Raw genomic sequence first — 115,343 nt, forward strand, 5'->3', positions numbered from 1 at the left:
GGGGAGGGAGTTTGTAGCAGGGCGAGCGGGCTGAAGTCTGCGAAGCTCTCGTGATCAAGGCGAAGTTGCGTAAATTCGGCGGTTGTGCAGTAGGGGCGAAAAATTTTTCGCCCCTACTTTACGCCTGAAATGGTGATGGTGATGAACCGGAGATAACGATAACCGTCCCGTAGGGGCAGGCCTTGTGCCTGCCCAATCCCAGGGCATGCCCGATTATGGGGCAACCACAAGGGATTGCCCCTACTTCTCGAACCGCCCGGTGCGGACCCGCATGCCGGGTGGTGTGGGAGGGGATCGGTCAAACTGACCCCCCTATCTCAATTCTGGCGAATTATAGTTGCTTCCCGGTCGCCTAAGTATAGAAAGATCTTCAAAGTTGAGCCACATTTCTCCCTTTTCCATGGTTTATGTTACTTTGCCACCCCATAAGGGGGTTTTCGAACACACTTTCTTTTTTCTTGACAACTTTTTTTCAATCCTGTAGGAACTGACTGGTCAGTCAGAGGAGAAGTATGCAAAATACCGTGAAAAAAGCTCAAATTGGTTACGAAATACTATCAGGACAAAAAATATTTAGTCAGCTTTCCTCCGTTCCGGAAGAAGACCAACCCAAAGTTTTACTGGAAATTTTATCTTCAGTCGCTGACTTGCTCTCAAATCGAGAAAGCCTAGAGACTCTGCTAGAAGAGATATCGGGAGAATTAAAAAAACCACTTTGCAGTCTGCTGGAAACTCTTCTCATAGAAAGCATCAAATCGTATCGATCGGTCTCCACCCAAAGGCAAACCGAAGATAGCTCTACATCACATCCCACTACGAAAGAGCTTATTCTCTCAGCCGCCCTGGAAGTTTTTGCTGCCAGGGGATACCACAACACTACCGTTGACGACATAGCCAAAAAGGCCGGTATCGCAAAGGGATCGATTTATAGATACTTCCAAAGCAAAGAGGCTTTGTTTAATGAAGTTTTGGAATCCCGCATAGAAAGCCTTGATAATTCTATACAGCGGATAATCAGGGAAGAAGGGGACATTATTCAAATTATTGGCAAATGTGTTGAAGCTTATCTCGCTTTCTTTGAAAATAACCAGGGCATATACCAGCTTCTTTTTCGGGAAAAGTCTTCATCGGAACGGCAACAGTATCTTAAGCGAGCTTTTAAGCGCCTTCTTCCCATAAGAAAGAAAATTTTTGAAGCGTCCAGAAAAGGTCTTTTCAAACCTATATCGTTCGAATTCATCTTTTATGGTTTCATGGGTTTTATACATGGCATTATCCAAAGATGGACCGACCATGGATGTAGCTATAGCCTTGCTGAAGAGGCTCCCGCAATTCTTGAAGTCCTTTTCAACGGCACAGTGCTAAACAAAAACAATTTAAATTTTAAGGAGGAAAAACAAAATGGACAAAGCAGCAATTAAGGAAAAAGTGATCGACATCATTGCAGACAAGCTCGGTATTGAAAAAGAAACTATTACCCCTGAAGCTCATGTAATTGATGATCTAGGAGCCGATTCTCTTGATGTAGTGGAGCTTATCATGGCTCTGGAAGAAACCTTTGACATTGAGATTCCTGATGAAGATGCAGAAAAGATCCGCACCGTTCAGGATATTTTTGATTACATAGACAGAGTTGTAGCCAACGCCGCCTAAGAAAAAATACACTGACGCCGTAGGGAGTGGATAATTTCTACGGCGTCGTTTTTTTGACTTTATTGGGTCATAAAACCATCGTTTTTAACTAGCTCCACTGGCTAAGGTGATCGCCCTTATTAGCTCCCAACCCAGCCAAAACAATAGACTTCTCTTCTTCAAATCTTCTAATAACCGCTTGTCGTATTCTGGAAGGAGAGGAAGAAAACTTGGTCGATCGAAGTGCATATACCTGTTCCACTATATCTTCTCGAGAAATCCTGTCTGCTTGTCCATTACCTGCTGCTAATACGTCTCTCAGTGCTCGCTTAAATATGGTAACAGCTCCCCCAACTCCATGCTGCACAGCCATACTCCACACCATTTCCTGGAGAGCCTTTGGTTCGGAATGAATATCAACGCCCGTTTCACTTTTTATCATCGCGCAGGCTGGTTCAAAATAACGATCTCTAATAAAATCCTGCTGAAGTTTTGCGAATTCTTCAGGAGATTCTCTTGCTATGGCTTTCCATTCTGAAGGGAATCGCCCGCTAGTGCTGCCCGTATTCGGAGGACCTGCAGCCCTGAGCCTATTAGCCCAGTCAGGTCTTCTGGTTTCCAGAAACTTTATGAATTGATCGACCGATCCCTGTTTGGAAGAAAGCTGATAAATGCCGTAAGAAGTGCCACCATTTGGATCGTAACCTATAGTTCCAGCTCCTGCTACAGGATCAGATTGAGATTCAAAACGACGGGAAAGTTCTCCAACATCGGTCACATCATTAGTTACAGATCGAGGAGCAACAGCTTCTTGTTCCTTGATCAATTCGGGAAGGTCAGACTCAATTTTGGTTTCGCCGGATCCGGGAGATCTTGAGACATTCATGGCCTGATTTAGAGTTGCCATAAAAGATGGTGGTGGAGAAGAAGAAGAAGAAGAAGGAACTGGAAAACTCTGTAATATTTTCCCTGTTCCTATTGATTCCACGAAAAAGAGTTCTCTTTGAAGGCTATTAAGCTGTCTTAAGCGAGCGATTAATTGCTCCGGCGTGATATGATACCTGGAAGAAAGGTTTGCTCCAATAACACCCATTTCGAATCCTCCCGCCATGATGAGAAATCCGCAGTTATTATTAGCATCTTTTATGCCAACTTAAATTTACATCTTTCGATCTTTCGCTGAAATCAAACTTTTTTTCTAAAAGGCTTTCCATTATATAATTCCGGAGAGTGGTTTTCTGGTCCGATGTTAACCAAAAAAAAACCGTTCACAAGGAGGAAACCTTATGTTACGAAGGCTTGCAGCTTTTTTTACTTACATCATGAAGCATTATTTGCCAGACGCTTATCTATTTTCCATTCTTCTTACATTCCTTTCAGTAATTCTAGCCCTGGTTTTCACGGATGCGAACTACATCAAGGTCATATCCGAATGGGGAAATGGAATTTACGGCATAGTGGCTTTTGCCATGCAGATGATCCTCATACTAATTACCGGACACGCTTTAGCTCTAACACCACCTATTCAAGCATTTCTACGATGGATAGCTTCCCAAGCCACATCTCCTATCAAAGCTGGTATGATTGTTTCTTTCGTTGCCGCCGTTTGTTCCTGGATTAACTGGGGATTTGGGCTAATCGTAGGGGGACTCTTGGCTCTTCAGGTAGCAAAAAACACAAAAAAAGTGGATTATCCCTACTTAATTGGAGCAGCCTACAGCGGTTTTGTTATATGGCATCAGGGACTTTCTGGCTCTGTTCCCCTTGTCATAGCTACGGCAAAACATGCTCAAAACTTTGTTGAAAAAATCACTGGATCCCCTGTTACTATATCTCAAAGCATTTTCCAGCCATTCAATCTTATCCCTGTTCTATTGATCATATTTACACTCCCCCTTCTGTTTGCCTTTATTCATCCTAAAGAAGAGGAAACAAAAACTGTATCTGAAGAAGATATAAAAGATCTACTGGGAGAAGCACCTAAAGTGCCCCGACCTGAAAACCCAACTCTGGCTGAGAAAATCGATCACAGCTATACCATCAACATGATCTTTGGTGCTATGGGGCTTTCTTACCTAGTGTGGCATTTTGCAAAGAAAGGGTTTGATCTCAATCTTAACATCGTCATTTTTATCTTTTTTATAACGGGCGTTATACTTCATGGAAAGCCCATTAACTACATTAAAGCCATTAACATAGCCATTAAAGGAGCAGGTGGTATTGCTCTGCAGTTTCCGCTTTACGGCGGAATCCAGGGAATCATGACCGGAACAGGGCTTGCTAAAGTAATCGCAGGATGGTTTGTGGCAATTTCGAATCCTAAAACTTTCTATTTGCTTCAATTCATTTCAGCAGGGATTATAAACATGTTCATCCCTTCAGGTGGAGGGCAGTGGGCAGCTCAAGGTCCTATCACCATGGAAGCTGCAAAGATGATGGGCATTGATCCAATAAAATCCGCTATGATGGTAGCATGGGGAGATCAATGGACAAACATGATTCAGCCTTTCTGGGCTCTTCCTCTCCTGGGATTGGCAAAACTTTCTGCTAGAGATGTTATGGGTTACACAACGATGACCCTGCTTTGGAGTGGGCTGATTTTCGCAGTATTTGCCTTACTAGTTGGATTTGGTGTTCTCTAATTAACCCTTATAAAACCGGAAGAGGAAAATGCCTCTTCCGGTTTTAAGATTAGATTTTTCTTTCCATTACCAGTCTAGCAAAGTGTTCAAAGGATCTATCGTATGTCCTTTCAGCCTCCGGAGGAAAACAACAGCCGGGAAGCTGCCGATTTTTAAGATGATAGCTCAAGCATTCACAGCAAATTCCCTTTTTGTTGCAAGGTTCATAAGAACAGGAGCATTTTTTTAGGTTTTCTTCTTTGCGACATTCCATAGGCCGATTCCTCCTTTTTAGCATACCGCTTGCAAATTTTTCGGAACTGTGCGAGCAATAGTTTTTATAAAGGAATTGAAAAGGCACTCGCAATGAAAAAAGCTTCTTATGAGAAAGGAGAGATCCGATGAATAAAGCGGTCGAATTTCTTAAGCGAGACGACTGTATTTTGCTTCTTGTGGATGTGCAAAAAACCCTTCTTGATCCATGTGTTAGAAGTGAAACCCTTAAAAGAAACTGTCAGGCTCTTATTGAAGTTGCCAAAGTACTCCAGATCCCCATTGTTTTTACAACTCACAATGCAGAAAAGCTGGGAGGGTTTCATCCTGAACTAATTGAGATGGTTGAAAATCCATTGGTTCTGAATAAGGTTGAATTTAGTTGCTTCGAAAATGAAGGCATCAGAAAGGCCATTGAATCCTTGAACCGCAAAACTATCCTGCTTGCTGGTATTGAAAGCCATGTGTGCATATTCCACACAGGAGCTAATGCATTGCGGCTTGGCTATCGCGTTGATCTGGTTACCGATGCCGTTTCATCTCGAAGCGAAGATAATAGACTTGTTGGAATTAAACGACTCGAACAGGCAGGAGCCGTAATGAGTTCCACAGAAATGGTTATATTTGAGCTTCTAAATAGAGCCGGCACTGATGAATTTAGAAAGCTTCTTCCTTTGCTAAAGACTCTCTAAAAAGATTCGTCAAAGAGAATCGTCCCATCGTAGTCAAAAAGAATAAGCCGGCGAGCAGGTATTTGGGAAGCAAACCTAACAGAAGCGTAAAGAGCTTCCCTGGAGATGCTCTGGATAGCCTCAAAGCAGGCTCTTCCCTTGAGCATCTCCAAAACTTGCCTTGCTGTGTTAGCATTCGAAACAGCTTTTGCGATTTCTCCCCGAAGCCCGGCTTTTCTAGCAAGTTCGCTCATGTCTATAAGACCTTCTCGAGCGTGAGTGTATGAAAACCCCATCGCCATCTTAACCGCCTTGCCAAAAAAAACTGCATGGACAACTTCAATAAAACCGTATTCCTGAGCCTTTTTGACCGCAAAGCCAAAAAAATCGGCAATCTGAATAAAAGCCGCATCGGGAAGATCGGGAAGTAATCTCCTGGCGTATTGTTCGCTTTTCCCACCCGTAGTTAACACCACAGTGGAACAGCCGTTGGTTTTAGCAAAACGAAGGGCATAATCTATCGTTTCTTCATAAGCTTCGTGAGAAAAGGGTTTTACCAACCCACTGGTTCCAAGAATAGAAAGCCCATCTACTATTCCCAAGCGAGGATTTAGAGTTCTTTTCGCAAGGGCTTTGCCTTCCGGTATGGTTAGCACTACATGGAAATCAAAGCCTAAGCTTCCGGGTAGAGCTAACAAGATTCTTCTGTTTTTATCCCACGGTGGAAGATTTGATAGCGGTGGACAAAACGGAACCTTTTCTAAAAGTGTCCTTATAGAGCTGAAAACATTTTCTACTATCATTTGCCTTGGAACAGGGTTTATTGCAGGTTCGCCGGGTGGAACAGGAAGCCCGGGCTTGGTCACTACCCCTATACCTTCACCTGCATCAAGCCAAATCCTACTGGAATTTAGCTCTTTCCTTACTAAAGCTACAGATGCTCGAACTAGAGCTCCATGAGTAATATCCGGATCATCCCCTCCGTCCTTTATAACTTCCCCGCACCAGTAGTATTTGCTTTGGCGGTGTAAAGTAACTGGTATCGGAATGTAAACACCAATGGGCACCTTTATAGAAACACAGCTGTTGGGTGGATTACCAAGCAGAGCTCTAGTAGCAGCAACTATTGCTGCCGTGGCGGCGCTTCCAGTAGAAAAACCTTTGCGGAGACCTTTTTTAGGCATAATCAAAAAACTTCATAAAAAAGGCGCACACTTGTGCGCCTCCATAGGTATATTTTTCAACAACACGAAGATTAAGAAGAATTGCCGGACACCAACCGCTTTTCAATTTTGCTCCAGGTATCTTTAAGGGTCACGATCCTATTAAAAACAAGTCTATCTTTTCTGCTATCCACTGGATCTACGGCAAAATAACCAAGTCTTTCGAACTGATATCGGCTTTCAGGCGGAGCATTAGCAAGGGATGGTTCTACATAGCAAGGATAAAGAATCTGAAGAGAGTTTGGATTGATGTATTTTCGAAAATCCTCGTCTTCTCCGAGATTGGTCATATCTTCTCGAGTAAAAAGATGATCGTAAAGTCTGACTTCCACTGGCACAGCATGGCGAGCCGATACCCAGTGAATCGTTCCCTTTACCTTTCTCCCGTCGGGACTCCATCCACCTCTCGTTGCAGGATCGTAGGTGCAGTGAATTTCTACAACGTTTCCTTTATCGTCTTTAACTACATCCACGCAGGTCACATAATAGCCGTAACGAAGTCTAACTTCTCGACCCGGAGCAAGGCGGTAGTAGTCTTTTGGGGGATTTTCTCTAAAATCGTCCTGCTCAATATAAAGCACCTTGAAAAAGGGAACTTTTCTGGTGCCCATCGATGGATCTTCCGGGTTGTTGATAGCGTCCAACTCTTCCACCTGATCATCAGGGTAATTGTCGATAACGAGCTTTAGAGGTCTAAGCACTGCCATAGCTCGAGGAGCGCGCTTATTGAGATCTTCCCTGATGCAATGTTCAAGAAGAGCCACATCCACCAGACTGTTTCTTCGAGCTACTCCAATGCGTTCGCAGAAGTCTTTAATAGCTTCTGGCGTATAGCCTCTACGGCGCAGTCCACGAATGGTTGGCATTCTGGGGTCATCCCAACCCGAAACATAGCCTTCCCTAACAAGTATAGAAAGATAGCGTTTACTAAGCACAGTGTAGGTCAGGTTCAGTCTGGCAAATTCGATCTGCTGAGGATGATAAAGTCCCAGTTCATCAAGAAACCAATCATACAGAGGGCGATGGTCTTCAAACTCAAGGGTGCATATAGAATGGGTTATGCCTTCTATGGAGTCAGATATGCAGTGAGCAAAATCGTAGGTGGGGTAGATACACCACTGGGTTCCCGCTCTGTAATGGGTCGCATATTTAATGCGATACATGACAGGATCACGCATATTTAGGTTAGGATGAGCCATGTCGATCTTGGCTCTAAGCACATGTGATCCTTCAGGAAATTCGCCGTTTTTCATTCTTTCGAAAAGATCAAGATTTTCTTCAACACTTCTGTTGCGATAGGGACTTTCCTTGCCCGGCTCGGTTAAAGTTCCTCGATACTGGCGAATTTCTTCCTGGCTCAGACTATCAACATAGGCTTTCCCTTGCTTGATCAAATCAACAGCATATGCATAAAGTTTGTCGAAATAATCGGAGGCGTAATAGAAGCGGTCTCCCCAGTCGAAACCAAGCCATTTCACGTCTTCCTGGATAGCCTTAACATAGGCTTCATCTTCCGTGGAGGGATTAGTGTCATCCATCCTGAGATTGCAAAGACCGCTATATTCCTGAGCAAGGCCAAAGTTAAGACAGATTGATTTAGCATGACCTATATGAAGGAAACCGTTGGGTTCGGGAGGAAACCGAGTATGGACTCTGCCCCCATAACGACCCGTCTTTATATCTTCTTCTATGATATCCTTTATGAAATTAGGCGGCGTTTTGAATTCCTTCTTCCCCATCGATCCCCCTATTCACATCTCCTGTTTGATCCTGTTAGGCTGGAACATAAAAAATTTCACCCTACGGAATCAAATAATCTTCAAGAGAAGGTGGATTTCCTGAAACCAGACTCACGATAGCCAATTCCTCATTTACTATTCGCTCAACTTTAACTGTTCCTTTAGCATCGCCTGGAACCCATCCTGCCGGCGTTCCCGTGGGAGCATTAACAATCTTTCCGCTAGGAATAACCTTTAATATATCTCCTTCCTGAAGACCGGAAGCCGATCCTGCGCTAATAAACCAGCGATTTTGACTCTCCTGAGAAAAGGCATGGCAAAACCATGGCATAATACCTTTCTTTTCAAGAGCTATATCAACGAGTTTTTCAGCCACAAGCTTCATGAACTCCTGACGATTCGATTCTGTCTGAACAGGCATCTCCACTTCAAGTGAAGGATAGCGATAATTAAGCCCTGTATCCACAATACTTATTCTTGCTTTGGCTTTCTGTTGTTTGGAACCACTTGGCACAGATAAAATCTCAACCACATTCAGAAATCTTACTCCAGGGTAAATACCTGAAATGCTAGAAACACAGGCAAGATCGCGTTTTTCAAGGCAATCGGTCTTAGAAAGCACTTCTTTTATCGTCTGGTGATCAACATACAAAAGTCCTCTGGATGTCGTAACCTCTCTAGCAGTTCTCAAAAAGCTTTCTCCATCTTTGATGCTGATCGCTTTGTAATCCACTATGAACCCAATTTTCATACGATATTCCGCTGGTTTTTTGAGCGGTGGAGCTTCTGCGGGGGCAGCACTCTTTGATTTGGCTTCTTTTTCTTTCTTAAAAACGGCTTCTTCAAGGCGAGCTAGACGTTTTTCCTGTTCATTAGCTTCAGCCTTCGCCTTCGATCCTGCATCAGCAAAAACTTCTATGAAGAAGGTGGATTCCTTCTCGGGGTTACGTTTCATGAAATAATCACCGGAAGCCAGATAGGGCTGATCTATAAACATGCGGCGCACTTCGGCATTTGAGAAAGACCGACCTTCCTCTTTGGTTTCACTAGTAATATCCGGGAAGGAAAAGACCTTAGATAGACCGGTCTTGCCTGATTCGGAGCAAGCCGAAAGCGCTATTAAAGCTAAAGCACCGATCAAAAATGGTGACCATTTTTTCATGTTCTTCCTCCTAAAATATAAAAAGGGGTATAATGAACATTCGCCATTATACCCCTTTTGTATAACTTCACAAGCAGGTTTTAACCTGGAAACTCCTTAGAAGTTCCAGATAAGCTCTGCAGCCACTCGAGAAGCCATATCGTCAGCCTTTGTTCCACTGATAGCCCTGGTCACGTCCTTTATAACATCTCCTGGGAAGAAAAGTGCCCACTGAGCTTTTACAAACACGTGTTTATTGAGAGCCAATGTAATTTCATTATCCCATTCGGTTCCGACATAGCCAGAATCAACCCTGGAGGTAATTGCTGGATTAACCCAGCTTGTTACGTAGAAATCCTCATTCCACCAGAAAATATTTGCATTGGTTCGGTAGATGAGGAACTTTTCAGGCATAATTGTCACACCGAAGCTCAACATGGTCATACCAGGGTTATCACCCCGACCATTACCAGTTCCGGAAAAGTTCACAAGACCACCAGTGGGAACGGGGGTTCCGTTTCCGTAAAACTCAGGAATGAAACCATAAAGCGCTGTTCCTAAAACATAGTTTGTGTCGGCAAGAATGGTATTTTCACCTCCGAAGGCGGTGGCAAATCGTTGAGCGTTCGCTACACCTTCGTAGCCGCTAAGCTCATCATCGGTTGGATCATCATCACCGGAGGTATAGATGAACCCAACGTGAGGCTTTACAGAGAAACCGAAGAATTCCTTGAGATCAACACTGATGTCACCAGCAAAGGCATAAGCGCTGATATCATAATCTTCGGGTCGCCCATATCTGCTAAGACCCGTGTTATCAGCTGATCCAAACTGATACACGCCTTCAAGCATAACATTAATTATACCGAACTTGCCCGTCCAGTAGCCACCAATATGATGGGAATCTACTTCGGGGTAACTGTTTCCCGTAATACCAGCTGCTCCACCAGACATAGCACTTAGAAAATCTCTGACAGGCATATTTCTGATACGGTCGAAAGTGTAAAACAATTTAACGCTATGATCATCGGTAAGTTTAATCTTTGCCCAACCTGCTAAAACATCGCGGTCATCGTCCAAATCGTAAAAAGCTTTAGATGCCGTATTGGGACCTACAAACTTTATAGAAGGTTGCCAATCGGAATTTTGCAACTTATGGTAAGCAACGCTCCAGATTACCTGATCGCCATTCCAGGAACCATCAAGCCAGAACCCTGGGTTATCGTCAGCATAAACCAATCCTCCACCCTCGTAGTGATCCACTCCCCAAACATCCCATCCGGCATGGAGTCTCATATCAAAAGGAAGGGCCACACTGGCGTTAAGTCTTTCAAGACCAAAGTTACTTGAATCAAAGAAACCACCACGATTATCAACAGCATTAGTATCAATAGGTTTGTCATATTCCAAAGCGGCATAAAATGACCAGGCTCGATCCTTTGACATAGCGTTAAAATAAAGTCTATTTTCGCTGCGAATGTATTGATCTATTACGGTGCCAGCTTCATTAGCATGCTGTTCAAAAAATCTACGGTTGAGAGCACCTCCGAGAAAACCACTCACATTATCAGACATTCCAAAATCCCAGTTGGATTCAAACGTAGGAACAAATCTTGCTTGAGCTCCAAAGCTCATGAGAAGATCTCCCTTGGTAGCGACGGCTACACTGCCGGGACCTACTATGGTTTCCTTCGTGATGTCTTCTACCGTAGCTGCAAGGGACACCCCAGCAAACAGCAAAAAAACTGCCCCAAAGGTAATGCACCAAAGTTTCTTCATTTCCCTTCCTCCTTTCATCTTAAAAGACCTTGAAATTACACCAACACCCCAAAACCTTGACTTGATGATAACGAGGCAGTGTGTGTTTATTTTAACAACGCCGCCCCTAGAATTTATATATTAAGCTCTAGAAAAGAGCCGCCCCTTTGACCCTCCACACACTTCTAATCACAGCCACAAAAAAGTTGTCAAGAAAAAATTTTTCGTATTAATAATCAAACAATTGTTTTAAAACAACGCCGGAAAAGTTATTGTTTCAGGAACTAATTCACAAAAGGATAAAGTAGCAAAAGCATCAAAAAGATGATATATTTAACAAGAACATATCGGATTAACAGCAGGACAAAAGCCTGCATGCTGAAAGAGCAATGCGATTTGAAGCGATGATAAATTAAGATAAGAACTGAAAGCGAAGGAGTTACAAAAAATCTCCATCGTAATATTCCGTCGTCCTGATCATTCGCTCAGGACGGCAATCGTGGAAAGCGGGAGGCAAAAAGAATGGAAGAATTAACTGTGGGACATTCTTCCTCTTCAGACAACTCATACACTGCTCAACAAATCACCGTTCTGGAAGGACTTTCTGCAGTCCGAAAGCGTCCTTCCATGTATATTGGGAACGTATCAACCGAGGGACTACACCATCTCGTATTCGAGGTTGTTGACAACAGTGTAGATGAGGCTCTGGCTGGATACTGCACCACAATCGACGTGGTCATACACATGGACGATAGCGTAACCGTGGAAGACGATGGTAGGGGCATTCCTGTAGATATCCACGAAAAGGAAGGAATTCCAGCGGTTCAGGTGGTTATGACCATCCTTCATGCCGGGGGAAAATTCGGAACCAGTGCTTACAAAGTCTCCGGCGGATTACATGGGGTCGGCGTGTCAGTAGTAAACGCCTTAAGTGAATACCTTGAAGTTGAGATAAGGCGTGATGGCAAGATTTACTTTCAGCGTTACGAAAGAGGAACTCCCGTAACAGAGCTTAAGGTCATCGGTGAAACTAAAAAGCGTGGCACAAAGATAACCTTTAAACCCGATCCGGAAATTTTTCCTGATACCACCATTCACTACGACATACTGGCTGAACGTCTTCGGGAACTAGCCTATCTTAACCCTAGCCTTACAATCAGGCTAACCGATGAACGAACCGGAAAATCTAAAACCTACAGCTACTCAGGTGGGCTAGTCGCCTTCGTCCAATACCTAAATAGCAATAAAGAAGTCCTTCATCCAGAAATTATCGCCTTTTCAGGTTCCAGATCGGGTGTCATTATGGAAGCTGCTCTTCAGTATAACCAATCCTACAAGGAAAAAATCCTTTCCTTCGCCAATAACATCAACACAAAAGAAGGTGGAACCCATCTGGTAGGGTTCAAAGCCGGACTTACTCGAGCAATCAAACATTATGCAATTGAACATAAAGTGCCCAAACAGGAGGTGGAAAAACTTTCTGGGGAGGACGTTCGAGAAGGACTGGTAGCGGTTATAAGCGTTAAGGTGCCGGAACCGCAATTTGAAGGTCAGACCAAAACAAAACTTGGAAACGTCGAGATTAGAAGTTACATGGAACAACTCACTTATGAAAAGCTCAGCATCTTTTTCGAAGAAAATCCCAAAATTTTCAAAATCATACTGGATAGAGTTATCGAGGCGGCTCGAGCTAGAGAAGCAGCAAGGAAAGCAAGGGAGTTAACTCGCAGGAAGAACGCTCTCGGCGATCACGGTTTACCCGGCAAACTTGCAGATTGTCAGGAAAGAGATCCAGAAAAGAGTGAAATATTCATCGTAGAGGGCGATTCTGCTGGAGGTTCTGCAAAACAGGGGCGGGATCGGCGCTTTCAGGCTATACTTCCTCTTCGAGGAAAAATCCTTAACGTGGAAAAGTCTCGATTCGATAAAATGCTTCAAAATCAGGAAATCCGCACTATGATCGCTGCTCTTGGAACGGGGATTGGTCCCGAAGAGTTTAACATCAATAACCTTAGATATCACAAAATCATTCTTATGACCGACGCAGATGTAGATGGCGCTCACATAAGAACTCTTCTCCTTACTTTTTTCTTCCGCATGATGCCCGAAATTATCGAACGGGGACATCTTTATATAGCTCAACCACCCCTTTATCGAGTAGCCGAAGGAAAATCTGAGACTTACATAAGAGACGATGATGAGCTTTCAAAATTCTTATTTCAAAGAGCTGTAAACAAGACATCGATACTATGGAAAAGTTCCAAAGATGACACTGAACCGTGGAAAGAATTTCCTCCGGAAGAAATCCACAACTGCCTGAACATATTTTCTAGATACAGCCAATGGATCGAAAAAATGGTTTTGAAAGGTATCCCTAAAAATCTTCTCGAAACGTTAATAAAAGGCTTCGTGAGAAACGAAAAAGAATTGCTCGACCACGCCCCCTTCAAAATTACAGGTTCATCGCCTTTTAATTTTGCGTCGAGAATCAAAGAATACCTCGAAGAATTAGGGTATACTGTAAGTGCAATTGAACTCGAGGAAGAACAGCGAGGTTATGACCTGGAATTACAACTTCATGAAGATGGATTGAGGTCTTTCCGACTCCGCTATGAATTCCTGAGATCGGTTGAATTCAAGAGGCTTGTTGACCTGTGTTTGCCGCTGTCATCATACTTCGATGCCTTTTTCAAAGTAACCCTATCTTCAAAGGCAGGATCCGGTGTCAGCGAAGAAAGTAAAGTAACATTCTGCCAGGGATTTAGAGAACTCTACAATTATCTTTCCGACTTTTCTCGAAAAGGGCTCACCATTCAACGTTACAAAGGTCTTGGTGAAATGAACCCGGATCAGTTGTGGGAAACAACCATGAACCCAGAAAAAAGGACTCTTCTTCAAGTCAGAATAGAAGACCAATACCAGGCAGAGGAATTATTTACCATTCTTATGGGAGACCAGGTTGAGCCAAGAAAGGAATTTATTCAGGCAAACGCACTGGAGTTCAGAGAACTAGATATTTAGGAAAGATGCAACTCGAATGTTCAGATAAGGGATTATCTACACTAGCAGATAAAAGACCTTAATAATTGCCAGAACTATACGGAGGAGCAATAAATGCCGGAAAGGGTTGTCAATATTGAAGACGAACTGAAGTTCTCCTATCTCGACTACGCAATGAGCGTTATCGTAGGAAGGGCGATTCCTGATGTAAGAGATGGGCTCAAGCCCGTCCATCGTCGAATACTCTACGCCATGTATGAACTGGGTAATGACTATAACAAGCCCTACAAAAAATCGGCCCGCATAGTAGGTGATGTCATAGGTAAGTATCACCCCCACGGCGATGCGGCAGTTTATGATGCTCTCGTTCGCATGGCTCAGGACTTTTCTATGCGCTACCCCATAGTCGATGGACAGGGAAATTTTGGATCAGTCGATGGAGATCCTCCGGCAGCAATGCGTTATACCGAAGTCCGGATGGCTAAGATTACTCATGAATTTCTTAAGGACATAGAGAAAGAAACCGTCCCGTTTGAGCCAAACTACGATAATTCACTTATGGAACCAATGGTTCTTCCAACTCGAGTGCCAAACCTTCTTCTCAACGGTGCATCCGGCATTGCCGTTGGTATGGCAACAAACATCCCACCACATAACCTCAGGGAACTGTGTCAAGCCATACGTGCCTATATCGACAACCCTTCCATACCGGCTGATGAGATAATGAAAATCATGCCGGCACCCGATTTCCCAACAGGGGGAATCATTGTTGGGCTTGAAGGTATAAAATCGGCTTACGATTCGGGTCGAGGATCGGTAAGGCTTAGAGGTAGAGTAACCCTCGAAGAACTTAAGGGCAAAAAGCAAGCTCTCGTCATCACTGAAATACCATTTCAGGTAAACAAGGCGAAACTTATAGAAAGAATAGCCGAACTGGTTAAAGAGAAGAAAATCGAGGGCATACAGGATATTCGAGACGAATCGGACAGGGAAGGGCTGAGAATTGTTCTTGTCCTCAAAGCTGACGAAAATGCTAAAACCGTAGAAAACCAGCTTTACAAGTTCACACCTCTTGAAGTGAATTTCGGTATCATCATGCTGGCTGTTGTAAACAATCGACCAGAGGTTTTAAGCCTGAAAGAGATTTTTGCTCAATTTGTAAACTTCCGGCGGGAAGTGGTTTTAAGACGCACGGAGTTCGATTTAAGAAAGGCTGAAGAAAGGGCTCATGTTCTGGAAGGACTTGTTGTGGCTCTTGATAATCTGGATGCCGTAATACAGATTATACGTTCATCACCAACACCATCCAGCGCAAAGGAACGTCTTATCCTGTCCTTTAATTTATCCGATAAACAAGCTCAAGCCATTCTCGACATGCGCCTCCAGCGTCTTACTGGCCTTGAGCGAGAAAAGATTCTTGATGAATACCGTTCGGTTCTTAAAGACATAGAACGTTTTCGTCATATTCTTTCGTCGCCGTCCTTAGTGGATCAAATCATATCGGAAGAACTCAAAGAAATCGAAGAGTCTTATGGTGACGAACGTAAGACCCAAATTGTGGTGGAAGAATTCGGCCAATTTGATTGGAACGATCTTATTCCCGAAAAGGATGTAGTAGTTGTTCTTACAAGAGCAGGATACATCAAAAGAACACCGCTTCAGTCGTATCGCAGTCAGCGAAGGGGCGGTAAAGGCAAAAAAGGGGTATCAATCCGTGAAGAAGATATTACATCTCTTGTAATCACGGCATCCACCCATGACACTCTGCTTGTTTTCACCAGCACGGGACGCGTTTACTGGCTAAACGTCAGAGACATCCCCGAAGTGGCTCCTTCAGCACAGGGAAGATCCATTGCAAATCTTCTAAACATTCAGCCTAATGAAAGAATAGCCACCATTATGGCAATTCCATCAAAACTGGAAGACTTTAAGGGGAGCGAAGAAGAAGCAACAGAGCTTCCCCCGCCTTATGTTTTGCTGGCAACCAAAAAGGGCGTTCTAAAAAAGATGTCTCTTAGGCTTTTCAGCCGTCCTATAAGTAGCGGAGTGCGAGCTATAACGCTTCGGGATGGAGATGAACTTATTCGAGCTAAGATAACTTCGGGGCAGGATTGCGTTTTTCTTATGTCCGATGTGGGCAAAACTCTTTTTATCGACGAATCAGAAATTCGCCCTATGGGTCGTGCAGCTCAGGGCGTCCGTGGAATGACCCTAGATGGATCCGATCTTATCGGGATGGAAATCTACAGTTCTAAAAGTTCTGAATCGGAAGATTCGCTTCTGGTTGTTTCCGAAAACGGCTTTGGTAAAAGAACCTTTTGTAGTGAATTTAGAATTCAAGGAAGAGGTGGTAAGGGTGTGTTAAATTTGAAAGTAACAGAACGAACCGGGCGTGCCACGGCTTTTTGTATTGTAAAGCCGGAAGACGAAGTGCTTCTGATAACTAACTGTGGACGCATTATACGGCTTAAAGCATCCGACATCAGAACCATGGGCAGAACCACTCAAGGAGTCAAACTCATGGAAGTTAATGAAGATGAAAAGGTTGTGGATGTTACAGTAGTAAGCGAGGCAGATAAAGAAGAAAGCGATAGTGATTAAACTAAAATGCAAGGAGAGAATAGACCTAGCATGAACGTCCAAACCGACTTTATAGGTGTAGTTGGTGCCGGTAGCTGGGGAACAAGCATTGCTCAACTTCTTGCCGAAAAAGGCTATACTGTTCGGTTATGGGTTTATGAACCAGAACTCTGCGAAATAATTAAAACCCGGCGAGAAAACACTTATTATCTTCCAGGATATCGGCTGCACGATAACATCGATCCTTACACCGACATAGGAGAAGTTGTAAAAGGAAGGCAATTCGTTGTAATGGTGGTTCCTTCTCACGTCTATCGCTCAGTAGCTCTCAAAATGATACCTTTTCTTGAAAATGAAGTAATAATCGTAAGCGCTACAAAAGGCATTGAAAATGAAACCCTTCTTACAATGGAAGGGGTCTGGAAAGACATTCTTCCGCCGAATAAAAAAATTCGTTTCGCCTGTCTTGCAGGTCCATCTTTTGCCAAGGAAGTTATAAGAAAGGTTCCCACGGCTGTCACGGTAGCTTCAAAGGATGAGAGTGTCGCAAAAAGTGTCCAACTTCTTTTTGCCACGGAATATTTTCGAGTTTACACCAGTTCAGATGTGGTGGGACTGGAACTGGCGGGAGCTATCAAGAATGTTATCGCCATTGCAGCAGGAATGTGTGATGGTATGGGATTCGGGCACAATACCAGAGCTGCACTGATAACACGAGGGCTTGCGGAAATGGCGAGGCTTGGAGTTCGTCTTGGAGCTCATCCCCTTACCTTTTCCGGACTTGCAGGCATAGGAGATCTTCTTCTAACATGCACTGGAGATCTAAGCCGCAATAGAACAGTTGGATATCTTATAGGACAGGGCAAAAAACTTGAAACAATTCTTTCTGATATGAGAATGGTTGCAGAAGGAGTCAAAACGGCAAAATCTGTTTATTTCCTTGCCAAGGAGGTAGGGGTTGAAATGCCTATATGCGAACAGGTATATGCTATACTTTACGAAGGGCAGGATCCAAGAGAGGCTGTAAAAATCCTTATGACGAGAACTCTAAAACATGAATTAGAACCACATGCAGAAGTCATAGTCCGAAACGACCATGGATAAACAATCCTAACAAGGAGAAATTTTTAAATAATGGGACATGTTACGCTGGAAGAAGTTATACGAAAAGTGAAAAAGAAAAAGGAAGACTATAACCGATATAGCTTCGAACGGTTGAAGGAAGAAGCTCTGGCAACTTTTTTTGATCTTGCTCAAGAATTTACGTCTCTTGAACATCTTTACCTTGTGGCTGTTGCTGTTCCAAAAGTGTTTTTCAATATAGAAAGCATATTATATGTCCTAAATCCCAAAACCAATCGTCTCGAAAAGGTGTGCACTAGCTGGGACGGCCTTATCGAAAGAAGCGATATATCCAACACAGAATCAAGTAGAGAAGATGAAACTCTTGCTATTCTAGAAGAAATTCTTCGTAATCATGAAGAATCTCAGGAAGATGCTATTCATGGCTGTTTACCTTTTAAGAAAAAGTGGATTTTTCCTATTCGAGGTAATCAAGCATTAAAGCAATGGGTAGCTTTTTCCGGGATCAAGGGTATCCTAGGTTTTATGGTAGTTATATTTCCCCAAAGGAACCTCCCGGAAGAAGCGATTCAGGAGGACGTTTTTTTTCTGGAAAAATTTACTAACCGCATCGGCTACAATCTCCATCAAAAACTTCTCATTCAGCAAAATCTTAGCCACCTAAAGTTTATTAATCAACTTGTCGCCGATATAGAACACAATGTAATCTCTCCCAATCTCTATTACATGCTATGCATAAGGCATCTTAGAAAAATCCTGGATATTTATCGTTCGGTCCAAAAAAACCTTCTGGACTTAACATCAAATCTCTCTCTTCAGGACAAAGCATACCAGGAAATGATGGATAAGCTCCGCACCATTTACGACAATCTATCCACAGCAAACGACCAGATGGAAGAAGAAACAGCCAATCTTGAAAAACATTACACCCACATGAGCCTTTTCCTGGAAAGTATTTTCCGCAGGGAGCATTTTCTCAGAGGAACCTACGTTCTTAGAAAGCAGCCCTGTAACTTTAAAAACGAAATCATCGAAAGATTAATAGATCGCTATGCTCCTTTGTTCGAAAAGAAAGGGATCTCCTTTCAGAGAAGCACTGGCGACATCCCGGAGGAAGAGATAACCCTTTTCGTAGATAAAGGGCTTATTTCTCAGGTTTTTGACAATCTTTTCTCTAACGCACTGAAATACACGGAAGAAATAGAAAATGAATCTGGCAACAAGGTTAAGCTTGTTTCTATAAGCCATAAAATCCTTAAAAACTTCTTTGGTGAAAACAGGCATGGTATTAGATTTAACGTATTCACCACTGGAAAACCCTTATCTGCTGAAGAAAGTTTAAAGGTTTTCGAAGAGGGCTACCGAATAATCCGTCAGGCTGATCCTGGAGAAAAACCTCCAACGGGTTCTGGGCACGGGCTATACTTCGTAAAAAATGTAATTGAAATCCATGGTGGAAAGGTTGGGTGTGAACCTGAAAAATTCGGCAATACTTTTTACTTTATCCTCCCCTTCAACGGCTCTTATCAAACTATACAAAACGACCAAAAGAAAAATAATCCTTCTGATACTGTAAATTCAAATGGATCGCCCAGCTAGATCCTATGAATGAATCTACCGACAGTTATTCTAATTTCAGAAAAGATTTTTGCCTAAAAAACGTCTCGAGATCTCTCAACGTATGTTTTGACATTGAAAAATCCTACATTCTCACTTGACGTTGATTTTTTTTTCACATAAGACTGAAATGAGCATGTTCTCAGCAACAAAAGTAGTATCCTTCTCGTGGGTAGTTACGTAAGGAAGAAGCGGTTTTCCTTTTGCCTTTAAAGGAGTAATAACTTTCCCAAAAAGTAAAAACGTTAAAACCTTTGATGTTCCACAACAATTATGGGGGAAATAGTATGAGTGGGTCAGGAGTGAAAAACGTTGTAGTAATCGGCGGGGGAGTAACAGGGCTCAACGTAGCGCTTGACCTTGCCGATCAGGGATTTCACGTAGATCTTATAGAAAAGAATGCCCAATTGGGTGGTATGATCCCTAACCTTCATCGGCTGTATCCTATCTGTAGCTGCTGCAAAGTCTTAAATAGAACTATCTCATGTTCACAGCATCCTTTAATTTCAGTATGGACCAGCACAACCGTGGAGAAGGTCGAAGGATCGGCTCCATCTTTTAAATTAACTCTTAACTCTAACGGAAAATCTCAAAGCATCGATGCCAGCGCGGTAGTCCTGGCTGCAGGCTTTGAACCGTTTGACCCATCTGTTTACGACACCTACGCCTATTCAAAATTTCAGAACGTCATTACAAGTACTGAATTTGAGTGGATGCAGAAACCAATAGCCCAATCTAAAGGGGTAGTGACCAGACCATCTGACGGTAAACCACCCAAAAAGATCGCATGGCTCCAGTGCGTTGGATCCAGAGAAATTAACAAATGCGATGCTCCTTACTGCTCATCAGTATGTTGTATGTATGCCCTAAAAGAGGCGTCACATATAAAAGACTCTTCCCCTGAAACAGAAGCAACCATCTTCTTTATGGACATACGAACTCATGGGAAGGGCTACGAAAGATACCTCAACAATGCGCTAGCTAAAGGAGTCAAGCTAGTTAGGTCCAGGATCCACAGCATCGAAAAATTTCCTGGAACAGAGAATCTCGTGCTGGAATATGTGGATGAAAAGGGCGAAAAGCAGGCTGAAGTGTTCGACCTTGTCGTTTTGTCTGTTGGTCTTAGACCTTCTCCCGGCGTAAAAGAAGTGGCGGAAAAACTCGGCGTTAAGACCAATAAATATGGATTCATTGAAACGTCAGAGCTAGTGCCTGGTGAAACCAATGTAAACGGTGTCTTTGCCTGTGGTGCGGCTGTAGGTCCAAGAGATGTCCACCAGTCGGTTGTTGATGCTCAAGCTGTAGCGGCTAAGGTATCGAAACTGCTTGGTGGAAATGGTGCAAAACCCAAGAGTCTATCTTTACGAGATGTAAGCAACGAAGAACCCAAAGTTGGAGTTGTATTCAGCCTTTGCCCTGGTAGATCAGCTTCATTTGAGAAGTTAATAGGCGATCTCGATTCATACGTAAAAACTCTTCCTGGTGTCGTTGCCACAGAACGAATAGATCTCCAAAACTCAGCGGCATTTAAAACATTAGCAACATGGATCCAAAAATCTGGCATCAACCGACTTGTTTACGCAAGCTGCTCTCCTATCATGCATAAAGAAATGGTAGAATGGGCTATGAAAGAAGCCCAGTTAAATCCAACGCTTTATAGCTTCGTCGATCTAAGAACCCTGGGAGAATCAGATAAAGAAGCAAAGCGGCTAAAAGACTTGATGCGTTCATCTGTGCTTCATGCCCGCATGTCCGAACCTCTAACCGTAAAACCAATGCCCATTGAACAATCTGTCCTTGTAGTAGGTGGTGGTATCGCCGGTATGACCACGGCTTTAGCTCTTGCCGATCAGGGTATAGATGTCATTTTGGTTGAAAAGAAAGACCGCCTTGGCGGACACGGACATAAAGTCAAAAACACATGGAACGGACTCTCAGTTCAAGATCTTCTTAAGGATCTTACGTCGAGAGTTTCCAGTAATCCCAAAATTAAGGTGCTCCTTAACACCATAGTTTTGGGAGCAAAGGGATTTGGCGGACAATTTGAATCGACTCTATCTGTAAACGGATCCATCCAAACTGTTCGACACGGTGCTGTCGTGATCGCAACAGGTGGACATTCCCTAAAGCCCAACGAATACGGCTATGGAATTCATCCGGAAATATACCGCTGGTCAGATCTTACCAAGAAACTTATCGATTCTCCGGATGCTTTCAAAAACGCTAAAACCGCTGTCTTTATTCAGTGCGTTGGTTCTAGAGAACCACAGCGTCCCTACTGTAGTCGCCTGTGCTGTAGCTTTGCCGTCCGGACAGCCTGTGATCTAAAAGCCATCAATCCAGATATGGACATCTATGTGCTTTACCGTGATATGCGTACCTTTGGAGAACGAGAAGAAATTTACAAGGAAGCTCGAGAAAAGGGCGTGCTCTTTATAAGATACGATCTTGACAAAAAGCCTCAGGTAAAGGTCGAAAATGGCAAGATTAGCGTTCGAGTGCACGATCCTATCCTTGATCGAGATGTAATTTTAGAGCCCGATTTCGTTTCTCTTCAGACAGCTATCTATCCAGAACCACTTAGTGAATTGACCAAATTCTACAAAGCAAGCACGGATGAAGATGGATTTCTTAGAGAATCTCCCGCTAAGATGAAACCAGTTGACGGTGAAATGGAGGGTGTTTTCTTCGCTGGGTTGGCTTTAGGACCAAAAGGCGTTGAAGAAAGCATTCAGGAAGCCTGGGCAGCAGCAGGACGCGCTCTTAGGTTCCTCGCTCAGGGAACAATGCTTGTTGGAGGTGCCGTTGCGGAAGTAAATCCAGATCGATGCGCTGTATGTCTCACCTGCGTTCGCACCTGTCCCTATGGAATTCCAGTTATAGAAAGCGTCCAGGAAGCTGCTTATATTGACCCTGCTTTATGCCAAGGATGCGGCATGTGTGTAAGTGAATGTCCCGGAAAGGCGATTATGTTTAGAAAGTTAAGCGATGATCATATTGTGGCTATAACAGAAGCCCTTGTTAAGGAAGCTTAGGAATTTAAGAAAAAAGGAGATGGTTTTATGAGCCACCATGAGCCCAAAATCTTTGCTTTTTGCTGTTCTAACTGTGCATCGGCGGCAGCTCAAATTGCCGAAAAAGCACAGTGGACTTTACCTGAAAATGTCAGAATCATTCAGCTTCCCTGTAGTGGGCGGTTGGATGCTTTGCATATACTAAAAGCTTTTGAGAATGGAGCAGATGGAGTGTATGTTGTTGGTTGTATGTCCGATAGTTGTCAATTCAAAAGCGGAATTCAAAAAGCGGAGAAAAAGGTAAATTATGTTAAAAAAGTGCTGAGCGATATTGGAGTAGAACCGGAAAGGGTTGAGATATTCAGTGTAGGGGCCGGTAAGGCTAATAAATTTATAGAAATCGCTCAGATGATGGTTGAGCGTCTTAAAGGCATGAGTCAGATGCCGTAAGAAATTAAAAAGGGGCACAAAATGTGCCCCTTTTTAATTTTCAATTTTTGCAATTACCAGAAAACACTAATCTTTAATTTTGTTGTGAACTTTGCAGGCTCGCACAGTATTTTTCATAAGCATAGTGATCGTCATAGGACCAACGCCACCTGGAACTGGGGTAATGGCGCCTGCTACTTCCTTTGCCTCATCGAAAGCCACGTCACCTTTCAAGATTCGTTTTCCATCCGCAGTTCTTCCTACTTCATTTACGCCAACATCAATGACCACTGCTCCAGGTTTGATCCAATCACCCTTTACATATTCCGCAACACCTGCTGCAACGATAAGAATATCAGCTCGTTTGGTATGAAAAACAACGTCCTTTGTTCTGGTATGACACACGGTCACAGTAGCATTGGCTCCCTTGCCTTTCTGCATGAGCATTACAGCAATGGGTTTACCAACGATATTTGATCTTCCTATAACAACCACTTCAGCACCTGATGTTTCCGCACCTGTTCTAATAAGAAGCTCCTGGATGCCTGCTGGGGTGCAGGGAAGATAATCAGGCTCACCAATCATCAACTTTCCTACATTGAAAGGATGGAAAGCATCCACATCTTTTGAAGGATCTATCGCATAAAGCACATTGGTTTCGTTGATGTGCTTTGGAAGGGGAAGTTGAACCAGAATGCCGTGAATTTTAGGATCTTTGTTGTATTGGTCGATAAGCTTTAAGAGATCAGCTTCAGAAATGTCAGCCGGTCTATCTTCCTGGACCGAATAAAATCCCAATTCATGGGCAGTCTGTTGTTTTGCTCTTACATAGCTCTGGGAAGCTGGGTTTTCACCTACAAGAATTGTTACTAACCCAGGAACAACACCATATTTTTCCTTAAGGTGTTGCACCTCCTGCTTAAGTTCTTCTCGGATAGACTTCGCTATCTCTGCACCTTTAATAAGTTTAGCTGACATGGCAAAAACCTCGCTTTATCTTTTCAAAATGTTGCAACTAAGGTCATAAGTCAAACAAGGCTTTGACCTCACACTATATGAGGTCAAAGCCTATGGGACGGGACCTAGAACAATCCCATAACCTTACCGGTCTTTACATCAACATCGACTCGTCGGAAGGCCGGGTTGGATGACGTTCCGGGCATGAGGCTTATAGTTCCTGCGCATGGGCAAAGGAATTTTGCACCGGAGTAAATCAACACATCGCGAATTGGAAGGACCCAGCCCTTGGGAACGCCTTTCAATGTAGGATCATGGCTCAAGCTGAGGTGAGTTTTAACCATCATGGTTGCGAAATCAGCATATTTAGGATCAGATTCAAGCATCTTGGCTTTAGCTTCAGCTTCTGGAGTCCACACAACACCGTCAGCACCATAAACTTCCTTAGCGATGATTTCTACTCGATCTCTCAATTTCATTTCAATAGGATAGAGGAACTTGAAGTCCGAAGGTTCTTCGCAAGCATCCATAACTGCGTCAGCAAGTTCCAGAGCGCCTTCTCCACCTTTCAACCAATGTTGAGAAACGGCGCATCGAGCTCCTGCTTCTTCCGCAGCCTTTTTAATCATCTTGATTTCATCGGGTGTATCGGTATGGAAGGAGTTTATGCAAACCACGGGATTCATTCCGGACTTACGGATAACCTTGATATGGTGGAGCATATTTTCGAGGCCCTTTTCAAGCAGGGCAAGGTTTTCTTTCGTATATTCTTCAGGAATCGGTAGTCCTGGAACTACCTTAGGACCACCACCATGCATCTTGAGAGCTCGAATTGTTGTTGTGAGGACCGAGACGTGAGGCTTCAAACCGCTGAGACGGCATTTGACGTTCCAGAACTTTTCAAATCCGATATCCGCTGCAAAGCCGCTTTCCGTAACATGATAATCAAACATCTTAAGACCGATACGGTCACCAATGATGGAGGACTGACCTATAGCGATATTAGCAAATGGACCAGCGTGAATCATAACAGGCTGATATTCGATTGTGCAACAAAGTGTCGGGTTGATTGCGGGTAGCATCCAGGCGCACATTGCTCCCGCAACTTCAAGATCCGATGTGGTAACAGGTTTTCCTGTTTTATCGAAAGCAAGAGTAATTTCGCCCAAACGCTTACGCAGGTCTTCAAGGTCGGTTACGATCGAGAGGATAGCCATGAGCTCGGAACTCACAGCTATACCGAATTTAGACTGCATCATGTAACCATCGGTACGACCACCAATACCAATAATGATGTTTCTTAGAGCCTGAGCGCAAAAGTCTATGACCCAGCCAAACTCAACTCTGGTGGGATCCACATCGAGACGGCGCATGCCAGTGAGACGCTGGAGTTGTTCATCAGTGTAGTTACGTTCATGCTGCATTCTTGCAGTAAGAGCAACCATTGCAAGGTTATGAGCATTCATGAGAGCATTGATGTCACCAGTAAGTCCCATCGAAAACTCGGTCATGGGAATCAGCAAAGCGTTTCCGCCACCAGCCGCCGTTCCCTTAATGTTCATTGTGGGACCACCCGAAGGCTGCCTCAAACATCCACCAACGTTTTTACCTCTTTTGCCGAGACCTTCGATAAGACCGAGCGACGTTGTAGTCTTACCTTCGCCGAGAGGAGTAGGGGTGATAGCGGTAACCTCAATGTATTTTCCGTCAGGGCGATTTTTAAGACGCTCAAGGATTTTCATAAAGTCGAGCTTGCACACTCGACCCATAGGAATAACTTCATCTTTCTCCAAACCTAATTTTTCCCGCCATTCATCGGGGGTGGGCATGTTTTTTTCAGCTTCTTCCGCAATCTGCCAATCCGCAAGTTTTGTTGGATCGTAAGGCATCACATACCTCCTTAATCATTCCAATGGTTAATTCGTTTACACTAACAATAACTACCTGCCTACATCTATATACACCTCTTCACTATCCTCTCACATTACTACGGAGCATTAATGTTGCGATACTTTTTTCACATGATCTTAAAAATTAGCCTAAAAATCCAACCATGTCAAGCAATGTTTCTTGTTTATTCACGGTATTAGCACCCAACCTAAACCAAGAACATCCCTAATTCTGACTTCTAACTCTATAGTCGTAGATTTCCGATATTTGTAAAAAATAAAGACCCAGGTGTAAAGTGGATAAAAAAAGATTATGCTTTTTTTCACACCAACAGCACAAGTTTAGATCAAACATAAAGCAATTATAGTTTTTGTTGCCTTCCGCTCAGTCATGATTTTTAATTTCAAAGAAAGGTTGATTTTACGAAAAAAAACAAGAAATGGAGCAGCAACAGGATGAAACAAGAAGAATATTACACTGTTTCTTTTGAAAAGGCTGATCCCAAAAGGGTAGATAAGTTGGGAGCCAAAGGGGCAAAGCTTGTTGAAGATTTTCAACAACTATCTCAAGAGCTAGGAACTTTTTCTAGGGTTGCCAAGGTTCCCGATGGATTCATAATCACTACTGATGTTTGTCGAGCCTATTTTGCAAACGATCGAGTGCTCCCCGATGCCATCTGGCAAGATATTATGAAAGCTCTATTGGAATTAGAGATCAGAGAAAAAAGGTATTTCGGTTCAGCGGAAGAGGCTTTTCCGCTGTTAGTTGCAGTAAGAGGAGGAGCGCCTGTTTCTCTTCCCGGCGCAGTTAGCACTGTCCTTAATGTTGGACTTACATCAGAGATCGTTAGAACACTTATAGAAAGAGGTGAAGATGAAGCTTTTATATTAAGCACTTATGCAAACGCTCTTCGTATGTATGGGGAAGTGGTGCTTGGTGTCCCTTACAGCGAATTCCACCAGGTATTAGAAAAGCTCAACATACGAGATGAAATAGATACCACCGAAACATCTTTGCTCTATAAACTAATTAGTGATTATGAAAATATTCTCCGAAAAAACCAACATCCTAAATACGGAAGAGAATATCCTCAAGATCCTCTAACACAGCTTCGCCACAGCATTGAAGCTGTGCTCGATTCCTGGATGGGACCAACAGCTGTCGCAGCAAGGCTTAGTCGATCACCTTCAGTGCCAGACGAAATTGGCACAGCGGTGGTAATTCAAACAATGGTGTTTGGAAATAGGAACGAAAATTCCCTAAGCGGAGTGCTTTTTACAAGAGATCACAGAACGGGAAAAAACTCTCTCGTCATCGAATGGGCTCCAAGAATTCAATGTGATAAAATAGTATCTGGACGACTTCGACGGGAATTTCTTAAAGCTGAAGATTTAAAAAGCCAATTCCCAAAAGTCTATGAACAACTCCTTTTAGTCCGTGACTGGCTTGAAAGTCAATCTAAGCGGCCTCTTGACATAGAATTTACAGTGGAAGACGGAAAACTATTCATACTTCAGCGCCGTCCGCTCCGTATGACCTTCAGTGCCACTATGCGAGCTCTTATGGACATGGTTGATGAAGGCAAAACCACTATTCAAGCCGCTTCAATGATTATAAACAACGCCCTGGAACAGCCAGAAAAGATTCTGCGAGAAGATTTCCATGATTACATCCTCATTGGAAAAGGAGAACCTATAACAGATAGCGCTGATGCAGGTATTCTGGCGTTCGGTACCGAAGAAGCTCTAAAACTTGCAGATGCTGGAGTCAATGTTATTTTGCTAAGACGTTACCCCTACGGAGAAACAGACATCGCTGTTAACCATCCCAGAGTCAGAGGAATTATTCGCTACGATGGAAACGCCACAGGACATGAAGCAGTGTCGGCCGTGGCTTACTGCAAACCCTACCTCATAAATGCAGTTGATGCAAATGGGTTAAAGCCTGTAATTGTCCATGGCGATAAGGTAGAATTAAATCCAGAAAGCTTATTTGCCAAATATCTCGGGAAAAAAGTTTTCGTTGATGGTGAATCAGGAATTGTTGGCTACACAACAGCCGAAAGTTTTCTTGAGGATAAGAGGTCCAGAAAAAAGCTATACGTAGATTGGGAATATGTCAGAGAAAAATTTGAACAGGAAGGCTACCGCAACCTTTCCTATGAAGAACTCCTGGACATTCACTACCAATGGGAGCTGGAACTGGAAAAATATACGGAATTAGAAAAAAGGCTAAAAAACGAGTTTTCGGTTATTTCTCAGGAAGAACTGCTCCTGACATTCGCAAGATATCTTGAATTCATTCCACCGGAAAATCGAAAAAGAATTCTTGAATTGAAAGGAATCTCACTAAAAGATTTTGATTTTGGGCCACCTATCACTTATCGGGGAAAAAACCTTAGAGCGGAAGTAAAGCGTATCCTAAAAACTTTGATGCTTTGCATAACCTGGCGAACTCACTGGATACATGAACTAATGGTAGAAAAAGCAAAAGAGCGAGGCGATACGGAAAATGATGTTATACGCGATATTTTTATAAAAAATAGAACGATGAGCCTTGTTAAGGGCTTTGAGAACGAAGGATTCCACGTAATGAAGGTTCCGGGATTTCATTATCTTATTCTGGCAAGCAATTTTGAATACGATCAAGACCCTAATAGAGTAAACCTCGGGCCAGGAATTTTTAACTATCAGGAGAAAGAAATTCTGGCTAAACATTTCATGTCTCATCTGGAGCAGACAAACCCAGAAATTGCATCCAGACTAAGAATAATCATAGGAGAGCCACCACTAGGGCAGGGGCATGCCAGAATAATAAGCGTAGGACTTGCTATCCCTGACGATCTTTTTGCTCTGGTTTGCAGATATCTAAGGGCTTTTATCGATCAATGCAGAAGCGGTTGTCTTATACATAGAGAAGAAATGATCCCTATTCACGATTTCATCGAACTTTACCGACTTGATCCATTTTTTGCACTTTACCCTGACTTCAAAATAAAAAAGGATTCAGCGGCTAACTGCTTCATTACCTTTGGAGATTGTTCCTACGGTGAATTTGAAGGGACAGTTTTTGGGGAAGAGCAGTATAAAAACCTCATGCAGAAGGTCAAAGAATTCGAATGGTATATGAAGGTCACAGGACAACATTTCTGCATACGTCCCTGGAGCTTAGAAGTAGATCCTTTCAGGCGACACAGCATAATTACAGCCGTTGGAATTCGATTCCCAGTAGAACACCTTACTGCGGTTCTTGAAAGCCTGAAAACCTTCCTAGCTGAAAAGGAACGATACAGAACAGAACCTCTATTCAGGAAAGCTTTTGATAGAGTCGTCGATAGCGAGTAAACCTGCCAAAAGACAGGCAAATCTTTCTATATACCTTAAAAGCTTAAGTGCCCAAAGCACGCATAAATCCCATGGGAGTCTTCTCGCTTAAAAATATTGATGCTAATTATTCTTATTTTGTCGAAATATTGTTTAAAGATAGTTTAATTAATGTCTAAACGTTGTCTAAAAACCCCCAAGATTAAACATTTATCATTAAAAATGAGACTTTTTGTCGAAAAATTAGATTAATTGCCAAATAGTGCGTCGACAAAAACTAACCAAAAGCTCAGGTCAACCAAGTTTTGAACAATTTGCGTAGAATCCCACTATAGCTGTTAACTGTGATAAATTTCTTCAAGGAACCATAAGAAGGTATTTCTTCGGCAGTTAACAGAATCTAAAAGTTTATCCCTGAAACAATCCGAATCCAAATTCTGGTATTTCTCACAAGGTTCTCAACTTATGGTAAAATGTAAAACCGATTTTTGAAATCGGAGGACGCTTATGAAAATAGACCAAAACAAGAACGGTCAAGATTCCCGAAGAAAAAAATTTCGAGTTTCCATAGCTAAAAAACTGACCTTTGTTCTTATTCTTGTTTCGGTAATCCCTGCCAGCATCTTTGGAATAACTCACATTTTGAACCTTCACAATTTAACCAGAGTAGCTTTGAAAGAAAGTTCTCTTCAGCTTGAGAAAAAAGCCAGGGAATCCCTTGAACTAAGAGCTATTGAGCTTGCCAACAGGGTAAGTGAATTTCTTCAAGGCGTTGAAAAAGACGCAAAGATTTTATGTCTTTTGCCCAAAAAAACCGAAGTATTTCAAGATTTTTATACTATGCACAAAAAAACTGTGTGGATGAAAGATGGCACTAATGAATATCCTGTTGAGGTACGACAAGATCTCCCTTTGTATCGGGAGATTGCCTTCGTTGACGTTTCAGGCCAAGAATTGATCAGAATTTTTGACGGCTACCCAGTTAAGCAAGAGGATCTGCGGGATGTGTCCAAACCAGAAAATACAACTTACAGGTCGGAAAAATATTTTCTGGAGGTTATGAAACTTCCCCCCGGCAGGGTTTATGTGTCACACGTAACAGGATGGTTTGTCTCCCTGGAAGAACAACTTCAAGGTGCAAGTGATGTGGAACACGCCGTTGAAGGAAAAAAATACGAAGGTGTGGTAAGATTCGCCACAAAGTGTGTAGGTGAAAACGGCGAAGTTTCTGGTGTAGTAGTTTTATCTCTGGATCATCGTCATCTCATGGAGTTTACCATGCATATTCTTCCCACGGAGGATCGTTTTGTCGTATTTCCATCCTATTCCAGTGGAAATTACGCTTTCATGTTTGATGATGAAGGCTGGATAATAACTCATCCCAAGTATTGCGATATTAGAAGTCTTCGTCCTGACGGAACTGAATTTGATCCTCTTGATCCATCCTATTATGAAAACCTTTTAGCAGGAAAAGCCCCTTTTAATCTAGACCACGCGGGCAAGATAAATACAAATTATCCCATCATTGCATCAGAAGTACGAAAAGGGCGTTCAGGTGTAACCAGTACATTCAATGTGGGGGGAATTCCACGGGTAATGGCTTATGCTCCCATTCATTATTACAGTCCTCCCTATGACCGCTACGGAATTTTCGGCGGCGTTACCATAGGCGTTGAAATGACAAAATTCAAAGAGCCAATTTCTACTACCGAGAAAGCCATTAAAGATATGCTTTCTCGAACAAGGATGGAAAGTGCTTTAGTTTTGACTCTTTCTTTACTGGTTTCCATAGTCGTAGCCTTATCTCTGGCAAGAACGATTACGAAACCCATACGGCATCTCAGCCGAAAAGCCGTCGAAATTGCAGAAAGGAAACTACCAGACGATATTGTGGTCCATACGGGAGATGAACTGGAAGGACTTTCCGAAAATCTTGCGGTTATGGCTCGAGAAATCCATGAACATCGTTTGAATCTTGAGAAATCACTTGAAGAATTGACGCAGTCCAAGAAAAACCTTGAACAATATTCTTACGAACTTGAGAGAAAAATATGGATTATCAAAAACATTCATTCTTTAAGCCAGCTCATGAGCTTAGCCTATAAGCGAGACGATGTCCTTCAAGCAGTTTTGAAGACCGCAGTGGAAGGGCTTGGATACGATAGAGCTATTCTTTACCTCTTTGATTCTCAAACTCGCCGGCTGGTATGTCGAGGCACATATCAATTCTCACCAGATCACGAAAAAATCGCCACATCTTTTTCCTTCCACGTAGATCGTCAGGATTGCACCCTTGTGAGAGCCTTTCATACAGGAAAAACAGTATCCGTCGGGATTTATGATGACGATATAAGTATAACAGAGCTCGATAAGAAAATTGCTACGTCTGGAGGTAGTGAACACATCGTCTGGGCTCCAATGAAAAGTCGAGACAGGGTGATAGGGGTCTTAGGAGCCGACAAAATTGGAAAGACTTCTCCCATCGGAACCACAGAAATAGAAGCCCTTGAGATCCTTGCCGGAGAGGCCGCTCAAGCCATTGAACATTCGGAACTTTACTGGAGATTAGTAAAAGAAAAGAACTTTGTAACATTAATTCTTGCCCACATTCCTCTCGGCGTTATTGTTTTCGATGGGCGAGGGAAAATTCTATGGTTTAATCCCTATGCAGAACGGTTTTTTGGAATACCCAGAGAAGAAGTTGAAGGCAAACACTTTTTTGAAGCCTTTGCGGACTTTACTTCCTGGACTGATTTTGTTCGCGAATGCTCGGAATTGGGCTGTTCTATAAAAGATGCCAAAGAAACCAGCATCACTTTCCCTGACGGGAAAGAAAAAGTAATTGAATATTCTTCATCGGTTCTTGCTTCTGAAAACTTTCCCGAGAGCAATCTTTTTATATTCTTTCAAGATATAACGAGCAGAAAAGAAATAGAAGAACACCTGAGAAGAACGGATCGCCTTGCAAGTTTGGGAGTACTGGCAGCAGGTATTGCTCACGAAATACGAAACCCCCTTACGGGTATTTCCCTGATGATGGATGATCTTCACGATCGAATTCAGCAATCAGGAAATGGAAAGACTCGAAAACCTTATAAACGGTCTCCTGGATTTTGCCAATCCTTCAAGGAACCTTAAGATGGAAAAAGCCTATCTTCCTTCTGTAATGGCGGATACGCTTCTTCTTGTTAGAAAGCTGGCAAAGAACAGCAAAATAGACGTAATTACCGAGGTCGAAGAGCCAATTCCGCTCCTGAGTATAGACAGAGAAAGAATAAAACAGGTGTTTTTGAATCTCTTCCTGAATGCGATTCAGGCTATGGATAAAGGTGGAACCCTATCGGTTAAGATATTCAGGGTAAAGGCCGAGGATTCAATGATTGCCAAAGACTCCGTAAGAACCATGATCTCCGACACAGGTAGAGGAATAGATCCCGAAGATTTACCTTACATATTTGACCCCTTTTTTAGCCGCCGTTCTTCTGGATGTGGTCTTGGTCTTGCTATAGCACACAACATCATCACGGAGCACAAAGGAAGAATTAATGTGGTAAGTATCCCCGGAGAAGGTTCGACCTTTTATTTCGATATACCCATTGACCAGGGGGAGGAAATTATAAAAACATGAACGAAGGAAGCATTCTTATCGTCGATGATGAAGATTTTATTTGCGACAATCTGCAGCGTATTCTCAGAGACGAAGGATATGAAAGCATTGTAGCATCAACCGCCAGGGAAGCCCTTGACATTGTTAAGAGTTCACCGGTGGATCTGGTTCTTCTTGATCTCAACCTTCCCGACATGGGAGGTATTGAGGTCTTAAAAAAGCTAAAAGAGGAAGACACAGACATTCTTGTTGTAATCATTACGGGATATGCTTCTGTAGAATCAGCAGTGGAAGCTATTAAGTTGGGAGCCTACGATTATATAAAAAAGCCTTTCAAAGCGGATGCTATAACTCTTATTGTCAAGCTCGCTCTGGAAACGCAAAAACTAAAAAGAGAAGTCAGAGCTTTTCGATCCCATCACGATGGTATTCTCAGGGGTAAAGCTATTATCGCAGAAAGCAAAGTTATGAAAGAATTGCTCGAAAAAGTTAAAAGGATTGCTGCTTCTGACGCCACAGTATTGATTACGGGAGAAACTGGCGTAGGAAAGGATCTTTTTGCAAGAACCATCCATGCTATGAGTCCACGATCGAAATATCCTTTCGTGGAGATAAACTGCTCTGCTTTGCCGGAACAACTGCTGGAAAGTGAACTTTTCGGGCACGAAAAGGGTGCTTTTACAGGGGCTAAAGAAAGAAAGCTGGGTCTTTTCGAAGTAGCTAACGGGGGCACCATTTTCCTTGACGAAATAGGAGAACTTGTCCCGGGACTTCAAGCAAAACTTCTCAGGATACTGGAAGATCATTCTGTTCGCCGCCTTGGCGGTACTCAATCTCACAGAGTAGACATAAGAATTATCGCCGCCACCAATCAAGATCTTCAGGGTTATGTTAGAGAAAACAAGTTCCGAAAGGATTTATATTTCCGCCTTAATACCATTCCTCTTCATATTCCACCTTTAAGAGAGCGACCTGAAGATATTATGCCTTTAGCTAAACACTTTGTGTCTGAACATAATAGAAAATACAGTCGCAAGTTTCAGGGATTTTCTCCGGAGGCAGAAAAACTTCTTCTGGCTTACTCCTGGCCTGGAAACGTTAGAGAACTTGCTCATGTTCTGGAAAGAATCTGTATAATGCACGATGATAGATTAATTGATACATCACACCTTCCGAAAGAGATCGCTCAAGGGCCAGAGATTACCTTTGATGACGTTTTGATGTCTTCTTTCAACATTCCCCTGGAGGGAATGAATTTAGAAGAGATAATGGAGAAAATTGCTCTATCCTTCATAAAAAAAGCGCTCAAGATTACCGGTGGCAATGTCTCCCAGGCAGCTAAACTCCTTGGAATTCCTAGAGGAACCCTTCGATACAAAATGGAAAAATATCAACTTATGGAAACGGACTATCGCTCCCTGTAATTCATGTGATTTGATCGTTGCGAGTTATTTTATAAGGACATCAATCCTTCTTGACCAATCATCACGGGGACAGATTCTGCTTATTTTAAAATGGCGGTTTTTCGCCATACTGTCACAAATTTTCGCCACAATAAGAGAGATAACCTGAAAGTATCGCCCCTTTTTCAAGTTCACATACTTGGGACACAGGCTAACTTTCGAAGCTATCAAAAACAACAGGGATCTTTGCACATATTTTGCTGAAATGCTTGAACGCCGGTGAGCGCGCTTAACTGGCAGAATCTGGTGATTCACGAAAATTCAAAGATGGAGTAGTGAGGATGTTAGAAAAAGGGTTGGTTATCGCTTTTGTCGGAATGGGCGGCACTCTTTTTACCCTCTGGATACTCACTCTAATTATTGAAGGTCTTAAGAGGGTGTTTCCTTATCGTGATGAAGAGACAAACGGAAAGGAGATATCCTGATGGTAGACATTGTCTTAGCTGGCATTTCAGCCCTTATTTCTGGCTTTGGGGCTATTACTATCAAAAACATAATAATGATTCTTGTAGGATGCGGTCTTCTATATCTGGGTATAAAGAAAGGATACGAACCACTTCTTTTGGTTCCTATTGGTTTTGGAGCTGTTCTTGTAAATATTCCTCTTGCTGATCTTATGGGTCCCGATGGTCTTTTAAGGCAGTTCTATGAGTTTGGAGTCGCTAACGAAGTATTCCCCTGTCTTATTTTCATCGGCATTGGAGCGATGACGGATTTCACGCCTCTTCTGGAAAACCCAAGAATTTTACTTTTAGGAGCTGCGGGTCAATTTGGTATATTCCTTACATTTCTTATAGCAATTTTACTTGGGTTTAATCTATTGGACGCCGCCGCCATAGGGATTATTGGCGCCTGTGATGGCCCCACATCGATTTACGTTACTTCTAAATTTGCACCTCATCTTCTCGGAGCTGTATCCGTAGCGGCATATTCTTACATGTCACTGGTGCCACTTATTCAGCCCCCTATTATGCGGCTTCTTACAACCAGAAGAGAAAAACTTATTAGAATGGAATACCCTTCTCATAATAGCGTTTCTAAAAAAGTAAAAATTCTTTTCCCTCTTGTGGTTACTATCGTCTGTTGCATTGTAGCACCTTTTGGAACACCTCTAATGGGTATGTTAATGCTCGGCAACCTTATGAAGGAATCTGGAGTTGTTTCTCGCCTTACTAAAGCATCCGAAAACGAAATTCTAAATGCTGTTACTCTCTTACTTGGCTTTCTATAGGTGGAACCATGGAAGGAAACACTTTCTTAAGACCTCTGACCCTAATAGTCCTGGCTCTGGGGTTGCTTGCCATATGCCTTGATACGGTAATGGGTATTCTTTTTGGAAAATTCATGTGCTTCATATCAAAAGGCAAAATCAACCCACTCATTGGAGCTGCCGGCATATCAGCCTATCCCATGGCGGCAAGAGTTGTTCAATTGGAAGGTCGCAAATACGATACTAATAACTGGCTTTTAATGCACGCCATGGGTGCTAACACAGGAGGCCAGATTGGATCAGTTATGGCGGCAGCAATAATGCTTTCTATCCTGAAGTGGATGAACATAGGATAGATCCAGCTTTTCTCACCTCATTTTAACACATTGCCCAGGGTTGACCTGGGCAACGAGATGTAGAAAGGAGCTATTAAAATGAAGGCAAAGGATTTGATGATACCAATTGTGGACTGTGCAAAAGTTGCGGAGGATAGATCTATTTATGATGCTCTCCTTATGATAGATGCCTGGCGAGCTCGCTCCGAATTTGACTTCAAACCCCGAGTAATTTTCGTGCACGATTCGGATCTAAAAATTACCGGGTATGTCCGCCTTACGGATGTTGTAGCTGCTCTAGGAGGGAGCTTAACCAGCGAACCATCTTCCTGGCATGAACTACTTGAACAAGTTCAAGGCATGATACAGGGACTGCCTGTCAAAGACATCATGTATCACTTTTCGGAAAAAGAATACATATCTGAAGATATGACTTTAGAAAAGGTGTTTCTCCATATGGTTTCGGGCTCGTACACGTATTCGGTTGTCGTCTCCAATAATACCACCATAGGGGTCATTCGCTTAAGTGATCTATTTAACGCCTTGTGGAAGGGTATAAAGACCAATGTAAGAAAATGAGGGAGGAAAGGATCAATGATGGGCAATGAAAGTGTCAGGGTTAATCAGGTAAAGGATGAGGAAATCCGTGAAGTTTTGTCAGAAAAGGAAGAACGACTTGAAAACTTCCGAAAAAGTATAGGGCTGTTTTTGGGTCCTCTTGTAGCTATAATTGTTTACCTTATTCCCATGCCTTCCCTCTCGCCCAAAGCTCATATACTTGCGTCCATAGTTAGCTGGGTAGCGGTTTGGTGGGTAACAGAACCTATTCCAATTCCTGTAAGTGCCATATGGGGAGCAATTCTTTGCGTAATTCTGGGAGTAGCCGACATAAAAAAGGTTCTGGCACCTTTTGCAGATCCTATTATTTATCTATTTTTTGGAAGCTTTATCATTGCAGAAGCCATGAGAATTCATGGTTTGGATAAGCGATTTACATATGCCATCATGTCTATAAAATCTGTTGGAAACAGCACAGCAAAAATCCTTGTCGCTTTTGGCGTAATTTGCGCCTTCCTTTCCATGTGGATAAGCAACACAGCCACTACGGCTATGATGTATCCTATAGGCCTTGGGGTAGTTTATTCAGTTGCGGATTTAATACATAGAAAAACAGGAAACTTTGTAGATCCCAAAAAACTGCGTTTTGGAACCGGTATGATGCTAATGGCAGCTTATAGCGCTTCTGCTGGCGGTATCGGGACACCCGTGGGCACTCCCCCTAATATTATAGGCATAGCCATGATAGAAAAGTTCTGCAATGTTAAGATCGCCTTTTTTCAGTGGATGGCATTCGCTGTTCCCTTGCTAATTCTTATGTCAGCTCTTCTTTTTGTGTTGATGTATTATCTCCATAAACCAGAGGTATCTCGCCTGGAGGGAGCAACGGATTACATTCTTAAAGAGAAAGCTCTCCTTGGCTCATGGACAAGAGGACAAAAGAATGTGATGATAGTTTTTTCTATAACAGTGGCTTTGTGGCTTATTCCCGGAATTATTGCTCTGATTTATGGAACAGATGGGACTATATATAAAAATTACAATAAAATTTTCCCAGAAAGCATAGCAGCTCTCATAGGCGCCGCTCTTCTCTTTTTACTTCCAACAAACTGGAAGGAGAGAGAATTTACAATATCGTGGAAACAGGCAACAAACATTGACTGGGGAACTCTCCTGCTCTTCGGCGGTGGTATCACCCTTGGAAACCTGATGTTTGAACTGAAACTTGCCGATGCTATAGGTAAATCCCTCATGAACTTAACGGGTGCTACTTCTATGTGGGGTATCACGCTGGGAGCTATTTTTATTGCGATCCTGGTTAGCGAAACCTCTTCCAACACTGCATCGGCTAATATGGTGGTTCCCGTTATTATTTCTTTAGCTCAAGCGGCTGGTGTAAATCCAGTTCCTCCTGCAATCGGTGCCACTCTTGGGGCAAGCTGGGGCTTCATGCTCCCTGTTTCTACACCTCCAAATGCTATAGTCTACGGGTCGGGCATGGTTCCCATCACCAAAATGATCAGAGCCGGTATATACTTTGACATTCTGGGTGGACTTCTTATCTGGGCAGGACTGATGGTTCTTCTTCCTATGCTGGGTCTTGCATAACGAAAACAAGAAAGCTAAGCAAGGAGCGGGAAAAGCATCTCTTATACACAGACACTTTTCCTGCTCCAATTTTCTATTACTCTTTAATAAAGGCCCTTGATCAGCGGGTTTTCTTTGATTTTGACCGGGTCTGTTTCACCGTTGATGTTGATGATATTCAGTTTTCCATGTCCTTTCTTAAGCTCATTTCTGAAATCATAAATAGCGCCAATTATGACCAACTTTCCTTCCTTTACTTCCTGGTCGAATTTCTTAAGAGCTTCTGCCACCTGGTTGTTTACGTTTATTTTAACTCCCTCAATGTTTTCTACCCCCTTGGGTATTTTTATTGTGTCGAGTTCTTTCTTTATGGCTTCCGACTCTTTCGAATAATCGGAAGATGCAGCTTTAATGGCACCACAGCCGGAATGACCCAGAAACATTAAAACAGGAGTGTGTAGATGTCGAACTCCGTATTCTACTGATCCTTCCGCAGTGCTCATCTGGTTTCCTATGTTTCGTATGACGAAAATTTCGTTATCAGGAGCATCACTTATGGCATGAGTGTGAACTCTTGAATCAGAGCACATAACAACAGTAGCTTTTGGATGTTGTGCATCTAAAAAAGGTTCGAAGTACGATGCCTTGTGAGTTGATACAAAACGGCTGTTACTTTTCAAAACTTTCTGGATGAAGTGTTTTGCCTTTACCAGATCTTCACTTTCCTGGAGCGAAGAAGCATCTTTTGCATAACCCAAAGAAAAATAAAGCAACAATAAAAGGAAAGTAAAAGTAAAGATAAAAGTAAATAAATACCAACGACCCATAACATCCCTCCTGAATTAGCCTTAAATCTTCATAAATCTGCACGAAGTGTGACACAATAGTCAATAGCGACGATCTTTTTAACTAACACATCTTTTTACAAATTAAAATTCCTAGTAACACACTGAGAATCGCTAAACCATTAGACCTTATCTCGGGTCATAGGAAAACTCGAAAATTTTTTATGTGCAGAGAATTGTTTGGATGCTGTAAAGAGCACATACCGCAGTTGCTAAAAGATCCTTTTTTAATGTCTGGCGAATATACTCACGGAAAAAGAGTGGAAAGCTACACATCCAAGAAATCCCATGACTTAAACAGAGCTTTAATTTCTTCTTAACTAGGAATCGTTATTATTTTGTATAAAATAAGTACAAAAAGTGTTAAACTATTGTCAATAATATGTTGAACATAACCCAAAACTGAACATTAATTAAGACAAGAGGATTTTTTTGTCGAAAATGAAGATATGTTGTTTAACTGTTTGTTAACAAAGACTCCTTGCAATTCCAAAGTCGAGCGAGGTTTTAAACAAATTTAACGGGGAATTATTTTGTTTATTACTTTCTATGTGTTCGCGTATAATAATTTTGCTAACAACCAGAAGTCCGGTAGAAACTTCCTTGCGTGTGGAGGATGAACATGAAGATTCAAATTAGCAAAGATGTACTTGTAAAGGCGTTGAGTTCGGTTCAATCGGTAGTGGAGAGAAAGGGCCCACCTATACTTTCACACGTGCTTTTAGAAACAGAAGATGGGAGAATTAAGTTCTTTGCTACTGACTTTGAATTATCCGTGCGGATATATGCAGACGCTACGGTAATCGAAGAAGGAAAAGTTACTGCACCAGCAAGAAGCCTTTTTGAAGTTGCCAAAGAATTTCCAGCTCAAACTATAGAACTTAGTATGGACACCCCCGGAAGACTAAACATTATCACAGAAAAAGCATCTTTTCAGCTTCCAAGCCTTGAACCGTCTGACTTTCCTGTAGATCAATTCGAAGGAGATGTAACTTACTACTCTTGCAACGCTAGGCTACTAGAAAAAGCTCTTTCGAAAACTTTTTACGCCATACCCCTTTCTGGAAGTTCAATAAGTATTTCGGGGCTTTACGTTTCTTGCGATGATCAAGGAGTTTATAAGTTCATTTCATGCGATGCCTTTAGGCTGGCTCGTTTTCAGGCATCCAGGGAAGAGATTGGCTTGGATTTTGCCCCCAGCGAAATAATCATACCAAGAAAGGGCGTGCAGGAAATCTTGCGTATTGTTGACGATGCTAACGGAAATGAGATTTTTCTCGGAATTCACGAAAATGTTTTCTATGCAAAGAATGACAGAATGACTATATCCATGAGACTTCTCGATGCGTCTTTTCCAGCCTTTGATTCAATTATTCCCCCAGAACGTCCCAACAAGGCCGAAATTTCACTTAGCCTGTTTCAGCAAGTTTTGAGACGTATGGCTATTTTTACCAACCAAGTTTGGCGCCACGTGAATCTTGTTATCTCGCCCGGGGTTTTGGAAATATCTGCCGGGAATGCGGAAATTGGAATGGCCAGAGAAGAAATTCCCATAAACTATAACGGAAAGGAAATCTTTAATGCTTCCTTCAATATTAAATATCTCAGCGATGCTACTAATGTAATTTCTGGAGACACCTTCCACTTCGAGTGGAGTTCAGAAATGGAAGGTGGTTTTGTGTCCGATCCAGAGGATCCTGGTTATACAGCTTTCTTTATGCCCATGGTTACCGAATGAAGTTTTATCCCATGTAGGCAATAACTTCTATTTCAACCAGAGCGTTTTTGGGAAGTTTGGAAACGGCAACGCAAGAACGAGCAGGCCTATGGGATCCAAAAAATTCAGCGTAAATTTCGTTCATGACAGTAAAATGCTCCATTGTTGTAAGAAATACTGTAGTTTTTACAACGGATTCAATGTCGCAACCAGCTTCTTCTAGGATAGCTTTAATATGATTAAGAGCCGTCTTTGTTTGATCTCTAATGTCGGTGGACACAAGGTCTCCTGTTTGGGGATCAATACCAATTTGGCCCGAAAGAAAAAGAAAATTTCCAGTTTGAACAGCATGACTATATGGTCCTACAGGATGCGGAGCTTTTTCGCTATAGATGTATTTCATCTTCTACCTCCTTTTTGTGATCATTATTGCACAACAATAATTATACTCCGAAAGAAGAAGAAAGCAATTGACAATGGAAACTGCTTTGGCTATGTGCATGGGTGTAGGTGGTGAGATGATAAATTGTGAAATTCTTCTTCAATGTTTGGCTGTCAACGAGGTTTAAGTGATCGATAACGGTGCACGGCTGAATTGCGGCAATTCCAAAGAAATTTCTGGTGTTTCTCCCGAAGATATGAGGTAATGCCCCGTGGAAATTCCGACATTTATCGAAGGGTTATCAGATGAGCCTAGGATTTTAGCTTTTTGTTGCATGTATTGCGCCTATGCCGCTGCTGATGCAGCTGGGTCTATGAGGCTTTCTTATCCTGTTAATGTTCATGTAGTATTGGTTCCATGTTCTGGTCGAGTTGATGAAACTTTCATTCTTCAAGCTTTTGAGAATGGAGCTGATGGAGTTTATGTAGCTGGCTGCGAGGAAGGTTCTTGCCACTTTGTAAATGGAAACTTTAGAGCAAAAAAGCGGGTAATTGCTCTTAAAAAGCTTTTTGCTGAAATAGGGTTAGAACCTGAAAGAGTCGAAATGTTTCATATAAGTGCTTCACAGGGTGGGCTTTTTGCTAAAGTAGCAAGAGATATGACCGAAAGGATTCGGTCTCTTGGTATTATCGGTTGGAATAAGCGTAATTAAAAGTAAAATGTGGCCCTTCTTACAAGGAGGAACCAGCTAATGGTTGTTGCAGAAAGAAAACCTATACAAGAAATTATGGCGATGGTCGCCGAGTACAACAAGATTTTGCTTGTAGGTTGTAAAGGATGTGTAACCGTATGTTGTGCCGGCGGCACCAAGGAAGTGGGAATCCTCGCATCGGCTTTAAGAATTGCGAGGAAAAAAGAAGGAAAACCCTTAGAAATTGTAGAACGCACTCTCGAGCGTCAATGCGATCCTGAATACATAGAACAGGCTTCAGATGTGATTGAAAAAGACGGGGTGGAAGCAATACTCTCAATGGCTTGCAGTGTTGGACCTCAGTATATGGCTAAACGTTACAATATCCCGGTTTATCCGGCTCTTAACACGACCTTTATAGGTGGAGCTTTGGAGCATGGAGTATGGGCTGAGTTTTGTCAAGCCTGTGGAAATTGCATTATTCACTACTTTGGAGGAATCTGCCCTGTTTCTAGATGCTCTAAGAGTCTCTTCAACGGTCCATGCGGTGGTTCAGCAAAAGGGAAATGCGAGATTAGCCCTGAAGTAGACTGTGCCTGGCAACTCATCTATGATCGCATGAAAGATCTGGGCAAGCTTGACGAACTTGCCAAAGTATTTCCCGTAAAGGATTGGTCAACCAGTAGAGACGGTGGACCACGAAAGGTGGTCAGGGAGGATATGAAGCTATGAAATCTGGAAGCAGATTAGAAAAGATATTAGCTGCAGGGCATTTTGCAGTAACTGGAGAGCTCGGACCTCCAAGAGGTGCTGACGTAGAGGTTATCAAGAAAAAGGCAGAACATCTACGGGGGGTTGTAGATTCCATTAACGTAACGGATAACCAAACGTCAGTTGTTAGAATGTGTAGTATGGCAGTATGTAAAATACTTATTGATTTGGGGCTTGAACCAAATCTTCAGATGACCTGTCGGGATAGAAACAGAATTGCTATTCAGAGTGATCTTCTTGGGTCTTATGCTCTAGGAATACGTAACGTCCTGTGTCTTTCCGGCGACCACAATAAGTTTGGCGATCACCCTCAAGCGAAAAATGTTTTTGATGTCGATTCTATGCAACTGATCCAGATTGTAAAAAAGATGCGAGACGAAGGAAAGCTTTTAAATGGGCAGGAATGCGAAGGTAAAGCTTCCTTCTTCATAGGGGCGGCGGTAAATCCCTTTGGTGATCCTTTCGATTTCAGACCCATCCGACTTGCTAAAAAGATAGCCGCCGGAGTAGATTTCGTTCAGACTCAGTGTATCTACAACATGGAGAAGTTCCGAGAATACATGAAGCGCGTTGTTGATATGGGACTTGCTGAGAAGTGTTATATTCTTGCTGGTATTACTCCACTTAAGTCCCTTGGTATGGCTCGATATATGGCTAAATCTGTTCCTGGACTTGATGTTCCCGATTATTACCTGAAACGTCTCCAGGGTGTTCCAAAAGATAAGCAGGCTGAAGAAGGAATTAAAATGGCTGTGGAACAGGTTCAGGAGATTCGCGAGATTCCAGGAGTTGCGGGAATACATCTTATGGCTATAGAGTGGGAACACAGAGCTAAGGAAATCATTGAAGCTGCTGGTTTGCTCCCAAGACCTGAGGTAAATTAGAGTCTTTTTGAAAAAGTTAATGTGGTAAAAGGCCCTCCATGTCGGGAGGGCTTTTTGTTTGGGGGTGAAAGATCGTGAAAAAGGAAGTTGTTGTTTCCGGTGACATTGGTGGGACTAATGTTCGACTTGCTTTGGTAGATAGAAACGGCACAATTCTTTCCATAATCAAAAAAGAAGTTAAAGAAGCATCAAGTATTGATCCCCATGCTTTCATAAGAGCTATTAAAAGCTGGTCTAAAGAGCTTGTATTTTGGGCCGATCGGTCTGGATTTAAAGTTGTGGGAATTGGTCTAGGTATAGCCGGAAAAATAGATTACTCAAAGGGAAAGGTTCTTTTTTCACCAAACCTTTCTCATTTGAATGATGTTCCGATCGCTGCTGAACTTTCCGCGGCTCTAAGTTTACCGGTGGTTATTGAAAACGACGCCAACGCCTTTGGGCTTGGAGAAGGATGGGTTGGAAGCGCAAAGGATTGGAAAAACTGGTTGGGGGTAACTCTTGGAACAGGAGTTGGGGGTTGTATTGTTTTGAATGGAGAGCTCTGGAGAGGTGATAGGGATGCCGGCTTTGCGGGTGAGATTGGTCATACCACGGTTATCCCGGGAGGAATGGTTTGCAACTGCGGTAAAAAGGGATGTCTTGAAGCTTACTCATCAGAAGGAGGACTGATAAGGCAGGTTTTAGCTGACATTCAGAATGATTGGAAAAATTGCATTTTTAAACCGATAAATCCCAAATATTATGTTGATAACGCAAATAATATAACGGCGAAGGTACTCTATAAACAAGCTCAATTTGGAGATCCCTATGCTCAAGCTCTTTTTAACCGTTTTGGCGAAATTCTTGGTGTTGCTATTTCTAACGTTTTTACAACCCTTGGGATTTTCCGCGCTGTAATAGGCGGAGGAGTAAGCAATGCTTGGAATGCCTTTTTACCTTCCTTTGAAAAGGCTCTTAGAGAACATTGTTCTATGGTGGATGTTCATAAAATTGTCATAACCAAAAGCCTCCTGGGTGATAGAGCCGCTTTGTTGGGATCTGCTAAGTGCGCCTTTTCTGATTTGATGTAGTTAATATTGGACACTCTAGAACTATCTAATTAGCTAATTGGTGTCCTAATAGTCCTTGATCATTTTTCTATTTGTGGGTAGTAAGTAACCTGCATTTGAAGGGTGGTTAGAAGTAGCTACTTAAGAGAAAAAGCGATCAAGAAGGAAGGAGAAAGGAATGACGCGAATTAGAAGAAGCTGGATAGGGATTATCATTGCGGTTGGATTTTTCTCATTAGCTTTTAGCTCGAAGACGGTTTTAGCATGTCCCACCGCTGAGCAGGTTCAGGAAGGAATAAAGAAGGTATTTAATCAAAATTTTGAAGTTAAAAAGATTCAGCCTTCTAAGGAACTTCCAGGAATTTGCGAAGCTCATGTGCTTGTGCAGGATAGGTATAATATTTTGTATGTTGACCAGACAGGAAAATATTTTTTTGCGGGCAACCTAATTGAGATAGCAACTGGTAAAAATCTGACACAGGAGGCTTCTCAAGAACTTAACAAACTAACTGCCGAAGACATTAAAAAATTAACTTCCTTCACTGCCTTCACAGTTGGCAAAAGCGGCCCTGAATTCTATTTCATAACGGATCCTCAATGTCCTTATTGTAAAAAGGCGCTTCCGATAGTAAAGAAGCTGGCGGATGAAGGTAAGGTTAAGGTTCACGTTGTGCTTTTCCCTCTGTCTATACACTCTGGAGCTAAAGAACAGTCTATTTCTATCATTTGCGACAAAAAGGGTCTTCCTGGGTTAGAAAGTGGTTATAAATCCGAGAATCAGTGTGAAGAAGGAAAGAAAAAAATTGAAGGAGCCGAGAGCTTTCTACAGGCAAAGGGAGTTCGGGGAACTCCATCTTATATTTTTCCAAATGGTAAAATAAATATTGGGATGATAGATTCTGAAGAAAACCTTTTGAAAATGGCGGAAGAGAATCAGACAGCAAAAAAGGCCAAGTAGTTATCAATGACCGGAGCGAGTTTGAGTTTATAGTCTCGCTCCGGTGAACTTCGTAAAGCATGGTTGAGAGCTTTCGAAATTTCTTCCATCCAAAGATTGTCGTGGCAATAGGCTCACAAGTGTAGAGTTGTAGGGGCAAAAAATTTTTCGCCCCTACTTTGGGTGCGCCGGTATGGGCGTGCTCCTGGAAGTGAAAGTCCTCCCGTGAGTAAAATTTCCAATACATCGGTCGCCGAGGACGGCGACCATCACAATATCCTACCGCCGCATTCGGTTAAACTGACCACTCCTATCCCAATTCTGGTGGATCATATATTGGATCGTTTCTTAGTTGCTTACGTTTGGAAGTGTCCTTCAGGTTGAAATCCATCCCCGCAATTTCTGTGGTTTATTTTGCTTTGCCGCTCCATAAGGGAAGTTTTAAAATAGTCTCAAACATGTTTGAGGGTGTTTTAAAAAACTCCGTAATAAATTGTGAGGGCACCCCATGCGTCGTCCCACAGTTATGAGGTGAATCATATATTTAGGTCGTTTTTTAGCCACCTGAGTCTGGGAAGATTTTCCAAGCTGAATTTTGTCATTCAAGCACATCGTAGGGGCAACCCCCTGTGGTTGCCCCATAATAGGGCAGGCACAAGGCCTGCCCCTACAAACTTCATCCTCCCCCTGCGAGGTTGTTTTACATGTAGGGGCAACCGGCCGGTCGCCCCTACAATATCCCCTATACGCGCATCAACCAATATCGTAAAATGGCCGGCGCTACGAACATATCACCAACTTTTTAGAACAGCCTCCAAACATGTTTTGACAATGTCTTAAAAATTTTGCTAAAAGTTACTTCGCCCATAATTGAGGGTTTATCTTTATCTCTGAAAATTAGCATCCTTGAATTATATACAGTTAGGGAATAAGCTTTTACCTACTGGTGTTAAAATTAAAATGGATGGACACGTTTTAATGTGTTCAGCTTTGTATATTTTGTTAAGCTTTTTGTGCAATTAACCTTTTAATGGAGGGTTAGCCATGAAAAAGCTTTTGAGTTTCGTGTTGATTGCCTGTATGGCTGTAGCAATGCCAACTTTTGCTGAAGAAACCATAAAGGTTGGTATTATTTTGCCTCTAACAGGAGAAAAGGCGAAATTTGGGGAAATCGAAAAAAGATCTTTTGAGCTTGCCCTGGAGGAAATCAATAAAGCCGGCGGGATAAATGGTAAGAAGCTTGAGTTCATTTTTGAAGATGATACAGGTAGGCCAGATGTTGCCAGATCTGCCGCTGAGAAATTGATTACCAAAGATAAGGTGGTTATGCTTGGAGGAGGCTACGGAAGCTCCGAAACATTCGCTATAGCTGGTGTGGCTCAGCAAAATAAAATGCCCTTCCTCGTTAACACAGGTTCCGACAATAAGATTACAGAACAAGGATGGGAATATGTTTTCAGACTCAATCAGCCAGTTAGTGAATACCCAAAAGCTCTTGCAAGCTTTCTTACGGAAGTTGTCAAACCTAAAACAGCTGTAATTCTCTACGAAAACACCAACTTTGGAACTTCTGGTTCTAAAGAATTTGCAAAGCTCTGTGAGGAATTAGGAATCCAAGTTGTTATGAATGAAGGCTATGAACATGGTGGAGTTGACTTTAAGCCTCTTCTTATCAAGGTTAAAGAGAAAAACCCGGATCTTGTTTACATGATTTCATACGTTATGGATGCTGCTCTTCTAATGAAACAATCCATGGAACTTCGCCTGAAACCGAAGCTTTTTGTTGGTGGTGGAGCTGGGTTTACTCTCCCCGAGTTTCAGAAAAACGCTGGGAAAGCTTCGGAAACGGTTTTTTCGGCAACTCTTTGGTATCAGACTTTGAAATATCCTGGAGCACAGGAGTATTACAACAAGTTTGTAGAAAAGTATAAATCCGATACGGAATACCATGGAGCTCAAGCTTACGCAGCCGCTTATGTGATTGCTGATGCTTTGAAGAGAGCAAAGTCTTTGAAACCTGAAGATGTAAGGCAGGCTCTTGCGGAAACTGATCTTATGACAGCTTATGGTCCTGTTAAGTTTACTTCTTACGACAAGATGACTAACCAGAACAAGCTCCCAACCTACCTTGTTCAGTGGATTGATGGCAAGTTGGAACTTGTTTGGCCCAAGGAAATCGCTGCAAAGCCCTATGTATATCCAATAGATTGGGACAAGGTTTGGGGACAGTAAAGAGCAAGAATTTATAAGAAATTGGAGTGAGTGTGGGAATGGTCTTAAAGCCATTTCTGCACTCCTTATTATTCAATATTTTTTCTGAGATTTATTTTTTCGGTTAATTTAGAAAAATAAAGGGGTTTTGCGTTACACTCCTAAATCAGGAGGAATTGGATATTTATGTATACTTTCTTTCAGACATTGGTAGCAGGATTTTTAATCGGCGGAATTTATGCTCTAGTTGGTATAGGTATGACTCTTATCATGGGAGTAATGAAAATCATCAATCTCGCTCATGGACAGCTCATGATGGTGTCTATGTATTTAACCTATGTGCTGTTTACCCAGTTTAACATTGATCCTTATGTGGCGTTAATTATTACTATGCCTGCTCTATTCTTGCTGGGGCTCTTCATTCAAAAATACTTTTTGAATCCCTTACTTAGAGTTGAGTCCATTTTGCCTGAAAACCAGGTGCTTATGACAGTGGGTATTGGAATGGTTCTTACGGAAATTATGAGATTTATTTTTAGATCTGATTATAAATCGGTGAAAACATCCTATAGTATGTCCGCTATTTACTTAAAGGGATTGTCCATTAACCTGCCCATGCTTATAGCATTTGGCATTGCTTTGGTTCTTACGATAGCTCTTTTCTGGTTTCTTCTTAAGACAGATTTAGGAAAATCCATTAGAGCTACAGCTCAAAACAAAGAAGCGGCTGTTCTTTTAGGAGTAAATGCAGAGTGGATTACAATTCTTACCTATGGAATTGGAGCTGGGCTCGTAGCTGCCGCTGGATCGCTGCTTTTGCCTATTTACTACCTGTTTCCTGATATTGGTGGTCCATTCACTTTGAAGGCTTTCGTTATTACTATGCTTGGGGGAATGGGAAGCACGGTGGGAGCCATTGTTGGGGGCGTTGTTTTGGGAATTGCTGAATCGTTAGGATCGACCTATGTATCTATGGCTCTAAGAGACACTGTGGCTATGGTTATTTTTATCCTTGTGCTTATTTTCCTTCCGGGTGGGCTTAAAAAAATTACAAAAATATAGAGGATGTTGCTAATGAACAGGAAAAAGGCTCTTTTGGCACTTATACTTGCTCTGCTTCTTCTACCATTTATTGTGACTTCCGATTACTATCGTCACGTTTTTATTCTTAGTCTGATTTGGGTTATTATTGGTTCTTCCTGGAACCTGCTTTCTGGTTATGCCGGGCAAGTATCTTTTGGTCATGCCATATTCTTTGGGACAGGAGCTTACACTGCGGGTCTTTGTGTCACAAAGCTTCACATATCTGCCTGGTGGGGTATGCTTTTTGCCGGTCCCGTAACAATGATAGTGGGTTTTATAATAGGTTGGATTTGCTTTCGGTTAAGAGGTCCCTATTTTGCTCTTGCTACTATCGCCTTTGGAGAGATTTTCCTTCAAGTAGCCAAGGTTTGGAAAAGCCTTACCGGTGGTATGCTAGGTATTCTAATTATTCAAAGCTTTCGTAGCAAAATTCCCTACTACTACATTGGTTTATGTCTAGCTATACTTTGCGTTGCAGTAGTGTATAAAGTTGTTAATTCTAAATGGGGGTATTATTTCGTTGCTATTCGCGAAGATCAGGATGCTGCAGAAGCTATTGGTGTTAGTGCTTTTCGCTATAAGACCATAGCAATCATTATAAGTTCCTTTTTTACTGGATTAGCTGGCGCCTTTTATATGAATTACATGGCTTTTATCGATCCTCAGGTTGTTTTTTCCCTTCATTACATATCCATCATGGCTATTCTCGTAAGTATTATTGGAGGTGTTGGAACTATTTGGGGACCGCCTCTAGGTGCTTTCATTATGGTATGGCTACAGGAAACCTTCAGAAGTTCTATCTTTGGACTGGCACCTCGATGGGTTAGCGAAGCTCATGTGTTGGCTTTTGGTATTCTGGTCATTATTGTAATTCGATATCTTCCTAACGGTATCATAGGTGATTGGCACAAAATTGCTAATTTCTTTTCGCGTAAACCTTCTCTTGTATCTCAGGAAAAATCGTAGTTAGTAGGGGAGTGTCGCTCCTACCATGAAAAGGGGGATCTGGTAATGACCTTTTTTTCTGTTAAAGGGCTTACAAAGCGATTTGGAGGGCTTGTTGCGGTAAATAACTTAAGCTTTTCTGTGAGTGAAGGAGAAATACTTGGGCTTATAGGTCCAAACGGATCTGGAAAAACAACAGTTTTTAATCTTATAATGGGAGTGTATCCTGTATCTTCAGGGACAATTGAATTCAAAGGAGAAATTCTTAACGGACTTCCTACGTGGAAAATATGTAAGCTTGGCATCGGTAGAACCTTTCAAATAACAAGACCACTTAGACGCATGACAGTGCTCGAAAATGTTATGACCGGCGCTTTCGCTAGAACCGATTCCTTTGAAGTTGCTAAAGAAAAAGCTGAAGAGGTGCTGGATTTTTGTGATCTTGGACATAAGGCTTATTTACTAGGCAAAGCTCTTACCGTTGCCGACCGTAAACGTCTTGAAATTGCAAAAGCTCTTGCCACAAACCCTTCTCTTCTGCTCCTTGATGAAGTTATGGCTGGTCTTACACCGCAGGAGCAGATGGAAGGTGTTAGGCTTGTCAAAAAAATTCGGGATTCGGGAGTAACCATAATTATAGTAGAACACATAATGCATGTAATTATGGGTCTTTGTGATAGAATTTTGTGTATTAACTACGGGCAAGAGATAGCCTGTGGTAGCCCTGAAGATGTAGCAAATCATCCTCAAGTCATTGAAGCTTATCTTGGAAAGGATTAACGAAATATGCTGGTTTTGGATCACGTTGATGCTGGATACGGTGATATACAGATTCTTTGGGATGTGTGCCTGGAAGTTAAACGTAATGAGTTTGTAGTTTTGGTTGGTTCAAATGGTGCCGGGAAAAGCACTACTCTTCGCACAGTTTCGGGCATAATTCGTCCCATGAGAGGATCTATCATTTTTGATAACGGTAACGGGCCTATTAGGTTGGATCAGGTCCCACCTTACAAAATCATAGAACTAGGGATTGCTCATGTGCCGGAAGGAAGACAATTGTTTCCGGAAATGTCCGTTCAGGAAAATCTGGAGATGGGCGCTCTTACCCCCAGAGCAAAAGCTAAACGCCGTGAGACTATGGAGTGGGTTTTTGAACTTTTTCCACGCCTTAAGGAGCGCAGAAAACAGTTAGCTGGGACTCTGTCCGGCGGCGAACAACAAATGTGTGCAATTGGGCGAGGATTAATGTCGCGCCCTGATATGCTTCTTTTTGATGAACCATCTCTTGGGCTTTCTCCTATCCTTACGAAGGAAATTTTCCGGCTCATTCAGCGTATCCATCAAGAAGGTATTACAATCTTTATGGTGGAGCAGAATGTAAAACAGACGCTTGCAATTTGCGATCGAGCTTATGTGATCGAAAACGGAAGAATTGTTATGGAAGGGCGCGGAAAAGACCTTCTTGAGGATGAGAACGTAAAGAGGGCTTATTTGGGCGTTTAAAAATTAAAGATTTCATGGGGGAGATGTTATGGAAAAGACAAAAAAGAATCTAAAGGAAGCTTTTGCAGGAGAATCTCAGGCAACGAGAAAATACCTTGCCTTTGCTGAAAAGGCTAAAGAAGAAGGATATCCGGGAATTGCCAGACTTTTTCAGGCTGCAGCAGCGGCTGAGATGGTTCATTCCCTTAAGCATCTTAAAGTTTTGAAGGGAATAGGGTCAACTAAGGAAAATCTTCATGATGCTATTTCTGGAGAAACCCACGAATTTACAAAAATGTATCCTCAAATGATTGCTGAAGCTATCGAAGAAGGAGAAAAACAAGCTGAAATTAGTTTTAAGTATGCTAACGAAGTTGAAAAGGTTCATGCCGAGCTTTACAAAAAGGCTTTGGAAAACATGGAAAGTTTTCCCGAAAAAGACTACTATGTTTGCAAAATATGTGGTTACACAGCAGAAGATCATCCTCCAGAAAAATGTCCTGTTTGTGGGGCAGCTCAAAAGCAGTTCTTCAAAGTCGATCCAGATTTTGGAAAGCTGTTTTAGAATTTAGTGTGTTGTAGGCTAAAGTATGTAGAGGCGAAAATAGTGCTTAAATGTGTAGGGACGGGAAATAGTGTGTGAATTATGCAGAGACGAAAAATTTTTCGTCTCTGCATATTAACGATCCTGATGTTATTATCCTTCCTATCATTTTTCAGGTTTTTCCAAAAGTATTGGAAATGTTGCAATCATCTATAAAATATTGAAAGTGTTAAATTGTTTGCATTTTTTTTTCAAGCCGGAGTATATAAAAAACAAAAGTGTGTGATGTAACAGTTATAGAGACGCAGATTTGGGAGGAAGAGTATCGTGAGTTTAAGCGGGGGGCGATACAAAGAAGCAGGAGTCGATCTAGAAAAAGCGGTTAGGCTGGTAGATAGAATTAAGCCTTTTGTTCAAAAAACGATGACTCCTGGTGCAAAAAGTGAAATTGGAGGTTTTGGAGGCTTTTTCTCAATAAATTGTAGTGAGATCAAAAATCCAGTTCTGGTGGCTTCAACCGACGGAGTCGGAACCAAGCTAAAGGTAGCCTTTCTTGCAAAGAAATACGATACGGTGGGAATAGATCTTGTTGCTATGTGCGTTAACGATATCCTGGTGCATGGGGCTAGACCTCTTTTCTTTTTGGATTATGTTGCAATGGCGCAAATTGATCTTGACGTTCTGGAGGCAATTGTTTCTGGCATTGCCCAGGGGTGTAAAGAAGCCTCCTGTGCACTAATAGGTGGTGAAACCGCTGAGATGCCCGGATTTTATCAACCAGGGGAATTTGATCTCGCAGGTTTCGCCGTAGGTATAGTTGACGAAGAAAATATTATTGATGGTTCAAATGTAAGCTTTGGTGATGTCCTGATAGGGCTTGCTTCTAACGGTTTACATTCGAATGGTTATAGTCTGGTGCGCAAGATTATTTTTGATCAACTTGGATATACTCCTGAAACGTTTATTTCAGTTTGTGGCGTTACTGTAGGAGAAGAACTCCTCAAGCCGACAAAAATATATGTCCCTGTTGTGATGCGTCTTCTTAGAAAGCAGGTACCCATAAAAGGGATGGTCCACATCACCGGCGGTGGTTTTATGGACAATATTCCGAGAGTTCTGCCGCAATCTTGTCAGGCGGTAATTTCTAGAGGCTCTTGGGAAGTGTCCCCTATATTTTCGTTCCTTCAGGAAGTGGGACATATAAGCGACGAGGAAATGTTTAAGGTATTCAACAATGGAATCGGTTTTATACTTATAGCATCTAAAGAAAGTGCAGAAGCCATTCTTGATGAATGTCAGGTGACGAATGTTAAGGCTTACAAAATTGGTTTTATTGATCAACGCCGGGAGCCGGGATCACCTCAGGTTGTTTTCGTTGAATAATGTTTTCGTCGAGGAAAATCTTTTTTTGTTATGAGCACACCGGGAGCCACCATCTTCCGTCTTATTTCTCAGCGACTTTCTCATTATCTTCATGGGAAAGATCTGGCGCTCAGGCTCGCTTTGATATGCTTTTTTTCTAAAGGACACTTGCTAATCGAAGATTTACCTGGTTTAGGTAAAACTACTCTAGCTCTTGGGCTCGCTAAAATTCTTGGTTTGGATCTTAGCCGTATCCAGTGCACTAACGATCTTCTGCCGTCTGATGTGACGGGGGTTTCAGTATATGATCGCGATGCAGGGGTTTTCAAGTTCCATCCTGGACCGATTTTTCATAACATTGTGCTTGTAGATGAAATAAATCGAGCAAGTCCAAAAACTCAAAGCGCTTTGCTTGAAGCTATGGGTGAGAAGCAGGTAACCGTTGAAGGGAACTCCTACCTTTTGCCCCAACCCTTCTTTGTAATAGCAACTCAAAATCCTGCTGAAACTTTTGGAGTTTTTCCTTTACCTGATTCACAGCTGGATCGCTTCGCTATGAGAATCCAGATCGGATATCCTGATCGCGACGCTGAGCGACAAATTTTACAAGGCGGGAGCCGGCGGCGGGAAATCTATTCTATTGAACCTGTAACCAGCGCAGAAGAAATACTTGAAATGCAGCGAGCGATTAGGCAAGATATCTATGTGTCTGATGCCGTGATGGAATATGTTCTTGACGTTGTGGAAGCAACTAGAAAAAGCCCCTTTCTGCGTATAGGTCTTTCGACCAGAGGAGCTCTGGCTCTGATCAACGCAGCTAAAGCCGATGCATATCTTGGTGGAAGGACCTATTTGAGCCCGGAAAATGTGAAGTTTGTGGCTCCCTATGTAATATCTCACCGAGTTGAATTCAAAGAAGAGTATAGCAGAGAAAGTGCATTAAAGAAGCAGGAGGTTATCAAATCAATATTGGAAAGTATTCCCGTGCCGGTCACGTAAAAATAGAAAAAGCTGGTTTCCTCTACATCATTTCCACAATTCTCATTGCTTTAGCTGGTATCAATACTTCCAATAACCTGGTGTATCTGGTTGTCTCTTTTATGCTTGCCTCAATGTTAGTGTCGGGAGTGTCTTCCAGGCATAACCTGCAAGATCTGACGGTAAAACTTGTTTTTCCATCAGAAATATTTGCCGAAAAGCCTTTTATCGCCATTGTAGAAGTAACCAACAGAAGGCGATGGGTGCCAGCTTTTTTCATAAAAGTTGATGTAATGGGAACTACATCCACTATTATGTTTATTAGACCTGGGGAAAGTCGTTGCACCTTTTTGCAGCTTTCTTTTACTCGTCGTGGGTTATATCAGAAAATACCGGTTTGCCTTATGTCCCATTTCCCTTTCAGTTTCTTCAGTCGCTCTGTTCTCGTGGAATCTATTGAAGAAATTGTGGTTTATCCGGCGCTTATTGAATGCAGTGATATGACTATTTCTGGGGTTGAAAATCTTAAAGAAGAACATAGTAGTGAAACTCGCAACTCCCTGTTTGGCTGGATTGAGGAAGAAATTATTTCCATAAGAGATTATCAAAACGGGGATCCACGGAAGCTAATAAATTGGAAGGCGACCGCTAAAACAGGCATTCTTAAGGTAAATGAAAGAGCACCTGACCAGCCAAAAATGTTTATGATTGATTTGAGCGATGTTTCCAGGGAAAAATTCGAATATGCTCTCTCCTGCGCAGCTTATTTGACTATCCAACTCATTAATAGAGGTTATCTTGTGGGACTAAAAGGGTTAAATGTTCTTATACCACCAAATATAGGTATGGCCCATTTGAGGAAAATCCTGGGGGTTCTTGCTTTGTATGCTATCGATGAAGTTTCTGCTTGATAGTGTTATTCTAGTTTTAATTGTTCTTTGCTTCGGCATTAACCTGTCTGAAATCTCCATGCCCTGGTTTGTCACGGGGACTGGCGTTATCTGTCTGGATCTATTGCTTTCAATTCGGAATAACACCTGGAGATTGGGTTTGCCCCGCTGGCTTTTAAATATTCTGGCCCTTTCTGTTATTATTGCCACGGCTCTTCGCTTAAATTGGGATAATGCTGTAAATGTTCTTTTGGAGTGTTTTATTTGTCTTACGGCAATAAAGTGGATAGAGCGTCAAAAAGTTCGAGACTATTTGCAGATACTTGCTCTATGCCTTTTTGCTCTTGTAAGCCATGCTTTTTTTACCTTTAGCATGGCTTATCTTTTGACCATAATGGCAACCATGGTTATCGCCACATCCGCTCTTGTTATTCTTACCGGATTTGCTGAATTGGAAAAGCAAAATCAACTTTCCGACGCCCAGTATAACCTTCCCCTTTCATGGCTTTTTGGTTTTTCTATTGTCTTTCTCCTGGTATCTTTCCCTTTATCTTTTATTCTTTTCTTCATACTTCCGAGAACTGAAACACCTTTTATCGCCTTTCTTAATCGAGAACAGATAAGCTATTCTGGTTTTTCGAATGTTGTTGAGTTAGGAAGTGTTGAGAGGATTCAAGAAGATGAGACAGTAGCTTTTAGAGCGATAGTTCAGGATCTTCCGGCTAATATTCCAAGATACTGGCGTGGGCTTGTTTACGATAGCTTTGACGGAAGTTCGTGGAAATCGTCAACCGTTCAAACTTTAGAAGGAAAGGTAAAGGATCTTTTGCCCTCATTCGCTGGAAAGTCCACCGAAGTTATCCCTTATGAACATACAGTTCATCAAACTATTATTATGGAATCTTCAGGACATAAATTTTTATTTTGTCTAGACATTCCAGTTTCGGTAAAGGGGCTTGCAAAGGGGCGAATTACTTCTATCCAGGGAGAACGGGTGTTTATAGTAGATCGTCCTGTGGATAGACGGGTAAAATATGAGTGCATTTCAGAGTTAAAACTTTATGAAGCGGAGCTTACCGAAAAAGAGTGGAAACACTATATATCTATTCCTGAGGGATGGGAAAGCGAAGAATCAATCCGCCGTATTGTGCAGGAAATTGTTGGATCTTCGGAGGATAAGATAGAAATTGCCTGGAAATTTATAAATTGGCTGAAAACTCCACCTTTTCAGTATGCAGCATCGGGACTTCCTCTGTCTAGCACAGCGCTGGAGGACTTTCTTCTAAAGACTAGAAAGGGAAATTGCGAATATTTTGCTTCAGCCCTAGCTGTTATGTTGAGAATGGTTGGCATCCCCGCGAGACTTGTTGGAGGTTACTACGGAGGCTATTACCATCCCTTGGGGTCTTATTATCTTGTGCTTCAGAAAAACGCTCATGTTTGGGTGGAAGCTTTCTTCCAAAGTTCTAACGATTACCAGGGTATTATAAGAGGCAGATGGATTAGGCTGGAGCCTACTCCTCTTCCTCCTGATTTAGATCGCAGGATTCGCTTGAGCCTGTGGTTTAGAATAAGGCTTGCTTTAGATTTTGTTCAATATTCCTGGAACAGATTGGTTATCCAGTATGATATGAAAGAGCAGGAAAGAATTGCAAAGAAGATGGGAGAAAGAGTTTTTCATTTTCGAAAAACCCTGTCTTCTATTAAAAATCTAAATTTAGCTAAAGAATTGAAAGTTCTTAAGGAAATGATAATTAAAAATCAGGTAAAGATTGGCATAATAGTAATTGTTGGTATTTTTCTTGCTGTTGCATTATTAAAATTGAGATCACGGGTTTATCGGAGAAATCATGAGCTACTGTTAAGAGATTTTGAACGTCATTTTAGCCGAAAATATGCTGCTCGCCAGCCCAATGAAACCCTTAGGGAATGGTTTTCTCGAATAGCAGATGATCTTAATCGAGTAGAAAGAGATCGCGGATATGCTTTCATCGATCTATACGAACGGTGCCTTTACGGGCCTCAAAATTTTAGAGAAGATGATATAAAGCATTTGAAGGATCTTCTTCGTTTTTAGAAATCCAAAATAAGGAGAAACCATGTCCGAGGAATTTCCCTTTGTAAAGATTATCAGGGCTTCGGCAGGTTCCGGGAAGACCTACCAGCTTACGTTGAATTATCTACGGCATTTAAATCAAAAGAATGTAGATGTTTCCGTTATTCGCTCAATTCTGGCTATAACTTTTACGAACAAAGCCGCCGCTGAAATGAAGCATCGAATCATAAAAGCTCTTAAAGAAATCGCTATTGGAACAAACAATAATTTGAGCAAAACCACAGGGATTTCGAAAGAGGATGCTGCACGATGGCTTGATATAATAATTCTAAATTATGATGATTTCCGAGTTCAAACGATCGATAGTTTTGTTTTTTATCTTTTGCGAGCAATGGCGTGGGAAATGCGCATTAGACCTGATATAGAACCCGAATTTAATGTTAATCGAATACTGGATAAAGCCTTTGGGCGGCTACTTCTCAAGACAGGAGATGATGAATCTCTAAAAAACATGTTTGTAGAAGCTCTAAGGTGTTTTCTTGAATTAGAGCAGGCTTCGAGTTTCAATCCTGAAAGACATTTTAAGAAAAGAATCAAGAACATTTTCGACATTTTTTCAAAGAATGAAAAACTTAAGGGCACGCATTCCAATGCGTCTATAACTAAAGACTGTCTGGATGATATAAAAAAGCAGGTCTCCAAACTGGCTAAAGAAATTTTGGATGATTGTGACAAGAAAAAAATAACACTCCATAAGCGTGCTAGGAGCGCTTTGGAAAGACTCACAAAAGATGATTGTGGACAAATCTATTCTGAATATTTTGAAAAAAGTAGCGTGTCCAAACTTATTACAAAATCTTCTCAAAAATCATTGAACCTAAACAATATTGAAGAACTTTATACTCTTCTAAAAGAGTCTCTTCAAGAATGCTGGCTAACTTACGGTATGGCTAGGGTAGCTCCTTATTCTAATCTTCTTTCCGAACTTACAAAAGAAATGGAATTTATATGCAAAAACGATGGCGTTATTCTTTATGAACAATGGAATAGAATGGTTCTTGAGCATCTTAACGAAAATGTGCCGTTAGTCTATTTTTCCTTGGGAGAAAAGCTCAAACATTTTCTTATTGATGAATTCCAGGACACGAGTCGAACTCAATGGAAGGTTCTTTTTCCGCTTATCGAAAATGCTCTTTCCGAAGGTGGAAGTTTTCTCTGCGTAGGTGATCCCAAGCAGTCCATTTACATGTGGCGTCAGGCAGATCCAGGCCTTTTTGATAAAGTGACGGAAGTTTCTCGTAGTGCTCATCTAAAGGTAGAGCAACTCAGCATGAACTGGCGATCCGCCAAGGAAGTTGTCAATTATAATAATCAGTTGTTTTCTTCCAATAGACTCGATGATAAGTTAAAGGAAATCATTAAAAAATATCTAGGCGACATGGCTTCAGATGATTTCGTAGAAGAATGCTTTGAGAATATCCGGGATAATTTTAAAAATGTAGTTCAAGAGCTTCCACCTGGTGCCAGATTGGGTGGCTCTGTAGAGAAAATATGCATAGAAGGTTCTAAAATCGAAGATAGAAACGCTAAGATTGAAGCTAATTTAATAGAAAAAATTCTGTATTTTGACAGAATAGGGGTGCCTTTTTCAGATATTACCGTGCTTGTTAGGACAAACGAGCAGAATAGACTGGTTTTTTCATGGCTTTGGGAAGCTGGTATTCCGGCAGTAACAGAACATTCGTTAAGAATTGAAAATGCTCCTACTGTCAAAGCTATTGTTAATTTTTTAAGGTTCGTGCGAGACTCAAAAGATGAGTGTTCGCTTGTAGGATTTCTTCAAAGTGAACTTGTTAAAGAATTGAAAGGCATCGAAAGTTTTGATGAAAGCTGGATCTTGGAAGCAAGAGAGAAAAATCTTTCGCTTTTTGGATATATTCGGAAATTCCGGGATGATTTTTACAAAGCCGTTCTAAAACCTTTTTTTGAAAGAGCTGGCTATGAAACAGCCTATGATATTACCAGATTGATAATACACCGCTTCGATGTAATGCGACGATTTCCCGAAGAAAGGTCTTTTGTGTTGAGATTTCTAGAGTTGATAAACAGCATGGAAGAAAGACTGGGAAGATTCGTTAGCCTTTCAGAGTTTGTATCATTATGGGAGCAAGAAGGAGTGGAAGAGCGATTGGGCGTTCCGGAAAGGATTGGTGCTCAGCTTTTAGTTTCCGGCGAAGATGATTCTACAGAAGGCAACAATAAAGGTGCTGTGAGTATCATGACCATCCACGGAGCGAAAGGCTTGGAGTTTCCCGTTGTTATAGTGCCTTTTTTGGACTGGCGATCGAATAGGCAAGAAATAGTCGTGCTGGAGGATGGAAAACTTGTGAGGGTTTCTAAACCCTATCCACAGGAAGTCAAGAGTGCTATTTTGAAGGAGAAACGAAGAGAACTCACAGAGTCTTTTAACCTGCTCTATGTGGCTTTAACTCGAGCCAGAGATCATTTAGTGATTATGATCCCGAAAGATACATCCAGATTTCCAGTATCCAGTCTTTTAATCTAATCATATCACTTTAAGCCGAGCCACTCATGAAGAGTAGGAGCCTTATACAGTGTGCTGAAGGTTATCTCATAGGGTAGGCGAGTTGTAAGGTCAAAGCCATTTTGGAATACAGAAACGGGTCTATCACAGGAGACAGTTATTACCACCACTTCAGGATGCTGACTTGTAAACCTTAAGGCAGAGTTAAACCGAGCGCCTCTGGATCTATCTTCATTTGTGACTGCCAGTCCATCAAGCAAGCATGAAAAGGCATAGAGATGAAGGTCTCTACCAATGTGAATTGCTCCGTCAAGCATTGAAAGCCTGCAGGTAAGTTCTAGGTTTTTCCGAATTTTTAAAGAAAGTGGCTCGGCTAGATGCTGACCGGAAAGCTTTAGCGGTGTATGTCCAAGATCCACAACTATGCATGCTCCATGTTGCTTTTCCGTGGCTTCCTGAACAATGTGCAGAACGATTGACAGCAGGTCGTCTCTAGTGTCGCTATCTAAATCTGATTCTACGAGAATTTCTTCAAACTCCACCAGGGATACTTTGCGATTTGTGGCGAGAAACTTTCCATCAGCAAAGCTACACACGATATTTTGGTTAATGTATAAGAATCCGTAAGTTTTGTGAAAATCCGCTATGATAGCCGGTGAAGAAATGTTTTCGGAAGCTATCCCCACAATGTGTTTTCCATCAGAGATTAGCGCCGTTTTAGAATTGTGAACAGCGGTTAGTAATTTACGGACGTGTTTTGTGTGGGTAAGAAGAGGTCTTTCGTAATGTGGAAATTTTATCAAAAAGTCTATCGTGCTCAGTTTAGATGGTTCAACAATAGCTAACATCCCTTCAGGTAGCATTCCTTCTTCGGGTGTTTTAGATATGTCTAGAATAGCCTCCAGGGTGCTCGAAACCATGTAAGGCATATCCCAGCCTATGAGCAGGTTTAGTTCATCCATGATGTAATCTCGCACCGCGTAGGAAGCGTATTCTTTAAGCACGAGCCGGGAAGTAGCTGTATAAAAGGCGTCTTCTATGGCAAATTCATGGGAAAGCAAACATACAGCGTTTTCAAGCCATCGTTCTATAGGGCCTATTGAAGCTATGTCGGGATGATGTTCAGCAAACCACATTTGATAGAATATATTCCCTGTTCTCCCTCCGTAGGAGATGATACCGCTCAGCCCTAGATCCTTTTCAGGAACGATTTCCCCAAAAAGTGTCATGCTATCCAATCTTAGAGGGCAACTAAGCCAGGCACTTGAATCAACGTAAAGTTCTTTTAGAGGCCGTTCGTGACCATCTAGAAGCCGATAAGGATCGTAAAGAACCAGCGGATCATCATATTTTTCAGCATAAAGAAGAGCAACTCTAGTTGGTCTTCCGCAAAATCGCGAAAGCCCATCAGTAAGTCCTTCAAGAACGTTGAAAATTCTCAGGCGTTTGCTGAATTCAGAGACCACCTATCGACTTTCCTCACAGACAAAATTGCTTCTACTCCATAATGCCATCTTTGAGGTCTTCTGGAGACCACACGGGGATAGGACCCGATTGTCCCGTTTCCGGATCATAGCGATAACGATAGGAGCAAGGGTTTTTGTAAGTTGTGAACATGTGTTTCCATCCTCGTTGGTAATAGGGGCAATCATCGTTAAAACAAACGTAGAAAAATTCAGATGTCCAGGTGGAAAAAAACGGCACTCGCCATTTTTTCATTTTAGATCCACAATGAGGGCAAATGGATAGGTCTTTCTTCTCCTTACCTTGTTCCATATTTATTCACTCCCTTCATCTTCTTCTTTGAGTTCCTTTATGCGCTGTTCAAATTCTTGTGGGTCGAAGTTTCGATTCCGCATGAAAAGATCCGCAAACTGTTTCATCGTTTCTTTCATGACTTCCTGATAGTTTGGAACGTATTGATCGAAAATTTCAGCAATTTTCTCATAGGAAAGCTGATTTAAATCTTCGCACAGGCGAAGATATTCTTCTCGTTTGTCTTCCGGAAGAGCTTTCACCATATTTTGACCTAGAAGGTTTTCAAAAAGTCTATACATGTCGTTAAGAAGCTTTTTTAGGGATTCAGGTGAATGCTTTTCTCCCTTTTTCTCCACAAGGACTCTACAAAAATTCATAATGTAAGGGTTTTTCATAGAAAGAGGTGTGATTTGAGCAAGTTCTCGAGCTGACGGTGGTCTTTTAACAGTCACTTTTGTCTCCTTTCTTTTTGCTTTTCGATTTGTAAAAAATTCATTACGGTTTATTTAACCACGTTTGTAAAACTGTTGCAATGGATAAGGAGAGAGCATGTTATGAGTGGCGAGAATTACAAATCGATCATTCAATCTTATCTCGATAGGGCCTTTGCAAGAGGTATTGATCTGCTTAGAATTTCTATTCCAGCCCATTTAGAAGACGATAAACTAGAATTCAAAGCCTTTGGGGCAAACTGTTTTATAAAAAAGGATGGGGTTTTTATTGACGGCTATAGTGAAGAAGGGCCTAAAGGAGTTCTCGTAAGCATTTACGCTCTTTATGCTCCTCAGAATGAAATAGCTACGGTAACTTCATGGCAGGCTTTTAGAGATTTGCCCAACAGTATGCCCTACTGGGGAGCTTTCAGATCCAACGCCGAGGAACCCCTTATTCCTTTCGTAGAGAAGGTTTTTTCTTTACGCCGAGAAATTTGTGATTGGCTTGGGGGATATTTTACCAGCGACACTCCTGGTGACTTTGCCTTTGTTGTTTTCCCTTTTCCGAAGATACCACTGCTTTACATTTTTTATCTCCCGGACGAAGAGTTTCCCGCTGAAGCCAAATGCCTTTTTGCTGCTCAAGATCCTTTTATGCCGGTTGATGCTCTTGCGGACGTTGCAGAACATACAAGCAGGCTTATGATAGAATTTGTTGAAAAAAATTATGATAGCAAAAAGAAAATAGGAATGATCTAGTCAGTATCACTATAGCTGGAGTTCGGTGATAAAGGTGGATGGTAATAGATTGCAATTTATAAATAATTTTTTATCAGGATCGTCTTTGGGGGAAACTATGGGAAGTCATAAAAATTCAGTTGAATGTAAAGAAGAAGCAAGATTTACCGTAAGGATCCCAGTGACGATTCACTTTGGGGATACAGATCCTTACGGAGTGGTCTATTTTGCTTCTTATTTCAGGTATTGTCATCATGGCATTGAAGCTTTTTTTAATCATTATGGTTTTCCACCGCATCAGTATTTTCGAAATGTTGAAAGAGGTTTTGGTCTTCCGGTGGTGGATGCTTCCTGCCGATTCCTTAAGCCTGTAAAGTATGGTGACGAACTATGGCTTGATGTGTCTGTTAAAAGCTTCAAAAGCAAATCTGTTACTTTTGATTTTCGTTTTTACGAGAAAGCAAAAGAACTCCTTGTTGCCCAGGGTGAAGCTACCATCGTTGCAATAGATAGAACTTGGAGAGCCTGTGATCTGCCACCCGAAGTTCTTGAATGTCTTTCTAAGATTTGCGCGCCAAAACCAACTCCTACTACGGCATAGAGTTAGTAGTCATTGTGGGAACGACGCGATATCGTTTCCTGATATTCTCTAATACAGAAAATCGTTACGCTTTTAATCAGATTTTGATCTTTTTATGGGCAAAGACTTAACCGCGTTTTTAACTTTCTCAATATCGTCTCTTGAGAGATTGAAGTTTTTGTTTTTCTGAATTCCGAGATCGGTTGTAATGACCAGGTAGGCACCTAAAGGCACTCCAGCACTTTGGAGTGTTGCTTTTGCACAACCTATCTCGCAACCGTCAATTACAATCATAGCCGGAGCGTCCTTTGCAGATTGAACGAATCCACCGAGACGACCTCCAATTCCAGCTAGACAATACATTTTTCCAAAGCCTTCGACCGTGAGTTCTACTGCAGCCTGATTTGAAAGTTGCCCAACATTTGATCCACCGGAACAGGCAAGAATCATTATGTTGTCTTGTGGAGCTTCACAGCTACATTTTTCTACTGACATTTATCTACACCTCCTTTTCACTATTTAGGTAGGGCGACTATTGGGTCACCCATACCCGAGCGAAGGCAATGTTCTTAATACGCTTATTTTTTAAGCCATTTTTTAACTTCTTCTTTGGTTGGCACTTTACCAACAGACTTCACTTCTCCATCTATGACGACGGCTGGAGTGCCAAATACCCCGTATGAGGCTATCTGATTGGGGTCGGTCACTTTCTCTACATTTGCTGCAATTCCGCATTCTGCTAAAGCATCCATTACAATGGATGCAGTTTGTTTGCATCTGGGGCAACCAGGTCCTAAGATTTTCACATCCATGATGTTTCCTCCTTTTTGACTTGTTTTTTAAAAGCCGGGGAACAAATTTGATAACGATCGACTGTGTCGATTCGGAATATAACTTCTTTAATCGCTGGATCATCTTCAAGCCACTCTTCCAGAAATTGAATCAATATCTTAGCGTAAGGATTGGGAGTTTCTTTATAGACGCGGTAATTGACCCACAGGTTCTCCTTTGAGTAAGTAATGAGATCAGCTTCTTCTAGCACTTTCAGGTGTTTTGATACAGTTGGTTGGGCAAGTCCGATTAGAGCCTGTATTTCACAAACACACATTTCCCTTTTCAAAAGGGCTTTTAAAATTTTAACTCTGTTAGGTTCAGACAAAGCCTTCATGACTTTTATAAACTGTTTCATTTGAGCTTTTCCTTTCTTGACGTATTCATAAATGCTCATATAGTTTGATGGTTAAAAAGTCAATAAAATTCCCTGCTTCAAAAGAATGATTGTGTTATAGTTTATTCTCACTTTAAGGAAAAGGTTCAAGAAAAAACAGACTTCATCAAAAGGAATGGAATAATCTTTAATGAGAAGGAGAGCCTCAAAATGGACACCTTTAAGAAGCGCTTATTTCATTCTCTGTGGATAGGTTTTCTCGCCGGAGTATTCGGAGGACTTGTAGGAATTGGCGGAGGAGTGGTGATGATTCCTCTCATGGTTGCTGTTCTTAAGCTTTCTCAGCACCGTGCCCATGGAACAAGTCTTCTAGCCCTGGTTTTTACTGGGCTTACTGGAGCTATAACTTACGGTTTGAAAGGAGAAGTTGACATTATTGCAGGAATTACCTTGGCTGTAACTGCTATATTTGCAGCTATTGCAGGAGCTAACTTTGCTAATAGCCTTCCAGAATGGAAACTTAAAAGATCCTTTGGAGCTTTTCTTATTTTTGCTTCCCTGGTCCTGGTATTAAAACCCTTATTGCTAGCTCATTATCATGCAACCATAGCTGGTTTACCCAAAATTGCAGGTTTGTTAGTCGTTGGGATAGCCACAGGCTTTCTGGCTGGCATGATGGGAATAGGAGGCGGAACAATTACTGTTCCTGCTCTTGTATTGCTTTTTAACTACGGACAACACATAGCTCAAGGAACATCCCTTCTTTGTATGGTGCCTGCCGGAGCAATGGGATCCTATACTCACTGGCGCCTGAAAAACGTTGCCGTTGATCTTTTGCCAGGGCTTATTATAGGGATCATCTTAGGAACAACCATTGGAAGTAATGTGGCTCTGGTATTAAAGGAGAGCGTCCTGCGAATATTATTCGCTTTAATAGTTTGCTGGACTGGTATGAGATTTTTGAGAACCCCAAGACCTGCAATCGTTGCCCTTGAGGACTAAATAATGGCAGAAAGATTGATTCCAAGGGGTAGATATGCTTTCTTAAACTTCATAACAGATTATTTTTTATCACTTATAAGTTTGTCCTGCCGCTATTCTCTGGATGGTATATACACCACCACAAAAATGTTTTTGGAAAAGAGGCATGGGATATTAGCTTTCTGGCACAGGGACCTTGTAGGAATGCTTTCTTTCTTTTTCAGACTGCCCTCTTTATCGAAAATTAAAGTATTTGATGCTAACGACAAAATGATCCTACCAGCATTTTTAAATATTCCCTTTCCCGATGTATCTGCTGTTATGGTTAGTGCAAGCCGGGATGGGGAGATCGTGAATCACTTACTGAAACAGTCTGGCTTTAGCACAATAAGAGGTTCTTCAGGGACCTATGGCTTAAGAGCAGCTTTTGGAGTTTTACAATATTTCAAGACTAGAGCTGGATTCCCTGCCTGTGTAATTATGATTGCGGATGGAAGTCGCGGCCCCGCTTGCGAAGTGCAGAGAGGAATTCCTTTTCTCGCTCGTCTTACCAAATCTGTCATTATACCCTGCGCCAGCGCTTCTTTTCCTTCTTTTTCCGTTCCTTCTTGGGATAGAATGATTGTCCCGATTCCTTTTTCTCGGATTGGTATTGTTTTTGGAAATCCTATCGAACCAGGCGGGGAGAGTGATGATGTGTTTGCATGCCAGGTTAAACACGCCATTGACGTTTGTTATGAAAAAGCTTTGAGAGTGGTTAGAGGTAGTTCTTGATTTTGAAAGTTGGCTTTGGTTGACATTTCTAAACAAGGTTTGATAAGGTTTTCGCGAACATTCATGATCTTCATAAGGATCTTTTGGTTGTGGTTTTAGTGGGGGCACAGCATCATAATATTTGTGGCTCTGGTACGATTTGAATTTATACAAAACAATTTTTAGGAGGGGAATGTATGAATACTCCGGTTATTGCCATGGCTGTTAGAACTCCAGTTGGAAGTTTTGGGCGATCTCTTACCAATATTTCAGCAGTGGAACTTGGTGTAATTGCTCTTAAAGAAGCTTTGACTCGCCTTAATTTGGACCCAAAGGAAGTTGATGAAGTTATACTTGGTAATGTGCTTCAGGCAGGGCAGGGACAGAATCCTGCGAGACAGGTTGCTGTTCATGCTGGAATTCCAATAGAAGTGCCTGCCTATACTATTAACAAAGTCTGTGCTTCAGGTCTCAAATCCGTAATGCTGGCTGCTCAGAGTGTTATGCTTGGGGAAGCCGATGTGGTTGTCGCTGGCGGTATAGAAAATATGAGTCAGGCTCCTTATGCTCTTCCCAAGGTGAGATGGGGACAGAGAATGGGGGATGGCAATCTTGTTGACCTAATGATTTTCGATGGTCTTTGGGATATCTTTAACGGCTACCACATGGGAATCACGGCGGAAAACCTAGCTGAAAAGTATGGCATTACAAGGGAAGAACAAGACGAATTTGCTTTAGGAAGCCAGCAAAAAGCGGAAGCCGCTATTAAAGCTGGAAAGTTTAAGGAAGAAATTGTTCCTGTCTTGATTCCTCAAAAGAAAGGTGATCCTGTTGTTTTTGATACGGATGAACATCCCCGCTTTGGAACTACTTTGGATGCCTTGAGCAAACTTCCTCCAGCTTTTAAAAAAGGCGGAACTGTAACGGCAGGTAATGCTTCCGGTATAAATGACGGAGCGGCAATTATTATAGTGATGTCAGAAAAGAAAGCGGTTTCTCTTGGCATAACGCCTCTTGCTACTATTAAATCCTGGGGAACGGCAGGAGTAGATCCAAGTATTATGGGGATTGGTCCTGTGCCCGCCAGCAAAAAAGCTCTAGCAAAAGCCGGATGGACGGTGGCCGATCTTGATCTTATTGAAGCCAACGAAGCTTTTGCAGCTCAAGCTATTGCGGTAAATCGGGAAATGGGATGGGATCTTGGTAAGGTCAACGTAAATGGTGGAGCAATAGCTCTGGGACATCCTATTGGGGCTTCCGGGGCGCGAATCTTAACAACGCTTCTTTACGAAATGAAGCGGCGTGGAGCTAAAAAGGGAATTGCTACGCTCTGCATCGGTGGTGGTCAGGGAGCTGCTCTTACAGTTGAGCGTTCCTAAAAAAGCGTTTCATATTTTTTAGCATCAAGGAGGGAATTAAAAATGGCTTACGAAAACATCCTTTTTGAAGTTAGAGACGACGGGGTGGCCGTGCTAACGGTAAACCGTCCAAAATCACTTAATGCTTTAAATCCTCAGACTCTTGAAGAAATTGACCGAGCTCTTGACGAAGTAGAACAGAACGACAAAATAAAAGTGCTGGTTATTACGGGTGCTGGCGATAAAGCTTTTATCGCTGGAGCCGATATTACTGAATTTCCTAAAATGAACTCTCTGCAAGCTTATAAGTTTGCAGAGAAAGGACAGATGGTGTTTTTCCGCCTTGAGCAACTCCCTAAACCCGTTATTGCATGTGTTAATGGGTTTGCTTTAGGGGGCGGTTGTGAACTGGCTATGAGTTGCGATTTTATTTACGCTTCGGATAAGGCAAAATTTGGACAGCCAGAGGTTAACCTTGGAATCATTCCCGGATTTGGTGGAACTCAGCGCTTAGCTCGACTTGTCGGCAGAGCGAAAGCTAAAGAACTCTGCATGACGGGTGAGATGATATCGGCTGAAGAAGCAAAGAATATCGGACTGGTAGCGAAAATTTTCCCTGCTGAGACGCTTATTGAAGAGACTCTTAAGGTGGCTTCAGCTCTTGCCCAGAAAAGTCAGGTAGCTTTGAGAGCCATCAAAAAAGTGATTGATGAAGGCGTTGGTTCGGATCTTCGGAGTGGTTGTCTGCTCGAAGCTAATGCCTTTGCTCTTACTTTCGCTAGCAGTGATGCTAGAGAAGGTGTCCAAGCCTTTTTGGAAAAAAGAAAACCAAATTTTAAAGGTGGTTATGAGTCGTGAAAAGTTGCATTTTTTTTCTTGACAGATTTGAAAAATAGGTAAATACAAGTGGCGTTGTTGTGGCTCAACAACTTTTAACTATTAACCCTAATTATGGAGGTTGATTTATGAAGCGTTTGGTAGCTGTTTTGATGGCGTTGGCTTTGGCAGTAGTTTTTGGTGTTGGTTCTGCTGTTGCCGCTGAACAGGCAAAACCTTGCCCCGACACCTTCAAGGCTCTTGACAAGAATAACGATGGCAAGCTTGCTCTTGATGAGTTCAAGGCTGGTGGCAAGGACAACACCGACGATGCTTTCAAAGCAAAAGACGCCAACAAAGATGGTGCACTTACTGTTGAAGAACTCTGCGGCGCTGCTAAGAAGTAATGAAAAGATAGAAGTGCTACATATCTGCTAAAACGAAAGCCGGGGCTTGGGATCGATCCCAAGCCCCGGCCATTTTTTATCTCCCATAAGCCAGCAGAAAAATTTAAGCAGAACGCATCAGGCGACGTTCTCTGCGCTGGAGTCTCTTAATAGCTTTCTTCTGCTTGATTCTTCTTCGCTCGCCTTTGGACAGGTAATAATTATGCCGCCTTAAAACAGGCTGAACGTTTTTCTGGAAGTCCTTTCTTAGCTTTCTTATCTTTTTTTCAAAGGACTCCTTGATTTCAGTTTCTGCCATTTAACCTTTCACCCACCTTTCACGTAAGTTCTTAATTTGACAGTAAAAATTTTGTTTTGATTGTTCTGCTGGCTTATGTCACGAGGCTTCAAATAACATAGATCATACTATCTGACAAGCTTAAACGAAGTCTATTAAAAAACCTCCTTATTGAAGCGATTTAAGCAAGTCAGAAAGAATGCCCAAATTCCTTATATTTTAAGTATTAAGCTTGAACAACCACAGAAAGTTTATCACATGACGCTATTACGAAGTCATAAGCTTTTTTCACTTTCTTTCGTCCACAAAAAGCATGATGTTTCCCTGAGAGTCTCTTTTTAGGGAAGGCAATTCCACAAGTTTAATCTGAGGCGTAATACCTATAAAGTTTGCCACTTTTTGGCGCATTTCATCCACGAAGGTTCTTTGATCTTTCATTTTGTCGAAGAAAAATTCTTCGGTGATCCCTATTCTGATTTCCAGATGATCTTCATGACCTTCTCTAACTACCGCGAGCTGGTATGGAGGACGATAGCCTTTAATACGTTCGATTACTTCACCAATCCTTTGAGGGACAATATTAATACCCTTGATTACCACAACATCATCACTTCGACCCTCAATTCGGCTTATTCTAATAGTTGTTCTGCCACAGGCACAGGGTGTGTCTATAATTCTACATAAGTCACCGGTGCGATACCTAACGACCGGAAAAGCTTCTTTGGTTAGAGTTGTTATAACTAACTCACCCTGTGAACCGGGAGGCAGAACTTCCCCGGTTGCAGGATCGATGACTTCAACTATAAAATGATCTTCCTGAACATGCATGCCGGCTTTTTCAAGACATTCCCCTGCCACCCCAGGACCCATTACCTCGCTTACTCCGTAGTTGTCGGTGGCTGTAACGAAGAGCCGTTCTTCTATTTCTCGACGCATTTCCTCCGTCCAGGGTTCACCACCGCACACCACATGCCGCAAGGATAGAGTTTTGGGATCGATACCTAGAAGGTTCATACGATCGGCTATGACCAGGGCGTAAGAGGGGGTTGATACTAAAACCGTGCTTCTGAAATCTCGCATTACGTATATTTGTCGTTCGGTTCGGCCGGTGGATGTGGGGAGAACTGATGCTCCTATGAGTTCAGCTCCGTAGTGAATTCCTAGCCCGCCCGTAAGCAATCCGTAGCCAAAGGTGATTTGAATAACATCATCGGGAGTGACTCCAGCGGCTGTAAGAACCCGAGCAACCAAACGGCTCCACGTTTTCAGATCCTGTCTGGTATAACCAACGACTCTCGGGTTCGTCATTGTGCCCGAAGAAGAATGAATACGCACAATTTCTCGAAGTGGCACAGCAAACATTTCGTATGGATAACTGTTGCTGATGTCTTCACTGGTCGTGAATGGAAGTTTTTTCAAATCATCTAGATCTGTAAGATCCTCTTCGGGTATAAAACCTATAGCTTTGAATCTTCGACGGTAAAAGGCAACGTTTTTATAAACGCGATTCAAAGTCGCTTGAAGCCTTTCTAGCTGAAGTTGTCGAAGTTCTTCTCGATCCATGCATTCTTTTTCTGGATCCCAGATCCTGTGATCGTATCCCACAGCCTAACCCTCCCATATCTTTGAAGTGCCCCGTCCCAGATAGGCACGCTGGACTTCCTTGTGCTCTAAAAGTTCCCTCCCGGTTCCATCAAGCACTATTTTTCCTGTCTCAAACACGTAACCCCGATCGGCAATCTTTAATGCCGCTTTGGCGTTCTGTTCTATCAGAAGAATTGTTTTTCCTTCGGATCTTAGTTCTTCAATGATCGAAAAGATTTCTTTAACAATTAGGGGAGCAAGGCCGAGAGATGGTTCATCCAGAATTAGAAACTGAGGTTGGTTCATAAGAGCTCTTGCAATAGCCAGCATTTGTTGTTCGCCTCCACTGAGAGTCCCGGCTCGCTGCTTTCTCTTCCTGGCTAATACAGGAAACCTAGCAAACATGAGTTCTTTCATTTCCTCTACGAATCTGCGATTTTTCCTTTTAAGGAAGGCCCCCATTTCCAGGTTAGTTTCCACAGAAAGAGTTGAAAAAATCTCTCGACCCTCAGGCACTAGACCAATTCCAAATTCAATAATTTTTTCTGTTGGGAGATCATTAACTGAGTGCCCATCAAAAATAATCGTGCCTTTGGTGGGTTTAAGTAAACCACAAATTACACGCACTACTGTTGTTTTTCCTGCCCCATTTGCACCTACCAGAGTCACTATTTCTCCTTTAGCAACATGAAAGGAAACACCTTTTAAGGCGTGAATTGCACCGTAGTGTGCGTGGACGCTTTTGACCATGAGCATGCTTTATTCCTCTTTCCCTAGATAAACTTCCACAACCTGGGGATTTTTTTTAATTTCATCCGGTGTCCCGGTGGCGAGGAGCTTTCCATAGTGAAGAACGGCAACTTGGTCTGAACGTTCCATCACCAGGTTCATGTCGTGTTCGATTATGAGCACTGTTATCCCCAAGTTCTTGATCTTTTCAATGAGCTCGCCGAATTGTTCTGTTTCTGCAGTGTTAAGTCCACCAGCCGGTTCGTCGAGCAACAATAGACGAGGTTCTGTTGCAAGCGCTCTCGCCACTTCAAGTAGTTTTTGTTTACCGAGAGGGAGAGAACCCGCTTCTTTGTATATTTCATCAACAAGCCCGACAAATTCAAGCCAATCTCGTGTTTTCTCAAAAATTACTCGTTCTTCTCTTGTCATAAAAGGAAGTCTTAGTGAGCAGGCGGTAAAACCTGATCTAGTTTTGGTGTGTCGTCCTATAGCAACGTTTTCTATTACGGTCATACGCTTAAAAAGAGCAACATTTTGAAAGGTTCTGGAAATGCCTAGAGCGGCAATTTTATGAGATGGAAGATTATCAATAGGCTTTCCATAGAAAGAGATTTGTCCTTTGGATGGTTTAATGACACCACTTATGCAGTTCAGAAGTGTAGTTTTGCCAGCCCCGTTTGGACCGATGATGGCTTGTATGATGCCTGAAGGAACCGAGAGAGTAACATTGTGTAAAGCTTCGACGCCCCCAAAGCTTTTTCCCAGTTCCTTTACTTTCAGGATAAAAGTGTTTGGCTGTGGTTCCCGTTTTTCTCCGATCGTTATTTGCAAGTTAACACCTTTTGAAGAATTGTGCTCTCGTTGAAAATTTATTTCATTTCCACCTTGAGCACGTCCGAATAGTGAAGCCATGTTAAATCGCGCTCCTATCAGCGGAAAAAGCCCGTCTGGGAAGAAAAGCGAGATGACGAGCAGAATTAGACCGTAAATGAGAATTTCAAGCTCTGCAAAGACCTGAAGCCATTCATTACTTAGAAATGTCAGAAAAAGGCTCCCTAAAAGGGATCCCCATATGCTTTGAATACCACCAACCATTACCATCAGGATGAACTTTATAGACCACACCAAATCAAAAGAGCTGGGATTGATGAATTCGACATAATGGGCGTAAAGACTTCCGGCAAAGGCTGCCATAGCTGCACTGATAACAAATATTTGCAGTTTGTAGCGAGCCGTGGGAACCCCCATGGCTTCTGCAGCTCTGTCATCTTCGTGGATTGCTCGAAGTGCTCTGCCTATTCTTGAATCCACAAGATTAAGGGCAAACAATACAAAGATGGCGACCCAGAACCATGTAAAGTAATACCATTGTAGAGCGGATTTTAATGCCCATGGACCCAGGCTTAAACCAGGTATCCCAACAAGTCCTGAAGGTCCACCTGTCCAGTTTACTTCTTCGTTAAAAACAATGTGAACAATGACCCCAAACCCTAAAGTCGCCATAGCCAGGTAATGCCCTTTAAGCCGAAGGCTCGGCACGCCAATGGCAAAAGCTATAGCTGATGTTATTCCAATTCCAAGAAGAATCGCCAGGGGAGGGGAAAGATTGAAATGAGTGGTAAGAATTCCCGAAGAATAAGCTCCGAGTCCCATAAAAGCTGCTTGAGCAAGAGAAATCTGACCCGCATATCCCATAAGAAGCGAAAGCCCTATGGCTACAATTCCAAAGATTCCCCCGAATATCATTACGTCTATGTAGTGGTTAATGACCGGGCTTTGTTGAGCAATCAAGGGGAAAATAGCTATCAGGAGAATGAAAATTAAAAATCCTGGAAAATTCTTTCTGTTCACGGCTTTTTGGCAATCCTTTCTAAGGTTATTTCGCTCTCCCAAATAATCCTTCAGGTTTTACAAAAAGAACTGCAAGAAGAGCTATTAAAGCAACAGCATCCTTGTAGCCCGATGATAGATAACCGGCGCAGAGGGATTCTGCAATCCCGATAAATACTCCCGCTACGAGTGCCCCCCAGAAATTTCCTAATCCTCCCAGAACAGCCACACTGAAGCCCTTGAGTCCAAGAAGCGCTCCACGATCGTATTCCATAAGGGATAGGGGCGTGATGATTACTCCTCCAGCAGCTCCTAGAGCGGCGCTCAGGGTGAAAGATAACAATATCATTTGTCGCACAGGAATCCCCATCATTCTTGCAGCTACTGGATTATCAGCGCAGGCGCACATGGCCTTTCCGTAATAAGATTTGTGGAAAAAGATGGAAAGCCCTGCAATGATGATAAGACTAATTCCCACAATCCACAGACTTTGGCGCTGAAGAGCCGCCCCAGCAATAATCCAGGGCGCGCCTCCTGAAAATGGAGGAAGGCTGTAAGGGTCTTTTCCCCAAATGAACATAGCGATGCCTTTTAGAACAATGGAAAAGGCTATGGTTACAATGATCAGTGTGAGAATACTCTGGCTTTTGGCATGGCGGACAGCGAACTTTTCAAAGCAGAGCCCCACACAGCTTACAATTGCGATAGCCGCAAGGAAGGCTAGCCATAAAGGTAAATGCAAGCTTTCGTAAAAGAAAACAGCGCATAGCCCTCCAAGCATAACAAATTCGCCTTGAGCAAAATTGATAATCTCGGTGACGTTGTAAATAATGTTATATCCTAGAGCAACTAACACATAGATCATGCCCACAGTGATACCAGAAACTGCATACTGAACCCATTCCATAGGTTGACCTATTGTCCTCCATATTTTGCGTAAAGAATACCTTAACCGTTATTATACTTTTTAATCTTGCCTGCTGAAGTGGGGACATGTTGGAACATGTCCCCTTTGATTTACATGAGTCTTACTTTGCTAATGCCCAGTCGCCATTACGAACTTCAACCATTATCAGATCTTTCTTCGTAAGTCCATTGTGATCCTCAGGTGAGAAATTAAATACTCCGCTTTGTCCCACAAAACCTTTCAGATTTTCCAGATAGTCGCGAATCTTTCCAGGATCATTTCCTACAGCTCTAAAGGCAGATAGTGCAAGCTGAACAGCATCCCAGGCATATCCCCCAAAGGCAGAAACCGGTTCCTTATGGAGAGCTTCATAGGCTGCGGCGTATTCCGTTGTCACCTTTTTTTGAGGATGATCATCAGGGAGCAGCTTTCCGATAATCACTGGAGAAATGGGCAACAGGACGCCTTCAGCATTTTTTCCGAGAATATCAAGATTCTTTCTACTTCCAAAACCATGGCTCTGGAAAAGAGGAATATCAGTCATGCCGAGATTTTTCCATGTTTGAACGGCAAGAATTTGAGTAGGACCAATGGACCAGTTTATGATGGCATCTGGCTTTAATGAGCGTATTTTCGTGAACTGGGCGGTTAAATCGGTGTCCTTCGGACCATATCTCTCATCAGCAACAATTTCTATACCATAGTTTGATGCGTATTTTAGAAGTTCTTCTCTGCCGCTTGCTCCAAAGCCGGTAGAATCTGATAAAATACCAACTTTACGTATTCCCTTGTTCCGCATGTATTCATACATTTGCTCTACAGCGTGTTGATCGGACTGAGCCGTTTTGAAGATCCAGCGTCTTTCGTTCACCGGTGTTACAATCTTATAACTGGCTGCGCAAGAAATAAGGGGTATTTTTGCTTCTTCTGCAATAGGAACAACTGCGAGACTTTCACCACTTCTTGTGGGGCCTACAATGACCGAAACCATGTCTTTTTTGATGAGCCTTTTAGCAGCCAAAGCGGCTTTTGTGGTGTCGCTTTCATCGTCATAGACTATGAGTTCCACAGGATGTCCATTGATACCTCCCTTTTTGTTAACTTCTTCAACTATCATGAGAGCCGTTTTCTTTTCTGGTTCCCCCAGGAAGGAACCTACTCCAGTAACCGAAAATATTGCCCCAATTTTGTATGGTTCCTTATCCCCTGCGTTTACTTTGTGAAAGCCCAAAATTATGCCAAAGATAACAACCAGAGAAATCGTGGTCATCATGAACCAGCTAAGTTTTCCAATGCTTTTGCTTTTCTTGCTCTTTTCCATGACTTATCCTCCTTTTGGAATTGAACATTTTAGTTGTTGATAAAAATAAAAGCCGTGAGCTTTTACGCCCACGGCTTTTACCAAAAACAAAAAGCCGCAGGCGATCCACCTGCCTGGGGGATCACCTGCGACTTTTCTTTTTCCGTGTTAAGAGCGAACTATTTTTCGCCCTATCTAATTATATCATCCTCAAATTGTCCAATCCCGTCGCAGGCTCCCCCTTTCGAAAAAAGCAAAAGAAGAAGCCGTTACGGGATTGTTTAGAGTTCACCACCATTAACCGTTGCTCCTTTTTAAGTTTAAAAAGCTGCTAAAATTTTCACAACTTCACCATTACAACAAAAAATTATAAAGGGTCAAGATCTTATTTTGCAATTGCCCAGTTGCCCTTAACAACCTGAACTATTATAAGATCCTTCTTCCCAAGGCCGTTGTGATCTGTCTGTGAGAAATTAAAAACTCCTAATTGCCCGATAAAATTTTGCCTTTTTTCAATGTAGTCTCTTATTTTCGCTCTATCGGGTCCTACATTAGCCAGTGCATCAATGGCGAGCATAAGTGCATCCCAGGCATGTCCACCGAAAGACGACACTGCCTCGTTGAACTTGCTTTCGTATTCTTTTGTGTAAGCCATAATGACCTGCTTTTGAGGATGATCGTCAGGAAGGATAGGTCCTATGACTACAGGAGGAAGTGGCACATAAAGCCCCTCTGCATCCTCCCCAAGCATTTCCAGATTTTTCTTATTTCCAAAGCCGTGGCTTTGGAAAAAGATCGTATTGGTCATGCCAAGTTGACGCCAGGTTTTAGTGGCCAAAATCTGAGTGGGACCGATGGACCAGTTGATAACGGCATCTGGTTTGGCTCCCTTAATTTTGGTAAACTGAGCTGTTAGATCAGTATCCTTGGGTCCGTATCGTTCATCGGCAACAATTTCTATGCCGTAATTCGGAGCATATTTAAGAAGCTCTTCTCTTCCACTTGCTCCATAACTTGTTGAGTCCGTGAGAATCGCTACCTTTTTAACGCCTTTTTCCTTCATGAATTCGTAGATTTTTTCTGCTACATGACTGTCGGATGGTGCCACTTTGAAAATCCATTTTCTTTCTTCAGGTGGCGTAACTATTTTATAGCTTGAAGCACAAGAGATAAGCGGCACCTGCTCTTTTTCCGCAACGGGGGCAACCGCCAGACTTTCTCCGCTTCTTGTAGGACCAATGATAACTGAAACTTCATCTTTGGAGATGAGCCGCTTTGCTGCCAGGATGGCTTTTGTAGAATCACTTTCATCGTCGTATATGATAAGTTCCAGCTTATGACCCTTTATGCCTCCCTGAGCATTGATATTGTCGCGGATCATCTCAGCGGTCTTCTTTTCTGGTTCTCCAAGGAAAGAAGCTACTCCAGTTACGGAAAATATAGCTCCAACCTTGTAAGGTTCATTACCGCTGCTACTGAAAGAACTTTTTGTCACTCCCATCAAGGCAACCAAAAACGCCACCATTACAACGATTGTCCCAACCCACAACTTTCCTTTCATTTCTTTTCCTCCCTTTGCATGAGTGCACTACTACTCGTAAATTTTTTTCTCCTCCGCCGTTTGCTCTTCCAGTTCTACAAGCGCCTTCCCTATGACAACTCTGTAGTGTTCCTGTGGCTCCAGAGCTTTAAGCCCTTGGGAAAGGCGACGATACTGTTCTTGAAGCCTTTCTCGCGCTACCTTAATCCCCTCCGGTTCTTTTACAATGCGTCCGTTTTTCACTACCTCCACAAGGAGTGGTTCCCCCTTTTGAGATTGATCCCATGCTACCGTAAGCACATCGTGACTCATCATGCCTTCCCTGGTGTAGTATCGAAAGACCTGTTTTGGAGAAACCCATGATCGCTTGCCAGGCGAAAGCTTCAGAACCGGTTTTCCTTCGTATTCTACAAGCTTATAGGCAAGATCAAGATAGGGAGCATCGGCAGAAACGCCCATTTTGGTTCCGATTCCCACAACATCGATGTAAGCACCACTGTTTATAAGTTTATTGAGACGGTATTCGTCCAGGCTTCCACTTGCCATAATGGATACATCGCCAAGTCCGTGAGTTATAAAGATGTTTTTTACTTGATGGCTTAGTTCCACAAGATCGCCACTGTCAAGTCGGACTCCTCTAAGATTAAAGCCTCTTTCCTTGAGCCACTTAGCCACTTCTACAGCCTTGTAAGCCGCTTTGATTGTGTCGTAAGTATCCAGAAGCAATACGGTAGATTCGGGAAAAGTTCTCGCGTAGGCAAAAAATGCGTCCAGTTCGTGTTCGAAACTCATAATGTATGAATGCGCCATAGTGCCGAACACGGGTATTCCGTAGAGCTTTCCCGCCAGAAGGTTGCTTGTGCCGAGAAACCCCACCAGATAGCTTGATCTCGCGACCTTTACAGCGGCGTCGGCTCCGTGAGTGCGCCTGAGGGAAAAGTCAACCAGCCCTCGTCCCTGAGCTGCCTCAACACAGCGAGCAGCTTTTGAAGCTATAAGAGTTTCGATGTGAAAGATGTTCATTACAAGGGATTCCAGAATCTGGCTTTCTATGATTGGAGCAGTTATTTCAATAATTGGTTCATAGGGAAAGAAAATAGTTCCTTCTGGAAGAGCTCGCACCGTTCCGGAGAAGCGGAAGTTTTTAAGGTAGTTCAAAAAGTCTTCAGAAAATTTACCAATGGATCTAAGATAATCAATAGCTTCCGAAGAAAACCGGAACTGTTCTAAAATGTCCAGAAAACTTTCAAGTCCAGCCGCTACGAAGTATCCTCGAGTGGGTGGGCAGTCCCGAATATAAAGGCTAAAGGTAGCTTCCCCTAGCTTCCCCTCCTTGAAATAGCTTGCTGCCATTGTGATTTCATAAAGGTCAGTGAGTAGTTCTGGTTCATACTTGTGCCAGTGAATCATTGTGGAATGCTCCATAAAAGTTTTGCGCCAAAGATTACGTCCATTCTTTCCAGAGCGCAATCATGCTGTCGGGGATTAATGTCCCCGAGGCAAGGAAGGGGTAGCACCACAGTATAGTCACGGTATCTAAGATCTACCACTGTATCCATGACACAGATAGATGTGCAAACACCAATTACCCAAATTTCTTTGGGATTATATTTTGCCAGGATTTCGTCGAGGTTTGTTTGAAATAGAGCACTGAATCGGGGTTTGGTTACGATTATATCCCCCGGTTGAGGTTTTATTTCATCGATGAATTCTCCTCCCCAGGTGTTTTTTATGGCATGGCGGGGAAAGCGTTTGAATTCTGGATCGTTTTCGTCATGAGCGTCCTGAACGTAGATCACCGGATAACCTCTGTTCCTGAACCAGGCGATTAACTCAGCGGAAGGCTTTATAATTTTGTTACGCACGCTGTCTCCGCAGTAAAGTTTTCCCTTCGGGTGGAGGAAATCATTCAACATATCTATCACGAGTAGAACTTTTTCAACTGACATGTTTTTGTCCCTCCCTGCTTAGTGGTTTTTCGGTATTGTCCAGGAGGAAGTCCCTATAAGGAAGGTATACTTTCAAGGGTCTTTTCGAAGATTTCCAGATCCTCTTTTGAATAGAGACAGAAGACCACTTCTTCGAGAGTCGTTTCCTGATTTTTCAGAAATTCCTGAGCGGTCTTGAGCATGATAGAGGCGCATCGATCTTTAGGAAAGCCGAAAATGCCTGTGCTTATGGCGGGAAAGGCAACGTTCTTGCAACCCTTTTCTGTGGCTCTAAGTAAGCTGTTCCATGTGGCGTTTCGTAGCTTTTCGTCCTCGTTTCCTTCTCCGTATCTAGGTCCAACCGCATGAATAACATACTTTGCTTTAAGATTTCCTGCTCCTGTAACTACCGCTTCTCCAACTTTAATCCTGCCGATTTTGTTGCATTCTTCCTGGATGCTGGGACCACCCTTTTTCTTGATTGCTCCCGCGACTCCACCTCCAAGAATGAGATCTTCATTGGCGGCATTGACAATTGCGTCGGTGGAAAGTTCAGTGATGTCCCCCTGGGTAAGAACGATTTTTTTGCCGGGCTTGACAACTCTTTCCATAGGCCGCCTCCTCGTCTTTTCCCGTCTGCTTCTAAAAGGCAGGGACGGTTAAAAGACCAAAAATAGATTACGAGGTGGGGGAATAGCCCACCCCTTAAAAAGGTTTCCTTTAAACTACCTGCCTGAGTATCTTCGGGAGTATCCCACCATGAAAAGCATAGTCAACTTCAACTCCAGTATCAAGACGACATACAACAGAAAATTCTATTTTTCTTCCTGTTACCGGATGTAAAGCTTCCACCGTAAGAACTGAACCTGGTAGAATCTTTTGGGGATTAGCGTCTTCCGTCGCCTTTGACAAACCTCGAATTGAATATATTTCTTCCCCTGTCAATCCAAGTTTTTCAGCTGATTCTCCTGGCAGAAACTGTAATGGAATAACTCCCATGCCTACAAGGTTACTTCTGTGGATGCGCTCAAAACTTTCCGCAATAACTGCTTTTACACCGAGAAGCGCCGTGCCTTTGGCTGCCCAGTCTCGACTACTTCCCGTGCCGTATTCTTTTCCTGCTATTACAATAAGAGGCATGCTTTCTTTACGATAGCGCTGAGCCGCCTCCCACACCGTTACTACTTCGCCCGTTGGGAAATGGACGGTCCAGCCTCCGGTTTTATCCGGAACCAGTTTATTTTTAAGACGAATATTTGCAAAGGTTCCCCGAACCATGACTTCGTGATTTCCACGTCTTGAGCCGTATGAGTTGAAGTCTTTTGGCAAAACATCCAGATTTTTCAGGTAACTTCCAGCCGGACTGTCTTCAGGTATGGCTCCCGCTGGGGAAATGTGGTCGGTTGTTACAGAATCGCCAAGTAGAAGCAGAACGCGAGCTCCCTCAATGTCGCAAAGTCCAGGAGGTTCTTTAGTCAGGTTCTCAAGGAAAGAAGGTTTTCGGAGATAGGTGGAGCTTTCATCCCAGGGAAAAAGGTTTGACGAGAAAGATGGAAGAGCCTCCCAGAGTTCGTTTCCCTGGAATAGTTGGTCTCGAAGGCTGAGATAGTATTCAGGATTATTGGCTTTGGCGGTTGCTGTGGTTATTTCTTCCTTCGACGGCAGTAAATCTCTTAGAAAAACCGATCGTCCCTCAGGAGAAATTCCAATAGGTTCTTTATCCCAATCTATATCGATTCGTCCTGCAAGAGCAAAAGCCACAACCAGAGCTGGTGAAGCGAGAAAGTTGGCTCTTACTGCTGAATGGACTCGTCCTTCAAAGTTCCTGTTGGCACTAACAACGGCGCAAACAACCAGATTACGGTCCTTAATGGCTTTGAACACTGGTTCTGGAAGGGGACCACTGTTTCCGATGCAGGTAGCGCAACCATAGCCTACGATGTGAAATCCGAGTGCTTCGAGGTCTTCCATGAGTCCGAGTTCTGAAAGGTATGCCTCGACAGCTCTGGATCCGGGGGCAAAGCTGGTCTTTACCCATGGTTTAGGTTTTAAGCCGAAAGCTCGCGCCTTTCGAGCCAAAAGTCCTGCTGCGACGAGAAGCTCAGGGTTTGACGTATTTGTGCAACTGGTTATGGATGCAAGGACAACAGAGCCGTGATCAAGTTCTTTGTCGCTGGATGAGGAAAGAATTACGTCTTTTGGAATTTCATACCCTCCATCAGATTTCGGTTTAGAAAGAATGTCACGGAAAGATGCAGGAAGACTGGAAAGGGGAATCCTGTCTTGAGGCCGCTTCGGTCCGGCAACAGATGGCACAGCTTTAGAGATGTCGATTTCTATAAGGCGCTCGAATAATATTTTTTCGGGATCTTTATATCCTCCAAATATTTTCTGAAGCCGACAATAGGTTTCTACAAGTTCAATAAGCCATGACGGTCTTCCTGTTTCCGCAAGAAATCTCAGAGTTTTTTCATCAACAGGAAAATATCCCATTGTTGCGCCGTATTCAGGAGCCATGTTTGCTATGGTTGATCGATCTTGAAAGGTTAGATGATCGCAGGCAGGACCAAAAAATTCCACAATTCTTCCAACTACTCCGTATTTCCTGAGTTCCTCCGTAATGAGAAGAGCAACATCTGTAGCCGATGAGTTTTCGGGCAGTTTGCCCCTTAGCCTGACTCCAACAACAGGTGGTGTCGGGAAATAGTAAGGTTGTCCTACCATGACCGCTTCGGCTTCAATTCCGCCAATACCCCATCCTAAGATCCCCATGCTGTTTACCATGGTGGTATGGGAATCAGTTCCGAATACAGTATCAGGAAAAACGGTAGGATTTTTACCGTCTTCCGAAGCTACTACGACTACGGTTGCCAGATGTTCGATGTTTATCTGATGGATGATGCCTTTTCCTGGGGGCACAACGGAAAAATTTGAAAAAGATGATTGAGCCCATTTAAGGAATTTATATCTTTCGGAATTTCGTTCAAATTCGCGGTCGAGGTTGTTCTTTAAAGCCTCTTTGCAAGCCCATGAATCTACCTGCAGGGAGTGATCTATTACAAGATGAACAGGAATCATTGGGTTTATGCGAGAGGGATCTCCTCCCCATTGAACCGTCACATCCCGCATGGCTGCAAGATCCACTACTACGGGTATGCCGGTAAAGTCCTGAAGAAGTAATCTTGCTGGATAAAAGGGCACTTCGCAGGGTTTGTTAGGATTAGAATAGGACTGAAGAATTTTATAAATGTCGTCGAAGTTTATTACTGCATCGTTTTGATTTCTTATAAGATTTTCTAGTATGATTTTCCAGGATACTGGATATCGATCCAGGTCAATACCTGCTGTCTGAGCATAAGCTTCTATGCTGAAGTAATTATGAGATTTTCCATGAAAGCCGAAGGTCCTGATGAGGTTCTCTTTTGAAAGTTGAAAGGGCATTTTTACCTCCTGGTGTTACCTGCACCCATTTCCGCCGTGATTGGTAGTGGGGCGGTGGATGAAGGAATTTTCATAAGCTAAGTTGACTATTTTTTTGCGAAATATAAGACTTTGCTTATAAATTAGACCTGACAAAAAGGCAAGAACCCTGAAAAATATGCGGGAGGATTAAAACATGAAGATAGCCGTTGTGGGAACGGGGTATGTGGGACTTGTTAGCGGCGCCGGATTTGCTGATTTCGGTCATGAAGTGGTCTGCATTGATAAGGACGTATCCAAAATCGAAAATCTTAAGGCGGGGAGAATCCCCATTTATGAGCCTGGACTCGATGAAATGGTCGAAAAGAATCGCCGTGCAGGAAGACTTTCTTTCACAACAGATATGAAGGAAGCTCTTCGAGATGCTCAAGTAGTTTTCATTGCTGTTGGAACTCCCGCTTCACGTAGAGGCGATGGATATGCCGATTTGACATATGTTTACGAGGTGGCGAAAGAAATAGCTCCCCTGCTTAACGATTACAGGGTAGTTGTTATAAAAAGCACAGTTCCTGTTGGAACAGCCCGTCAGGTGGCGAGAATCATAAAGGAAACCAATCCTGATGCTAGTTTTGACATGGCAAGCAATCCAGAGTTCTTGCGAGAAGGGGAAGCGATTGAAGATTTTATGAAACCGGATAGGGTTATCATTGGAGTGGATAATGCCAGGGCGGAAGAAATTCTAAGGGAAATCTATCGACCGCTTTTACTTGCCGAAATTCCCTTCGTGGTTATGTCAATTGAATCGGCAGAACTCACAAAATATGCATCTAACGCCTTTTTGGCTACGAAGATCAGCTTCATAAATGAAATTGCCGCTCTGTGTGAAGAAACTGGAGCCAATGTGCTGGATGTAGCTCTGGGGATGGGGCTTGATGCGAGAATTGGTAAGAGCTTTCTGCAGGCTGGACCTGGTTACGGAGGTTCCTGTTTCCCTAAGGATACTAGAGCTCTACTCAGGATAGCTCAGGAATATGGGGTTGCCCTCAGGATAGTAGAAGCCGTAGTAGAGATAAACGAAGCTCAAAAAGCCAGAATGGTCAGGAAGATCCGACAAGCTCTTGGGGGGTCTGAAGCTGGAAAAACCATAGCCGTTTTGGGACTTACTTTTAAGCCTGATACGGACGACATGAGGGAAGCTCCTTCTCTTACCATCCTTCCTGCTCTTATAGAGCGAGGGGCAACTATACGGGCTCACGATCCTCAGGGAATGAAGGAAGCGAAAAAGCTCCTTCCAGACCTTGTATATTGCTCCGGTCCCTACGAAGCTTGTGAAGGAAGCGATGCTGTGGTGCTACTTACTGAGTGGAGAGAATATCGAGCTCTAGATCTACAGAAGTTGAAAAAACTTCTTAAAAAGCCAGTTTTTGTCGATCTTCGCAATGTTTATCGTCGGAAGCAGATGGAAGAAGCTGGTTTTATTTACTACAGCGTGGGGAGAAAGCCTGTAATTCCAAAAGGAGATTCTCAGGTAGGTGTGTGCAAGTAAAGAGCATGAATCGGGTGCACAGTATTGTGCATCCGATTTGGAAAGATGTCTTTATTTTGTGAAAACTAAAAAATGTTAGGGGATAATCTTCCGTGACAGTTTTTCCGGGTGATAACTCTGGGCCTTATTTTGCATATATTCTAAGTATTGTCATAACAGCCGTTATCAGGGTAAACCCCATGCCTATGAACCACTGGGTAAATGTTAGTCTCTTTTCAAGAGATTCAAATCGTTTCTCCATTGCTTCAAATTTTTTATCAGAAGCTTCAAATCTGGCTATCATTTCTCTCTGCAAGGCCTCGAATCTTTTCTCGGAAGCTTCGAATCTGGCTACCATTTCTCTTTGCAAAGATTCGAATCTTTTTTCAGAGGCTTCGAATCTAGCTATCATTTCCCCCTGAATAGCTTCAAATCGTTTCTCCATCGCTTCAAGTTTTTTATCAGAAGCTTCAAATCTGGCTATCATTTCTCTTTGCAAAGATTCGAATCTTTTTTCAGAGGATTCGAATCTAGCTATCATTTCCCTCTGAAGAGCTTCAAACCTTTTCTCCATTGCTTCGAATTTTTTATCAGAAGCTTCAAATCTGGCTATCATTTCTCTCTGCAAGGCCTCGAATCTTTTCTCGGAAGCTTCGAATCTGGCTGCCATTTCTCTTTGCAAAGCTTCGAATCTTTTTTCAGATGATTCAAATCTTGATATTTCTATTTCTCTCAAGGATTTTAGCTCTTCTTCGACTTTTACGATTCTTTCCATCAAAGAGAATTCTTTTGCCCTCTGTTCGTTTCTGCGAACGAATTCCTCTACTGCTGCTTCGAGGCTTTTCTGAACTATGGCTTTTACAAATTCTTCTATTTCATTTCTGGAGATAGCTTCTTGCATGTCTCAGAACCTTTTTAATATCTTTAAATTTCACGGGTCCGGTTGTAACTTTGCGTTTACGGTTTAGACTTTGTCATTATAATCCAGGACAACCAGATTTCTCAAGTTTCTATGGATGCTGGCTGGAAATTTATTTTTGAGCAAAAAGGTCGTGGCATGCTATAGCCTTACCAAAATATGGTAACCACATGGGTAGTTGTCTTCACAACCTTTTTCTAACAACCTCACCTTGCTTTGATGTATTGCAAGTGTTAGAATAAAAGTGGTTTTAAGAGGAGAGCAGGTCGCACGGTCGCTCCGCGAAAACATTGTAGTATTTTTTGCTACAATTGCTTATCGCGGGGAGGAAAGTCCGGGCTCCACAGGGCAAGGTGCTGGGTAACGCCCAGTCTCGGTGACGGGAGGAAAGTGCCACAGAAAACAGACCGCCCCTCCGCTGTTGTTCTGGTTTGCCAGAACGGCAGAAGGACGGTGGTAAGGGTGAAACGGTGAGGTAAGAGCTCACCAGACCCGGTGGTGACATCGGGTGCTAGGCAAACCCCACCTGGAGCAAGACCAAATAGGGGAGCGATTGAGGGTGGCCCGCCCGAAGCTCCCGGGTAGGTCGCTAGATCCCGTCGGTAACGACAGGGACCAGAGAAATGACCGTGCTGTCGGCTGATGAAAAGCCGGCAGACAGAACCCGGCTTATAGACCAGCTCTCCTCCTTTCTATTCTATCATAAGGAACAAAAAACCATGGAAAAAGTCGCTGTTATTATTCCCGCCGCGGGTCAAGGCCTGCGTTTTGGTGGGGATTTGCCAAAACAGTTTGTTCCAGTTATGGGAAAACCTCTTCTTGCTTGGACTCTTCATGCTGTGATTAGCGCCGCTCCTGTTTCTTCATGCATTGTAGTGCTTCCTAGAGACAATTTTCAACATTACAAGAAAATTCTAGAATCTTCACTTACAGAACTTTTAACATCTTTGACAATTCAAAAGGGTGATGAAAGGAGAGTTTGTTTCCAAAATGAGCAAGTATCATTTATAACAGTTCCCGGTGGTTCTGAACGGCAGGAAAGTGTATGGGAGGGACTAAAAGTTATTCCAGACGGTATTGAATGGGTGGCTGTGCATGATGGAGCTCGCCCTCTGGTTTCAAAAGAAGTCTTCCTTCGGGTTTTTGAAAAAGCACGATTGGTTGGAGCAGCGATAGCAGCTATTCCTGCTAGAGATACGGTAAAGCGGGTAAAAAATTATTCCTATGACTATATCATCAATGAAACTCTTGATAGATCAACTCTGTGGCTTGCTCAGACTCCTCAGATATTCCGTCGAGATATTATTATCCGAGCCTATGAAGAAGCCTTTTCAACGAACTTTGTTGGCACAGATGATGCATCATTGGTTGAAAGGTTAAAGAATCCTGTGGCAATTGTGGAGGGAGACCCTCTTAATATTAAAATTACGTCGAAAGAAGATATGGAGTGGCTTACATGGCACCTGCAAAGAAAGAATGCGAAGTAAGAATCGGGATGGGATACGATGTTCATCCTTTTGTGAAGGATCGCCCTCTTATGCTGGGAGGAATTAAAATTCCTTCACAATTTGGGCTTGCCGGCCATTCCGATGCTGATGTTCTGCTCCATGCCGTGTGTGACGCACTTCTTGGAGCTGCAGGACTGGGAGACATTGGTCGCCACTTCCCTGACTCTGACCCAAAATACAAAGGTATTTCCAGTATGGTGTTACTTCAGAAGGTGCTCGAAATGATTGATCAAGCTGGTTATGCAGTAGGCAATATAGATGTGACTGTTGTGGCTCAAAAACCTCGCATCGCCCCTTATAGAGATCAGATGATCAGAACTATTTCTCAAGCTACCGGCCTCAAGTCAAATCAGATCAGCATTAAGGCTACAACCACGGAAGGACTCGGATTTACAGGAAGAGAAGAAGGAATAGCTGTTTATGCTGTGGCTCTCATCTATAAAAAATTTGGTGGAGATTAGCATCGGAAAGGAGCAATTCTGATGAGACTTGTAGTTTACAATACTCTTACTAAAACCAAAGAAGAATTTCAGCCTCTTGAACCCGGGAAGGTCAGAATGTATGTTTGCGGAGTAACCGTTTATGACTATTGCCACATTGGTCATGCCAGAAGCGCTGTGGTATTTGATGTTATCTACCGCTACCTTTCCTTCCTTGGGTATGAAGTGGTTTACGTAAGAAATTTTACTGATATAGACGATAAAATCATCCGAAGAGCTCAAGAAGAAAATACCGATTATCGCAGCATCGCCGAACGTTACATTGCGGCTTTTTACGAGGACATGGATCGCCTTGGAGTGCTTCGTCCAACTGTGGAACCTAAAGCAACAGAACACATTAGCGACATGATAGAGATAATTAAAAAGCTTTTCGAGAAAGGCTACGCCTATCAGTCCGGACGAGATGTGTATTTTTCGGTAGAACGCTTTTCGGGTTATGGGAAGCTATCCGGCAGAAGTCTTGAAGATATGATGGCGGGAGCTAGAGTAGATATAGACGAGCACAAACGTAACCCCTTTGATTTTGTGCTCTGGAAGGGTAGTAAAGAAGGCGAACCTGCCTGGGACAGCCCCTGGGGACCAGGACGCCCAGGATGGCATATTGAATGTTCGGCAATGAGCGCAAAATATCTGGGGGAAACCTTTGACATCCACGGTGGCGGAAAGGATCTTGTATTCCCGCATCACGAAAACGAAATTGCACAATCAGAAGCTGCCTTTGGTAAGCTTTTTGTGAGATATTGGCTTCATAATGGTTTTGTGAATATCAACAATGAAAAGATGTCCAAATCTTTGGGCAACTTTTTCACTATTCGTGAGATCTTGGATAAAATCCATACGGAAGTTTTACGCCTCTTTGTCCTTTCCAAACATTACCGCAGTCCGGTGGATTTTTCTGATGATGCAATTAAAGAATCCGAACGAGGCTTGGAACGGCTTTATATGACTGTTTCCGAAGCCTTGGTTCGCCTTGGAAAAGAGGGCGACGTTGTCAACCAACCAGGTTTTAAAGTGACACAAGATATGAAGGGAGAAGTGTTTCCTTCACCGAGAGCGTCTATGCCTTTGCTCCTGGACAAAGATCGTATTGTTGCTCTTTCAAATTCCAAAGCCCACACCAGTATTGATGCTGAACTTTCTGAAAAGGTTTTTTCATTTCCAGAAAAATTTCTAGAAGCCATGAACAATGACTTTAACACGGCTCAGGCTGTAGGGCTTATGTTTGACCTACGGAATGCACTTCAGCGATTCCTTGAAACCTCGGGACGGAAAAAGCTTAAAGGTCCAGCTGCAGAGCTTGTTGAACTGGCTGTCGCTTTTTTAAGAGAAACGGGTTCTATTCTGGGCATTCTTGAGAGAGCGCCGGAAGAATTTTTACAGGAGCAGAATTTGATTAAATTAAAGTCAACCGGTATGACAGTGGAAGAAGTTGAAGCGTGGATTGCCAGGAGAGCGGAGGCGCGAAAGGAAAAGAGATTTGATGAAGCGGATCGGATAAGAGCCATGCTTGCTGAAAAGTCTATTCAGCTTGAAGACACGCCTCAGGGCACAAGATGGCGTGTGGTGGGTGTAAGCCCTCAAGTAGTAACCCCTAATGAAAAAGTATAGCAGGACACAGGTATTTGTGCACCTCCACGAAATAATAGGAAAGGGAGGTCTAAAACATGGAAGAAAAGGATTTGCTTCGGGAAAAAAACTCTCAGGATGATGCTTTTATTGAAGCAAAGGAAGTTTATATCAAAACTGATAGAACTCAGGGAAATATGGTTATTCTCAAAGAAACAGAAGACTCGCCCTATTATTTTATGATGTTTGTGGGAGATGCTGAAATTACCGCTATCGCTAAGGAAAAAGGATTTGTGGAGCCTAAGCGCCCACTTACCCACGATCTTTATCTGTCGATTCTCCATCAGGCTGGTGTGACCTTTGATAAGATAGAAATTTATGACATGCGAGAAAATACTTTCTACGCTAAAGTTTATGCTCGCATTAATGGTGAAGAAAGGATATTTGACAGTCGCCCGAGCGATGCCGTCGCTTTAGCACTTCATGAAGGTATTCCCATCATGGTTAACAAAAAACTTCTCCATCGTGAATTGACCCCGGAAGAGATAAAAGCTTACGAAGAGCTTATAAAAATGGTTAAGTTTTAGGACAGGAAAATTTTATTATGACAAATGTTTCTGATGAAATGGTTTATAACACCTTGGGAGTAAGGCTCCCTAGATCATACCTTGAATTTCTCAGCGTCCATTTTAAAGATCTAGATGATGATCCAGCAAATCATTGTTGCTGGAAGTCTGGATTTGGAAATTTCCCTTTTGTTCTTGGAACAACTCAAGCTTTTAGGAATCAGTTTCAAAACTTTCCCAAAGACTTTGTAATAATTGGCTATATCGGGACCAAGAAGATTTTGATAGATCATCAAGAAACAGAAATTGACATTTTTGTAGCGCTTAACGTAGCAACATCGGAAGTATTCTATGTTGATACGCTTGGCAAAATAGAAAAAGTGGCCGATTCTTTTGATTCCTGGGTTGGTGGATTTATTTCGTGGATTAGCGATAGACCTAAAACTTCGGGTAAATTCAGCTTATCAAGGTTTGTGGAGATAATTAAAGGAAAGAGAGTTAAAAATGATGGACGTTAATGTTGTTATTGCTGGAGCTGCAGGAGAAGGCATCCAGACTGTGGGATCTATTTTTTCGGTGGCGGCAGCTAAGTGCGGACTTGCTGTTTTTTCCTGGCAAGAATACGAATCACGCATAAGAGGCGGACTTAATAGTTACTCTATTAGGATTTCTACTTCATTGAAAAATGCTCCACGGCGTGATGCCGATGTATTACTTCCGCTCAGGAAAGAGGCACGAAAAAAATATCGCTCCTGGCTCAATCCCAATGGGTTGCTTATAGCTGATGAACAGGACAATACGGACGGTGCGACGGAAATATTCGTTCCTTTCAATAAAATTGCTCGAGAAAAATGGCAAAGCCCAATTTATGCCAACACTATTGCCGTGGGAGCTCTGTGGTCGGTCATTGGAGGCGATTTTGAAGCGCTGCAAGTGGCGGTTGAGGATGAATTCCAGGGCAAAGCAGAAACAGTGATTAAAAACAACGTGGAAGCAGCTCGAGATGGCTACCTTTTTGCGGAAAAATCCTGTCAGGGAATATGTCCCTGGAAGTTGGAAAAACGCCCTGATCGCTTTTATTTGATAGCAGGAAGCCCTGCTATTGCTCTTGGATCTGTCAAAGCAGGATGTCGCTTTATGGCAGCCTATCCCATGACTCCCGCCACCGGTATTATTACTTTCCTTACTCAGCACAGAAAGGAATGCAAAGTTTTTACCGAGCAGGCAGAGGACGAAATTGCCGCCATAAATATGGCTATAGGCGCCCAGTTTGCCGGGGTTCGAGCTATGACGGCAACCTCTGGAGGCGGATTTTCTCTGATGGTCGAAGCTTTGAGCCTTGCAGGCATGGTGGAAGTGCCGGTTGTTGTTGTGCTTGCACAAAGACCGGGACCAGCAACAGGACTTCCGACCCGCACAGCTCAGGGAGATCTTTTATTTGCTATCCACTCAGGACACGGAGAATTTCCTAAAGTTGTTCTGGCTCCGTCTGATCCCTATGATGCCTTCCACAAAATGGTTCGAGCTTTCAATTTAGCCGACAAGTATCAAATACCCATCATTGTTATGACCGACCAGTTTCTGGCGGATTCTCAGTTTTCTATACCAGACTTTGATGTGGAACTGGCAAAGGTTGAGACTTTTATTGCTTCACCTTCAGATTTTTCAACTTATAAACGATATTCCATTACCGCTTCTGGAATATCTCCCAGACTTTACCCAGGGCAAAGCAAATATCTTGTTACCGCCGACAGCGATGAACATGACGAGGACGGACATATTACAGAAGACCTTGATGGCGTTGCTGTGCCAATGATGGAAAAGCGCCTTAGAAAGCTTCAATCTCTTCGAAGGGAAATACGCCCTCCCGAAAGATTTTTTATGGAAGACGACGTGGAAGAAGTTTTTGTAGGATGGGGAAGCACAAGACAGGCTATATTTGAAGCGGTGGAAATACTGCGAGAAGAAGGAAAGCGAATTGGTGCTTTGCATTTTACAGAATTGTGGCCCCTTCCAGAATTATCCTCCAAGGAGGAATTTTTCCCGCCCAAAGCAAGCATTACCATTATAGAACAGAATGCAACCGGGCAGTTTGCCAGCCTTCTTAGAAGAGAGCTTGTAATTCGAGATGCTAAAAGTATGCTTTTTTACAGTGGCTTGCCGGTTACGGCTCAAGACATAAGGAGACGTTTTTATGGTCGAGATTAGCGATTTTTATTCCGAAACACCTGTTCAGTGGTGCCCCGGGTGTCCTAACCATGCAATTTTGACCACTCTTAAAGAGGCTCTGGTAGAACTTGGGAAACATCCCCATGAAATATGTCTTGTTTCCGGCATAGGGCAGGCGGCAAAGCTTCCTCATTACATGCCCTGCAATTTTTTCAACGGTTTGCATGGAAGAGCCCTTCCAGTAGCTACTGCAATAGCTGTAGCTCAACCCAATCTTACTGTTATTGTTACAACCGGGGAAGGCGATTGTTACGGCGAGGGAGGAAATCACTTTATTCACACCTTAAGACGAAACCCAAACATTACGCTTTTTGTCCATAACAATTCGATTTATGCTCTTACCAAAGGACAGGCTTCCCCAACTACGCCTCCGGGGGAAAGGCGAAGTCTTAACCCTGATGGAGTAACCCAGCCGCCGCTTAATTCTCTGGGAATTGCCATACTTCATAGGGCAGCCTTTGTGGCTCGAGCTTTTGCGCTCGATCGAGCTCAGTTGAAGTCCATCATGATGGAAGCAATTCAGTGTAGAGGATTTTCCTACGTAGATATTATTCAGCCCTGCATCACCTGGGATCCCAGACCCCTGGACTGGTTCAGGAAGAACGTAAAACCTCTGGATTCGTCTCATGACCCAGCTGATCTAAAAAAGGCTCTTGAGCTTGCTCTCCTGCCAGCTCCGCCCATTTTCACGGGGGTTTTCTTTAAAACCACCGATCGCCCTGTCTTTGGTGATGATTTTCTGATGGAGATGGGTGTTTCTTCTCTTGTAGAACCAGTTTTTCCTTCTGACAAGGATGTTCTGAAAATATTGGAACAATTTAGGTAAAATTTAGGCTAAAGTGAGGGAATCATTATGGCAGTTGATAAGGGAATAAAAATTTTACTTGTTGAGGATTCGAAGATAACTCGCCGGATGGAGTGTAAGGTATTAAACGATCTTGGGTTTAACAACATCATAGAAGCCGACGATGGTGATCATGCCATATCTCTTCTGGCTAAGCACCCCGATGTGGATGTTATTATTAGTGACTGGAATATGCCCAAAATGGGCGGCATTGAACTTTTAAAATGGGTTCGACAGCAAGAGAAATACCGAGAGCTGCCTTTTATTCTGGCTACGGGAAGAGCACAAAAAAAGGAGGTGGTGGAAGCCTCCGAGGCTGGGGCAAGTAATATTATTTCCAAGCCCTTTGCTCCACCGGAACTTTTGAGGGTTATTGAACAGACTTTTTCCGGGAGGACTCTACAGACTCTTTCCCAGGAAATTCCAGAAAGAAAACCCGTGCTAGACGCCAGTGGAAAACCGATTCTGAATATTGCTCACATTCAGATTACCGACCATCTTACTCTTGGGGTTGCAAAGCATTTGATAGACACAGGTAAAGTTGCTCCGAAACATTTTGCTTCTCTTCAGACTATTTGTATGACGAGCTGGAATCCTGTCCGGGAAGCCTTGGAACAGGGCACGGTGGATGGAGCTCTGGTTCTTGCGCCCATTGCTATGGATCTCTTCGCATATAACGTTCCAGTAAAGGTTGTGTTGCTTGCTCACAAAAATGGTAGTATTTGCGTTCGCAAAAAGGAGCCCCTGAAGTCACTGGTGGAATTTTTCAAAAACAAGACTTTTTGCATTCCCCACGAGCTGTCCATTCATCATATTATTTCGCACATGTTTATGAATGAATTGGGACTTAAAGCTGGAATTGCTGGAAGCCGGGAAGGAGATTTTTTCTATGAAGTGGTTCCGCCTGTAAAAATGCCCGAATTTCTTAAAATAAATCCCGAAGCCAGTGGTTTCCTCGTGGCTGAGCCCATTGGGACAAAAGCCATAGCTGAAGGCGTTGCGGAGCAACTATTCCTGTCTGCGGAGGTATGGCAGAATCATCCCTGTTGCGTTGTGGCTTTCCGGTCTGAAATCATCGATAGACATGGGGAAGCCGTGGAAGAATTTGTCAGATTGATGGTTGAAGCGGGCGATTTTATAACTAAAAAGCCTGAAAAGGCGGCTGAAATTGGAGTAACCTTCCTGGATCCGCAAAAAACGCTGGGGCTTAAAGTGCCCATCTTGAAAAATGTTCTCACAGAAACTCAGGGAATAAAAGCTGACGACCTCAGACCAGATCTTGATGCGCTTGGCAAAATGGTTTCTTACATGAAGGAGAGCATGGATATAGACCTTGCTATTGATATACCCTCTTTTGTTGACATGAGATTTTCCGACAGTGCATACAGACATGCTAGTGGTTATGTTCCAAGACCGTCACGACTCTTGAGCATTAAAGATCTTATTGCCAGGGTATCACAGGATGTTCAGGAAGCTCGCGTTTCTGCAAAGAGTTTTCTTGGGCAGGAAGGGAAATATCTTATTTTTCATCTTAACAATCAACAATACGGGATTGATGTGCTGCACGTTAAGGAAATTGTTGGAATAATGCCAATTCGTGAAATTCCGCAAGCACCTTCATTTGTAAAAGGTGTTATCAATTTACGAGGTAAGGTAATACCGGTTATTGATCTAAGACTTAAACTTAATATGCCGGGAGCGGATTACAATGAGAGAACATGCATTGTGATTTTGGAAATTCCTCTCGAGCGAGGCGTTTTTCATGTGGGAGTTATAGTCGATACCGTTTCTCATGTGGAGACCATTAAAGCTCGAGATGTGGAACCACCTCCCAGGTTTGGTTCTGGTGTAAGTCTTCCCTTTGTTAGAGCCATGGCTAAGTCTGACGGACATGTTAAGATATTGCTGGACGCTATCCATCTATTTGAGAAAGCCGAGTTAGAAAGAATTTCGGCAGCTCAAGCAGCATAGATAACTCTTTAATGGGAGTATAAGGCGATTCTGTGGCTTCTATAATTTCTAAGTTAGAGGATACTCGTTGTGAAAAAGGGAGAGGAAATTGTTCTCAGAATTGATAAGCTTGCTTACGGTGGAGCCGGAATAGGACGAGCGAATGGAACCGTTGTTTTTGTTGAAAGAGCCTTTCCCGGAGCACTGGTTAAGGCAATAGTCCTTCGAAAGAAAAAAGATCATTTTTTTGCCAGGGTTCTGGAAGTGTTAGAACCTTCGCCGTGGGAACGTGATCCTTTTTGCATGCACGAAAGTTACTGTGGAGGATGTCTATGGCAAAGGCTGGATTATTCTTCTCAGATTGAGTGGAAAGCTCGTCAAGTGGAAGAATCTCTCAGCCATATTGCTGGTCTGGAATCCGTGCCGCTTCTTCCTATAGAGCCTTCGCCCGTTACCCGGTATTATCGCAACAAAATGGAATTTGCCTTTTCTGCAAGACGATGGCTTAGACCTGATGAAATTCAAAACTACAAAAATCAAGAACTAGAGCGAGGTTGTGGGCTTGGACTTCACGTTTACGGAGCCTTTGATCGAGTTTTCGACGTTGAAGAATGTTCTCTGGAGTCACCCGAAGCTGTTGATATTCTCAAAGCGGTGAGATTTTTTTGCAGGGAAAGTGGCCTTCCCGCTTACGGTATTTCTGGTCACACCGGGTTCTGGCGGTTTTTGGTGATAAAGGAAGCCAAAAATACAGGAGAACGCCTGGTTCACATCATAACAAGGTCCCATTCCGATTCCGAAAAAACCATTGATGGTCTTGCCAAGAAGCTTGAGGAACTCTGCCGATCAGGGGTAGCTATTACGACCTTGGTTCATTCCGTAAACGATCAGAAATCACAGGTTGCTGTTGGGGAAAATTCCAGAATCATTTGGGGATCGGGGAACATAACAGAGCGGTGTCTCCATATCAATCTGGCTATTTCTGCTCATTCTTTTTTCCAGACCAACCCGTCTGGAGCGGAAAAGCTTTATGGAAAGATTATCGAATGGGCTAATCTTTCTGGATCGGAAGAAGTGTGGGATCTTTACTGCGGGACGGGTTCTATTGGGCTTCTTCTAGCAAAACAAGCACGATTTGTTGTAGGCGTAGAACTTGTGGAAGATGCAGTAAGAGACGCTCAAAAGAACGCCTTTTCAAATGGTATAGAAAACTGTGTTTTTTACGCAGGCGACATAAAAGATGTTATCAAGACTCTAGCACATCGTGCCCCTCACCTGGTTATCATAGATCCGCCTAGAGCCGGCATGCATCCAAAGGTTGTTAAGGCTCTTCTTGATCTTGCTCCACCCAGAATTATCGCTGTTTCCTGTAATCCTACGACGTTGGCTCGAGACGTTGGGTTGCTTGTGTCAAAATATCGCATAAGGGCAGTTCAGCCCTTTGATTTGTTCCCCCATACTCCCCACGTTGAATGCCTGGTGGATTTGGAACTGAACTAGAAATAAAAACATCCTCTATTCCTATTTTCAGGATATAGAGGATGCAGTATCGGCTACTGGGAAATAAAAGGGGAAAACTTGCTCCTGAGATTACAAATGGTTGCAATTAAAAAAATACCTTGAAACCATTTTGTTCTTTCCATCCATAAATATCCCCACCGAATTCCAGAAGTCCATCTTCGGATACCAAAACAGGAAAATAGGTTATGACTATGGGGACAGGACGTTCCAGTGTGATGAAAGTTTGATCTGGTTTTTTCAAGTATGAATCGATTTGATCTGCTTTTTTGGGATTGTCTCTTTCAAGTATTTCTCTCGCCAGGTCTAAAGCTCTCTCGACTCTGACACATCCGTGCGATATAGCTCGAAAAGCTCTTTTAAACAGATGTTGTTCTGGTGTGTCGTGTAGAAAGAACCCGTAGGGATTGTCGAATAAGAACTTAACCTTTCCCAAAGGATTTCTACCGCCAGGGAGTTGGTAAAGTCTTGGCTCTCCCCAGGAATATGTTGAATCGAGCATTCTAAATCCGCGCTTTTGGAAATAAAATTCGTCATTTGCTGCCTCTCTTTCAAGTTCAATTCTTATTCTTTCAGGAACATACCATCGAGGGTTTATAACGACGGATTTAATTTCGCTTACAAGTGGTAGAGTATTATTCCATCGGACGATCTTTCCTCGAACTTTTATTTGTTTTCCATCGGTTCTACCAACAATGACCTTGTGTCTGGAGATCAGGTTTCCATCGTAGTAATACTCTAAGGAGAAAGTCGGAATATTTACCCATATGAAATGGCTGTATAATCTAAAAGGGGCTTCCTCCATACCCTCTAAAGTTATACGAATCCAGTTGAGTTTTTCTTCGTAGGGAATATTCATTTTCTCAACGGTCTTTTGCCCTACCGTTCCGTCAGGCGTTACAAAATGGGTTCGTTGAAAATTTATAAGAGCTGTTTTGGTTTCTTCGTCAAGAACTCCGGTTGGTGCACCTTTGAAAAATCCTTCTTGGGCGAGTCTTTTTTGGACATTTGTAATAGCGGGACCGTGATAGCCAGGCTTGAGCTTTTCGGGAATGTTTACGGAGATCTGAGATGATCTTGCCAGATCTTCATACTTGGGTAGTGCTTCCTTTAGAGCTTTGTATGTTGGGATGCGATATAGAACATCAAAATTGAGAAAATCAACCATAGCTGTTTCGTTATCAACAAAAGATATCCATGACAAGCCGGGATAAGGCGTTTTACTTTTGAGAAGACCTATAACGGAGGCGGTAAATATAGAATCCAGTTCAAGTCCCTTCTCTGCTAACCGCTCATAAGCTTTTTTCTGATGCTTTGCCCATTGAATAACGTTATTTTCTCGCTCTTTTTCTATTGCTTCCCCCGAGATGAAGAAATTCTTTTCCGGTTCTTGAGATGGACAAAGCTTGATAGTATCGGGATCTATTCCTGCCGGAAACTGATTTGATAATCCCTGTCGAGCTTCCTCCAGTTCTCGAATCAACCGATTTATCTCTTCTTCTCTTGGCACACTGCCAGAAAACTTCCTCATGATAGCACTCATGGAGTCCTTTGGCTTAAATTGGCTGTCAATGAAAAGCAGATTACCTGAAGTGGCTTTATAAATAGATCTTAGGTCGCTCGCTTCAGCACCTTCAAATCGCTTCGCAATGAAGCTTTGAAGCCACTCAGACCATGGTTGACGATAGAACGATACAATTGCTCTAGCGGTTATTAAATCTGGTCTTGAAAAATCCCTAAGATTAAAACACCAATCGGACTTGGCTTCTGTGGTTATTAATACTACACCTAAACAGAACATTACCGTTGTCAAAAGAATCCGTTTCACAGCCCCTTTCTCCTTGATCACGATTTGTTCAGTTTGTCATAAAATTCAATCTGGTCTTTCAGACTTAATTTGCTTCTACATAACTGTTTGCTTCTGTTACGGCACAAATTACATCGGCTTTCTGCACACATTTGGCAAAATGAACAATCGGCGCATTTATGCTTTTTATCAAGATCCTTTCCCAGATTTTCATGAAAAGGATCATAAATCATGAAACCATCTTTGTTTAACCTAAACATCTCTCCTCCTCGCCTTTTATCTCCTCTTTGGAAAATAAATATAAAAATTTTAAACGCCTTGCACAAGATAAAGATAAAACTTGCAAAGCTAGAGAGACTTCTTATAGTGAAGATAAGATTAAAGTGATAAGCAGAAGCAATACTGTAGTAGGGCAAAATTGAAAAAGGAGGGTAAAATGGATCGTTACGTATGTTCAATCTGTGGTTATGTTTACGACCCTGCCAAAGGAGATCCAGATAGAGGCATCCCAGCGGGAACGCCTTTTGAAAAACTTCCAGACGATTGGACCTGTCCGGTTTGTGGAGCCAGCAAAAGCGATTTTGAAAAAGAATAGCTAGTTAGCAAAGCAGCAGTGTGGAATATCACTCTGCTGCTTTCTTTGATTATAGATAAGGAGGAAGAAATGCTTTTCGGATTTAACGCAGCAGAAGTTTTTGACATAGCCATAAATATTGAAGAAAACGGTAAGGCTTTTTACACTCAAGCGGCTCAATTAGTTGAAAATGTTGATGTAAAGAATCTCTTCTTAGAACTTGCAAAAGAGGAAGAAAACCACAAGGCTAGATTTGCCGAACTTAAAAAGCTTCTGCCCCCACAGGCTCAGCAACCAACCGTTCCTGACATATCCGATGAACTTGATGCCTACATTAAAATGATGGCCCAGGAACATATCTTTAATAGTCCTTCCGGAGTTGAACAGGAACTTAAGAAAATTTCTTCGGTTCAGGATGCCTTGAGGCTTGCCATTCAGTTTGAAAAAGATTCTGTGCTGTTTTTCGTCAGCATGAAGGAAGCAACAGATGATACCAGAGGACGGGAAATGATCGATTTGCTAATAAAGGAAGAGCAAGAACACGTTAAGCGGCTTTCTCTGGCTTTACGTCGTGTTTTGAAAGGTTCTTAGTATTGGTTCTAAGGCAATCTCTACAGTGGACACAGCTAAAGTGTCCACTTTTAATTTTCTAACAGGAGTAAAAAATATGGCTTCCCGTGTGAGAATATTCAGCACGCCAACCTGCCCATATTGTAAGCAAGCTAAGGAATTTCTTACCACGAAAGGGATTTCTTTTGAAGATGTCGATGTTTCATCAAACCCCGAAGGACTTAAAGAAATGAGAAGTATTTCCGGGGGCGCTCGCACTGTTCCCGTAATCGCCATAGATGACGTGGTGATTGTAGGATACGAAGAGACCGATATAGTTAAAACTCTCAAAGAAAAAGGGCTTCTTTCTTAAGGACAACGGGTTTTTCAGCCTCTAGATAGAATCCTTTATAAAGGGGGTTGGGTCTAGATGACCGTTTCTCGGGTTACCGTTTATACAGTTTCAGGATGCCCTTTTTGCGATAGCGTTAAAAAACTATTAAAAGAAAAGGGAATAGAATTTCTTGAGATTGACGCTCCTCCCTATAGTGATCAGTGGTTTGAAATGGTGAAAAAGACCGGAAGTGGAGCTCTTCCTCAGGTGCTTGTGGGAGACGAGACCGTAGGAGGTTATCTTGATGTGATTTTCTACGAGGCTTCCGGACTTTTGTATCAAAAGCTGGGAATAGAATCTCCGGACGTGCGCAAAATAGAAACTCTATACGATGTGATAATTCTCGGAGCTGGTCCTGCCGGTTTGAGCGCTGCTATTTATGCGGCTCGCAAGGTATTAAAAACTCTTGTTATAAGCGGCAACATCGGTGGTCAGGTGACATGGACCTACGACATTGATAACTATCTCGGATTTAGTCAGGTTAATGCGCAGGATCTTATCAAAAAGTTTCGAGAACATGTTGAAAAATACGGTGTAGAAACGGTTATAGGGCAGGAAGTTGTATCGGCCGACATTACGGGGCGAATTAAGCGAGTAACCACAAAAGATGGTAGATCTTTTTATGGCAAAACTCTAATTATCGCCACAGGAGGACAGCATAAGCGACTCAACATCCCTGGAGAGAAGGAATTTCTAGGGCGGGGAGTCTCTTACTGTTCAACCTGTGACGCTCCCCTTTTTGCTGATGCAACCGTTGCCGTCATTGGTGGAGGAAATTCTGCACTCGAAGCCGTAATAGACCTTATGCCTATAGCAAAGCACATCTACCTTGTTTCTTTGACAGAACTTACAGGAGATCCTTTGCTTCAGGAAAGAGTTAAAAAATCCCCCATGGTGGAAATCTTTACTCGTCATAAACCTGTAGCTATTCTGGGAAAGCAGGAGGTTGAAGGGATCGAGATTTTGTCTTTAGAGGAAAACAAAACCAAGACTCTTAATGTAGAGGGGGTTTTCATAGAAGTCGGAATTATGCCCAATTCATCTCTTTTTGTTGATGTGCTGGCCACAAACGAGCGAGGCGAAATTATTGTGGATGAAATGTGCAGAACCGGTGTTGCTGGAGTATTTGCCTGTGGCGATGTGACAAGTGTTCCTTACAAGCAGGTTGTGGTTGCGGCCGGGGAAGGCGCTAAGGCAGCCCTGTCGGCTTATAATTATCTGGTAAACCGAGCGGGTAAAACTCCCGGTTCTGGTTAAAAATGTCCAGATTAAGCTCAAGGGCAATAAGAAACGAATTAAAGGCCCTTTTTGAACGGAAAAAATCAGAAAAAAGCCTTTTATGGAATGATTCTGACAAAGCGACTATTGATCTTATCTTTTCTTGCCCGACAGCAAGTTTAAACCCGCTGGTATTTTTCCTTTCTTCTCCTGATCCTGTAGAAAAATGGGGAGCGGTAACTCTCATCGGTCGACTTGTTGCCTTTCATGCTGAATCTGATATGGAGTGGGCTCGAACTGTGCTGAGACGTTTTATGTGGTATCTGAACGATGAATCAGGCGGTATGGGCTGGGGCGTTCCTGAAGCTATGGGAGAAGTGCTTAGACATCATCTGGGGCTTGCTCTCGAGTATGGGAAAATTCTTTGGTCCTACGTTGATCCAGAAGGTAACCATTTAGAAAACGATGCTCTGGTTGAAGGAGCTTTATGGGGTTGTGCGAGGGTCACAACGGTTTGGAAAAATGTTTATTCCGAAACTTCCTGGAAGACGATAATGCCATACATAAATTCTCCACGTGCCTTTACCCGACTCTGTGCCGGTATCGTGGGTATTTGCTTCCAGAATATGGGAAATGATGAAGTAGCGGAAAGTCTTAGATGGCTAGAGAAGGATAGGGAAAGAGTTTCCTTTTTTTGGGATGGGGTTTTTATAGAGGATTCCGTTGGGGGGATAATTAAATTTTCTGAACAGTGGATTCGCTGGTAGAAAGACACGAACATTATATGAGGCTGGCTCTACGGGTGGGGGAGGAAGGAGCTCGACGTGGAGAAGTCCCTGTTGGTGCCCTTGTTGTAGCCCCCGAAGGGCAGATTTTGGCACTTGCTCATAATGAGCCGATAGGTCTTAAGGATCCTACCGGTCATGCTGAAATTATCGCAATGAGAAAAGCCGCTCAAAGAATTGGTAATTATCGTCTTGTGGATTGTTCTTTGTATGTTACTCTTGAACCCTGTGTTATGTGCTATGGAGCCATAGTTCATGCCAGAATAAAGAAACTTTTCTTTGGTACTTACGACCCAAAATCTGGAGCTGAAACAGTGTTTGGTCTTTTTTCATCACCTTTTTTTAACCATAAGCCAGAAATTGTGGGTGGAATTCTTCGTGATCCCTGTGAAAAATTGTTGAAAGATTTTTTTGGAAAATTGAGAGCCAAATAAAGAACCTTCGAACAACTTCTTTTTAAGTTGACAGGTAAGCAATTCTTCAGATAGTGAGGAAAGGCGCCATTTAAGGATTTTTTGTAACCAAGTAGGAAGAATAAAGTCTAATAAATGGGCAGTATATAAAGGGTATTAGGTTCAAATTTCTAAATAAACGTTTGTTTTGGAGATGGACAATGTCTAGAAAATGCTTTTTTGCTGTTGTCTTGATTTTTGTTGTCGCTTTTAGTTCGAGTTGCGGTAAGCAAGCCCAATCTCAGGGGCAAGCTCAGGTTCCTGAAGTCTCAACAATAGAAGTTTCTACGGAATCTGTAGAACTCGTAACTGAACTTCCGGGACGAGTCTCGGCTTTTAGAATTGCGGAAATTCGCCCCCAGGTAAGTGGTCTTATTCTTAAGCGTTACTTTGTTGAAGGATCCAATGTTAAAGCCGGGCAACTGCTCTATCAAATCGATCCTGCCCCTTTCGAAGCTGCTCTTAACAATGCTAAGGCAGCTTTGGGGAAAGCCGAAGCTCAAATTCCCGCTATAAAGCTTAAAGTCGAAAGATTCAAAGAACTACTTGCAGAAAAAGCTGTAAGCCAGCAGGACTACGACGACGCTTCAGCAGCCCTTAAACAGGCAATGGCAGAAGTTGAATACTGGAAGGCTTCTGTCCGGTCTGCTCAAATCAATCTCAGTTATACAAAGATTACCGCTCCAATTTCGGGTCGCATTGGTAAATCAAATGTCACAGAAGGTGCTATAGTAACCGCTTATCAGCAGACGCCTCTGACGATTATTCAACAACTCGATCCAGTATATGTTGATGTTAATCAATCTACCACCGAACTTCAGCAACTTAAGAAAAAGCTCGAAGAGGGACGTCTAAAGTATGGAGGACAGAAAAACACTAAAGTGAAGATCGTTCTTGAAGATGGAACAGTTTATTCTCATTCAGGAGATTTGCAATTTCGGGATGTGACGGTTGATCCCACTACCAGCTCTGTTACTGTCAGGATTGTTGTTTCAAATCCTGATAATACACTTCTTCCAGGCATGTATGTTCGTGCTCTTGTTCAGGAAGGCGTTAACGAACAGGCTATCCTTGTGCCTCAGGAATCTGTTCAGAGAGATCGCAAAAGCAATCCCTTTGTGTTGATCGTCAATCAGGAGCATAAAGTTGAAGTTCGTCCCGTGGTGCTTGATCGAGCAATAGGCGATAAATGGCTCGTTACTTCGGGGCTTTCTCCCGGGGATCACGTAATTGTGGAAGGCATAGTCAAGGTTCGACCAGGTATGACGGTCAAGGAAGTGCCTTTCGCCAGAGAGAGGACATCAGCATCCCAACAACCTGCATCATCTCAGGCTCAATAAGGGGAGGGGTTAAATGCTTTCCAAGTTTTTTCTCGATCGGCCGGTTTTTGCCTGGGTTATTGCTATTTTTATGATGCTTGGAGGTGCCCTCGCTATCTATCTCATGCCGGTTTCTCAGTATCCCAACCTGGCTCCACCTTCCATTTATATAATGGCGACTTACCCCGGAGCATCAGCAGAAACCGTTGAAAGCACGGTCACTCAGATTATAGAGCAGAAAATGACCGGTCTGGACAATCTAATCTACATGTCCGCAACAAGCGATTCCTCCGGTACGTCTCGAATAGAACTTACCTTTGCTCCCGGAACCGATCCTGACCTTGCTTGGGCTAAGGTGCAAAATAAACTTCAGCTTGCTATGGCGAGCCTCCCTTCTGTGGTTCAGGAAATGGGCATCACTGTGGGTAAAGCTACCAGAAACTTTCTAATGATTGTGGGACTCATTTCCGAAGATGGAAGTATGGATGGGAGTGATCTTAGGGACTATGCTCAGTCGAACCTTGAAAAGGTGCTGGCGCGTATACCCGGTGTTGGTGAAGTGCAAAATTTCGGCACTCAGTACGCCATGCGAATTTGGCTAGATCCCGATAAGCTCATAAGTTATCATCTTACCGTTGATGATGTAGTTCAAGCTCTAAGGAGTTACAATGTAGAGATTTCCGCAGGGCAGTTTGGTGGTGCGCCTGCTGTGCCCGGTCAGCGGTTAAATGCTTCCATCATCGTTCAGCATTTTCTAAGAACCCCTGATGAATTTGCCGCCATACCAGTTCGGATTAATACTGATGGTTCTATTATTCGAGTAAGTGATCTCGGGCGAGTTGAACTCGGGACGGAATCTTACGATGTGCAGTTTTTTTATAATGGAAAGCCAGGAGCCGCCATGGGTATTCGACTCATGGCTGGAGCAAATGCTCTCGACACCGCCGATCGTATAAAGCAAAAGCTAGACGAATTAAAACCCTTTTTCCCATCAGGAATGAAAGTTGTTTACCCCTTTGATACCACACCCTTTACTAGGGTAGCCATAAAGGAAGTGGTCAAAACTCTATTCGAAGCGGTCATTCTCGTATTTTTGATCATGTGGGTTTTTCTGGGAAGTTTTCGAGCGACCATTATCCCAACCGTGGCTGTTCCCGTGGTGCTTCTTGGCACCTTTGGCATACTTGCTCTTGCAGGTTTTTCTATTAATATGCTCACCATGTTTGCCACCGTCCTTGCTATTGGGCTTCTGGTGGACGATGCCATTGTTGTTGTGGAAAACGTTGAGCGAATTATGGAAGAAGAAGGACTTCCGCCCAAAGAAGCCACTGCAAAGTCTATGGAACAAATCACCAGTGCCCTTATTGGCATTGGGCTTGTGCTTTCGGCTGTTTTTGGTCCTATGGCTTTTTTCCCTGGGTCAACCGGTATCCTTTACCGCCAGTTTGCTGTAACCATTATTTCTGCTATGCTTCTTTCGGTTATCGTGGCTCTAATTCTCACTCCAGTTCTCTGTGCCACTTTTCTAAAACCACCCACGCCCGGCGTTAAGCCTGGTGAAAATGCTATCCCAATTCTGAGACCTTTCTTCAGGCTTTTTAATAAAGGCTTTTCGAGAGCAAGGCGATTTTATGTGGAAACCGTGGGGCGATCTTTTACGAGAGTCGCTAGATATATCGCGGTGTATCTCCTTATTATTGTAACTGTTGGATTTTTGCTGATGCGTCTTCCGACAGCCTATCTCCCAGAAGAAGATCAAGGAATTTTGTTAACTCAGGTTATCCTTCCGTCCGGATCCACTTTAGAACAAACCCAACAGGTGCTTGATCGTGTTCGCGATTATTTCCTTACCAAGGAAAGCGATGCCGTTGAATCCTGTGGAACTCTTGCCGGTTTTAGTTATTCCGGACGTTCTCAAAATAACGGTCTTGTATTCGTGAAGCTAAAAGACTGGCATCTCAGAGACAAGCAGGATTTGAAAGTTTGGGCTATCGCCAGACGAGCAATGATGGCTTTTTCGTCTATCAAGCAGGGAATGGTATTTGTCTTTCCTCCACCTTCTATCATAGAACTCGGAAACGCCACCGGTTTTGATTTTCAGTTGCTCGATTTTGGTGGTATGGGTCATGCAGCCCTTATGGAAGCCAGAAATGAGCTACTTGCTATGGCGGCCAACGATCCAAGGCTTGCTCGAGTGCGCCATAACGGTATGGACGATGTTCCTCAGTATAAGATTGATGTGGATTGGGAAAAAGCGGGCGCATTGGGCATACCTATTTCGTCTATTCATCAGACGATTTCCGCCATGTTTGGTGGTGCCTATGTGAACGACTTTGTTCATGCCGAGCGAGTAAAGCGAGTTTACGTTCAGGCTGATGCGCCATATCGAATGCTTCCGAAGGATCTCGATAAAATCTATGTAAGAAACAAAGAAGGCAAAATGGTGCCCTTTTCGGCTTTCGCTACGGGATACTGGACATACGGTTCCCCAAGACTTGAACGTTACAACGGCTTTCCTTCCATAAATATCTGGGGAGAACCGGCTCCTGGAAGGAGTACTGGAGAAGCTATGAAAGCCATGGAAGAGTTGATCCAGAAGCTTCCCAAAGGTTTTGGATTTGACTGGACAGGGCTTTCATACCAGGAACGGATGTCGACTTCCCAAGCTCCCATCCTTTACACTTTTTCGGTCATCGTTATCTTCCTTTGCGTTGCTGCTCTCTTTGAAAGCTGGACTATACCCTTTGTTAATATGCTTATGTTCCCATTAGGCGTCTTTGGCGCTTTACTGGCGACCTATCTCCGGGGGCTTCCAAACGACGTTTATTTTCAGATAGGTTTTTTGACTACTCTTGGTCTTTCTACCAAAAACGCTATCCTTATCATCCAGTTCATTCAGCATGCTATGAAAACTCAAGGTATGGGATTTGTAGATGCTACTCTTAGTGCAGTTCGGATAAGGTTTAGGCCCGTTTTAATGACATCGTTTGCTTTCTTCTTTGGCACTCTTCCTTTAGCTTTAACATCCGGTGCTGGAGCAGGCTCTATGAATGCTATAGGAACTGCTGTCACAGGTGGGATGCTTTCGGCAACTTTCATCGATCTATTTTACATTCCTCTTTTCTTCGTTCTGGTATCGCGACTGTTTAGAAAAAACAATAAGGAAGGATCATCACCTGACTCTCCTGGAACAGGTAAAGTCTCATCTCTCCTTGTCATGATAGGTGTTGTAACTGTTTTACTAGCGGGATGTTCTTTAATTCCTAAGTATGATCGTCCCGAATCTCCTGTTCCTAAGACGTGGCCTAAAGCGGAGAAAGATTCAAGGTTAACAGAAGGAACAGATACTAGCTTATCTCAGGAACAGGAAAAGGCTCCACCCGATATTTCCTGGAAAAACTTTTTCATCGATGAACGTCTTCAAAAACTTATAGAACTTGCTTTGGCGAATAACCGAGATCTAAAGCTAGCTGTTATGAACGTTGAACGGGCTCGAGCTCTTTACGGGATTCAGCGAACGGAGCTTTATCCTTCTGTAAGTGGTTCAGCTAGTGCCAGCATTCAAAGAACGGCTGCAAAGCTTTCCATGAGTGGTGAGCCTAAAATAGAAGAAAAATACAGTTTGAATCTTGGGATAGCTTCCTGGGAACTGGATTTCTTCGGGCGTATTCGTAGCCTTGAAAAGGCAGCTCTGGAAGACTACTTTGCAACCGAAGAAGCTCGAAGAAGCGCTCAGATTTCTTTAATCTCCTCTCTTGCTCAGGCTTATTATACTCTTGCTGCTGATCGGGAAGCTCTGGCTCTTGCCAGGTCAACGTTGAAAACTCAGGAGGAAACCTATCGTCTTATCGAACGTCGTTTTTCGGTAGGGCTTGCAACCGAGATAGACAGACGTAGAGCTGAGACTCAGGTGGAAACCGCAAAAGCTGAAGTAGCAAGGCTCACACGGCAGGTGGCTCAGGATGAAAACGCTTTGCAACTTCTAGTGGGAACTTCGATCCAGAAAGAACTTTTTCCTGACAGTGAATCACAAATCAAACCACCAGGGGATGTCTCGCCCGGGCTTTCATCGGAAGTGCTCTTACGCCGGCCTGATATTCTCGCTGCAGAACACCAGCTCAAAGCTGCTTATGCTAACCTTGGTGCGGCTAGAGCAGCTCTCTTTCCCAGGATTTCTCTTACCACATCGGTCGGCACGGCGAGCAGTGAACTGACGGGACTTTTTGCGGGGGGATCCTGGACGTGGAATTTTGCTAACAATCTGGTGACCCCGATCTTTGATGCTAGAGCCTGGGCGGCTCTGCGACTAACCAAGGTCGATCGCGAAATTGCAATTACACAGTATGAGCGGGCGATTCAGCGTGCGTTCAAGGAAGTGGCTGATGAACTAGCTGTAAAGGCAACAGTGGACGACCAGATTAAAGCTCAGGAAGCTCTTGTTGAGGCTTTGAGGGAGACCCACCGTTTGGCTTTAATAAGGTATGAAAAAGGCATTGATAACTACCTGAGCGTTCTCGATGCTCAGCGATCTCTTTACGCTGCTGAACAGCAACTTATTTCACTTCGTCTTGCTCGAAGTGCCAATAGAGTAAGGCTTTATGCAGTGCTTGGGGGAGGAGCGATTCCCTAGAAGAAGATTTAAACTTAGCCTGGGTGAGAGATTATGGCTGATGCGAGTGATTATACAGGAATAAGACTGTGGATAGTTACCGGCCGTGAGAAAGTAGTTGAAGAATCTGAAGAAGAGCAGAAAAGGCAACTTATTGGAAATGTGCTTCATAAGGCTATAGAACTTTTGCTTAAATATGCTCCTTACAACAGTGAAAATCTGGTGGATTTTGCCGAGCGGAGCATTCAGGCTGCCTGGGCGATTCTTAGCCGGGATCGTGAAGTGCCGGATTATACCGAAAAAGAAAGCCTGGAAATTCAACAGGAAGCAAAAGAAATTCTGGAAAAAGCTCTGTCCCATGAGGAAATTTCTAACCTTTTACGGGATGGAGAAGATGACACCACAGTTCGATCGGAAGTGGAAATTATCGATGAAAGAAGTCGAACTTTCCGAATCGACCTTATGAGAATAAAACCTTCCTTGAAGTCGATAGAAGTAGTTGATTTCAAAACTCATAGAATAGATCCCGAAAAAACCAGAAACCAGCTTACTCAATATGTAAGAATAGTGAAACGGGCTTTTGGTCCTTCGTGGGAAGTTAAAGGAATTGTTGCTTACCTGGATCCGCCTAAAGTTGAGGAGGTTTTGTGAGAATAGTTCGGTTTATACCTCCGGAACGAGTCTTTCTTAAAAGTCTTGCAGATGCATACCTTTCAGAAATTGGGGAAAAAGGCCTTGAAGGTTTATGGGATACGAGACAAGAGTTTATTTTTATTTTCCCTTCCCGTAGAGCCGGCTTGTATTTTAGGTATTACTTGGGTTGCGAAAATACAAATATTGTTCTCCCTAGGATTTATGCACTTGAAGATCTTATAGACGAACTCGCTACATGGCATGACCCGAAGCCCAGAATTAGCTTCTTTGATCAAATATGGGAACTCTATCAGGTCGTTAGAAAAAAACTGAAAGTAATTCCGCAAACAGAAAGTTTCGAGCGGTTTATTCCCTGGGGTGTGCGACTGGTTAGTGCTTTTGAGGAAGTTGAGCGGGAAGGAGTGGAGCTACCTGAATCTGTTGTAACTCCCGATGGTCATCCGATTTTGCAAGAAATGCCCCTGGGTGCGATCTGGAAAGCCTGGAAGGAAAGAATTTCTGGAATGGGGAAGGTCACCCTGGGCATGCTCTACCGAATCTGTATAGAAAAATGGCAAGATGGGAACCTACCCGAATTTATACAAAAAGCTAATGTTAACTTTGCTGGTTTTATAAGATTTGGAACCGCTGAAAAGGCTTTTCTTAAGGCGCTTAAAGGCGACGTTACTTCATGGATTGAAGCCAACCCGGCAGATGTGCCTGACGGGACAAAAAAAATTCTTAAGGAACTGATGTTTTCTTTTCACGAGCCCGAAGAACCTATTGATTCGAACAATAAATTACCAGAAATTTGCTTTTATGAAGTTCCGGACCGCCATCATGCTCTGGAAAAGATTACCGACCTTATAGAAACTTCTGTTGATAGCAGACCGGATAAGATTGCCGTTATAGTGCCTGATGATGGAATTCTTTTGCCACTTATTTACGAACTTCAGGGAATTCAATCCCCAATAGATGTTAACGTTACGATGGGTTATCCGTTGCGTAGAAGCCTTGCGGCTTCCTTTGTTTTAAGCTGGTTAGAACTGCTCATGTCCAGAACTGACGATGGGCGATTCCACATGCCGTCTTTTATCCACCTGCTCCGCCATCCCTATACTAAAATGCTTGTCAGTAGAAAAACTTCGTCTGAAGCTAGCCGGTCAGGTCTTTCGTCTATTGAATCTCTTTTGCAGGATGCGGGATCGGCTTACATGAGTTTTGATGAAATTGAGAATCTTCTTAAAAACACTCCCGAAGATGATCAAGCTGCCTTTGACATTTTTGTAATAATCAGAGAACTGTTTGCTTCGGATCTCTTGTCCCGGTCGCCACTAACAATCAGAGACGTTTTTGAAGTGACCGCTAAGGCTTTAGAAGAAATTTCTTCGCCTGGTGAACTACTTGAAAACGATCCTGGTAAGTTTGGAGGATACAAAGTCCTCCTAGAGCAGTCATTTTGCAGGGAATTTATCGAAGAAATTATAAAACCTGTGGAGAAATCTTCCTGGTCTTCCGAGCCTATTGAAAATATTTCTACTGCCTACAGGCTATTAAAGGAAACCGTGAATGTTATCAGAATTCCCTTTTCGGGAAGTCCTCTTCGAGGTCTTCAGGTTTTGGGGTTTATTGAGAGCAATCTTCTGTCGTTTGATGAAGTTTTTATTCTCGATGCAAACGAAGGCATTTTGCCGCCAAGACGGTCTTTTAATCCTGTTTTACCGGAATTGTTGAAGAAACAAGTAGGGCTTTCAACCGCTGAAGTTGAATCTTTTTTACATCGTCATCTTTTTATGCGCCTCATTAGAGCGGCTAAGAAAGTGCATATTTTTTACACGGCTATGAGTTCTAGTCAGCGTTCTGTAAGTCGTTCTCCATTGGAGTCGGGTGCAATAAGAAGTCGTTTTGTGGAAGAACTTATATGGAAATTTAACAAACAGAAAAACTCTCTTGATGAGTCGGTTATTCCTATTCCTGTGGTCATTCCTCAGCGGGTACTCAAACGTCCGGATCGGATTGAAAAGAACAACTCTTTCGACAAAAGAATAAAAGAACTTTTAGGAGCTAAACTTTCTGCGTCTTTTTTTAATACCTATCTGAAATGTCCTGTAATGTTTTTTTACAGCTACGCGTTGGGAATTAAAGGTTATAGTGGGGAAATAGAGGAAGGACTAGAAGGGCGGGGTTATGCTGAACTTGGAATTATTATTCATAAGACGCTAGAACAATATTTTTCGAATATTATGAAAGCTAGAGATGAAAACGGTATAAAAATTAATCCCGGTGAAATTGTTGAAATCTTCTCCAATGCTTTTAGAGATTCCAGCCTTTCTAAACGACTGGGACAGGAAAGACGCTTTTTCATTAGAGAAACCTCCGTTTATCGTTTGACTAAGTATTTGGAGTGGCTCCGAGATGAATGGCAGCCTTTTAATGTGATAAAACTGGAGCAAGAATTTTCCTGTAAAAAAGATACGAACCTGAGCGGTATAGCTAGCGTGAGCTTGGAAGGCAGGATTGATATGATAGCTTTGCGAAATAATGATGAACTCTGGATTGTTGATTATAAAACGGGTTCTCCACCAGAACCGAAATTTTCCCGGGATGATTTACGTAATTTCGTCGAAAGCGAAATTGACCTTTCCTACAGCGAAAAACTTGTTCAGGCAAGAGAATATATTGAAGATATCCAGCTTCCTTTCTATGGTTTTCTAATAAAACAATCTGGCTTTATTGAAGAAATCCAGCGAGAGATAAAAGCTGTTAAGGCTTGTTACCACGCTTTGGGAGCTGGTAAATCTGATGATTATCAAATCGAAATGAAAGAAAATATTTTAGAAATATCTCAAGTTTTTGATGATTTTCTTGGTTTTCTGCTCGATCACATCGTTAATTCCGAAGCTTTCTTTGCCACGAATGATTTGGATACTTGCAATAGATGTGATTACGCCAAGATTTGTTCATGTTCTTTAGTGTAAGGAGCACACTCTCACGTGTGCCCCTTTTATCTTCTAGAGCTAGAAAATATTAAGACACAGGATGAGGCGCGCTCTTTTCTTGCGGCAGATTAGGTTGCTTGGAGCAGAGTGATTTCTTAAACTGTTCTTTCTTTAAATTGCATTTGCTCATTAGCTTTCTAAATTGCCTGGTGGTTATGCCGGCTATTTCCGCTGATTTATTTATTTTACCATTCGTTGCTCGAAGTAGTTTAGAAAGATACACCCTTTCAGCGTGAGTAACCAAGGCTTGCCTGAATTCCGAGATGGTAGGAAACTTTTCTGTTTCAGCATTCAGCAAAGAGAAGACATCAAAGAAGTGATCGTGACATCGTTTTAGAGATCCTATAATGTCCGATGGGAAATTAGCTGGAGTAAGTATGTCAGATGACTCAAGAATGTAGGCTCTCTCGATTACATTTTCTAGTTCTCTAATATTTCCAGGCCAGTTGTATCGCGTAAAAGCTTCCATAACTTCCAGAGCGATTCCCTTGATATTTTTCATGTGTCGGCGGTTAAGTTTTTCAAGAATAATTTCCGTAAGTAGGGGAATATCTTCTTTACGCTCTCTTAAGGGGGGAACGAAGATCGGAAAGACGTTAAGGCGATAATAGAGATCCTGCCGAAAACATCCTTGCTCGGCTAGAGCTTTAAGATCCACATTGGAAGCAGCAACGACTCTTACGTCGGTTTGAAGAGGGTTATCACCACCCACTCTATAAAAAATTCCTTCCTGTAAAACCTGCAAAAGTTTTATTTGGACTGGTGGAGTAATGGTTCCAATTTCGTCCAGAAAAATGGTTCCGCCGTTGGCAATCTCAAATTTTCCTAATTTTCTTCGCAGAGCTCCGGTAAAAGCACCCTTTTCGTGGCCGAAAAACTCACTTTCTATTAGACTTTCTGGTATGGCTCCACAATGAACAGGTATAAAAGGCTTGTCTGCTCGACGACTGTGTTCGTGGATAAGTTTAGCAAGCATGTTTTTGCCGGTCCCGGTTTCTCCCGTAAGAAGCACTGTAGCGTCGGTAGGCGCAACTCGCTTAATGTCGTCAAAGACTTTTTGCATTAGAGGGCTTTCTGTTTTAACAAGATGAGATACAGTTACTTTCCAGAAGGTTTCGTGATGTGTTTTCCCCTCTATAGCTTCTGTAAAGACCTGAAAGGTTTCCAACACCTGTTTTAACTCTGCTGAATTAACAGGATAGGATATGTGGGAATTTGCTCCATGTTTTACCGCCTTGAATGCTTCCGTCATTCTTTTTTTAGGAGCAACAACTATAATAGGAACATTACCAAATCTTGTCTTAATATGTTTGATTTCTTCTCCTATTTTAGCTGAGTTTTCCTTGGCTGGTTTGAGAGAGTCTATGTCCCAGAAAATTATGTTTGGAGAATGGATGTTAAAGTCTTTCGATGGAGGTTGTTCGTCAGATGTTGTTTCTACTTGCCAATCTTTTCCAAGTGCGTCACTGAGGCTTTTAAAAATTTCGTTTTGTTTTGTGATTACTATGGCTGACTTCATATATAACCTTTGTTCACCTCTTTCAACTCCATTAGTTGGCTCAAAAAGCATTGAGCCTCTTTTTGGAAAATCAGAGAAACAATTATCACATTTTTGGTAAAGCAAGAAAAAAAATCGGTAAATTGAGGTTTCAGATAAAAGTAAAAATACAGGGTTGAGTTTCTTGTCTGTCTTTGTTGGAAAAGTTCATATTTTTTACTGCTTGCCTACCGTTAGTTAAAGCTGGTAACAGAAGAAGCACTAAAGGTTGGCTAGAGTGAGTGGTAACAAGTCCTTAGGAGGGGGAAGCATAAATGGCTTTTACGGTAAGTATTGTTCGTTATGAAAAGATTTACGACTCTGTCAGGCTTGCTGTGGAACTGGCGGGAGGACTACCAAAACTTGGATCGAGCGACAGGGTCTTCATCAAGCCGAATGTTGTAACATGGGTTTTAGGGGGCAACTTCCCCAAATGGGGAGTTCTTACTACTTCGCGAATTGTAGAAGATGTCGTTAAACTGTTGAAAGATGCGGGAGTTAAGCAAATAAGCATTGGAGAAGGAATAGTCGCTGCTAGCTCCGCAAGACGTGAAATTACTCAAGAGGCTTTTCGATCTCTTGGCTACTATAAGCTTAGTGAACGTTACGGAGTGAACTTAATAGACATATTTGATCGTCCTTTTAAGAAGGTCGAAATTGCCGAAGGTGTTACTCTTAATTTCAATGTTGATGCCCTGGAAAGCGACCTCATTGTAGATTTGCCCGTCCTTAAAACCCACGCTCAAACAGTAGTCAGTCTGGGAATAAAAAACCTTAAAGGTCTTATCGATATTCCGTCCAGAAAGAAGTGTCATTCTAGAAACGACGGGATGGATCTTCACTTCCACGTCGGAAGGCTTTTTGTAAATCTTCCCCCTGTTTGGACGATAATTGATGGAATCTTTAGTAATGAACGAGGTCCCGGGTTTGATGGAATTGCGAAGAGAACTAATCTTCTTATAGCCTCAAGTGATCTTTTTTCTGCAGATAAGGTAGGAGCGGCAGTTCTTGGGTATTCCCCTTCGGATGTGCCTCACCTTGTTCATGCATCCCAGGCCCTGAAAAGACCTCTTGATCTTTCTGACCTGGATGTTACAGGAGAAAGCTTAGAAAGTCTCATTATGCCACATCGTTATTCCTTTGATTACAATCAGGATAATTCTTTACCTCTGGTTATGGAAAAGGCAGGCATTAGAGGTATCTCTTACTGGAAATACGACGATACTTTATGCACTTACTGTTCCTTTCTTAATGGGACTATTCTTACTGCTATTGCCCGAGCCTGGAAGGGAACTCCATGGGATGAGGTAGAAGTGCTTACGGGGAAGGTGATGAATCCTTCAGGCATGAAAAAACACACGATTCTTCTTGGGAAGTGCATGAGCGATCTTCATAAAAACAACCCATATATCCGTCATGCCGTTTTCGTAAAAGGATGCCCACCTAAACCGAAAGATGTAGTGAAAGCTTTTCAGGAAGTGGGCATAGAGCTTGATATGTCGATTTTTGAACATCCAGAACATTATGCAGCGAGGTTTATGAAAAAATACGAAGGAAAGTCAGAATTCGATGAGGCTTTTTTCAAGCTGGAGTAGACATTTTTGTCCATTTTTTTCAGATCCTGAGAGTCAGCCGAACAGGGGATCAACTTTTGCAGGGGGATTGAGATGCTGACACCAGTTAGCTTTACGATCGAATTTTAAGTTCTGCAAAGGAGTCGCCGCTTCGTAAATTTACAAGGTAAGCGGTTACGCTCTTTTCTTCCAAATTCAGCACTACAAAACTTGGGTTGTATCCTTTCTTATCTTGGGTTTTTAAGTGACCCGGATTAATCCATAAAATCCCCAATTCCCAAGAAAGAGCCGGAATGTGAGTGTGACCGTAAGCAACAATTTCTACATCTTTTCTTGCTGCCAGCTCCAGAGGGTTTACATCTCCCGGCAGGTCGTTGGCATGAGGTTCTTTCGTGTGAGTAAAAAGCACTCGGTAACCCTTTAACTCCTTTAGCAAACGGTTCGGAATTTTAGGATCGCGGTAATGTTCGCAAAAAACACCGGGAACCTGGATAAGATCCCCTTTCCATAGATCTTTTACAGCTTCTACATCTTCGCATTCATCACCCAGATGAACCAATACATCCACCTGCCACTTTTCCATCATCAGGCTTACCGCCAATCGCAGATTTTCTGTTTCTCCGTGTGTGTCGCTTACCAGACCAAGTCTCAAGCTTTCACCTCCCCACTGGTTTAGAATACTGAGCGATTTTTAATCATTAACAACTGGATCGCTTCCTGATGGATAGGTATTCCCTTGAGGCGATTTCTTGAGCCATCTTACGTTTTTGACTCAGGTCGTCAAAGTTAGCCAAAACAAGTCCGTATATATCTTTATCAAGGGCGCCGCTTTTCACCATGTCTTCCATGACTTTCTTTGCCATTTCTTCTGACATTCCTTTTCTGTAAGGTCTATCTTCGGTAATAGCACTTAAAACGTCCGCTATAGCAACGATTCTTGCACCTAAGGGGATTTCATTCCCCCTTTTTTTGAATGGGTAGCCTTTGCCGTTTAACCTTTCGTGATGAAAGGCCGCCCATATATGGATAGGATCTATTCCTTGGATTCTGTTAAGAATTTTGTAAGTGTAATAAGTGTGAGTTTTTATTATAGCGGTTTCATCTGGCGTTAAGGAACCTGGTTTGTTGAGAATTTCTGTGGGAACAACGATTTTTCCGATGTCATGTAGCAATCCTGCAATTTTTATCATTAGAGTCTCTTCTTCGGAAAATCCTATAAGTTCTGCAATATGAGTAGAGATAGCTGTTACGCCTGAAGAATGGACTACCGTAAAAGGAGTTCTGTAATCTATAATCTTTGATAATATTCCAGCAATTTTTTCAAATTCCGCCAAATCAGCAAAACTAGCTATAAAATCGTTTTGGGTTTTAATTATATAGAAAAGTTCAGGTGAAACCAGATCCAGCCAGAAACTTTCTCTTGCTGAAAGATCCTTGAAACTTTCTATAAGATAAGGATGGAAATGTGACTTTTTTTCTTGAAGCTTGTCCACAATGTGATGGGTATATTTAAGGATGCTATCCCCCTTTGTTTTCGATTTAAAATACGCAGCAACAATTAGAGCATCTATTCTGTCCGCTACGTGAATAATGTATGGTTCAGAAACGTTTTCGTCTTTCCCGTTTTGCTCGAAACTTTTATGGTGGTTAAGGACTATCTCAGCTATATCTTCCAGATAAGGTATATTCTTCAAAAGATTGTATCCTAACCAGCAATGAGGAAAACAGGCATCAGACGAAAAATTTTCGAATTCCAGTGCTTCCAGTCTTTCCTTTGAAGACAGGAATCCTATGTCATGTAAAAGAGCGCCTACAAAAACCTTTTCCAGGTGGTTTTTCCGTAGTCCTAAATGCTTTGCTAATTCAGTTGCTATGTAGCAAACACGTAAATGATGATTAGATAAAGCAGGATCGGCTAAATCCAGAGCATAGGATAAAGCGCAAAGTATTTCGGAAATGTTGTAAAATTTCGCCATGTTTGTCCTCTTAACTCGTTCATGTTCGGTATTAACCTTGCTCATTATAAATTCGATTATGGTTGTGATCAATAACCGGAAGATGGTGTTCTAAAAAACTCTGTAATAGAATTGTAGGGGCGACGCATGCGTCGCCCCTGCAGTCATGTGGTGAATCATATATTGAGGTCGTTCTTAGCTGCTTGAGTCTGGAAAGGT

94 protein-coding genes, 1 other RNA gene and 1 pseudogene are annotated in these 115,343 nt (G+C 42.6%); 64 read left to right on the forward strand and 32 right to left on the reverse strand.

The window, feature by feature from the left end:
• Positions 1–512 precede the first annotated feature (512 nt).
• Entirely contained in the window at positions 513–1,421 is a 909-nt protein-coding gene (locus tag WHS38_08080; protein ID MEJ5300932.1) for a TetR/AcrR family transcriptional regulator, read from the forward strand.
• Positions 1,402–1,653, forward strand: a complete 252-nt coding sequence (gene acpP / locus WHS38_08085) for an acyl carrier protein (GenBank protein ID MEJ5300933.1) — start codon at positions 1,402–1,404, stop codon at positions 1,651–1,653. The genes WHS38_08080 and acpP overlap by 20 nt, the downstream gene beginning before the upstream one ends.
• 88 nt (positions 1,654–1,741) lie before the next feature.
• Here acpP and WHS38_08090 read toward each other — a convergent pair whose 3' ends face one another.
• On the reverse strand, positions 1,742–2,725 hold the full coding sequence (locus WHS38_08090; protein MEJ5300934.1) for a hypothetical protein: 984 nt from the start codon (positions 2,723–2,725) through the stop codon (positions 1,742–1,744).
• Positions 2,726–2,918: 193 nt separating this feature from the next.
• Here WHS38_08090 and WHS38_08095 point away from each other — a divergent pair, with 193 nt between their 5' ends.
• Positions 2,919–4,274, forward strand: coding sequence for a TIGR00366 family protein (locus tag WHS38_08095; GenBank protein ID MEJ5300935.1), 1,356 nt, complete (start codon positions 2,919–2,921; stop codon positions 4,272–4,274).
• A 49-nt stretch (positions 4,275–4,323) separates the two neighbouring features.
• Here WHS38_08095 and WHS38_08100 read toward each other — a convergent pair whose 3' ends face one another.
• Positions 4,324–4,527: a DUF6485 family protein gene (locus WHS38_08100; protein MEJ5300936.1), complete on the reverse strand. Its 204-nt coding sequence runs from the start codon at positions 4,525–4,527 to the stop codon at positions 4,324–4,326.
• A gap of 127 nt (positions 4,528–4,654) precedes the next feature.
• On the opposite strand from WHS38_08100, the gene WHS38_08105 reads away from it, so the two are divergent.
• Entirely contained in the window at positions 4,655–5,218 is a 564-nt protein-coding gene (locus WHS38_08105; GenBank protein MEJ5300937.1) for an isochorismatase family protein, read from the forward strand.
• Here the strand turns inward: WHS38_08105 and cbiD are convergent.
• From cbiD to WHS38_08125, 4 genes are all read right to left on the reverse strand, one after another.
• A complete protein-coding gene (gene cbiD / locus WHS38_08110; protein MEJ5300938.1) occupies positions 5,215–6,381 on the reverse strand; it encodes a cobalt-precorrin-5B (C(1))-methyltransferase CbiD in 1,167 nt (388 codons plus the stop codon). The genes WHS38_08105 and cbiD overlap by 4 nt on opposite strands.
• 71 nt (positions 6,382–6,452) lie before the next feature.
• A complete protein-coding gene (locus WHS38_08115; protein ID MEJ5300939.1) occupies positions 6,453–8,159 on the reverse strand; it encodes a glutamine--tRNA ligase/YqeY domain fusion protein in 1,707 nt (568 codons plus the stop codon).
• A 61-nt stretch (positions 8,160–8,220) separates the two neighbouring features.
• Positions 8,221–9,321: a hypothetical protein gene (locus WHS38_08120; GenBank protein MEJ5300940.1), complete on the reverse strand. Its 1,101-nt coding sequence runs from the start codon at positions 9,319–9,321 to the stop codon at positions 8,221–8,223.
• A 96-nt stretch (positions 9,322–9,417) separates the two neighbouring features.
• The gene (locus tag WHS38_08125) at positions 9,418–11,079 is read right to left on the reverse strand and encodes an autotransporter outer membrane beta-barrel domain-containing protein (protein ID MEJ5300941.1); all 1,662 of its coding nucleotides are present in this window, start codon (positions 11,077–11,079) and stop codon (positions 9,418–9,420) included.
• 501 nt (positions 11,080–11,580) lie between these two features.
• Between WHS38_08125 and gyrB the strand changes: the two genes are divergently transcribed.
• The 6 genes from gyrB to WHS38_08155 all read left to right on the forward strand — a co-directional run bounded on the left by gyrB (position 11,581) and on the right by WHS38_08155 (position 22,802).
• Positions 11,581–14,079 (forward strand): DNA topoisomerase (ATP-hydrolyzing) subunit B, encoded by a 2,499-nt coding sequence (gene gyrB, locus WHS38_08130; protein MEJ5300942.1) that lies wholly within the window; start codon positions 11,581–11,583, stop codon positions 14,077–14,079.
• 93 nt (positions 14,080–14,172) lie between these two features.
• Positions 14,173–16,659: a DNA gyrase subunit A gene (gene gyrA / locus WHS38_08135; protein ID MEJ5300943.1), complete on the forward strand. Its 2,487-nt coding sequence runs from the start codon at positions 14,173–14,175 to the stop codon at positions 16,657–16,659.
• A gap of 30 nt (positions 16,660–16,689) precedes the next feature.
• On the forward strand, positions 16,690–17,742 hold the full coding sequence (locus tag WHS38_08140; GenBank protein ID MEJ5300944.1) for an NAD(P)H-dependent glycerol-3-phosphate dehydrogenase: 1,053 nt from the start codon (positions 16,690–16,692) through the stop codon (positions 17,740–17,742).
• Positions 17,743–17,772: 30 nt separating this feature from the next.
• On the forward strand, positions 17,773–19,320 hold the full coding sequence (locus WHS38_08145; GenBank protein MEJ5300945.1) for a HAMP domain-containing sensor histidine kinase: 1,548 nt from the start codon (positions 17,773–17,775) through the stop codon (positions 19,318–19,320).
• Between the two features lie 305 nt (positions 19,321–19,625).
• The gene (locus WHS38_08150) at positions 19,626–22,373 is read left to right on the forward strand and encodes an FAD-dependent oxidoreductase (GenBank protein MEJ5300946.1); all 2,748 of its coding nucleotides are present in this window, start codon (positions 19,626–19,628) and stop codon (positions 22,371–22,373) included.
• A gap of 27 nt (positions 22,374–22,400) precedes the next feature.
• Positions 22,401–22,802 (forward strand): hydrogenase iron-sulfur subunit, encoded by a 402-nt coding sequence (locus WHS38_08155; protein MEJ5300947.1) that lies wholly within the window; start codon positions 22,401–22,403, stop codon positions 22,800–22,802.
• 66 nt (positions 22,803–22,868) lie between these two features.
• Here the strand turns inward: WHS38_08155 and WHS38_08160 are convergent, their stop codons facing one another.
• On the reverse strand, positions 22,869–23,759 hold the full coding sequence (locus WHS38_08160; protein MEJ5300948.1) for a tetrahydrofolate dehydrogenase/cyclohydrolase catalytic domain-containing protein: 891 nt from the start codon (positions 23,757–23,759) through the stop codon (positions 22,869–22,871).
• A gap of 104 nt (positions 23,760–23,863) precedes the next feature.
• On the reverse strand, positions 23,864–25,627 hold the full coding sequence (locus WHS38_08165) for a formate--tetrahydrofolate ligase (GenBank protein MEJ5300949.1): 1,764 nt from the start codon (positions 25,625–25,627) through the stop codon (positions 23,864–23,866).
• A gap of 456 nt (positions 25,628–26,083) precedes the next feature.
• Between WHS38_08165 and WHS38_08170 the strand changes: the two genes are divergently transcribed.
• The 8 genes and pseudogenes from WHS38_08170 to WHS38_08205 all read left to right on the forward strand — a co-directional run bounded on the left by WHS38_08170 (position 26,084) and on the right by WHS38_08205 (position 37,732).
• Positions 26,084–28,972, forward strand: coding sequence for a PEP/pyruvate-binding domain-containing protein (locus WHS38_08170; protein ID MEJ5300950.1), 2,889 nt, complete (start codon positions 26,084–26,086; stop codon positions 28,970–28,972).
• Between the two features lie 486 nt (positions 28,973–29,458).
• Positions 29,459–32,089: a PAS domain S-box protein gene (locus WHS38_08175; protein ID MEJ5300951.1), complete on the forward strand. Its 2,631-nt coding sequence runs from the start codon at positions 29,459–29,461 to the stop codon at positions 32,087–32,089.
• A gap of 1 nt (position 32,090) precedes the next feature.
• On the forward strand, positions 32,091–32,579 hold the full coding sequence (locus tag WHS38_08180) for an ATP-binding protein (GenBank protein MEJ5300952.1): 489 nt from the start codon (positions 32,091–32,093) through the stop codon (positions 32,577–32,579).
• Positions 32,576–33,982, forward strand: a complete 1,407-nt coding sequence (locus tag WHS38_08185; GenBank protein MEJ5300953.1) for a sigma-54 dependent transcriptional regulator — start codon at positions 32,576–32,578, stop codon at positions 33,980–33,982. The genes WHS38_08180 and WHS38_08185 overlap by 4 nt, the downstream gene beginning before the upstream one ends.
• A 320-nt stretch (positions 33,983–34,302) precedes the next feature.
• Complete coding sequence (locus tag WHS38_08190; GenBank protein MEJ5300954.1) at positions 34,303–34,446, forward strand: OadG-related small transporter subunit; 144 nt, start codon at positions 34,303–34,305, stop codon at positions 34,444–34,446.
• A 74-nt stretch (positions 34,447–34,520) separates the two neighbouring features.
• Positions 34,521–35,587: pseudogene (locus WHS38_08195) on the forward strand (sodium ion-translocating decarboxylase subunit beta).
• Positions 35,588–35,665: 78 nt separating this feature from the next.
• Positions 35,666–36,145 (forward strand): CBS domain-containing protein, encoded by a 480-nt coding sequence (locus WHS38_08200; protein ID MEJ5300955.1) that lies wholly within the window; start codon positions 35,666–35,668, stop codon positions 36,143–36,145.
• Positions 36,146–36,160: 15 nt separating this feature from the next.
• Complete coding sequence (locus WHS38_08205) at positions 36,161–37,732, forward strand: DASS family sodium-coupled anion symporter (protein ID MEJ5300956.1); 1,572 nt, start codon at positions 36,161–36,163, stop codon at positions 37,730–37,732.
• Positions 37,733–37,815: 83 nt separating this feature from the next.
• Here WHS38_08205 and WHS38_08210 read toward each other — a convergent pair whose 3' ends face one another.
• Positions 37,816–38,538 (reverse strand): carbonic anhydrase, encoded by a 723-nt coding sequence (locus WHS38_08210; GenBank protein ID MEJ5300957.1) that lies wholly within the window; start codon positions 38,536–38,538, stop codon positions 37,816–37,818.
• A gap of 640 nt (positions 38,539–39,178) precedes the next feature.
• Here WHS38_08210 and dnaN point away from each other — a divergent pair.
• Positions 39,179–40,294 (forward strand): DNA polymerase III subunit beta, encoded by a 1,116-nt coding sequence (gene dnaN, locus WHS38_08215; GenBank protein ID MEJ5300958.1) that lies wholly within the window; start codon positions 39,179–39,181, stop codon positions 40,292–40,294.
• A gap of 4 nt (positions 40,295–40,298) precedes the next feature.
• On the opposite strand, the gene WHS38_08220 is transcribed toward dnaN, so the two are convergent.
• On the reverse strand, positions 40,299–40,676 hold the full coding sequence (locus tag WHS38_08220) for a RidA family protein (GenBank protein ID MEJ5300959.1): 378 nt from the start codon (positions 40,674–40,676) through the stop codon (positions 40,299–40,301).
• Positions 40,677–40,932: 256 nt separating this feature from the next.
• On the opposite strand from WHS38_08220, the gene WHS38_08225 reads away from it, so the two are divergent.
• The 16 genes from WHS38_08225 (at position 40,933) to WHS38_08300 (ending at position 59,104) form a co-directional block, all read left to right on the forward strand.
• Positions 40,933–41,367, forward strand: coding sequence for a hydrogenase iron-sulfur subunit (locus tag WHS38_08225; protein MEJ5300960.1), 435 nt, complete (start codon positions 40,933–40,935; stop codon positions 41,365–41,367).
• A 39-nt stretch (positions 41,368–41,406) separates the two neighbouring features.
• A complete protein-coding gene (locus WHS38_08230; protein MEJ5300961.1) occupies positions 41,407–42,078 on the forward strand; it encodes a methylenetetrahydrofolate reductase C-terminal domain-containing protein in 672 nt (223 codons plus the stop codon).
• The gene (locus tag WHS38_08235; protein ID MEJ5300962.1) at positions 42,075–43,001 is read left to right on the forward strand and encodes a methylenetetrahydrofolate reductase; all 927 of its coding nucleotides are present in this window, start codon (positions 42,075–42,077) and stop codon (positions 42,999–43,001) included. The genes WHS38_08230 and WHS38_08235 overlap by 4 nt, the downstream gene beginning before the upstream one ends.
• A 74-nt stretch (positions 43,002–43,075) precedes the next feature.
• A complete protein-coding gene (locus tag WHS38_08240) occupies positions 43,076–44,071 on the forward strand; it encodes an ROK family protein (GenBank protein ID MEJ5300963.1) in 996 nt (331 codons plus the stop codon).
• A 157-nt stretch (positions 44,072–44,228) separates the two neighbouring features.
• Positions 44,229–45,008 (forward strand): DsbC family protein, encoded by a 780-nt coding sequence (locus WHS38_08245; GenBank protein ID MEJ5300964.1) that lies wholly within the window; start codon positions 44,229–44,231, stop codon positions 45,006–45,008.
• A gap of 1,023 nt (positions 45,009–46,031) precedes the next feature.
• Positions 46,032–47,219 carry an ABC transporter substrate-binding protein gene (locus WHS38_08250; GenBank protein ID MEJ5300965.1) on the forward strand — a complete coding sequence of 396 codons (1,188 nt, stop codon included), beginning with the start codon at positions 46,032–46,034 and terminating at the stop codon, positions 47,217–47,219.
• 165 nt (positions 47,220–47,384) lie between these two features.
• On the forward strand, positions 47,385–48,260 hold the full coding sequence (locus WHS38_08255) for a branched-chain amino acid ABC transporter permease (GenBank protein ID MEJ5300966.1): 876 nt from the start codon (positions 47,385–47,387) through the stop codon (positions 48,258–48,260).
• A gap of 12 nt (positions 48,261–48,272) precedes the next feature.
• Positions 48,273–49,247: a branched-chain amino acid ABC transporter permease gene (locus tag WHS38_08260; protein ID MEJ5300967.1), complete on the forward strand. Its 975-nt coding sequence runs from the start codon at positions 48,273–48,275 to the stop codon at positions 49,245–49,247.
• Positions 49,248–49,292: 45 nt separating this feature from the next.
• Positions 49,293–50,006, forward strand: coding sequence for an ABC transporter ATP-binding protein (locus WHS38_08265; protein ID MEJ5300968.1), 714 nt, complete (start codon positions 49,293–49,295; stop codon positions 50,004–50,006).
• Between the two features lie 6 nt (positions 50,007–50,012).
• Positions 50,013–50,729 carry an ABC transporter ATP-binding protein gene (locus tag WHS38_08270; protein ID MEJ5300969.1) on the forward strand — a complete coding sequence of 239 codons (717 nt, stop codon included), beginning with the start codon at positions 50,013–50,015 and terminating at the stop codon, positions 50,727–50,729.
• Positions 50,730–50,757: 28 nt separating this feature from the next.
• Positions 50,758–51,273, forward strand: coding sequence for a rubrerythrin family protein (locus tag WHS38_08275; GenBank protein ID MEJ5300970.1), 516 nt, complete (start codon positions 50,758–50,760; stop codon positions 51,271–51,273).
• Between the two features lie 306 nt (positions 51,274–51,579).
• Positions 51,580–52,635, forward strand: a complete 1,056-nt coding sequence (purM, locus tag WHS38_08280; protein ID MEJ5300971.1) for a phosphoribosylformylglycinamidine cyclo-ligase — start codon at positions 51,580–51,582, stop codon at positions 52,633–52,635.
• A 30-nt stretch (positions 52,636–52,665) separates the two neighbouring features.
• On the forward strand, positions 52,666–53,613 hold the full coding sequence (locus tag WHS38_08285; protein MEJ5300972.1) for a MoxR family ATPase: 948 nt from the start codon (positions 52,666–52,668) through the stop codon (positions 53,611–53,613).
• A 101-nt stretch (positions 53,614–53,714) separates the two neighbouring features.
• On the forward strand, positions 53,715–54,503 hold the full coding sequence (locus WHS38_08290) for a DUF58 domain-containing protein (GenBank protein MEJ5300973.1): 789 nt from the start codon (positions 53,715–53,717) through the stop codon (positions 54,501–54,503).
• A complete protein-coding gene (locus WHS38_08295) occupies positions 54,478–56,559 on the forward strand; it encodes a DUF3488 and transglutaminase-like domain-containing protein (protein MEJ5300974.1) in 2,082 nt (693 codons plus the stop codon). The genes WHS38_08290 and WHS38_08295 overlap by 26 nt, the downstream gene beginning before the upstream one ends.
• A 22-nt stretch (positions 56,560–56,581) precedes the next feature.
• The gene (locus WHS38_08300; GenBank protein ID MEJ5300975.1) at positions 56,582–59,104 is read left to right on the forward strand and encodes a UvrD-helicase domain-containing protein; all 2,523 of its coding nucleotides are present in this window, start codon (positions 56,582–56,584) and stop codon (positions 59,102–59,104) included.
• Between the two features lie 5 nt (positions 59,105–59,109).
• On the opposite strand, the gene WHS38_08305 is transcribed toward WHS38_08300, so the two are convergent.
• Genes WHS38_08305 through WHS38_08315 form a run of 3 tightly spaced genes read right to left on the reverse strand, consistent with a single transcriptional unit; the run spans position 59,110 to position 61,293 of the window.
• Positions 59,110–60,549: a DNA integrity scanning protein DisA nucleotide-binding domain protein gene (locus WHS38_08305; GenBank protein ID MEJ5300976.1), complete on the reverse strand. Its 1,440-nt coding sequence runs from the start codon at positions 60,547–60,549 to the stop codon at positions 59,110–59,112.
• A gap of 31 nt (positions 60,550–60,580) precedes the next feature.
• On the reverse strand, positions 60,581–60,859 hold the full coding sequence (locus WHS38_08310; protein MEJ5300977.1) for an ogr/Delta-like zinc finger family protein: 279 nt from the start codon (positions 60,857–60,859) through the stop codon (positions 60,581–60,583).
• 2 nt (positions 60,860–60,861) lie between these two features.
• Positions 60,862–61,293, reverse strand: a complete 432-nt coding sequence (locus WHS38_08315; protein MEJ5300978.1) for a DUF5663 domain-containing protein — start codon at positions 61,291–61,293, stop codon at positions 60,862–60,864.
• Between the two features lie 102 nt (positions 61,294–61,395).
• On the opposite strand from WHS38_08315, the gene WHS38_08320 reads away from it, so the two are divergent.
• Positions 61,396–62,034 (forward strand): DUF3786 domain-containing protein, encoded by a 639-nt coding sequence (locus WHS38_08320; GenBank protein MEJ5300979.1) that lies wholly within the window; start codon positions 61,396–61,398, stop codon positions 62,032–62,034.
• A 97-nt stretch (positions 62,035–62,131) separates the two neighbouring features.
• Positions 62,132–62,614, forward strand: coding sequence for a thioesterase family protein (locus tag WHS38_08325; GenBank protein MEJ5300980.1), 483 nt, complete (start codon positions 62,132–62,134; stop codon positions 62,612–62,614).
• A 72-nt stretch (positions 62,615–62,686) separates the two neighbouring features.
• Here the strand turns inward: WHS38_08325 and WHS38_08330 are convergent, their stop codons facing one another.
• From WHS38_08330 to WHS38_08340, 3 genes are all read right to left on the reverse strand, one after another.
• On the reverse strand, positions 62,687–63,088 hold the full coding sequence (locus WHS38_08330; GenBank protein MEJ5300981.1) for a putative zinc-binding protein: 402 nt from the start codon (positions 63,086–63,088) through the stop codon (positions 62,687–62,689).
• 83 nt (positions 63,089–63,171) lie between these two features.
• Positions 63,172–63,405 (reverse strand): thioredoxin family protein, encoded by a 234-nt coding sequence (locus WHS38_08335; protein MEJ5300982.1) that lies wholly within the window; start codon positions 63,403–63,405, stop codon positions 63,172–63,174.
• A complete protein-coding gene (locus WHS38_08340) occupies positions 63,396–63,782 on the reverse strand; it encodes a metalloregulator ArsR/SmtB family transcription factor (protein MEJ5300983.1) in 387 nt (128 codons plus the stop codon). Before WHS38_08340 ends, WHS38_08335 begins: the two co-directional genes overlap by 10 nt.
• A 189-nt stretch (positions 63,783–63,971) precedes the next feature.
• Between WHS38_08340 and WHS38_08345 the strand changes: the two genes are divergently transcribed.
• The 5 genes from WHS38_08345 to WHS38_08365 all read left to right on the forward strand — a co-directional run bounded on the left by WHS38_08345 (position 63,972) and on the right by WHS38_08365 (position 68,076).
• The gene (locus tag WHS38_08345) at positions 63,972–64,763 is read left to right on the forward strand and encodes a sulfite exporter TauE/SafE family protein (protein ID MEJ5300984.1); all 792 of its coding nucleotides are present in this window, start codon (positions 63,972–63,974) and stop codon (positions 64,761–64,763) included.
• Positions 64,764–64,766: 3 nt separating this feature from the next.
• The gene (locus tag WHS38_08350) at positions 64,767–65,516 is read left to right on the forward strand and encodes a DUF374 domain-containing protein (GenBank protein MEJ5300985.1); all 750 of its coding nucleotides are present in this window, start codon (positions 64,767–64,769) and stop codon (positions 65,514–65,516) included.
• 176 nt (positions 65,517–65,692) lie between these two features.
• The gene (locus tag WHS38_08355) at positions 65,693–66,874 is read left to right on the forward strand and encodes an acetyl-CoA C-acetyltransferase (protein MEJ5300986.1); all 1,182 of its coding nucleotides are present in this window, start codon (positions 65,693–65,695) and stop codon (positions 66,872–66,874) included.
• 42 nt (positions 66,875–66,916) lie between these two features.
• A complete protein-coding gene (locus WHS38_08360; GenBank protein ID MEJ5300987.1) occupies positions 66,917–67,711 on the forward strand; it encodes an enoyl-CoA hydratase-related protein in 795 nt (264 codons plus the stop codon).
• A 107-nt stretch (positions 67,712–67,818) separates the two neighbouring features.
• Complete coding sequence (locus WHS38_08365; GenBank protein MEJ5300988.1) at positions 67,819–68,076, forward strand: EF-hand domain-containing protein; 258 nt, start codon at positions 67,819–67,821, stop codon at positions 68,074–68,076.
• A gap of 103 nt (positions 68,077–68,179) precedes the next feature.
• Here WHS38_08365 and rpsU read toward each other — a convergent pair whose 3' ends face one another.
• From rpsU to acnA, 11 genes are all read right to left on the reverse strand, one after another.
• Positions 68,180–68,374 (reverse strand): 30S ribosomal protein S21, encoded by a 195-nt coding sequence (gene rpsU, locus WHS38_08370; protein ID MEJ5300989.1) that lies wholly within the window; start codon positions 68,372–68,374, stop codon positions 68,180–68,182.
• Between the two features lie 267 nt (positions 68,375–68,641).
• Complete coding sequence (locus WHS38_08375; protein MEJ5300990.1) at positions 68,642–69,958, reverse strand: phenylacetate--CoA ligase; 1,317 nt, start codon at positions 69,956–69,958, stop codon at positions 68,642–68,644.
• A gap of 3 nt (positions 69,959–69,961) precedes the next feature.
• On the reverse strand, positions 69,962–70,693 hold the full coding sequence (locus WHS38_08380) for an ABC transporter ATP-binding protein (GenBank protein ID MEJ5300991.1): 732 nt from the start codon (positions 70,691–70,693) through the stop codon (positions 69,962–69,964).
• 3 nt (positions 70,694–70,696) lie between these two features.
• Positions 70,697–72,520 (reverse strand): branched-chain amino acid ABC transporter ATP-binding protein/permease, encoded by a 1,824-nt coding sequence (locus WHS38_08385; protein ID MEJ5300992.1) that lies wholly within the window; start codon positions 72,518–72,520, stop codon positions 70,697–70,699.
• A gap of 25 nt (positions 72,521–72,545) precedes the next feature.
• Positions 72,546–73,406 (reverse strand): branched-chain amino acid ABC transporter permease, encoded by an 861-nt coding sequence (locus WHS38_08390; GenBank protein ID MEJ5300993.1) that lies wholly within the window; start codon positions 73,404–73,406, stop codon positions 72,546–72,548.
• A 121-nt stretch (positions 73,407–73,527) separates the two neighbouring features.
• Entirely contained in the window at positions 73,528–74,727 is a 1,200-nt protein-coding gene (locus WHS38_08395) for an ABC transporter substrate-binding protein (GenBank protein ID MEJ5300994.1), read from the reverse strand.
• A 364-nt stretch (positions 74,728–75,091) separates the two neighbouring features.
• Entirely contained in the window at positions 75,092–76,267 is a 1,176-nt protein-coding gene (locus WHS38_08400) for an ABC transporter substrate-binding protein (protein MEJ5300995.1), read from the reverse strand.
• Between the two features lie 30 nt (positions 76,268–76,297).
• Complete coding sequence (locus WHS38_08405) at positions 76,298–77,656, reverse strand: nicotinate phosphoribosyltransferase (GenBank protein MEJ5300996.1); 1,359 nt, start codon at positions 77,654–77,656, stop codon at positions 76,298–76,300.
• Entirely contained in the window at positions 77,653–78,195 is a 543-nt protein-coding gene (locus WHS38_08410) for an isochorismatase family cysteine hydrolase (GenBank protein ID MEJ5300997.1), read from the reverse strand. The genes WHS38_08405 and WHS38_08410 overlap by 4 nt, the downstream gene beginning before the upstream one ends.
• A 53-nt stretch (positions 78,196–78,248) precedes the next feature.
• Positions 78,249–78,785 (reverse strand): macro domain-containing protein, encoded by a 537-nt coding sequence (locus WHS38_08415; protein ID MEJ5300998.1) that lies wholly within the window; start codon positions 78,783–78,785, stop codon positions 78,249–78,251.
• A 109-nt stretch (positions 78,786–78,894) separates the two neighbouring features.
• Positions 78,895–81,615, reverse strand: a complete 2,721-nt coding sequence (gene acnA / locus WHS38_08420) for an aconitate hydratase AcnA (protein MEJ5300999.1) — start codon at positions 81,613–81,615, stop codon at positions 78,895–78,897.
• A 175-nt stretch (positions 81,616–81,790) separates the two neighbouring features.
• Here acnA and WHS38_08425 point away from each other — a divergent pair, with 175 nt between their 5' ends.
• The gene (locus tag WHS38_08425) at positions 81,791–83,140 is read left to right on the forward strand and encodes a UDP-glucose/GDP-mannose dehydrogenase family protein (protein ID MEJ5301000.1); all 1,350 of its coding nucleotides are present in this window, start codon (positions 81,791–81,793) and stop codon (positions 83,138–83,140) included.
• A gap of 124 nt (positions 83,141–83,264) precedes the next feature.
• On the opposite strand, the gene WHS38_08430 is transcribed toward WHS38_08425, so the two are convergent.
• Entirely contained in the window at positions 83,265–84,020 is a 756-nt protein-coding gene (locus tag WHS38_08430; protein ID MEJ5301001.1) for a hypothetical protein, read from the reverse strand.
• 276 nt (positions 84,021–84,296) lie between these two features.
• On the opposite strand from WHS38_08430, the gene rnpB reads away from it, so the two are divergent.
• The 10 genes from rnpB to rlmD all read left to right on the forward strand — a co-directional run bounded on the left by rnpB (position 84,297) and on the right by rlmD (position 94,701).
• Positions 84,297–84,726: RNase P RNA component class A (gene rnpB / locus WHS38_08435), an RNA gene on the forward strand.
• 31 nt (positions 84,727–84,757) lie between these two features.
• On the forward strand, positions 84,758–85,525 hold the full coding sequence (ispD, locus tag WHS38_08440) for a 2-C-methyl-D-erythritol 4-phosphate cytidylyltransferase (GenBank protein ID MEJ5301002.1): 768 nt from the start codon (positions 84,758–84,760) through the stop codon (positions 85,523–85,525).
• Positions 85,495–86,007 (forward strand): 2-C-methyl-D-erythritol 2,4-cyclodiphosphate synthase, encoded by a 513-nt coding sequence (ispF, locus tag WHS38_08445; GenBank protein MEJ5301003.1) that lies wholly within the window; start codon positions 85,495–85,497, stop codon positions 86,005–86,007. The genes ispD and ispF overlap by 31 nt, the downstream gene beginning before the upstream one ends.
• 21 nt (positions 86,008–86,028) lie before the next feature.
• Positions 86,029–87,654 (forward strand): cysteine--tRNA ligase, encoded by a 1,626-nt coding sequence (cysS, locus tag WHS38_08450; GenBank protein MEJ5301004.1) that lies wholly within the window; start codon positions 86,029–86,031, stop codon positions 87,652–87,654.
• A gap of 56 nt (positions 87,655–87,710) precedes the next feature.
• Positions 87,711–88,199 (forward strand): bifunctional nuclease family protein, encoded by a 489-nt coding sequence (locus WHS38_08455; GenBank protein ID MEJ5301005.1) that lies wholly within the window; start codon positions 87,711–87,713, stop codon positions 88,197–88,199.
• Positions 88,200–88,216: 17 nt separating this feature from the next.
• On the forward strand, positions 88,217–88,696 hold the full coding sequence (locus WHS38_08460; GenBank protein ID MEJ5301006.1) for an SMI1/KNR4 family protein: 480 nt from the start codon (positions 88,217–88,219) through the stop codon (positions 88,694–88,696).
• Entirely contained in the window at positions 88,683–90,386 is a 1,704-nt protein-coding gene (locus WHS38_08465; protein ID MEJ5301007.1) for a 2-oxoacid:acceptor oxidoreductase subunit alpha, read from the forward strand. Before WHS38_08460 ends, WHS38_08465 begins: the two co-directional genes overlap by 14 nt.
• Positions 90,373–91,233, forward strand: coding sequence for a thiamine pyrophosphate-dependent enzyme (locus WHS38_08470; protein MEJ5301008.1), 861 nt, complete (start codon positions 90,373–90,375; stop codon positions 91,231–91,233). The genes WHS38_08465 and WHS38_08470 overlap by 14 nt, the downstream gene beginning before the upstream one ends.
• Positions 91,234–91,260: 27 nt before the next feature.
• Positions 91,261–93,222, forward strand: a complete 1,962-nt coding sequence (locus WHS38_08475; protein ID MEJ5301009.1) for a chemotaxis protein CheW — start codon at positions 91,261–91,263, stop codon at positions 93,220–93,222.
• A gap of 69 nt (positions 93,223–93,291) precedes the next feature.
• The gene (gene rlmD, locus WHS38_08480; protein MEJ5301010.1) at positions 93,292–94,701 is read left to right on the forward strand and encodes a 23S rRNA (uracil(1939)-C(5))-methyltransferase RlmD; all 1,410 of its coding nucleotides are present in this window, start codon (positions 93,292–93,294) and stop codon (positions 94,699–94,701) included.
• Between the two features lie 106 nt (positions 94,702–94,807).
• Here rlmD and WHS38_08485 read toward each other — a convergent pair whose 3' ends face one another.
• Positions 94,808–96,547: a L,D-transpeptidase family protein gene (locus tag WHS38_08485; GenBank protein MEJ5301011.1), complete on the reverse strand. Its 1,740-nt coding sequence runs from the start codon at positions 96,545–96,547 to the stop codon at positions 94,808–94,810.
• 415 nt (positions 96,548–96,962) lie between these two features.
• Here WHS38_08485 and WHS38_08490 point away from each other — a divergent pair, with 415 nt between their 5' ends.
• The 10 genes from WHS38_08490 to WHS38_08535 all read left to right on the forward strand — a co-directional run bounded on the left by WHS38_08490 (position 96,963) and on the right by WHS38_08535 (position 110,037).
• Positions 96,963–97,121, forward strand: coding sequence for a rubredoxin (locus tag WHS38_08490; protein ID MEJ5301012.1), 159 nt, complete (start codon positions 96,963–96,965; stop codon positions 97,119–97,121).
• 69 nt (positions 97,122–97,190) lie between these two features.
• Positions 97,191–97,691, forward strand: a complete 501-nt coding sequence (locus WHS38_08495; protein MEJ5301013.1) for a ferritin family protein — start codon at positions 97,191–97,193, stop codon at positions 97,689–97,691.
• 76 nt (positions 97,692–97,767) lie between these two features.
• The gene (locus WHS38_08500) at positions 97,768–98,022 is read left to right on the forward strand and encodes a Uxx-star family glutaredoxin-like (seleno)protein (protein MEJ5301014.1); all 255 of its coding nucleotides are present in this window, start codon (positions 97,768–97,770) and stop codon (positions 98,020–98,022) included.
• 57 nt (positions 98,023–98,079) lie between these two features.
• Positions 98,080–99,300, forward strand: coding sequence for an FAD-dependent oxidoreductase (locus WHS38_08505; GenBank protein MEJ5301015.1), 1,221 nt, complete (start codon positions 98,080–98,082; stop codon positions 99,298–99,300).
• A gap of 2 nt (positions 99,301–99,302) precedes the next feature.
• Positions 99,303–100,028, forward strand: a complete 726-nt coding sequence (locus WHS38_08510) for a DVU0298 family protein (protein MEJ5301016.1) — start codon at positions 99,303–99,305, stop codon at positions 100,026–100,028.
• On the forward strand, positions 100,013–100,480 hold the full coding sequence (gene tadA, locus WHS38_08515) for a tRNA adenosine(34) deaminase TadA (protein MEJ5301017.1): 468 nt from the start codon (positions 100,013–100,015) through the stop codon (positions 100,478–100,480). The genes WHS38_08510 and tadA overlap by 16 nt, the downstream gene beginning before the upstream one ends.
• Before the next feature lie 179 nt (positions 100,481–100,659).
• Positions 100,660–101,838: an efflux RND transporter periplasmic adaptor subunit gene (locus WHS38_08520; GenBank protein MEJ5301018.1), complete on the forward strand. Its 1,179-nt coding sequence runs from the start codon at positions 100,660–100,662 to the stop codon at positions 101,836–101,838.
• Between the two features lie 13 nt (positions 101,839–101,851).
• Positions 101,852–106,447, forward strand: coding sequence for an efflux RND transporter permease subunit (locus tag WHS38_08525; GenBank protein MEJ5301019.1), 4,596 nt, complete (start codon positions 101,852–101,854; stop codon positions 106,445–106,447).
• Between the two features lie 33 nt (positions 106,448–106,480).
• On the forward strand, positions 106,481–107,077 hold the full coding sequence (locus WHS38_08530) for a PD-(D/E)XK nuclease family protein (protein MEJ5301020.1): 597 nt from the start codon (positions 106,481–106,483) through the stop codon (positions 107,075–107,077).
• Positions 107,074–110,037: a PD-(D/E)XK nuclease family protein gene (locus tag WHS38_08535; GenBank protein MEJ5301021.1), complete on the forward strand. Its 2,964-nt coding sequence runs from the start codon at positions 107,074–107,076 to the stop codon at positions 110,035–110,037. Before WHS38_08530 ends, WHS38_08535 begins: the two co-directional genes overlap by 4 nt.
• A gap of 49 nt (positions 110,038–110,086) precedes the next feature.
• Here WHS38_08535 and WHS38_08540 read toward each other — a convergent pair whose 3' ends face one another.
• The gene (locus tag WHS38_08540) at positions 110,087–111,628 is read right to left on the reverse strand and encodes a sigma-54 dependent transcriptional regulator (GenBank protein ID MEJ5301022.1); all 1,542 of its coding nucleotides are present in this window, start codon (positions 111,626–111,628) and stop codon (positions 110,087–110,089) included.
• Between the two features lie 242 nt (positions 111,629–111,870).
• On the opposite strand from WHS38_08540, the gene WHS38_08545 reads away from it, so the two are divergent.
• The gene (locus tag WHS38_08545) at positions 111,871–113,190 is read left to right on the forward strand and encodes a DUF362 domain-containing protein (GenBank protein MEJ5301023.1); all 1,320 of its coding nucleotides are present in this window, start codon (positions 111,871–111,873) and stop codon (positions 113,188–113,190) included.
• A 91-nt stretch (positions 113,191–113,281) separates the two neighbouring features.
• On the opposite strand, the gene WHS38_08550 is transcribed toward WHS38_08545, so the two are convergent.
• The gene (locus tag WHS38_08550; GenBank protein ID MEJ5301024.1) at positions 113,282–113,821 is read right to left on the reverse strand and encodes a YfcE family phosphodiesterase; all 540 of its coding nucleotides are present in this window, start codon (positions 113,819–113,821) and stop codon (positions 113,282–113,284) included.
• A gap of 46 nt (positions 113,822–113,867) precedes the next feature.
• Positions 113,868–115,145 carry an HD domain-containing phosphohydrolase gene (locus tag WHS38_08555; protein ID MEJ5301025.1) on the reverse strand — a complete coding sequence of 426 codons (1,278 nt, stop codon included), beginning with the start codon at positions 115,143–115,145 and terminating at the stop codon, positions 113,868–113,870.
• Positions 115,146–115,343 lie beyond the last annotated feature (198 nt).

The organism is Thermodesulforhabdaceae bacterium (assembly GCA_037482015.1).
GTDB lineage: Bacteria > Desulfobacterota > Syntrophobacteria > Syntrophobacterales > Thermodesulforhabdaceae > JAOACS01.

Coding starts and splice junctions, on each gene's coding strand:
- WHS38_08080 (MEJ5300932.1), top strand. CDS start 513: ATGCAAAATACCGTGAAAAAAGCTCAAATTGGTTACGAAATACTATCA.
- acpP (MEJ5300933.1), top strand. CDS start 1,402: ATGGACAAAGCAGCAATTAAGGAAAAAGTGATCGACATCATTGCAGAC.
- WHS38_08090 (MEJ5300934.1), bottom strand. CDS start 2,725: ATGGGTGTTATTGGAGCAAACCTTTCTTCCAGGTATCATATCACGCCG.
- WHS38_08095 (MEJ5300935.1), top strand. CDS start 2,919: ATGTTACGAAGGCTTGCAGCTTTTTTTACTTACATCATGAAGCATTAT.
- WHS38_08100 (MEJ5300936.1), bottom strand. CDS start 4,527: ATGGAATGTCGCAAAGAAGAAAACCTAAAAAAATGCTCCTGTTCTTAT.
- WHS38_08105 (MEJ5300937.1), top strand. CDS start 4,655: ATGAATAAAGCGGTCGAATTTCTTAAGCGAGACGACTGTATTTTGCTT.
- cbiD (MEJ5300938.1), bottom strand. CDS start 6,381: ATGCCTAAAAAAGGTCTCCGCAAAGGTTTTTCTACTGGAAGCGCCGCC.
- WHS38_08115 (MEJ5300939.1), bottom strand. CDS start 8,159: ATGGGGAAGAAGGAATTCAAAACGCCGCCTAATTTCATAAAGGATATC.
- WHS38_08120 (MEJ5300940.1), bottom strand. CDS start 9,321: ATGAAAAAATGGTCACCATTTTTGATCGGTGCTTTAGCTTTAATAGCG.
- WHS38_08125 (MEJ5300941.1), bottom strand. CDS start 11,079: ATGAAGAAACTTTGGTGCATTACCTTTGGGGCAGTTTTTTTGCTGTTT.
- gyrB (MEJ5300942.1), top strand. CDS start 11,581: ATGGAAGAATTAACTGTGGGACATTCTTCCTCTTCAGACAACTCATAC.
- gyrA (MEJ5300943.1), top strand. CDS start 14,173: ATGCCGGAAAGGGTTGTCAATATTGAAGACGAACTGAAGTTCTCCTAT.
- WHS38_08140 (MEJ5300944.1), top strand. CDS start 16,690: ATGAACGTCCAAACCGACTTTATAGGTGTAGTTGGTGCCGGTAGCTGG.
- WHS38_08145 (MEJ5300945.1), top strand. CDS start 17,773: ATGGGACATGTTACGCTGGAAGAAGTTATACGAAAAGTGAAAAAGAAA.
- WHS38_08150 (MEJ5300946.1), top strand. CDS start 19,626: ATGAGTGGGTCAGGAGTGAAAAACGTTGTAGTAATCGGCGGGGGAGTA.
- WHS38_08155 (MEJ5300947.1), top strand. CDS start 22,401: ATGAGCCACCATGAGCCCAAAATCTTTGCTTTTTGCTGTTCTAACTGT.
- WHS38_08160 (MEJ5300948.1), bottom strand. CDS start 23,759: ATGTCAGCTAAACTTATTAAAGGTGCAGAGATAGCGAAGTCTATCCGA.
- WHS38_08165 (MEJ5300949.1), bottom strand. CDS start 25,627: ATGCCTTACGATCCAACAAAACTTGCGGATTGGCAGATTGCGGAAGAA.
- WHS38_08170 (MEJ5300950.1), top strand. CDS start 26,084: ATGAAACAAGAAGAATATTACACTGTTTCTTTTGAAAAGGCTGATCCC.
- WHS38_08175 (MEJ5300951.1), top strand. CDS start 29,459: ATGAAAATAGACCAAAACAAGAACGGTCAAGATTCCCGAAGAAAAAAA.
- WHS38_08180 (MEJ5300952.1), top strand. CDS start 32,091: ATGGAAAAAGCCTATCTTCCTTCTGTAATGGCGGATACGCTTCTTCTT.
- WHS38_08185 (MEJ5300953.1), top strand. CDS start 32,576: ATGAACGAAGGAAGCATTCTTATCGTCGATGATGAAGATTTTATTTGC.
- WHS38_08190 (MEJ5300954.1), top strand. CDS start 34,303: ATGTTAGAAAAAGGGTTGGTTATCGCTTTTGTCGGAATGGGCGGCACT.
- WHS38_08200 (MEJ5300955.1), top strand. CDS start 35,666: ATGAAGGCAAAGGATTTGATGATACCAATTGTGGACTGTGCAAAAGTT.
- WHS38_08205 (MEJ5300956.1), top strand. CDS start 36,161: ATGATGGGCAATGAAAGTGTCAGGGTTAATCAGGTAAAGGATGAGGAA.
- WHS38_08210 (MEJ5300957.1), bottom strand. CDS start 38,538: ATGGGTCGTTGGTATTTATTTACTTTTATCTTTACTTTTACTTTCCTT.
- dnaN (MEJ5300958.1), top strand. CDS start 39,179: ATGAAGATTCAAATTAGCAAAGATGTACTTGTAAAGGCGTTGAGTTCG.
- WHS38_08220 (MEJ5300959.1), bottom strand. CDS start 40,676: ATGAAATACATCTATAGCGAAAAAGCTCCGCATCCTGTAGGACCATAT.
- WHS38_08230 (MEJ5300961.1), top strand. CDS start 41,407: ATGGTTGTTGCAGAAAGAAAACCTATACAAGAAATTATGGCGATGGTC.
- WHS38_08235 (MEJ5300962.1), top strand. CDS start 42,075: ATGAAATCTGGAAGCAGATTAGAAAAGATATTAGCTGCAGGGCATTTT.
- WHS38_08245 (MEJ5300964.1), top strand. CDS start 44,229: ATGACGCGAATTAGAAGAAGCTGGATAGGGATTATCATTGCGGTTGGA.
- WHS38_08250 (MEJ5300965.1), top strand. CDS start 46,032: ATGAAAAAGCTTTTGAGTTTCGTGTTGATTGCCTGTATGGCTGTAGCA.
- WHS38_08255 (MEJ5300966.1), top strand. CDS start 47,385: ATGTATACTTTCTTTCAGACATTGGTAGCAGGATTTTTAATCGGCGGA.
- WHS38_08260 (MEJ5300967.1), top strand. CDS start 48,273: ATGAACAGGAAAAAGGCTCTTTTGGCACTTATACTTGCTCTGCTTCTT.
- WHS38_08265 (MEJ5300968.1), top strand. CDS start 49,293: ATGACCTTTTTTTCTGTTAAAGGGCTTACAAAGCGATTTGGAGGGCTT.
- WHS38_08270 (MEJ5300969.1), top strand. CDS start 50,013: ATGCTGGTTTTGGATCACGTTGATGCTGGATACGGTGATATACAGATT.
- WHS38_08275 (MEJ5300970.1), top strand. CDS start 50,758: ATGGAAAAGACAAAAAAGAATCTAAAGGAAGCTTTTGCAGGAGAATCT.
- WHS38_08285 (MEJ5300972.1), top strand. CDS start 52,666: ATGAGCACACCGGGAGCCACCATCTTCCGTCTTATTTCTCAGCGACTT.
- WHS38_08290 (MEJ5300973.1), top strand. CDS start 53,715: ATGCTTGCCTCAATGTTAGTGTCGGGAGTGTCTTCCAGGCATAACCTG.
- WHS38_08295 (MEJ5300974.1), top strand. CDS start 54,478: ATGCTATCGATGAAGTTTCTGCTTGATAGTGTTATTCTAGTTTTAATT.
- WHS38_08300 (MEJ5300975.1), top strand. CDS start 56,582: ATGTCCGAGGAATTTCCCTTTGTAAAGATTATCAGGGCTTCGGCAGGT.
- WHS38_08310 (MEJ5300977.1), bottom strand. CDS start 60,859: ATGGAACAAGGTAAGGAGAAGAAAGACCTATCCATTTGCCCTCATTGT.
- WHS38_08320 (MEJ5300979.1), top strand. CDS start 61,396: ATGAGTGGCGAGAATTACAAATCGATCATTCAATCTTATCTCGATAGG.
- WHS38_08325 (MEJ5300980.1), top strand. CDS start 62,132: ATGGGAAGTCATAAAAATTCAGTTGAATGTAAAGAAGAAGCAAGATTT.
- WHS38_08330 (MEJ5300981.1), bottom strand. CDS start 63,088: ATGTCAGTAGAAAAATGTAGCTGTGAAGCTCCACAAGACAACATAATG.
- WHS38_08335 (MEJ5300982.1), bottom strand. CDS start 63,405: ATGGATGTGAAAATCTTAGGACCTGGTTGCCCCAGATGCAAACAAACT.
- WHS38_08340 (MEJ5300983.1), bottom strand. CDS start 63,782: ATGAAACAGTTTATAAAAGTCATGAAGGCTTTGTCTGAACCTAACAGA.
- WHS38_08345 (MEJ5300984.1), top strand. CDS start 63,972: ATGGACACCTTTAAGAAGCGCTTATTTCATTCTCTGTGGATAGGTTTT.
- WHS38_08350 (MEJ5300985.1), top strand. CDS start 64,767: ATGGCAGAAAGATTGATTCCAAGGGGTAGATATGCTTTCTTAAACTTC.
- WHS38_08355 (MEJ5300986.1), top strand. CDS start 65,693: ATGAATACTCCGGTTATTGCCATGGCTGTTAGAACTCCAGTTGGAAGT.
- WHS38_08360 (MEJ5300987.1), top strand. CDS start 66,917: ATGGCTTACGAAAACATCCTTTTTGAAGTTAGAGACGACGGGGTGGCC.
- WHS38_08365 (MEJ5300988.1), top strand. CDS start 67,819: ATGAAGCGTTTGGTAGCTGTTTTGATGGCGTTGGCTTTGGCAGTAGTT.
- rpsU (MEJ5300989.1), bottom strand. CDS start 68,374: ATGGCAGAAACTGAAATCAAGGAGTCCTTTGAAAAAAAGATAAGAAAG.
- WHS38_08380 (MEJ5300991.1), bottom strand. CDS start 70,693: ATGCTCATGGTCAAAAGCGTCCACGCACACTACGGTGCAATTCACGCC.
- WHS38_08390 (MEJ5300993.1), bottom strand. CDS start 73,406: ATGGAATGGGTTCAGTATGCAGTTTCTGGTATCACTGTGGGCATGATC.
- WHS38_08395 (MEJ5300994.1), bottom strand. CDS start 74,727: ATGGAAAAGAGCAAGAAAAGCAAAAGCATTGGAAAACTTAGCTGGTTC.
- WHS38_08400 (MEJ5300995.1), bottom strand. CDS start 76,267: ATGAAAGGAAAGTTGTGGGTTGGGACAATCGTTGTAATGGTGGCGTTT.
- WHS38_08405 (MEJ5300996.1), bottom strand. CDS start 77,656: ATGATTCACTGGCACAAGTATGAACCAGAACTACTCACTGACCTTTAT.
- WHS38_08410 (MEJ5300997.1), bottom strand. CDS start 78,195: ATGTCAGTTGAAAAAGTTCTACTCGTGATAGATATGTTGAATGATTTC.
- WHS38_08415 (MEJ5300998.1), bottom strand. CDS start 78,785: ATGGAAAGAGTTGTCAAGCCCGGCAAAAAAATCGTTCTTACCCAGGGG.
- acnA (MEJ5300999.1), bottom strand. CDS start 81,615: ATGCCCTTTCAACTTTCAAAAGAGAACCTCATCAGGACCTTCGGCTTT.
- WHS38_08425 (MEJ5301000.1), top strand. CDS start 81,791: ATGAAGATAGCCGTTGTGGGAACGGGGTATGTGGGACTTGTTAGCGGC.
- WHS38_08430 (MEJ5301001.1), bottom strand. CDS start 84,020: ATGCAAGAAGCTATCTCCAGAAATGAAATAGAAGAATTTGTAAAAGCC.
- ispD (MEJ5301002.1), top strand. CDS start 84,758: ATGGAAAAAGTCGCTGTTATTATTCCCGCCGCGGGTCAAGGCCTGCGT.
- ispF (MEJ5301003.1), top strand. CDS start 85,495: ATGGCACCTGCAAAGAAAGAATGCGAAGTAAGAATCGGGATGGGATAC.
- cysS (MEJ5301004.1), top strand. CDS start 86,029: ATGAGACTTGTAGTTTACAATACTCTTACTAAAACCAAAGAAGAATTT.
- WHS38_08455 (MEJ5301005.1), top strand. CDS start 87,711: ATGGAAGAAAAGGATTTGCTTCGGGAAAAAAACTCTCAGGATGATGCT.
- WHS38_08460 (MEJ5301006.1), top strand. CDS start 88,217: ATGACAAATGTTTCTGATGAAATGGTTTATAACACCTTGGGAGTAAGG.
- WHS38_08465 (MEJ5301007.1), top strand. CDS start 88,683: ATGATGGACGTTAATGTTGTTATTGCTGGAGCTGCAGGAGAAGGCATC.
- WHS38_08470 (MEJ5301008.1), top strand. CDS start 90,373: ATGGTCGAGATTAGCGATTTTTATTCCGAAACACCTGTTCAGTGGTGC.
- WHS38_08475 (MEJ5301009.1), top strand. CDS start 91,261: ATGGCAGTTGATAAGGGAATAAAAATTTTACTTGTTGAGGATTCGAAG.
- WHS38_08490 (MEJ5301012.1), top strand. CDS start 96,963: ATGGATCGTTACGTATGTTCAATCTGTGGTTATGTTTACGACCCTGCC.
- WHS38_08495 (MEJ5301013.1), top strand. CDS start 97,191: ATGCTTTTCGGATTTAACGCAGCAGAAGTTTTTGACATAGCCATAAAT.
- WHS38_08500 (MEJ5301014.1), top strand. CDS start 97,768: ATGGCTTCCCGTGTGAGAATATTCAGCACGCCAACCTGCCCATATTGT.
- WHS38_08505 (MEJ5301015.1), top strand. CDS start 98,080: ATGACCGTTTCTCGGGTTACCGTTTATACAGTTTCAGGATGCCCTTTT.
- WHS38_08510 (MEJ5301016.1), top strand. CDS start 99,303: ATGTCCAGATTAAGCTCAAGGGCAATAAGAAACGAATTAAAGGCCCTT.
- WHS38_08520 (MEJ5301018.1), top strand. CDS start 100,660: ATGTCTAGAAAATGCTTTTTTGCTGTTGTCTTGATTTTTGTTGTCGCT.
- WHS38_08525 (MEJ5301019.1), top strand. CDS start 101,852: ATGCTTTCCAAGTTTTTTCTCGATCGGCCGGTTTTTGCCTGGGTTATT.
- WHS38_08530 (MEJ5301020.1), top strand. CDS start 106,481: ATGGCTGATGCGAGTGATTATACAGGAATAAGACTGTGGATAGTTACC.
- WHS38_08540 (MEJ5301022.1), bottom strand. CDS start 111,628: ATGCTTTTTGAGCCAACTAATGGAGTTGAAAGAGGTGAACAAAGGTTA.
- WHS38_08545 (MEJ5301023.1), top strand. CDS start 111,871: ATGGCTTTTACGGTAAGTATTGTTCGTTATGAAAAGATTTACGACTCT.
- WHS38_08555 (MEJ5301025.1), bottom strand. CDS start 115,145: ATGGCGAAATTTTACAACATTTCCGAAATACTTTGCGCTTTATCCTAT.